101 protein-coding genes and 1 pseudogene (1 of these 102 running past the window's edge) are annotated in these 115,343 nt (G+C 50.8%); 56 read left to right on the forward strand and 46 right to left on the reverse strand.

From position 1 onward, the window contains the following. Window positions 1–116 precede the first annotated feature (116 nt). Window positions 117–839: a class I SAM-dependent methyltransferase gene (locus tag NNO03_RS03055; protein ID WP_271448774.1), complete on the forward strand. Its 723-nt coding sequence runs from the start codon at window positions 117–119 to the stop codon at window positions 837–839. A gap of 136 nt (window positions 840–975) precedes the next feature. Here the strand turns inward: NNO03_RS03055 and fnr are convergent, their stop codons facing one another. Together fnr and ogt are read right to left on the reverse strand one after the other, a co-directional pair. Beyond that, window positions 976–1,728, reverse strand: coding sequence for a fumarate/nitrate reduction transcriptional regulator Fnr (fnr, locus tag NNO03_RS03060; protein WP_003020397.1), 753 nt, complete (start codon window positions 1,726–1,728; stop codon window positions 976–978). 194 nt (window positions 1,729–1,922) lie between these two features. Further along, the gene (ogt, locus tag NNO03_RS03065) at window positions 1,923–2,438 is read right to left on the reverse strand and encodes a methylated-DNA--[protein]-cysteine S-methyltransferase (RefSeq protein ID WP_121584698.1); all 516 of its coding nucleotides are present in this window, start codon (window positions 2,436–2,438) and stop codon (window positions 1,923–1,925) included. A gap of 197 nt (window positions 2,439–2,635) precedes the next feature. On the opposite strand from ogt, the gene smrA reads away from it, so the two are divergent. Next, complete coding sequence (gene smrA / locus NNO03_RS03070; RefSeq protein WP_271448775.1) at window positions 2,636–3,199, forward strand: DNA endonuclease SmrA; 564 nt, start codon at window positions 2,636–2,638, stop codon at window positions 3,197–3,199. Between the two features lie 12 nt (window positions 3,200–3,211). Here smrA and NNO03_RS03075 read toward each other — a convergent pair whose 3' ends face one another. Further along, window positions 3,212–4,444: a sensor domain-containing diguanylate cyclase gene (locus tag NNO03_RS03075; RefSeq protein WP_271448776.1), complete on the reverse strand. Its 1,233-nt coding sequence runs from the start codon at window positions 4,442–4,444 to the stop codon at window positions 3,212–3,214. A gap of 67 nt (window positions 4,445–4,511) precedes the next feature. Next, window positions 4,512–6,626, reverse strand: a complete 2,115-nt coding sequence (locus tag NNO03_RS03080; protein WP_271448777.1) for a bifunctional diguanylate cyclase/phosphodiesterase — start codon at window positions 6,624–6,626, stop codon at window positions 4,512–4,514. A 411-nt stretch (window positions 6,627–7,037) separates the two neighbouring features. Between NNO03_RS03080 and NNO03_RS03085 the strand changes: the two genes are divergently transcribed. The 3 genes from NNO03_RS03085 (at window position 7,038) to dbpA (ending at window position 11,205) form a co-directional block, all read left to right on the forward strand. Further along, on the forward strand, window positions 7,038–8,204 hold the full coding sequence (locus NNO03_RS03085; protein ID WP_271448886.1) for a methyl-accepting chemotaxis protein: 1,167 nt from the start codon (window positions 7,038–7,040) through the stop codon (window positions 8,202–8,204). Between the two features lie 157 nt (window positions 8,205–8,361). Beyond that, window positions 8,362–9,345 (forward strand): zinc transporter ZntB, encoded by a 984-nt coding sequence (gene zntB / locus NNO03_RS03090; protein ID WP_005126644.1) that lies wholly within the window; start codon window positions 8,362–8,364, stop codon window positions 9,343–9,345. Window positions 9,346–9,831: 486 nt separating this feature from the next. After that, window positions 9,832–11,205 carry an ATP-dependent RNA helicase DbpA gene (dbpA, locus tag NNO03_RS03095; protein ID WP_061067981.1) on the forward strand — a complete coding sequence of 458 codons (1,374 nt, stop codon included), beginning with the start codon at window positions 9,832–9,834 and terminating at the stop codon, window positions 11,203–11,205. Window positions 11,206–11,282: 77 nt separating this feature from the next. Here the strand turns inward: dbpA and ttcA are convergent, their stop codons facing one another. The 5 genes from ttcA to nifJ all read right to left on the reverse strand — a co-directional run bounded on the left by ttcA (window position 11,283) and on the right by nifJ (window position 18,338). Next, window positions 11,283–12,218: a tRNA 2-thiocytidine(32) synthetase TtcA gene (gene ttcA / locus NNO03_RS03100; protein WP_048211549.1), complete on the reverse strand. Its 936-nt coding sequence runs from the start codon at window positions 12,216–12,218 to the stop codon at window positions 11,283–11,285. Between the two features lie 198 nt (window positions 12,219–12,416). Next, complete coding sequence (gene uspF / locus NNO03_RS03105) at window positions 12,417–12,851, reverse strand: universal stress protein UspF (RefSeq protein WP_003833207.1); 435 nt, start codon at window positions 12,849–12,851, stop codon at window positions 12,417–12,419. Between the two features lie 81 nt (window positions 12,852–12,932). Then, window positions 12,933–13,145 carry a KTSC domain-containing protein gene (locus NNO03_RS03110; protein ID WP_071887345.1) on the reverse strand — a complete coding sequence of 71 codons (213 nt, stop codon included), beginning with the start codon at window positions 13,143–13,145 and terminating at the stop codon, window positions 12,933–12,935. A gap of 152 nt (window positions 13,146–13,297) precedes the next feature. Further along, window positions 13,298–14,443, reverse strand: a complete 1,146-nt coding sequence (gene ompC, locus NNO03_RS03115; protein WP_271448778.1) for a porin OmpC — start codon at window positions 14,441–14,443, stop codon at window positions 13,298–13,300. Between the two features lie 370 nt (window positions 14,444–14,813). After that, complete coding sequence (gene nifJ, locus NNO03_RS03120) at window positions 14,814–18,338, reverse strand: pyruvate:ferredoxin (flavodoxin) oxidoreductase (protein ID WP_271448779.1); 3,525 nt, start codon at window positions 18,336–18,338, stop codon at window positions 14,814–14,816. Window positions 18,339–18,612: 274 nt separating this feature from the next. On the opposite strand from nifJ, the gene NNO03_RS03125 reads away from it, so the two are divergent. Beyond that, window positions 18,613–18,879: a DUF333 domain-containing protein gene (locus NNO03_RS03125; protein ID WP_003020360.1), complete on the forward strand. Its 267-nt coding sequence runs from the start codon at window positions 18,613–18,615 to the stop codon at window positions 18,877–18,879. Between the two features lie 13 nt (window positions 18,880–18,892). Here NNO03_RS03125 and hslJ read toward each other — a convergent pair whose 3' ends face one another. From hslJ to NNO03_RS03140, 3 genes are all read right to left on the reverse strand, one after another. After that, window positions 18,893–19,312, reverse strand: coding sequence for a heat shock protein HslJ (gene hslJ / locus NNO03_RS03130; RefSeq protein ID WP_048211553.1), 420 nt, complete (start codon window positions 19,310–19,312; stop codon window positions 18,893–18,895). Window positions 19,313–19,424: 112 nt separating this feature from the next. Next, window positions 19,425–20,414: a 2-hydroxyacid dehydrogenase gene (locus tag NNO03_RS03135; protein WP_137381769.1), complete on the reverse strand. Its 990-nt coding sequence runs from the start codon at window positions 20,412–20,414 to the stop codon at window positions 19,425–19,427. Between the two features lie 253 nt (window positions 20,415–20,667). Continuing rightward, window positions 20,668–21,483, reverse strand: coding sequence for an APH(3')-I family aminoglycoside O-phosphotransferase (locus NNO03_RS03140; RefSeq protein WP_271448780.1), 816 nt, complete (start codon window positions 21,481–21,483; stop codon window positions 20,668–20,670). Window positions 21,484–21,781: 298 nt separating this feature from the next. On the opposite strand from NNO03_RS03140, the gene NNO03_RS03145 reads away from it, so the two are divergent. The 4 genes from NNO03_RS03145 (at window position 21,782) to NNO03_RS03160 (ending at window position 25,251) form a co-directional block, all read left to right on the forward strand. Beyond that, entirely contained in the window at window positions 21,782–24,421 is a 2,640-nt protein-coding gene (locus NNO03_RS03145; RefSeq protein ID WP_271448781.1) for a YdbH family protein, read from the forward strand. Beyond that, window positions 24,418–24,609 (forward strand): YnbE family lipoprotein, encoded by a 192-nt coding sequence (locus NNO03_RS03150; RefSeq protein WP_271442536.1) that lies wholly within the window; start codon window positions 24,418–24,420, stop codon window positions 24,607–24,609. The genes NNO03_RS03145 and NNO03_RS03150 overlap by 4 nt, the downstream gene beginning before the upstream one ends. Before the next feature lie 7 nt (window positions 24,610–24,616). Beyond that, on the forward strand, window positions 24,617–24,943 hold the full coding sequence (locus NNO03_RS03155; protein WP_137381773.1) for a YdbL family protein: 327 nt from the start codon (window positions 24,617–24,619) through the stop codon (window positions 24,941–24,943). Window positions 24,944–25,071: 128 nt separating this feature from the next. Continuing rightward, window positions 25,072–25,251, forward strand: a complete 180-nt coding sequence (locus NNO03_RS03160; RefSeq protein WP_121584690.1) for a hypothetical protein — start codon at window positions 25,072–25,074, stop codon at window positions 25,249–25,251. A gap of 34 nt (window positions 25,252–25,285) precedes the next feature. On the opposite strand, the gene azoR is transcribed toward NNO03_RS03160, so the two are convergent. Then, window positions 25,286–25,891, reverse strand: a complete 606-nt coding sequence (gene azoR, locus NNO03_RS03165; protein ID WP_005126702.1) for an FMN-dependent NADH-azoreductase — start codon at window positions 25,889–25,891, stop codon at window positions 25,286–25,288. Window positions 25,892–26,092: 201 nt separating this feature from the next. Here azoR and hrpA point away from each other — a divergent pair, with 201 nt between their 5' ends. From hrpA to aldA, 3 genes are all read left to right on the forward strand, one after another. Then, complete coding sequence (hrpA, locus tag NNO03_RS03170; RefSeq protein ID WP_271448782.1) at window positions 26,093–29,995, forward strand: ATP-dependent RNA helicase HrpA; 3,903 nt, start codon at window positions 26,093–26,095, stop codon at window positions 29,993–29,995. Between the two features lie 111 nt (window positions 29,996–30,106). Further along, the gene (locus NNO03_RS03175) at window positions 30,107–30,898 is read left to right on the forward strand and encodes a YdcF family protein (protein WP_271448783.1); all 792 of its coding nucleotides are present in this window, start codon (window positions 30,107–30,109) and stop codon (window positions 30,896–30,898) included. A 199-nt stretch (window positions 30,899–31,097) separates the two neighbouring features. Then, entirely contained in the window at window positions 31,098–32,537 is a 1,440-nt protein-coding gene (aldA, locus tag NNO03_RS03180; protein WP_271442533.1) for an aldehyde dehydrogenase, read from the forward strand. A gap of 54 nt (window positions 32,538–32,591) precedes the next feature. Here aldA and NNO03_RS03185 read toward each other — a convergent pair whose 3' ends face one another. Next, window positions 32,592–33,518 (reverse strand): alpha/beta hydrolase, encoded by a 927-nt coding sequence (locus NNO03_RS03185; RefSeq protein WP_271448784.1) that lies wholly within the window; start codon window positions 33,516–33,518, stop codon window positions 32,592–32,594. Window positions 33,519–33,644: 126 nt separating this feature from the next. Continuing rightward, the gene (gap, locus tag NNO03_RS03190; protein WP_271448785.1) at window positions 33,645–34,646 is read right to left on the reverse strand and encodes a type I glyceraldehyde-3-phosphate dehydrogenase; all 1,002 of its coding nucleotides are present in this window, start codon (window positions 34,644–34,646) and stop codon (window positions 33,645–33,647) included. A gap of 189 nt (window positions 34,647–34,835) precedes the next feature. On the opposite strand from gap, the gene cybB reads away from it, so the two are divergent. Next, on the forward strand, window positions 34,836–35,366 hold the full coding sequence (cybB, locus tag NNO03_RS03195) for a cytochrome b561 (protein ID WP_271442530.1): 531 nt from the start codon (window positions 34,836–34,838) through the stop codon (window positions 35,364–35,366). Between the two features lie 41 nt (window positions 35,367–35,407). Here the strand turns inward: cybB and NNO03_RS03200 are convergent, their stop codons facing one another. After that, on the reverse strand, window positions 35,408–36,334 hold the full coding sequence (locus NNO03_RS03200; protein WP_271448786.1) for a DMT family transporter: 927 nt from the start codon (window positions 36,332–36,334) through the stop codon (window positions 35,408–35,410). Window positions 36,335–36,514: 180 nt separating this feature from the next. On the opposite strand from NNO03_RS03200, the gene NNO03_RS03205 reads away from it, so the two are divergent. After that, window positions 36,515–36,934, forward strand: a complete 420-nt coding sequence (locus NNO03_RS03205; RefSeq protein WP_271448787.1) for a translesion error-prone DNA polymerase V autoproteolytic subunit — start codon at window positions 36,515–36,517, stop codon at window positions 36,932–36,934. Beyond that, window positions 36,934–38,244, forward strand: coding sequence for a Y-family DNA polymerase (locus NNO03_RS03210; RefSeq protein ID WP_271448788.1), 1,311 nt, complete (start codon window positions 36,934–36,936; stop codon window positions 38,242–38,244). Before NNO03_RS03205 ends, NNO03_RS03210 begins: the two co-directional genes overlap by 1 nt. 146 nt (window positions 38,245–38,390) lie before the next feature. Here the strand turns inward: NNO03_RS03210 and NNO03_RS03215 are convergent, their stop codons facing one another. Both NNO03_RS03215 and NNO03_RS03220 read right to left on the reverse strand, forming a co-directional pair. Beyond that, a complete protein-coding gene (locus NNO03_RS03215) occupies window positions 38,391–39,482 on the reverse strand; it encodes a YadA C-terminal domain-containing protein (RefSeq protein ID WP_271448789.1) in 1,092 nt (363 codons plus the stop codon). 913 nt (window positions 39,483–40,395) lie between these two features. Beyond that, window positions 40,396–40,659 (reverse strand): hypothetical protein, encoded by a 264-nt coding sequence (locus NNO03_RS03220; protein ID WP_271448790.1) that lies wholly within the window; start codon window positions 40,657–40,659, stop codon window positions 40,396–40,398. Between the two features lie 653 nt (window positions 40,660–41,312). Here NNO03_RS03220 and NNO03_RS03225 point away from each other — a divergent pair. The 3 genes from NNO03_RS03225 to NNO03_RS03235 all read left to right on the forward strand — a co-directional run bounded on the left by NNO03_RS03225 (window position 41,313) and on the right by NNO03_RS03235 (window position 44,597). Then, window positions 41,313–41,588 carry a metal/formaldehyde-sensitive transcriptional repressor gene (locus NNO03_RS03225; protein ID WP_012132328.1) on the forward strand — a complete coding sequence of 92 codons (276 nt, stop codon included), beginning with the start codon at window positions 41,313–41,315 and terminating at the stop codon, window positions 41,586–41,588. Between the two features lie 32 nt (window positions 41,589–41,620). Further along, window positions 41,621–42,739 (forward strand): S-(hydroxymethyl)glutathione dehydrogenase/class III alcohol dehydrogenase, encoded by a 1,119-nt coding sequence (locus NNO03_RS03230; RefSeq protein ID WP_271448791.1) that lies wholly within the window; start codon window positions 41,621–41,623, stop codon window positions 42,737–42,739. Between the two features lie 169 nt (window positions 42,740–42,908). Continuing rightward, a complete protein-coding gene (locus NNO03_RS03235; protein WP_271448792.1) occupies window positions 42,909–44,597 on the forward strand; it encodes a methyl-accepting chemotaxis protein in 1,689 nt (562 codons plus the stop codon). 49 nt (window positions 44,598–44,646) lie between these two features. Here the strand turns inward: NNO03_RS03235 and NNO03_RS03240 are convergent, their stop codons facing one another. From NNO03_RS03240 to NNO03_RS03270, 7 genes are all read right to left on the reverse strand, one after another. After that, window positions 44,647–45,750 carry a pilus assembly protein FimA gene (locus tag NNO03_RS03240; protein ID WP_271448793.1) on the reverse strand — a complete coding sequence of 368 codons (1,104 nt, stop codon included), beginning with the start codon at window positions 45,748–45,750 and terminating at the stop codon, window positions 44,647–44,649. Next, on the reverse strand, window positions 45,747–46,331 hold the full coding sequence (locus NNO03_RS03245) for a fimbrial protein StaF (RefSeq protein WP_271448794.1): 585 nt from the start codon (window positions 46,329–46,331) through the stop codon (window positions 45,747–45,749). Before NNO03_RS03245 ends, NNO03_RS03240 begins: the two co-directional genes overlap by 4 nt. An 8-nt stretch (window positions 46,332–46,339) precedes the next feature. After that, on the reverse strand, window positions 46,340–46,900 hold the full coding sequence (locus NNO03_RS03250) for a fimbrial protein (RefSeq protein WP_271448795.1): 561 nt from the start codon (window positions 46,898–46,900) through the stop codon (window positions 46,340–46,342). A 3-nt stretch (window positions 46,901–46,903) separates the two neighbouring features. After that, window positions 46,904–49,489, reverse strand: coding sequence for an outer membrane usher protein (locus NNO03_RS03255; RefSeq protein WP_271448796.1), 2,586 nt, complete (start codon window positions 49,487–49,489; stop codon window positions 46,904–46,906). Window positions 49,490–49,511: 22 nt separating this feature from the next. Further along, window positions 49,512–50,216: a fimbria/pilus periplasmic chaperone gene (locus NNO03_RS03260; protein ID WP_271448797.1), complete on the reverse strand. Its 705-nt coding sequence runs from the start codon at window positions 50,214–50,216 to the stop codon at window positions 49,512–49,514. Window positions 50,217–50,315: 99 nt separating this feature from the next. Next, window positions 50,316–50,876, reverse strand: coding sequence for a fimbrial protein (locus tag NNO03_RS03265; RefSeq protein ID WP_271448798.1), 561 nt, complete (start codon window positions 50,874–50,876; stop codon window positions 50,316–50,318). A 379-nt stretch (window positions 50,877–51,255) separates the two neighbouring features. Beyond that, window positions 51,256–52,179 carry a LysR substrate-binding domain-containing protein gene (locus NNO03_RS03270; RefSeq protein ID WP_271441658.1) on the reverse strand — a complete coding sequence of 308 codons (924 nt, stop codon included), beginning with the start codon at window positions 52,177–52,179 and terminating at the stop codon, window positions 51,256–51,258. A 231-nt stretch (window positions 52,180–52,410) separates the two neighbouring features. On the opposite strand from NNO03_RS03270, the gene NNO03_RS03275 reads away from it, so the two are divergent. The 4 genes from NNO03_RS03275 (at window position 52,411) to NNO03_RS03290 (ending at window position 57,019) form a co-directional block, all read left to right on the forward strand. Continuing rightward, complete coding sequence (locus tag NNO03_RS03275; protein ID WP_271448799.1) at window positions 52,411–53,313, forward strand: manganese-dependent inorganic pyrophosphatase; 903 nt, start codon at window positions 52,411–52,413, stop codon at window positions 53,311–53,313. Window positions 53,314–53,435: 122 nt separating this feature from the next. After that, on the forward strand, window positions 53,436–54,779 hold the full coding sequence (locus NNO03_RS03280; RefSeq protein WP_271448800.1) for a VOC family protein: 1,344 nt from the start codon (window positions 53,436–53,438) through the stop codon (window positions 54,777–54,779). Between the two features lie 193 nt (window positions 54,780–54,972). Continuing rightward, complete coding sequence (locus tag NNO03_RS03285; protein WP_137381794.1) at window positions 54,973–56,628, forward strand: glucan biosynthesis protein D; 1,656 nt, start codon at window positions 54,973–54,975, stop codon at window positions 56,626–56,628. A 166-nt stretch (window positions 56,629–56,794) separates the two neighbouring features. Further along, the gene (locus tag NNO03_RS03290) at window positions 56,795–57,019 is read left to right on the forward strand and encodes a YdcH family protein (RefSeq protein WP_003020276.1); all 225 of its coding nucleotides are present in this window, start codon (window positions 56,795–56,797) and stop codon (window positions 57,017–57,019) included. A gap of 66 nt (window positions 57,020–57,085) precedes the next feature. Here the strand turns inward: NNO03_RS03290 and alr are convergent, their stop codons facing one another. Beyond that, a complete protein-coding gene (gene alr, locus NNO03_RS03295; protein ID WP_271448801.1) occupies window positions 57,086–58,312 on the reverse strand; it encodes an alanine racemase in 1,227 nt (408 codons plus the stop codon). Between the two features lie 219 nt (window positions 58,313–58,531). Between alr and rimL the strand changes: the two genes are divergently transcribed. Next, on the forward strand, window positions 58,532–59,077 hold the full coding sequence (rimL, locus tag NNO03_RS03300; protein WP_271448802.1) for a 50S ribosomal protein L7/L12-serine acetyltransferase: 546 nt from the start codon (window positions 58,532–58,534) through the stop codon (window positions 59,075–59,077). On the opposite strand, the gene ydcK is transcribed toward rimL, so the two are convergent. After that, window positions 59,069–60,049, reverse strand: coding sequence for a YdcK family protein (ydcK, locus tag NNO03_RS03305; RefSeq protein ID WP_271441652.1), 981 nt, complete (start codon window positions 60,047–60,049; stop codon window positions 59,069–59,071). The genes rimL and ydcK overlap by 9 nt on opposite strands. Before the next feature lie 113 nt (window positions 60,050–60,162). Between ydcK and tehA the strand changes: the two genes are divergently transcribed. From tehA to NNO03_RS03320, 3 genes are all read left to right on the forward strand, one after another. Continuing rightward, window positions 60,163–61,164: a dicarboxylate transporter/tellurite-resistance protein TehA gene (gene tehA / locus NNO03_RS03310; protein ID WP_271441651.1), complete on the forward strand. Its 1,002-nt coding sequence runs from the start codon at window positions 60,163–60,165 to the stop codon at window positions 61,162–61,164. Continuing rightward, complete coding sequence (tehB, locus tag NNO03_RS03315; RefSeq protein WP_271448803.1) at window positions 61,164–61,760, forward strand: tellurite resistance methyltransferase TehB; 597 nt, start codon at window positions 61,164–61,166, stop codon at window positions 61,758–61,760. Before tehA ends, tehB begins: the two co-directional genes overlap by 1 nt. Window positions 61,761–61,916: 156 nt before the next feature. Then, window positions 61,917–62,585, forward strand: a complete 669-nt coding sequence (locus NNO03_RS03320; protein ID WP_137381800.1) for a DUF3313 domain-containing protein — start codon at window positions 61,917–61,919, stop codon at window positions 62,583–62,585. A gap of 37 nt (window positions 62,586–62,622) precedes the next feature. On the opposite strand, the gene NNO03_RS03325 is transcribed toward NNO03_RS03320, so the two are convergent. Continuing rightward, on the reverse strand, window positions 62,623–63,531 hold the full coding sequence (locus tag NNO03_RS03325) for a DMT family transporter (RefSeq protein ID WP_271448804.1): 909 nt from the start codon (window positions 63,529–63,531) through the stop codon (window positions 62,623–62,625). A gap of 184 nt (window positions 63,532–63,715) precedes the next feature. Here NNO03_RS03325 and NNO03_RS03330 point away from each other — a divergent pair, with 184 nt between their 5' ends. Further along, window positions 63,716–64,585 carry a helix-turn-helix domain-containing protein gene (locus tag NNO03_RS03330; protein ID WP_271448805.1) on the forward strand — a complete coding sequence of 290 codons (870 nt, stop codon included), beginning with the start codon at window positions 63,716–63,718 and terminating at the stop codon, window positions 64,583–64,585. On the opposite strand, the gene NNO03_RS03335 is transcribed toward NNO03_RS03330, so the two are convergent. Then, window positions 64,568–65,734 carry a benzoate/H(+) symporter BenE family transporter gene (locus NNO03_RS03335; RefSeq protein ID WP_271448806.1) on the reverse strand — a complete coding sequence of 389 codons (1,167 nt, stop codon included), beginning with the start codon at window positions 65,732–65,734 and terminating at the stop codon, window positions 64,568–64,570. The two genes, NNO03_RS03330 and NNO03_RS03335, sit on opposite strands and share 18 nt — an antisense overlap. A gap of 104 nt (window positions 65,735–65,838) precedes the next feature. Here NNO03_RS03335 and NNO03_RS03340 point away from each other — a divergent pair, with 104 nt between their 5' ends. Both NNO03_RS03340 and NNO03_RS03345 read left to right on the forward strand, forming a co-directional pair. Continuing rightward, window positions 65,839–66,375 (forward strand): helix-turn-helix domain-containing protein, encoded by a 537-nt coding sequence (locus tag NNO03_RS03340; RefSeq protein ID WP_271448807.1) that lies wholly within the window; start codon window positions 65,839–65,841, stop codon window positions 66,373–66,375. Between the two features lie 79 nt (window positions 66,376–66,454). Beyond that, window positions 66,455–68,416, forward strand: a complete 1,962-nt coding sequence (locus NNO03_RS03345; RefSeq protein ID WP_271448808.1) for a U32 family peptidase — start codon at window positions 66,455–66,457, stop codon at window positions 68,414–68,416. Here NNO03_RS03345 and NNO03_RS03350 read toward each other — a convergent pair. The 4 genes from NNO03_RS03350 to NNO03_RS03365 all read right to left on the reverse strand — a co-directional run bounded on the left by NNO03_RS03350 (window position 68,413) and on the right by NNO03_RS03365 (window position 71,370). Further along, window positions 68,413–68,643 (reverse strand): DUF2554 family protein, encoded by a 231-nt coding sequence (locus tag NNO03_RS03350; RefSeq protein ID WP_005126741.1) that lies wholly within the window; start codon window positions 68,641–68,643, stop codon window positions 68,413–68,415. The two genes, NNO03_RS03345 and NNO03_RS03350, sit on opposite strands and share 4 nt — an antisense overlap. A gap of 188 nt (window positions 68,644–68,831) precedes the next feature. Beyond that, window positions 68,832–68,957, reverse strand: a complete 126-nt coding sequence (locus tag NNO03_RS03355; protein ID WP_124021191.1) for a DUF2474 domain-containing protein — start codon at window positions 68,955–68,957, stop codon at window positions 68,832–68,834. Next, on the reverse strand, window positions 68,957–69,967 hold the full coding sequence (gene cydB, locus NNO03_RS03360; RefSeq protein ID WP_271448809.1) for a cytochrome d ubiquinol oxidase subunit II: 1,011 nt from the start codon (window positions 69,965–69,967) through the stop codon (window positions 68,957–68,959). The genes NNO03_RS03355 and cydB overlap by 1 nt, the downstream gene beginning before the upstream one ends. Next, a complete protein-coding gene (locus NNO03_RS03365) occupies window positions 69,967–71,370 on the reverse strand; it encodes a cytochrome ubiquinol oxidase subunit I (protein WP_271448810.1) in 1,404 nt (467 codons plus the stop codon). Before NNO03_RS03365 ends, cydB begins: the two co-directional genes overlap by 1 nt. A 410-nt stretch (window positions 71,371–71,780) precedes the next feature. Here NNO03_RS03365 and NNO03_RS03370 point away from each other — a divergent pair, with 410 nt between their 5' ends. From NNO03_RS03370 to patD, 6 genes are all read left to right on the forward strand, one after another. After that, window positions 71,781–73,190 (forward strand): PLP-dependent aminotransferase family protein, encoded by a 1,410-nt coding sequence (locus tag NNO03_RS03370; RefSeq protein WP_271448811.1) that lies wholly within the window; start codon window positions 71,781–71,783, stop codon window positions 73,188–73,190. 329 nt (window positions 73,191–73,519) lie between these two features. Then, entirely contained in the window at window positions 73,520–74,665 is a 1,146-nt protein-coding gene (gene ydcS / locus NNO03_RS03375; RefSeq protein WP_137381809.1) for a putative ABC transporter substrate-binding protein YdcS, read from the forward strand. A 16-nt stretch (window positions 74,666–74,681) separates the two neighbouring features. Further along, complete coding sequence (locus NNO03_RS03380) at window positions 74,682–75,698, forward strand: ABC transporter ATP-binding protein (RefSeq protein WP_137381810.1); 1,017 nt, start codon at window positions 74,682–74,684, stop codon at window positions 75,696–75,698. Beyond that, window positions 75,699–76,643 (forward strand): ABC transporter permease, encoded by a 945-nt coding sequence (locus NNO03_RS03385; protein ID WP_005126750.1) that lies wholly within the window; start codon window positions 75,699–75,701, stop codon window positions 76,641–76,643. Further along, complete coding sequence (locus NNO03_RS03390; protein ID WP_005126751.1) at window positions 76,633–77,439, forward strand: ABC transporter permease; 807 nt, start codon at window positions 76,633–76,635, stop codon at window positions 77,437–77,439. Before NNO03_RS03385 ends, NNO03_RS03390 begins: the two co-directional genes overlap by 11 nt. A gap of 21 nt (window positions 77,440–77,460) precedes the next feature. Then, the gene (gene patD / locus NNO03_RS03395; protein WP_271448812.1) at window positions 77,461–78,888 is read left to right on the forward strand and encodes an aminobutyraldehyde dehydrogenase; all 1,428 of its coding nucleotides are present in this window, start codon (window positions 77,461–77,463) and stop codon (window positions 78,886–78,888) included. A gap of 190 nt (window positions 78,889–79,078) precedes the next feature. Here patD and NNO03_RS03400 read toward each other — a convergent pair whose 3' ends face one another. Then, entirely contained in the window at window positions 79,079–80,206 is a 1,128-nt protein-coding gene (locus NNO03_RS03400) for a multidrug effflux MFS transporter (RefSeq protein WP_271448813.1), read from the reverse strand. A gap of 101 nt (window positions 80,207–80,307) precedes the next feature. Here NNO03_RS03400 and NNO03_RS03405 point away from each other — a divergent pair, with 101 nt between their 5' ends. Beyond that, window positions 80,308–81,090: a helix-turn-helix domain-containing protein gene (locus tag NNO03_RS03405; protein ID WP_271448887.1), complete on the forward strand. Its 783-nt coding sequence runs from the start codon at window positions 80,308–80,310 to the stop codon at window positions 81,088–81,090. Between the two features lie 121 nt (window positions 81,091–81,211). Here the strand turns inward: NNO03_RS03405 and yncL are convergent, their stop codons facing one another. Continuing rightward, a complete protein-coding gene (yncL, locus tag NNO03_RS03410; protein ID WP_271448814.1) occupies window positions 81,212–81,307 on the reverse strand; it encodes a stress response membrane protein YncL in 96 nt (31 codons plus the stop codon). 192 nt (window positions 81,308–81,499) lie between these two features. Here yncL and NNO03_RS03415 point away from each other — a divergent pair, with 192 nt between their 5' ends. Then, window positions 81,500–81,673: a GhoT/OrtT family toxin gene (locus NNO03_RS03415; protein WP_137381813.1), complete on the forward strand. Its 174-nt coding sequence runs from the start codon at window positions 81,500–81,502 to the stop codon at window positions 81,671–81,673. Between the two features lie 19 nt (window positions 81,674–81,692). Here the strand turns inward: NNO03_RS03415 and NNO03_RS03420 are convergent, their stop codons facing one another. Genes NNO03_RS03420 through NNO03_RS03430 form a run of 3 tightly spaced genes read right to left on the reverse strand, consistent with a single transcriptional unit; the run spans window position 81,693 to window position 88,142 of the window. Further along, on the reverse strand, window positions 81,693–83,852 hold the full coding sequence (locus NNO03_RS03420) for a virulence factor SrfC family protein (protein ID WP_271448815.1): 2,160 nt from the start codon (window positions 83,850–83,852) through the stop codon (window positions 81,693–81,695). Next, window positions 83,849–86,827 carry a virulence factor SrfB gene (locus NNO03_RS03425; protein WP_271448816.1) on the reverse strand — a complete coding sequence of 993 codons (2,979 nt, stop codon included), beginning with the start codon at window positions 86,825–86,827 and terminating at the stop codon, window positions 83,849–83,851. The genes NNO03_RS03420 and NNO03_RS03425 overlap by 4 nt, the downstream gene beginning before the upstream one ends. A gap of 4 nt (window positions 86,828–86,831) precedes the next feature. Beyond that, on the reverse strand, window positions 86,832–88,142 hold the full coding sequence (locus NNO03_RS03430; RefSeq protein ID WP_271448817.1) for an SrfA family protein: 1,311 nt from the start codon (window positions 88,140–88,142) through the stop codon (window positions 86,832–86,834). 282 nt (window positions 88,143–88,424) lie between these two features. Between NNO03_RS03430 and NNO03_RS03435 the strand changes: the two genes are divergently transcribed. Together NNO03_RS03435 and NNO03_RS03440 are read left to right on the forward strand one after the other, a co-directional pair. Then, window positions 88,425–90,023, forward strand: a complete 1,599-nt coding sequence (locus NNO03_RS03435; protein ID WP_271448818.1) for an ABC transporter substrate-binding protein — start codon at window positions 88,425–88,427, stop codon at window positions 90,021–90,023. Window positions 90,024–90,040: 17 nt separating this feature from the next. After that, window positions 90,041–90,274: a YdcY family protein gene (locus NNO03_RS03440; protein WP_005126760.1), complete on the forward strand. Its 234-nt coding sequence runs from the start codon at window positions 90,041–90,043 to the stop codon at window positions 90,272–90,274. Between the two features lie 77 nt (window positions 90,275–90,351). On the opposite strand, the gene NNO03_RS03445 is transcribed toward NNO03_RS03440, so the two are convergent. Then, the gene (locus NNO03_RS03445) at window positions 90,352–90,801 is read right to left on the reverse strand and encodes a DMT family transporter (protein ID WP_271448819.1); all 450 of its coding nucleotides are present in this window, start codon (window positions 90,799–90,801) and stop codon (window positions 90,352–90,354) included. Next, window positions 90,798–91,316, reverse strand: a complete 519-nt coding sequence (mddA, locus tag NNO03_RS03450) for an L-methionine sulfoximine/L-methionine sulfone acetyltransferase (protein WP_271448820.1) — start codon at window positions 91,314–91,316, stop codon at window positions 90,798–90,800. The genes NNO03_RS03445 and mddA overlap by 4 nt, the downstream gene beginning before the upstream one ends. Window positions 91,317–91,353: 37 nt before the next feature. Between mddA and NNO03_RS03455 the strand changes: the two genes are divergently transcribed. From NNO03_RS03455 to NNO03_RS03470, 4 genes are all read left to right on the forward strand, one after another. Continuing rightward, window positions 91,354–91,929 (forward strand): XRE family transcriptional regulator, encoded by a 576-nt coding sequence (locus NNO03_RS03455; protein ID WP_048211614.1) that lies wholly within the window; start codon window positions 91,354–91,356, stop codon window positions 91,927–91,929. Window positions 91,930–91,998: 69 nt separating this feature from the next. Continuing rightward, window positions 91,999–93,033, forward strand: coding sequence for an NADP-dependent oxidoreductase (locus NNO03_RS03460; RefSeq protein WP_271441625.1), 1,035 nt, complete (start codon window positions 91,999–92,001; stop codon window positions 93,031–93,033). A gap of 314 nt (window positions 93,034–93,347) precedes the next feature. Next, window positions 93,348–94,409, forward strand: coding sequence for a YncE family protein (locus NNO03_RS03465; protein ID WP_271448821.1), 1,062 nt, complete (start codon window positions 93,348–93,350; stop codon window positions 94,407–94,409). Window positions 94,410–94,545: 136 nt separating this feature from the next. After that, window positions 94,546–94,767 (forward strand): YgdI/YgdR family lipoprotein, encoded by a 222-nt coding sequence (locus NNO03_RS03470; RefSeq protein WP_043016274.1) that lies wholly within the window; start codon window positions 94,546–94,548, stop codon window positions 94,765–94,767. Window positions 94,768–94,811: 44 nt separating this feature from the next. On the opposite strand, the gene ansP is transcribed toward NNO03_RS03470, so the two are convergent. Further along, entirely contained in the window at window positions 94,812–96,254 is a 1,443-nt protein-coding gene (ansP, locus tag NNO03_RS03475; RefSeq protein ID WP_121584666.1) for an L-asparagine permease, read from the reverse strand. A gap of 278 nt (window positions 96,255–96,532) precedes the next feature. Beyond that, window positions 96,533–98,074, reverse strand: coding sequence for a PAS domain-containing methyl-accepting chemotaxis protein (locus NNO03_RS03480; protein WP_271448822.1), 1,542 nt, complete (start codon window positions 98,072–98,074; stop codon window positions 96,533–96,535). Between the two features lie 531 nt (window positions 98,075–98,605). Between NNO03_RS03480 and NNO03_RS03485 the strand changes: the two genes are divergently transcribed. From NNO03_RS03485 to NNO03_RS03510, 6 genes and pseudogenes are all read left to right on the forward strand, one after another. After that, entirely contained in the window at window positions 98,606–99,604 is a 999-nt protein-coding gene (locus NNO03_RS03485; protein WP_271448823.1) for an MsnO8 family LLM class oxidoreductase, read from the forward strand. Then, window positions 99,604–100,725, forward strand: coding sequence for an amidohydrolase (locus tag NNO03_RS03490; protein ID WP_271442325.1), 1,122 nt, complete (start codon window positions 99,604–99,606; stop codon window positions 100,723–100,725). Before NNO03_RS03485 ends, NNO03_RS03490 begins: the two co-directional genes overlap by 1 nt. Before the next feature lie 24 nt (window positions 100,726–100,749). After that, window positions 100,750–103,008: pseudogene (locus tag NNO03_RS03495) on the forward strand (NtaA/DmoA family FMN-dependent monooxygenase). 10 nt (window positions 103,009–103,018) lie between these two features. Beyond that, window positions 103,019–103,528 carry a GNAT family N-acetyltransferase gene (locus NNO03_RS03500; protein WP_271448824.1) on the forward strand — a complete coding sequence of 170 codons (510 nt, stop codon included), beginning with the start codon at window positions 103,019–103,021 and terminating at the stop codon, window positions 103,526–103,528. A gap of 9 nt (window positions 103,529–103,537) precedes the next feature. Further along, window positions 103,538–104,464 (forward strand): amino acid ABC transporter permease, encoded by a 927-nt coding sequence (locus tag NNO03_RS03505; RefSeq protein WP_271448825.1) that lies wholly within the window; start codon window positions 103,538–103,540, stop codon window positions 104,462–104,464. Beyond that, entirely contained in the window at window positions 104,448–105,221 is a 774-nt protein-coding gene (locus NNO03_RS03510) for an amino acid ABC transporter ATP-binding protein (RefSeq protein ID WP_137381829.1), read from the forward strand. The genes NNO03_RS03505 and NNO03_RS03510 overlap by 17 nt, the downstream gene beginning before the upstream one ends. Before the next feature lie 46 nt (window positions 105,222–105,267). Here the strand turns inward: NNO03_RS03510 and NNO03_RS03515 are convergent, their stop codons facing one another. Beyond that, on the reverse strand, window positions 105,268–106,257 hold the full coding sequence (locus NNO03_RS03515) for a zinc-dependent alcohol dehydrogenase family protein (protein WP_271448826.1): 990 nt from the start codon (window positions 106,255–106,257) through the stop codon (window positions 105,268–105,270). 89 nt (window positions 106,258–106,346) lie between these two features. After that, window positions 106,347–107,276, reverse strand: a complete 930-nt coding sequence (locus tag NNO03_RS03520; protein ID WP_271448827.1) for a LysR family transcriptional regulator — start codon at window positions 107,274–107,276, stop codon at window positions 106,347–106,349. 132 nt (window positions 107,277–107,408) lie between these two features. Here NNO03_RS03520 and NNO03_RS03525 point away from each other — a divergent pair, with 132 nt between their 5' ends. Beyond that, window positions 107,409–108,026 (forward strand): glutathione S-transferase family protein, encoded by a 618-nt coding sequence (locus NNO03_RS03525; protein WP_271442330.1) that lies wholly within the window; start codon window positions 107,409–107,411, stop codon window positions 108,024–108,026. 12 nt (window positions 108,027–108,038) lie between these two features. On the opposite strand, the gene NNO03_RS03530 is transcribed toward NNO03_RS03525, so the two are convergent. Then, complete coding sequence (locus NNO03_RS03530; RefSeq protein ID WP_271448828.1) at window positions 108,039–108,953, reverse strand: LysR family transcriptional regulator; 915 nt, start codon at window positions 108,951–108,953, stop codon at window positions 108,039–108,041. A 348-nt stretch (window positions 108,954–109,301) separates the two neighbouring features. Between NNO03_RS03530 and NNO03_RS03535 the strand changes: the two genes are divergently transcribed. The 5 genes from NNO03_RS03535 to pptA all read left to right on the forward strand — a co-directional run bounded on the left by NNO03_RS03535 (window position 109,302) and on the right by pptA (window position 113,915). Continuing rightward, a complete protein-coding gene (locus NNO03_RS03535) occupies window positions 109,302–110,267 on the forward strand; it encodes a hydroxyacid dehydrogenase (protein ID WP_271442332.1) in 966 nt (321 codons plus the stop codon). A 25-nt stretch (window positions 110,268–110,292) separates the two neighbouring features. Beyond that, the gene (locus NNO03_RS03540) at window positions 110,293–110,991 is read left to right on the forward strand and encodes an RraA family protein (RefSeq protein ID WP_137381838.1); all 699 of its coding nucleotides are present in this window, start codon (window positions 110,293–110,295) and stop codon (window positions 110,989–110,991) included. A gap of 54 nt (window positions 110,992–111,045) precedes the next feature. Further along, window positions 111,046–112,467 (forward strand): DASS family sodium-coupled anion symporter, encoded by a 1,422-nt coding sequence (locus NNO03_RS03545; protein ID WP_271442333.1) that lies wholly within the window; start codon window positions 111,046–111,048, stop codon window positions 112,465–112,467. A 109-nt stretch (window positions 112,468–112,576) separates the two neighbouring features. Then, the gene (mdh, locus tag NNO03_RS03550) at window positions 112,577–113,518 is read left to right on the forward strand and encodes a malate dehydrogenase (RefSeq protein ID WP_271448829.1); all 942 of its coding nucleotides are present in this window, start codon (window positions 112,577–112,579) and stop codon (window positions 113,516–113,518) included. Between the two features lie 169 nt (window positions 113,519–113,687). Next, window positions 113,688–113,915: a tautomerase PptA gene (gene pptA / locus NNO03_RS03555; RefSeq protein WP_271442335.1), complete on the forward strand. Its 228-nt coding sequence runs from the start codon at window positions 113,688–113,690 to the stop codon at window positions 113,913–113,915. Window positions 113,916–113,953: 38 nt separating this feature from the next. On the opposite strand, the gene NNO03_RS03560 is transcribed toward pptA, so the two are convergent. Further along, window positions 113,954–115,343 carry the 3' portion of an alkyl/aryl-sulfatase gene (locus tag NNO03_RS03560; RefSeq protein ID WP_271448830.1) on the reverse strand. The gene runs 587 nt beyond the window's last position, so only the last 1,390 of its 1,977 coding nucleotides appear in the window; its start codon lies beyond the right edge, outside the window; its stop codon occupies window positions 113,954–113,956.

A 115,343-nucleotide genomic window follows, 5' to 3' on the forward strand; every position in this document is an offset into this window, starting at 1 on the left:
GCGCACATTCCAGTCTGAACTCGGGGGTGAAAGTACGTTTGGTTTTCTTGTTCATTAAGTCACCTGTTTTGTGTTGAGGTGAGAATATCACCTTTAATCAGGTGGCCAAACTTACTGTGCCACTACATTTATTGAAAAAACATTGCGGTTCTGAAAACCATTTTCAGGCTTTTGAGATTGGGCCAGGAACGGCGCAGGCAACGGAAAAACTGCTGCATATGGGCTATCAGGTTACTGCAATTGAACCCGGCCCGAATTTGGCGATGAAGTTAAACAAACGGCTGGAAGGTTATCCGCAGAATTCATTTACGCTAGTCCATTCCACCTTTGAAGATGCTAAATTGCCAACGAGTTACTTTGATTTAGGTATTGCCGCAACGTCTTTTCACTGGGTTGATCCTGCAAAGGGACTCGAAAAGGTTTTCCAACTTTTACGGTCTGGAGGATGGTTTGCTATGTGGTGGACTGTTTTTGGTGATCCATCCAACATGGACGCTTTTATGCAGAAAACTAATCACTTATTTGCCCCCCTGAGCACCAGCCCTTCGCATAAGGCTGGCTACCGTCACCCCTATCCATTACAAAAAGACGAAAGGATTAACGATCTGAAAAAATCCGGATTTACCGAGATCCTCAGCGAGGAGATCAGATGGGCGTCTCAAATGGATGTCAGACGAACAATCCAACTCGTATCAACATTCTCTCCGGTGGCTCGCCTGAATGAAACGGAGCGTTCAACATTTCTCTGTGAGATAGAGAGAATCATCAATAACGATTTCGGTGGCACGGTTAAGCGCAATTTCGTTACTGCTATTTATCTTGCCAGGAAGCCGGAGTAAAAAACGAGACGTTTATGCGCTCAGGAAAATAGGCTGGTGGGCATGTGACTTTGCTGGAAGAGGAGGAAAGCGGAACCTCCTGCCAGATCGTTAAATCGGAAAATTTAGAGATTTGACAGAAGGTTAGCTGAGAAGGTTACGCAACGTTACGCGTGTGTCCAGCCAGGACGGCCAGCGCATCGCTATTCTCAATCGTGATATATTTACCTTTCACCGCCAGCATACCGCTTTTCTGGAAGCGACCCAGCAGGCGGCTGATGGTTTCAACCGTCAGGCCGAGGTAATTCCCGATATCGCCACGGGTCATCGTCAGACGGAATTCGCGCGGAGAAAAGCCTCGCTGGGCAAAACGGCGGGACAAATTGTAGATAAAGGCCGCCAGGCGCTCTTCAGCATTCTTCTTCGACAACAGCAGGATCATGTCCTGGTCGCCTTTGATTTCGCCACTCATCAGACGCATCATCTGCTGACGCAGGTTCGGCATTTTACCGGACAGGTCATCCAGGGTTTCGAAAGGAATTTCGCATACCATTGACGTTTCCAGCGCCTGGGCAAAGCTTGGGTGATGACCGCTGCCAATTGCGTCAAAACCAACCAGGTCACCCGCTAAGTGGAAACCGGTGATTTGCTCATCGCCTTGTTCGGTAATGGTATAGCTTTTTATCGTTCCGGAACGGATAGCATAGAGTGACTTAAGCTCGTCACCTGCTTTAAAGAGCGTTTGCCCCTTTTGGATAGGCTTTTTGCGCTCGATGATGTTATCGAGCTGGTCAAGCTCATGCTCGTTAAGTGTGAACGGGATGCAAAGCTGGCTGATGCTGCAATCCTGGCAATGGATAGCACAACCGCCAGACTGAATGCGCCGTATAATTCGCTTTTCCGGGATCATAGGTCTGCTCAAGCCGTAATTGATATTTGTCAATTTTAACATCTTTTTGGTGAGCACGTAAGCCTGAGCTACTCCCAATAGAGAATAATTCAGGCATAAGCGAGTTGAATGTTTGTATCTATATGATTAACCGTACTTTATTTGTGGGTGTATTGTGTGGAAGTGTGATGAATAAGGCATTAATTGCCTGGATTCTAGAGTAGTAGATAGCCTTCATGGCGCAATAACCACTCTTTTCGCTGCACGCCACCCGCATATCCAGTCATTGTACCATTCCGTCCAATCACGCGGTGGCATGGGACGACGATGCTGACAGGATTGGAACCATTAGCTGCGCCAACGGCTCTGGCGGCACCGGGGCGCCCCAGCTGTTCAGCCAGTTGTCCATAATGCATGACCTGCCCGCAGGGGATAGTACGCAACGCTTTCCAGACCTCGCGTTGGAAAGGGGTTCCCGCGGTTGCGGTTTCAAGCGTGTCTATAATGCTGAGATTTCCCGCAAAATACTCTGCCAGCTTATCGCTTAGCCCTCCGGGGTTTTTGGCAGCAATACGCTGATAACCCTCAGAACGATAATGAATATCCAGCAATTGCTCCATACGATCGCGATGTTGATCCCATTCAACCGCACGCAGGCGAAATTGCTCATCACAAATTACCCACAACGGGCCAAGGGGCGTTGCAATGGTGTCTTCAAGTAAGTTCAGCATCCGTTTCTCTCATTACTGGCGGGGTTACACATTATCATGTCAGTGATAGTTGCAGCTATACCCCCAAAAACGGATCTTAACTTGTGGGGGTAATGGAATGTCGAATGGTGCGTTATTGGAAATAACCGTAAACCGTTGTCGGTATAATAGTGCGCGGTTATGATAATGACCGTCGCATAATCGCTGGAGGATGAAACATGAACCTTGATGAAGCATCGCTGTTTCTTGACGCCATGGGGGATGTTCAACCACTGAAGGGATGCGCCGATGTTCACTGGCAGCCAACGCGTAATCTTCGCGTCCCGGCACGTATTGATACGCTGCAGCTGGATAACTTTCTCTCGACAGGTTTTCTGGATATCGTCCCGCTGAGCGTTCCACTGGCGTTTCGTCGCGAAGGGCTACAGCATGGCGTGACTGACAAGCTGCGAACCGGGAAATATCCGCAACAAGCAAGCCTTAATCTTGTGCGGCAGCCCGTTGAAACCTGCCGCCAGATGCTATTTAGCTTTATTTTACAGGCGCAGCAGGATGGGTTACGCAACGTCCTGGTGATTCACGGTAAGGGGCGTGATGATAACTCCCATGCCAACATCGTTCGTAGCTATGTCGCACGTTGGTTAACGGAGTTTGATGATGTGCAGGCCTTCTGCGCCGCACTGCCGCATCATGGCGGCAGCGGGGCATGTTATGTAGCGTTACGTAAAACGGCGCAGGCGAAACAGGATAACTGGGAACGCCACGCTAAACGTAGTCGCTAAACAGGGCAGTCATCAGGCAGCCAGCACTCTGTTTCTGCCTTCATTTTTGGCTTTGTACAATGCGTCGTCCACGCGCTTAAATAACTCATCAATACTTTCATTGGCTTCGTGTCGCGCTACACCAATACTGACGGTAAAACGGGGAAGGCCAGGGAGGCTCACCTTGGCTACCGTCGCGCGTATGACTTCAGCCAGATTAAGGGCTGCATCTAAAGACGTGCGTGGCAAAAGCAGTACAAACTCTTCTCCCCCCCAACGAAAAACCAGATCGTCTTTTCTTGCACAGGATTCCAGGGTGCGTGCCAGCGCGCAAAGTACATCATCCCCTTTTAAATGCCCGAAAAGGTCGTTAATGCTTTTAAACCGATCGGTGTCGATTAGCAGCAAACTGTAATCCTGCGTTAACGATGTTGTGTGTGTCTGCTCTGGCTCAGTTATCTGATAAAAATGCCGCCGGTTGAGTAACCCGGTTAACGCGTCATGTAAGGCGGCGCGTTCCAGTTCCAGTTCCAGACGTTTTTGCTCGGTAATATCGTGAACAATACACAGCATCAGCTTATTGCCGTAGATTTCGATAGGACCGGCATAGGTTTGTACGTGACGGGTACTTCCATCGGCAAGTCTGTGGACAAAATGTAAGGGCTTATGGCCGCCAGGCAGATGCGCAATCTTATGCATTACCGGCAATATATGGCGCCCCAGCATATTGATTTCCCAGGTATGCTTCTGACACATTACGTCATGATCATAGCCATAGAAATGCAGGGCACTGAGGTTTGCATCCACAATCAATCCGTCGCGTGACGGATCGATAAGCAACATTGGTGCTGAGTTAGTCTGGAAAAAACGGGCATAGAATCCTTGTTTTTTCCGCTGATAGGTGGCAGAGCGGCTGGCTTTCAGACCTTGCGCTGTCGGTGTTTCAATGCCTTCATAGAGGATAACATCACCTATATCCTGAAGCGTCCTGATGGACAAACGACAGGCCAGCGCGATTTCCTCGCTTTCGCGGTAAACCGTGAGGATCTCCACAATGTCATGATGATTGCGCAAATCACTGAGATACATAGGTAAATCATTTTGTGCGTGCGTGGAGAATGTGCCTTTTCTGAGAGGGGGGAAACCCGGGGCCTGCATCAGTTCCCGTGCAACGGTATTGGCGAACACCAGTTCTTCGGTATGTGGCGAAACGATCCAGACCGGAATGGTTAATAAATCCAGTGAATGCAGCTCGTTTATGCTCATCGATAATCCCGTTATCTTCATATGCTGTGTTGCCGGTTTATTGGCGAATTTTTTTAATTATGCAATCTCACAATGTTATTGATTGTCGGTGAGACAAGGGTTGTACCGTTGGTTTTACTGTTGTGGCGTTTTCAGTTTGTATCAATTCATAGATTTTATGTGCTGGCAGCGGTTTCGCATACAGGAAGCCTTGCAGCACACCGCAGCCCATCTGGGTTAACAGCGCTTCCTGCTCCTGGGTCTCTATCCCCTCCGCCACAACGCACATATTCATAGAGTGCGCTATGTCAATAATAGTAGACACGATTTTTGTATTTTTGCTGTTCTCACTAATATCTTTGACAAATATTCTGTCTATTTTTAATTCTCGCGCCGGAAGTGATTTCAGCATCAATATATTTGAATAACCGGTGCCAAAATCATCAATAGAAACGGTGATCCCCAAATCGGCAAACGCGTTCAGGACTTCCACGCTGCGTTTTAAATTTTTAAGTGCCGTACTTTCAGTCAGTTCCAGCGTGAGATGTGCAGGTGAAAGCTGATATTGCGCCAGGGCGTTGCAGACTATATCGACAATATCAGGTTGTTCAAACTGGGCGGGTGACAGATTAACGGCAAGGGTCCACTCCGTGTGGCCTTGTGACTTCCATTGATATAACTGGCGGCATGCCTGCTGGAGAACCCAGGTGCCGACAGGAATAATCAACCCCGTTTCTTCAAGTGCGGGCAGGAATTCAGCCGGCAGCAGAACGCCGCGTTCAGGATGATGCCAGCGTAACAACGCCTCAAAACCTGTCAGAGAGTGATCCCCGGCGGTGTATTTAGGTTGATACCATAATTCGAATTGATTCCGCTCAAGCGCTTGCGACAGTTCCTGCAAGAACGTTGGCGGCGTATCGGCGATAGCCTCCATCTCTGGGGAGTAAATCGCCCAGCCGTTTCTGCCCGCCTGTTTGACATGATACATCGCAGTATCGGCTTTTACTTTTAGCTCATGTAACGTTGAGCCGTGTTCGGGATAAAGACTGCTTCCCGCGCTTAACGAAACACGAATGGTATGTCCAAACAGTGTAAAAGGTTCTTTGACGGCGCTGGCAATGCGGGTCATCAGTACCGAAATTGCTTCCCGGTTGCTGTTTGGCACCAGCAGGATAAATTCATCACCACCCAGCCTCGCCAGCGTCATGGTGTCATCAAGACAGCTGTATATGCGTTGCGTGCTGGCGATAAGCAACTGATCGCCAATGTGATGGCCCCAGGTGTCGTTTACGATTTTGAATCGGTCAAGGTCGATAAAGACCAGGGCGAAGTGCTGTTGATGCAGTTTGGAATGACGCAGGCAGGTCTGTAAGCAGGCGTCTATTTGCGTTCGATTGGCAAGGCCGGTCAGCGCGTCGAAGTGGACCTGATGCTCAAGCTGGCAGTTCAGTTGATGCAGATTATCGGCCAGTCTTGAGGTACGTAGCTGAGAATCCACCATCGAAATGACCAGCATAATACCCAGAATCACCAGCGTGACGGCGCAGACCCAGATAGAGAGTTCCAGTGTGCTCAGCCCATCATGTGCGGTGTGTCCGAAATGAGTGAAGGTGGCCGCCCCCATCCCGGTGTAATGCATTGAGGCAATCGCCAGTGCCATTACCAGAGCGGCAATAAGTCGGTTTATTAATGCGCGTCGGGTATTTTGCCGCAGATGAAAAGCTAACCACAGGCCGATCCCAGACGCAATAATGGCAATGACCACAGAAAGTAAAATGAGTGAAAATTGCCAGCGGATAGCAACATGTTCAACGATAGCGACCATACCAACGTAGTGCATGGCCACAACACCAGTGCTTAATAGGCTTGTTGCAACAATAAGCCGCCTGGTCGAAAGCGTTTGACCTGATATTGCAATATTGATGGCAAGCGTCGCGGAAATGAGAGCGATCAAAAAAGAAAATGCCGTGAGCGAAAAGTGATAATTAATCGGCATGCTCATTTTCATGGCCAGCATGCCAATAAAATGCATCGACCAGATCCCCATCCCCAGCGTTGCACCGCCAGATAAACGCCAGAAAGTCGATTCCCGACGACTGGAGATCGCCACTTTCCCTGCGCTATCGAGGGCAATAAACGAAGCAATGAATGCGACAACAAAGGAAATCCCAATCAGTACAGGGTCCCATGACACGTGCAACATCTTACTACCCATCGATAAAAAACCGTGATGATAAATCTAGCAGATTCTATCCAGTTAACCTGGTAAAACCCGGCGCGTTCTTATTTTCCTGTCAGCAGTATTAGTCTGAGCCGCTATAGCGGTGGAATATGTGATGTTCGCTTATGAAAACATTCACCATATTTATGGTTTGGTGTATTTTTGTTCGTATTGTGCACTGGGTGACAATAGTCTGGCAACTGGCGTGAATGCCAGCTTATGCGGGATAAACAACCAGACTAATGTAAACTGGTAGTGTGATAGTGTGCTTTAAGTGAAAAGGCGACATGCTCTCATTGAAAATGGAACTTTCGGTATCGCGGAATGGCAATCTGCATTGCAGGTGCTATAAAAAATAATACTCCGCGTTATTCTTTGGCAGGCAGGATTAAAATGTTAAATAATATAAGCGTCAGGACGTTTATTATTTTATTTCTGGTATGTACCGTAGTGGTCCTCAATGTTGTAGAGGTAATATTATCTGCAGGGTTTGATGTCATTATTGGCACTGATGTGGTTTGTACTATTTCACTATTATATTTATGGTGGTATATGACAAAATATCTCGTCGTGCCGATTAATACGGTAAAAGAAAGCATTGAAGAGGTGACCGCAGGGAATCTGGCGATGAGTATTCCTGAGTTCGGTAATAACTGTGCAGGCAGACTTATTCCGGGAATTAACAGTCTGGCGAGTAATATTTCTACGTTAGTCAGTGAGATCAGAACCTCTTCGCGGACCGTGATGACGCTTTCCGAACAGCTCGCAGAGCGTAGCGCCGAATTGTCCGTAAAAACAGAACAGCAGTCTGGCGCGTTAATGCAAACAGCTGCAAATATGGATGAGATAGCGGTTAGTACGCGCAATAATGCAGATAATACGCAAATGGCGAGCGCCCAGGCAAATATTGCGACACAATCTGCTCGCCAGGGGGGCGATTTAATGGTGCAGGTCGCCACCAATATGCGCTCGATCACCGACTGCGCTCAGCAGATGACTGAAATTATCGCGTTAATCGATGGTATTGCATTTCAGACGAATATTCTGGCATTGAATGCGGCGGTTGAGGCGGCGAGAGCCGGCGAACATGGCAAAGGTTTTTCTGTCGTTGCAGGTGAAGTGAGAATATTGGCACATCGTAGCGCAGAAGCGGCAAAAAGTATTAAACGGCTTATCGATGAAACGCATTACAATGTCCAGCAGGGTGCGGCGGTTGTACGTGAAGCCGAAAAGAACATGCAGGATATTGTGGGTGGTGCTGGGCAGCTAAATCAGCTGATGGCGGAGATATTAACAACCACACGGGAACAGGAAAACGGGATCACCAGAATTACCCAGGCTCTGACCGAACTGGAAAACGTGACGCAAAGTAATGTCAGCATGGTCGATGAGTTATCTGATTCGTCCGGCATCCTGAAAAGTCAGGTGAATGATCTTCTGTCACGCACACATAAATTTCGCTTAAGTAACAACATATCTGTTGAAACAACCACGCTTTTGCATCGAGATTCCCCCGTCTCCGGACTACGTCAACGGGTTAAATACGGTTCTTCATTTTAATATTCAACATCCGCGTGGAACAGCGCCGAACCCGTCGGCGCTTTTTATTTTCTTGAACACTTTTATGAATCATTTCAGCATAATGGGACAATGCGATATTGCTTAACATATACTGAAGGCTAGACTAACAAAAAGTTTGAATGTTTATGGAGGCGCTGTGGAAGCCATTAAGGGAACCGAAGTTAATGTGCCGGATGCCGTGTTTGCCTGGCTGCTGGATGGTCGCGGTGGCGTGAAACCGCTGGAAGACAACGATGTTATCGACAGTGCACATCCGTGCTGGCTGCATCTTAATTACACCCATTCTGATAGCGCGCAATGGCTGGCGACAACGCCTCTGCTTCCTAATAATGTGCGTGATGCACTGGCGGGAGAAAGTACTCGCCCGCGCGTAAGCCGGGTAGGGGAAGGGACGCTGATTACGTTACGCTGCATTAATGGCAGCACCGACGAACGCCCTGACCAGCTTGTCGCCATGCGCTTATATATGGACGAACGCCTGATTGTCTCAACGCGTCAGCGTAAAGTGCTGGCACTGGATGATGTGGTGAGTGACTTGCAGGAAGGGACGGGACCGTCTGACTGTGGTAGCTGGCTTGTGGATGTTTGTGATGCCTTAACCGATCATGCCAGTGAGTTTATCGAACAATTGCATGACAAAATTATCGATCTGGAAGACAACCTGCTGGACCAACAGATCCCGCCTCGCGGCTTTCTGGCATTGCTGCGCAAACAACTGATAGTCATGCGGCGCTATATGGCCCCTCAGCGCGATGCTTATGCGCGCCTGGCGAGTGAACGTTTACCGTGGATGACTGACGATCACCGACGTCGGATGCAGGATATCGCCGACAGGTTGGGAAGAGGGTTGGATGAAATCGACGCGTGCATCGCCCGGACGGGCATCATGGCGGATGAAATTGCTCAGGTTATGCAGGAGTCTCTGGCGCGAAGAACCTATACCATGTCGTTGATGGCAATGGTTTTTCTGCCCAGCACATTTTTAACCGGCCTGTTTGGCGTCAATCTCGGGGGGATTCCCGGTGGCGGCTGGCAGTTTGGTTTTTCACTATTCTGTATTCTGTTAGTTGTCCTGATTGGTGGTGTTACTTTATGGTTGCATCGTAGTAAATGGTTGTAACAACTACATTTTTTAGCGACTTTCGTGAGTGAAAACGGCTAAATTTTTGAGCGAGGTCAATAAACCATCTACCTATTCGGGGCAATATCTCTCTCGCAGGTGAATGCAACGTCAAGCGATGGGCGTTGCGCTCCATATTGTCTTACTTCCTTTTTTGAATTACTGCATAGCACAATTGATTCGTACGACGCCGACTTAGATTAGTCGGCTTTTTTTTGCCTGCAGGAAACCAGCGTCTACCCTAAAAGGGTCAGTCTGATTCACTGGAGGGTAATATGATCTGCTTATTCGCCCCGTTGCAGTTGCAACGCCCCCATTCCGATACTGTCCCCACCGACCCGGTTCCGATTCCCGACTCGATACCTCGTCCGCAACCAATGCCGGACCCGTCACCGGATGAAGAGCCGATTAAATTGTCGCATCACGGGCGCAGATCTGCGAGGATACGCGCCTGCTGAATGTGAGTTTTTACCGCGAGATTAAATTGTGACCGCTTTTTCAACCCTGAATGTTTTGCCTGCCGCCCAACTCGAGAATCTTAATGAGCTGGGTTATCTTGAAATGACGCCTGTTCAGGCTGCCGCGTTGCCGGCAATCCTGGCAGGAAAAGATGTTCGCGTGCAGGCAAAAACCGGCAGTGGCAAAACGGCCGCGTTTGGTCTTGGCCTGTTACAGCATATTGATGCTGCGCTGTTTCAGACTCAGTCGCTGGTACTGTGCCCAACACGCGAACTGGCTGACCAGGTCGCGGGTGAATTGCGTCGATTGGCGCGTTTTCTGCCAAATACCAAAATTTTAACGCTGTGCGGTGGTCAGCCCTTTGGCGCTCAGCGTGATTCTCTGCAACATGCCCCACACATTATTGTTGCCACGCCGGGGCGTTTGCTCGACCACCTGCAAAAAGGCACCGTCTCCCTTGATGCGTTGAATACGCTGGTGATGGATGAAGCCGACCGGATGCTGGATATGGGATTTAGTGATGCGATTGATGATGTGATCCGCTTTGCGCCAGCGTCACGTCAGACACTGCTGTTTTCCGCAACCTGGCCGGAAGCGATTGCCGCGATCAGTGGTCGCGTACAGAACAACCCGTTAACGATTGAGATTGATACAGTCGATGCGTTGCCAGCGATTGAACAACAATTCTTTGAAATCTCCTCACACGGCAAAATTCCGCTGTTGCAAAAATTGCTTAGCCAGCATCAGCCGGCATCATGTGTGGTTTTCTGTAATACCAAAAAAGATTGTCAGGCTGTTTGTGATGCACTGAACGCAGCAGGGCAAAGCGCATTATCGCTTCATGGCGATCTTGAGCAACGCGATCGGGACCAGACGCTGGTACGTTTTGCCAACGGCAGTGCTCGTGTGCTGGTTGCCACTGATGTGGCGGCGCGTGGCCTGGATATTAAATCGCTCGAGCTGGTGGTTAACTTTGAACTGGCATGGGATCCGGAAGTTCATGTACACCGTATTGGACGTACTGCCCGTGCGGGTAACAGTGGTCTGGCGATTAGCTTCTGTGCGCCGGAAGAAGCGCAACGTGCCAACATTCTGTCCGAGATGCTGCAACTGAAGCTGAACTGGCTACCTGCACCGGGTAATGGCTCAATTCTGCCGCTGGAGGCGGAGATGGCGACGCTGTGCATCGATGGCGGTAAAAAAGCGAAAATGCGGCCTGGTGATGTATTGGGGGCGTTGACCGGAGATATTGGTCTGGACGGGGCAGATATCGGCAAGATTGCTGTGCATCCGGCGCATGTCTATGTGGCCGTTCGCCAGTCTGTGGCGCATAAAGCGTGGAAGCAACTGCAGAACGGTAAGATCAAAGGCAAGAACTGCCGGGTTCGTTTATTAAAATAAATGCCCGTAGGCGTGCCTGATGGCGCTCCGCTTATCAGGCCTACAGCGCTTGTGCACGTTGTAGGCCTGACAGAGGTTTACTTCACTTCCACCACGTTCAGACGCAACTCATCTAACTGGTTTTCATCTTCTTCCGGCTGCCAGCCTGCTGGTTGCAGTGGGATCTCTTCACGATCGAATGCCAGATCACCGCCATCTACCACTTCTGAGCCGTGTTTGATGCCTTTAAAATCGAACAGATTAATATCGCTCAGGTGAGAAGGCACCACATTCTGCATCGCACTGAACATCGTTTCAATACGACCTGGATAGCGCTTGTCCCAGTCACGCAGCATATCCGCGATCACCTGACGTTGCAGGTTAGGCTGTGAACCACACAGGTTGCACGGAATAATCGGGAAGCCTTTCGCTTCAGAGAAACGCTCAATATCTTTTTCGCGGCAATAGGCCAGCGGACGGATCACAATATGCTTACCATCATCGCTCATCAGCTTCGGTGGCATACCTTTCATCTTTCCGCCGTAGAACATGTTTAAAAACAGTGTTTGCAGGATGTCGTCGCGATGGTGTCCCAACGCAATTTTGGTGGCACCTAATTCGGTTGCCGTGCGGTACAAAATGCCGCGGCGCAGACGGGAACACAGAGAGCAGGTCGTTTTGCCTTCAGGGATTTTATCTTTGACGATCCCGTAGGTGTTTTCTTCGACAATTTTATACTCAACTCCCAGTTGTTCCAGATACTCCGGCAGGATGTGCTCCGGGAAGCCCGGTTGTTTTTGATCCAAATTTACGGCGACCAAAGAGAAACTGATCGGGGCGCTTTGCTGCAAATTCCGCAGGATTTCCAGCATGGTATAGCTATCTTTCCCACCGGAAAGACACACCATAATGCGATCGCCGTCTTCGATCATATTGAAATCGGCAATAGCTTCACCCACGTTACGACGCAGGCGTTTCTGTAATTTGTTCAGGTTGTATTGTTCTTTCTTGCTAATATCTTGATTTTGCGACATTTAATAGAGGCTCAATTCGTAGTGTGGCATCAGAAGAGTATGCATCACGCCGGATAGTCCGGCAAAAAAAGTCTGATATAAAAACTGTGGCGTGTATGGTACGGATAAGCGGGAAAAATGTCAGCACATTTAGGTCAGGAATCGCGGGGTAAACGAGGGAGAAACAAAAAGCCCGCAACGGTGTGCGGGCCAGACAGCTTAGCGGACTACCAGTACCGAACACTCTGCATGGCGAACCACGGCTGCGGCGTTTGAGCCCAGCAGATAAGTGGTGATGTCCGGTCGGTGTGAGGCAATAATGACCATATCGGCCGGTAATTTTTTCGCGATCTCCAGGATTTTATCTTTCGGCGCACCTTCAGCAACGTGAACATGCACTCTGTCCGTTGGGATATTGAACTTCTTGATAATCTCTTCCAGTTGAGATTTCGCTTCGGCTTTCAGATCGTCCATGGCCGGTAACTCTGCCGAGTAGGCCAGTCCCAGGGAAGCATAATAGGGCAGTGACGGAATAACGGTCAGAAAATGCACCTGCGCATCGTCAATTTTTGCCTCTGCTTCAACATGGGCAATAACGCGTTGAGTTAATTCTGAGTCTGAAATATCGATGGGTACAAGAATCGTTCTGTTCATAAAACCTCCTGTTTAAGTATCCACGTAAAGCTTACCGCGTAATGGCACTTTATGTACAATGACAAAGATCACATTTTGGCATCACTTTATTTTGATTTCAGGAAATTTCCCTTTTATAACTCCATCATAAAATCGGCCCTTGGAGACCACGCTCAGGAAATCTCGAAAAATACGCGCCGGGACATGTTGATACTGCAATGTAGTTAGTTGATGAAAGCGAATTTCAAGTGTGCGCGAGGATTCGTCATAGCCGACGGATGCAATACGGGATGATTTAACGGGGTGATGATTCATTGCAGGTATCCTCTACTACAGGTATTAATGCAAGATATCATCTATCAAAGGTGTGTTTTAACGCAACAGATATAACGTTTTGATCTGGATAAAACAGAATTGCTATTAATGAAAGGATAGCCCGCTGTTGCCAGCGGGCTGACAGAGACAGATTAGAACTGGTAAACCATACCCAGTGCCACAGTGTCATCGGTAGAGATGTCGTTGCCAGCGTAGAAACTGTCATCTTCGTCCAGCAGGTTGATTTTGTAATCAACGTAGGTGGAGAAGTTTTTGTTGAAGTAGTAAGTTGCACCTACATCAACGTATTTAACCAGATCTTTGTCGCCAGTCGTTCCGTTCGGGTTGCCTGCATTGCCTGCCAAAGAAAGGTCTTTACCTTTAGACATCAGGAAAGAGACTGCCGGGCGCAGACCGAAGTCGAACTGGTACTGTGCAGTCACTTCGAAGTTCTGAGTTTTGTTTGCAACAGTATAATCGCTACCATTTGAGCCGCCATACGGGGTCATATTACGGGTTTCAGAATACATGGTTGCTAAATAGATGTTGTTCGCGTCGTATTTCAGACCGGCAGTCCACGCATCCGCTTTGTCGCCGCCAGCAGTGGATTGATTTACCTGCTCGTTTGTACGATCGGAAGAGGTATATGCTGCACCGAAGCTTACACCCATACCCAGATCGTAGGTAGAGGAGATACCGAAACCATCACCGTTGGAATGTTTCAAATTACGGCCATCGTTGTTGGTACCTTCCTGGCCATTCTGGTTTTCATTCTTACCCTGATATTGCAGCGCAAAGTTCAGACCATTAACCAGACCGAAGAAGTCGGTATTACGGTAGGTTGCTACACCGTTAGCGCGGCCGGTCATAAAGTTATCTGAGTAAGTGTAGGAGTCACCGCCGAATTCCGGCAGCATATCGGTCCAGCCTTCTACGTCGTAAAGTACGCCATAGTTACGACCATAATCGAATGAACCGTAATTGCCGACTTTTAAGCCTGCAAATCCCAGACGAGTCCAGGCGTTAGAACCTTCAGATTCAGTGCTATTAGCCTGAACCTGATATTCCCACTGACCATAGCCGGTGAGCATATCGTTAATCTGAGTTTCGCCTTTGAAGCCACCACGAACATAAGTCTGATCGCCATCGCTGCCTGAATTATCAGAAAAGTAGTGCAGGGCATCTACTTTACCGTAGAGATCTAACTTGTTGCCGTCTTTATTATAAACTTCAGCAGCGTGAGCAGCGCCAGCAGCTAACAGTGCAGGAATTACGAGTGCCAATACTTTTCTGTTCATTGAAATAATCCTTTAGTTTTTTTATTAACCTGTGACTACCCGTGTAGGGAGTAAAAGCATGCTAAAGGAGAAGTTCCGTAAAGAGATAAATATGAATTGTTACGTCTTAAGTAAAACCTTAAATAAATAATTCTGTTGAAATGATGATAATTACCATGAATGTTTGATTGTGAAAGTATATAAAATAAAAATTATACAAGAGAATTTTATTGCGTTATTCTGCGCAGGTTATATGCCTTTATTGTCACGATTTAATTTATTTTCGTTGGTATGTTGGTAGGAATGCTCACTACCCAGCGAATAAATTGACAAGCCCGAACAATTGTTCGGGCTTTTTTTTGGACTCCAGGTTAATACCTAACTGAGCGTATTAATCAGTACTGCTCTTTTCTGCTTTTCCTGCCAATTGCGCCAGGAAATCGTAGCGTTTTTGCAAGTCAGCCGTTGCGTCTTTCCACAGTTGCTCCGCAACCTCGGGTTGTTGCGCATTCAGACGACGGAATCGTTGCTCATTAAGCAATGTTTCAGCCAGCGCGTCTGACGGTGGACGAGAATCCAATGCCAGCGGTAATTTGCCTTCGTCTACACGACGCGGGTCAAAGCGATACAATGGCCAGAACCCGGTTGCGGTGAGCTGACGCATCTGATCGTGACTCAGCGCGAGATCGTAGCCATGTTCTTCGCAAGGGCTGTACGCAATAATCAGCGACGGGCCCGGATAAGACTCCGCTTCCTGAATCGCTTTCACCGTCTGGTTTAGCTGTGCGCCCAACGAGATCTGCGCCACATATACATGGCCGTACATCATCATACTGACACCAAGATCTTTGCGGGCCTTGCGTTTACCATGCTCGCCGAATTTAGTCACGGCACCGAGCGGCGTGGCTTTTGACGCTTGTCCGCCAGTGTTGGAGTAACACTGGGTATCCAGTACCAGAATGTTAACGTTCTCGGTCAGGCTTAAAACATGGTCCAGACCACCAAAGCCTATGTCATAGGCCCAGCCATCACCACCAATCAGCCAGATGGATTTCTCCACCAGCGCATCAGCGTCGGTCAGTAACTGCTGTGCGCCTTCTACACCCTGCAGATGCTGGCGCAACGCTGCAACTTGCTCACGACGGACTTCTGGTGTTGCCTCCGCGTGCAGGGCGTCATTCAGCTCAGCCGGGATTTTATCGGCAAACTGTTCCAGTAAACGCATGACGCGCACACGATGCTGATCTACCGTCAGACGGAAGCCCAAACCAAACTCGGCGTTATCTTCAAACAGTGAGTTCGCCCATGCCGGTCCACGGCCATTAGCATCGGTGGTATACGGCGTTGAGGGCAGGTTACCGCCATAAATTGATGAACAGCCAGTGGCGTTGGCGATCAGCATACGATCGCCGTACAGCTGCGTAAGGAGTTTGATATACGGCGTTTCACCGCAACCGGAACAGGCTCCGGAATATTCAAACAGCGGGGTAATCAGCTGAGACGTTCGGATATCAATGCGTTCCAGCTTGCTGCGATCGATCTCCGGCAGATTGAGGAAGAAGTCATAATTCACTTTTTCTTCTTCAACGTGTTCAAGGCGAGACATCATATTGATGGCCTTGATCTCAGGATTCTGGCGATCTTTCGCAGGGCACACTTCGACGCACAGATTACAGCCGGTGCAATCTTCAGGTGCGACCTGCAGTACGTACTTCTGACCGCGCATATCGCGTGATTTCACATCCAACGAATGCAGGCTGGCAGGGGCGCTTTCCATCGCTTCTGGTGAGACCACTTTGGCACGGATGGCCGAGTGCGGACAGGCGGCAACGCAATGGTTACACTGTGTACACAATTCTTCTTTCCAGATAGGGATTTCTTCGGCGATATTGCGTTTTTCCCAGCGCGTGGTTCCCATCGGCCAGGTACCGTCTGGTGGTAACGCTGAAACGGGCAGGGCATCGCCGAGACCTGCGAGCATCGCTGCTGTCACGGTTTTTACAAAATCAGGTGCGGCATCAGAAACTACCGGTGGACGGTTGGCGCTGTGCGGATCAACCGGTTGCAGTGCCACCTCGGCGACGGATTCACGTGCCAGTGCCAGCGCCTGCCAGTTACGTTCAACCAGATCCTGACCTTTACTGCTATAGCTTTTGGCTATGGCACCCTGCAATTCAGCCAGGGCGCTGTCACCTGGTAAGATTTGCGTCAGATGGAAGAACGCCATTTGCATGACGGTGTTAATACGCGCGGCCAGACCGCACTCACGCGCGATTTTGGCCGCATTAATCACATAGAAACGGGCTTTCTTCTGATTCAGTACCGCCTGAACTTCCTGTGGCAGGCGAGTCCATACTTCATCCACGCTGTACGGCGTATTGAGCAGGAAAATACCGCCAGGCTTCAGACGTTCGGCCATTTGATATTTATCGATAAACTGCAACTGATGGCAGCCGACAAAATCAGCCTGCGATACCAGATACGCCGAACGGATAGGGTGCTCACTGACGCGCAGGTGAGAAACGGTCAGGCCACCTGCTTTTTTCGAATCATAGACGAAATAACCCTGCGCGTACCACGGCGTGGAGTTACCGATAATCTTGATATTGTTTTTGGTGGCCGATACGCTGCCGTCGCTGCCCAGACCATAGAACAGCGCTTCGAGCTTGGCGGTACCGGGCAGGGTGTTTTCTGGCAGAGGCAGCGACAAATTGGTGACGTCGTCATAAATACCGACCGTAAAACGCGATTTGGGCTTAGCGCTGCTCAGTTCATTAAATACCGCCATCACGCAGTCCGGGCCAAACTCTTTAGAAGAAAGCCCGTAACGCCCGCCAATGACGCGTGGTAATGTTTCCCGCTCGCCGCAGTTAAAGGCTTCTGCCAACGCGGTCATTACATCCAGATACAACGGCTCTGCCTGGGCGCCAGGCTCTTTGGTGCGATCCAGAACGGCAACGCTACGTGCTGTTTCTGGTAATGCCTGCAGTAAATGTCTGGCGGAGAAGGGGCGGAACAGCCGAACTTTCAGGACGCCCACTTTCTCTCCACGAGCAAGTAACTCTTCGACGACTTCTTCGCAGGTACCAATCGCGGAACCCATCAAGATAATGACACGCTCCGCCTGTGGATGACCGTAATACTCAAATGGCTGGTACTGACGACCTGTCGCCGTGGCGAAATCGTTCATCGCCTGTTCTACGTGATCGTAAACCGCGTTGTACCATGGGTTCGTCGCTTCGCGTGACTGGAAGTAAGTGTCCGGGTTGGCAGACGTCCCGCGAATAACCGGATGCTCTGGATTAAGCGCACGAGCCCGATGTGCATCAATTTCAGCTTGCGGCATCAGGCTGAGGATCGTGTCATCGGCCAGCGGCACAATTTTATTGATTTCATGCGATGTGCGGAAACCATCAAAGAAATGAATAAAAGGGACACGGCTTTTCAGCGTGGCGATTTGTGAAATCAGTGCGAAATCCTGCGCTTCCTGGACGCTGCTGGCGCAGAGCATGGCGCAACCTGTCTGGCGCACTGCCATTACGTCGGAATGGTCACCGAAGATAGAGAGTGCATGAGTAGCAATGGTACGCGCGGCAACGTGCAGCACAAATGGCGTCAACTGACCGGCCAGTTTGTACAGCGTTGGGATCATCAACAGTAGACCCTGCGATGAGGTAAATGACGTTGAGAGCGCACCGGTCTGCAATGCGCCGTGAACGGTCGCGATTGCGCCGCCTTCTGACTGCATTTCTACGACGCGAGGGGTATCTCCCCAGACGTTTTTAAGCCCGTTCCCGGCCCAGGCGTCTGCCTGTTCTGCCATCGTCGAACTCGGCGTAATCGGGTAGATGGCGATAACCTCGCTGGTACGAAAGGCAACCGAAGCAACCGCACCATTACCGTCAATTGTGATCATACTGACACCCTTACATTGCGCAAAAAGAGGGACACGCAAAACAGTAGCGAGTCCTGTAATTATCCTTTTATTTTAGCAAAAGGCTTTCAGGCACATTTTCGCTTTTGTGTCCCTGGAATAAACAGAATGAATGGTTTGATCAAAGGAGTAGCCAAAAAATTGCCAGAAAATGTAAACAGCACGCATAAATGCGCATTTTGCCTCTCGACGGCAGTGTTTCCGCTGCCTATTATTTATGGCTGTGTCGTTTGGTTAATATTCAGAGGGGAGTAAGATGCGCGCAGCGTTTTGGGTAGGGTGTGCCGCGTTGTTATTATCGGCTTGCAGCAGTGAACCTGTTCAGCAGGCAACGGCTGCGCACGTTGCACCGGGCATGAAGGCCGCAATGTCCAGCTCCGGAGAAGCCAACTGTGCCATGATTGGCGGTTCGCTATCCGTTGCTCGTCAACTGGATGGTTCTGCCATCGGGATGTGTGCATTACCCAACGGCAAACGCTGTAGTGAGCAGTCGCTTGCCGCCGGAAGCTGTGGGAATTATTGAGCCACTGCTTTTATTACATTAAATCCGCCAGTTTAAACGTCAACGTTTGTTCTGCCGTAGCCAGTGTTAACTGGTCAGCAGTCAGATCGACCTGTGCGCCTTGCTTAAACATCTCGCTGACGATGCCGTCGAGCGCGTTAAGCTGTGGATCGGCGCACATCATGCGTGTCATTGCCATGTCTTTCACTTTCAATTCTCCGTCGGACAGCTTGCCCTGACCGTGGAACTGATTACACATTTTTCCCGATACCGTCATATTTTCGCCGAAACTTAATTCGGGTGGGTTATTGGCGACGGTTACCGGCTTGCCATTGACGCTCTGTAGAACAAAACGGTGGTGCTGTAACTGTTCGCGATTGACGGAAATTTTTCCATTGCTCACACAGCCAGCCATAAGCATGCTGAGCGCAATCAGCGTGACAATTTTCTTCATTAACTTTCTCTACGTTCGTGACGGGATTACATTCATGATGATAATGATATCGCCAGATTTATCATCGGGGGTTATCTGAAAATGCTCCCCTGGAAGCAGGGGAGCGGTATGATTAGAAGAGGGCGTTCGGGCAGGTTTCGCCTTTGGCGATTTGAGCCAGATTCTGCAAGGTTGTTTCAGAAATGCTGGTCAACGCTTCGGCAGTCAGGAATGCCTGATGCCCGGTGAACAGGACGTTATGGCAGGCTGACAAACGACGGAACACGTCATCCTGAATCACGTCATTGGACTTATCTTCAAAGAACAGGTCACGTTCATTTTCATACACGTCCATACCCAGTGAACCGATTTTCTGGTTTTTCAGCGCGTCGATTGCTGCCTGAGAATCAATCAGCGCACCACGGCTGGTGTTGATGACCATCACGCCATTTTTCATTTGCTCAAAGGCTTCGTGATTGAGCAGATGATAATTTTCCGGTGTTAACGGGCAGTGCAGGGAAATAACATCAGACTCTGCAAACAGTGTTTTAAGATCGACATATTCAACCCCTAACTCAAGGGCGGCGGCGCTGGGATACGGATCAAACGCCAGCAGGCGCATACCAAACCCTTTCAGGATCCGCAGTGCAGCAATACCGATTTTACCTGTACCAATCACCCCGGCAGTTTTGCCGTACATGGTGAAACCCGTCAGACCTTCAAGTGAGAAGTTTGCGTCACGAGTACGCTGATAAGCACGATGGATACGGCGGTTCAGCGTCATCATCATACCGATTGCATGTTCGGCGACGGCTTCAGGTGAATAGGCAGGAACACGTACAACCTGCAAGCCCAACTCTTTCGCGGCGTCCAGATCGACGTTATTGAACCCGGCGCAGCGCAGCGCGATGTATTTCACACCGTGCTTTTTCAGCTCTTCCAGAACAGGGCGGCTGCCATCGTCATTCACGAAGATACACACGGCTTCGCAACCGTGGGCTGTTTTGGCTGTCTTTTCCGTCAACAAAAAGTCAAAAAATTCAAGTTCAAAACCAAAAGCCTCGTTAACCTGCTGCAGATACTTCTTGTCGTACTGTTTTGTACTATAGATGGCGAGTTTCATAAGACTTTCTCCAGTGATTTTGACGTCACATTAATCCAATTCAAATTATTTTACAAAATATAAAAAATTATTGATAGTCAAAGACGTAATGAAAAATTCCAGCGCATCTGTTGTTAGTGTGGGCAGGTTCTTCAATTTCAACAACTGATTTCACTCATGCCAGACTGCATGCGGTTTTTGGTTGTTTTTTGGGCCCATTTAGGCGGAGTCAGGTATGGATCAACGGTACGTCTTCACATTGCAGACGTACCGTTTAAAAAAACTCATCGAGCATCAAATGAAACTGCACTTTGTTACTGTCTGGGTGGGAAATACCATATGTTTGAAAAAGTCGTTGCTGTAAAGACAGTGAAAATTCCCCGAGACAACTCCAGAGGATCGCAAGGTCCTGGTAACGATCGGCAATACCTACTCGACCAACGTCAATACAACCCATCACGCGGCCATCAGCAAAAATAATGTTATCAAGCGAGAAGTCGCCATGCGTCACAACGGGATCGGGAGGAAATGGCAAACGGTCATGCATTGCATCCCAGACTTGTTCAGCAGACCAGTCATGACGTTCATCATCAAAATCATCGGTATCTACCAGACCGTTGACCATTCGTGTATGGGCTAATGAGAGACGAAACGGGTAGTCGCTGTTAAAAGGGCAGTGGCTGACTGGAATGGCATGTAATCGACGCAGGAATACTGCCAGCGCATCAACAATATCGCCACGGTCATCAGGATAGTCTTCCAGCATCTGAAAAGCGGTTTTTCCACTGATTGCTGTTGTCAGAAGCCACGCTTCATCAGCCGTACGGCTAAAATGATTGATGGTGGGCAGAGGCATATAGGCCTGCAGCCAGTTGAGTCTGACCATTTCATCGGTGATATCATTTGCAACGGTGCCTTTGCCATGCTTTAGAAATAACTCTGGCGCATCAGCCTTGCCATATAAGTGATAAATTGCCGCCCCGGACAGACCGACATTATTCCGCGCCCATTGATAACCTGCCAGTTCAGCGTCCAGCAGTGGGTTTAACGGCAGACTGGCGCATAGCGTTTCTCTTTGCGAATGATTCATACAACCCCTTTGTTTGGCAACAGACGCACAGCAGAGCATTCTAATCTCACTCACTGTAAATCTATCATTTTGCAATGTAAGGTATTGATTGAAGCATCACTGTCATAGCAGTCCTGAACAGATGTAACTAATCTCCATCTTATTGATTTATCAGTTTCTTTGTGACTGATCTGCGTTCTATAAAAACGACATATCTTTCGGGAGCATCTATTCTTAATGTGGGCATGTTTAGTTAAACATGCCACAATACAAGCCTAAACCGGCTTAAATTTTCGCTAAATCAGGATATTAACTACCCATGAAGGGTAAATATAAAGCCGTTCTGGCACTCCTCTTATTATTGATTCTCATGCCGCTGACGCTGCTGATGACACTCGGTTTGTGGGTGCCTACGCTGGTGGGTGTTTGGTTACCGGTAGGTACGCGTATCGCGCTGGATGAGAGTCCACGGCTGACCCGACACGGACTGTATATCCCGGAACTTCGTTATCTGGTCGATGATTGCCCGTTAGCACGTATTACTCAGGCCGAACTGTCGCATCCGAGTCGTTGGTTGTTGAACGTCAAGACCATTGAACTGGATTCTGCTTGCCTGGCCAAACTGCCGCAGGCGCAACCCTCACCCGTCGCACCTAAAACATTGGCGGAATGGCAATCGATGCTGCCCAATACCTGGATTAACATCGATAACGTTGTTCTCTCCCCATGGCAGGAGTGGCAGGGCAAACTGTCACTTTCGTTAACATCGTCTATTCAGCAGCTTCGCTACCAGGGGGAAAAGGTTAAATTCCAGGGGCGCCTGCATGGACAAAATCTGACGGTAAATGAACTGGACGTTGCGGCGTTTGAAGGGCAACCGCCGGTAAAACTGGTTGGGGAATTTACGATGCCGCTGGTTCCTGACGGACTGCCAGTGAGCGGGCATACGGTCGCAACGCTCAGTTTACCGCAGGAGCCAACGCTTGTGGATGCGGAGCTGGAATGGCAAGAAAATAGCGGGCAACTGATCGTGATGGCACGGGATGCGGCCGATCCGCTTCTCGATCTGCCGTGGGAAATCACGCGTCAGCAACTGACTATCAGTGACGGTCGCTGGAACTGGCCTTATCAGGGGTTCCCGTTAAGTGGGCGTCTGGGGGTGAAAGTCGAAAACTGGCAGGCCGGTCTGGAAAATGCCGTGGTGAGTGGGCGTCTGAATATTCTGACGCAAGGTGAAGCCGGCAAAGGGAATGCGGTGTTAACCCTGGGGCCCGGCAAGCTCAACATGGATAACAGCGAAATGCCGCTGCAGTTGACCGGTGAAGCCAAACAAGGCGATCTGATTTTCTACGCCATGTTACCAGCAAGGCTCACCGGCAGCTTGAACGATCCGCAACTGGCGTTTGAACCTGGGGCATTGTTGCGCTCCCGTGGTCGAGTTATCGACTCACTTGATATTGACGAAATTCGCTGGCCATTGGCTGGCGTTAAAGTGACACAGCGCGGTGTGGATGGGCGTCTGCAGGCCATTTTACGAGCGCATGAAAACCAGATGGGGGGCTTTGAGTTACACCTTGATGGTCTGGCAAATGATTTTCTTCCTGATGCAGGCCGTTGGCAGTGGCGGTATTGGGGCAAAGGCAGTTTTACACCGATGCATGCGCTTTGGGATGTCGCTGGCAAAGGGGAGTGGCACGACAACACCTTGAGACTTTTCGACCTCTCGACCGGATTTGACCATCTGCAATACGGCACCATGACGGTGGAAAAACCGCGTCTGGTGATGGATGCGCCGATCGTGTGGGTCCGTGATGCCGAAAAACCGACGTTTAGCGGTGCGCTTTCGCTCGATGCCGGAAATACGCTCTTTAGCGGGGGCAGCGTCTTGCCCCCTTCAACGCTGAAGTTCAGCGTTGAAGGGACTGATCCGACGATTTTCCAGTTCAAAGGTCAACTTCATGCCGGAGCAATAGGTCCTGTACAGTTGAATGGGCGCTGGGATGGGATCCGCCTGCGTGGTCAGGCCTGGTGGCCAAAACAATCACTCACCGTTTTCCAGCCATTGGTACCCCCAGACTGGAAAATGAATCTGCGCGAAGGTGAACTGTATGCGCAGGTGGCATTCTCTGCCGCGCCGGAGCAGGGCTTTGAGGCGGGGGGACACGGCGTACTGAAAGGTGGCAGTGCCTGGATGCCTGATAACCAAATTAACGGTGTCGATTTTGTACTGCCGTTTCGTTTTAGTGAAGGCGCATGGCAACTGGGTACGCGGGGGCCGGTATCATTACGTATTGCGGAAGTTGTGAATCAGGTTGCTGCGACAAACATCACCGCCGATCTGCAGGGCGGATATCCCTGGAGTGAAGACAATCCGCTACTGTTAAGCGATGTCAGCGCCGAACTGCTGGGTGGCAAAGTGGTTATGCAACAACTGCGTATGCCGCAGCACGATCCGGCATTGTTACGGGTGCAGAATATCTCCTCCAGCGAACTCATCAGTGCGGTAAATCCGAAGCAGTTTGCTATGTCGGGTCCGGTCAGCGGTGCGTTACCGTTATGGCTGAATAACGAAAAGTGGATCATCAAAGACGGATGGTTGACCAACCCAGGACCAATGACGTTACGTATTGATAAAGACACTGCGGATGCCGTTGTCAAAGATAACATGGCAGCCGGCGCGGCGATTAACTGGTTACGTTATATGGAAATAACGCATTCCTGGACGAAAATAAATCTGGATAACCTGGGTGTGTTAACTATGCAGTCAAGCGTCACGGGGAATAGCCGGGTGGATGGAAAAGTGGGTACCGTTAATTTGAATTACACCCATGAGGAAAACGTATTTACGTTATGGCGCAGTTTGCGTTTTGGTGACAATTTACAGGCATGGCTTGAGCAAAATGCGGCGCTGCCAGAAACCCATTGCCCGGAAGGCAAGGAATGTGAGGAACAACAATGAAAATGAGAGCTGCCATGCTGGGCCTGCTTGCGTCATCTCTGCTGGTGGGGTGTACCCCCAGAATCGAAGTGGCTGCGCCTAAAGAGCCCATCACTATCAATATGAACGTCAAAATCGAGCACGAGATCCATATCAAAGTGGATAAAGACGTCGAGAGTTTACTGAAATCGCGCAGCGATCTGTTCTGAGGTCACGATGAAAAAACAGCTTGTAGCGATCCTGGTGGCGTTAAGTTTTTTGAGCGGCAACGTGTGGGCATTGACGCTGAATGAAGCCAGAACGCAGGGACGGGTAGGTGAAACGCTTAACGGCTATCTTGTCGCGCTGAAAACGGATGCTGAAACGCAGGCGCTGGTGAATGAGATTAATAAAGCGCGCAACGCCAGTTACCAACAACTGGCTGAAAGCAACAATATTCCGCCAGATGAAGTGGCAAAAATGGCCGGGCAAAAACTGGTTGCTCGCGCCAAACCCGGCGAGTATGTACAGGGCATAAATGGCAAATGGTTAAGGAAAGAATAATGCATTTCTGAGCCGGGCTGGCAAGTATTGCATTCACTTGAATTATTCATCGACATCGCAATAGTTGCCACACGGCATGATATCGATGTTGATATAGTTCCCTCCGGTCGCGTCACTGGAGTGAAATCATGTGGCTTTTTAAGTGGTATGTCTGGAATCGTTGGGTATTCAAGCTGTTAAGCCGGGATGTCGCGGAGCCGGAACAATTTTTACTGCATTGCTGGGAAGAGAATCTGGCGAAGTGCAGGGATTATGCAACTATCTGGCGTGATATTAATCGCATTCATGGGAAGCAGGCAAAGAAGTAAGTACCCTCCCACCGGATGGTGAGAGGGTCAATCATCAGGCAGCGACGACGCTGTCGATTGCCGCTTTTGCATCGGACTGTGCTTTAGATGCCACTTCCGGACCGTAAGCAATACCTTCCGCGAAGACGACGTTCACGTCGGTGATACCGATAAAGCCCAGGAACACATTCAGATACGGGGTGATCAGGTCGGTCGGTGTATCTTTATGGATACCACCACGGCTGGTCAGCACGATAGCACGTTTTCCGGTTACCAGACCTTCCGGGCCTTTCTCGGTGTAACGGAAGGTTACGCCAGCACGGGCAATCAGGTCGAAGTAGTTTTTCAGCTGCGTTGGGATGTTGAAGTTATACATCGGCGCGGCGATAACAATCACATCATGCGCTTTCAGCTCAGCGATCAGCTCATCAGACAGCGCCAGTGCTTCTTGTTGACGTGGCGTCAACGGGGTATCGCTCGGGCGCATCGCACCCACCAGTTCGCCATCCAGTACCGGAACAGGATTTGCAGCCAGGTCACGGACGGTGATTTCGTCAGCAGAGTGCTTTTCACGCCACTGTTCAACAAAATAATCAGACAACTGACCAGACTGAGAGTACCCTGCCAGAATACTGGATTTAAGAACTAATACCTTGCTCATGGGTGTTTCCTTTTATGTGTTTGAAGGGGATGTGCCCCGTTGCTTGTTGACACTTTATTCACAATCCTGCCGCAGTGATAGCGCAATATATCGAATCCTATGTTCGAAATTATTGAACAACACATGAAAAGCGCCGATGTGGTACTCTATACCCATCATCTACAAGAGATTTAACCCGGCAGAGCACTGCCCTCTAACGCTATGACAGAACAACAAAAATTAACCTTCAATATCCTACAGCAACAGCTGGAATCGCTGATGCTGCGCGACAGACAGCGTTTTTCTCGTCGCCTGCACGGCGTGAAGAAGGTTAAAAATCCTGATGCACAACAGGCCATTTACCAGGAGATGGCAAAAGAGATTGACCAGGCAGCCGGTAAGGTTGTGCTGCGTGAAGCTGCTCGACCGACAATTACCTACCCGGAAAACCTGCCTGTCAGCCAGAAAAAACAGGATATTCTGGAAGCCATTCGCGACCATCAGGTAGTGATTGTTGCCGGGGAGACCGGTTCAGGTAAGACCACACAGCTACCAAAAATTTGTATGGAGCTGGGGCGAGGGGTGAAGGGGCTGATCGGCCATACCCAACCGCGTCGCCTTGCCGCACGTACCGTCGCTAATCGTATTGCTGAAGAGCTACACACTGAGCCGGGTGGCTGTATCGGCTATAAAGTCCGCTTTAGCGATCATGTCAGCGATAACACCATGGTTAAGCTGATGACGGACGGTATTCTGCTGGCGGAAATCCAGCAGGATCGGATGCTGATGCAGTACGACACCATCATCATCGATGAAGCGCACGAACGTAGCCTGAACATTGACTTTCTGCTTGGCTATCTGAAAGAGCTTCTGCCGCGCCGTCCGGATCTGAAAATTATCATCACCTCGGCGACTATCGATCCGGAGCGTTTTTCAAAGCATTTCAATAATGCGCCAATTATCGAAGTCTCCGGTCGAACGTATCCAGTAGAAGTACGCTATCGCCCGATTGTTGAAGATGCGGATGACACCGAACGCGACCAGCTGCAGGCAATTTTCGATGCCGTTGATGAACTGGGACGTGAAAGTCAGGGTGACATTCTGATCTTCATGAGTGGTGAACGTGAAATTCGCGATACCGCTGATGCACTGAACAAACTGGATTTACGTCATACCGAAGTGTTGCCGCTGTACGCCCGCCTCTCCAACAGTGAGCAGAACCGTGTGTTCCAGTCGCACAGCGGACGGCGCATTGTGTTGGCCACTAACGTGGCAGAAACCTCACTGACTGTTCCGGGTATCAAATATGTGATTGACCCGGGAACGGCGCGTATCAGCCGCTACAGCTACCGAACCAAAGTGCAGCGCTTGCCGATTGAACCCGTGTCGCAGGCCTCTGCGAACCAGCGTAAAGGTCGCTGTGGTCGTGTATCGGAAGGGATCTGTATTCGTCTCTATTCAGAAGATGATTTCCTGTCACGTCCGGAGTTTACCGACCCGGAAATTCTGCGTACCAATCTGGCGTCCGTTATTCTGCAAATGACGGCGCTGGGTCTGGGGGATATTGCCGCATTCCCGTTTGTTGAAGCCCCGGATAAACGCAATATTCAGGATGGTGTGCGCCTGCTCGAAGAGCTGGGGGCGATTACCACCGACGAGCAGCAAACCGCTTATAAACTGACGCCGTTGGGCCGTCAGTTGTCGCAATTGCCAGTGGACCCACGCCTGGCGCGTATGGTGCTGGAAGCGCAGAAACATGGCTGCGTACGTGAGGCGATGATCATTACCTCGGCGCTGTCCATTCAGGACCCGCGTGAACGCCCTATGGATAAGCAACAGGCTTCCGACGAGAAACACCGCCGCTTCCACGACAAAGAGTCTGATTTCCTTGCGTTTGTAAATTTGTGGAATTACCTCGGCGAGCAACAAAAGGCGCTGTCGTCGAACCAGTTCCGTCGTCAGTGTAAGGTTGATTTCCTTAACTATCTGCGCGTGCGCGAATGGCAGGATATCTACACGCAACTGCGTCAGGTCGTGAAAGAGTTAGGTATTCCGGTCAATAGCGAACCTGCTGAGTATCGGGAAATCCACGTTGCGCTGCTGACCGGATTACTGTCGCATATCGGGATGAAAGATGCGGATAAACAGGAATTTACCGGCGCGCGTAATGCCCGTTTCTCGATCTTCCCAGGTTCCGGTTTATTCAAAAAACCGCCGAAGTGGACAATGGTTGCAGAGTTGGTGGAAACCAGCCGTTTGTGGGGACGCATTGCCGCGCGAATCGATCCCGAGTGGGTGGAGCCAGTTGCCCAGCATCTGATAAAACGTTCGTACAGTGAACCGCACTGGGAGCGTGCCCAGGGGGCGGTGATGGCGACAGAAAAAGTCACTGTTTACGGCTTACCGATTGTTGCCGCCCGTAAGGTGAACTACAGCCAGATCGATCCTGCACTATCGCGTGAACTGTTTATTCGCCATGCTTTGGTGGAAGGTGACTGGCAGACGCGGCATGCGTTTTTCCGTGACAACCTCAAGCTGCGTGCGGAAGTGGAAGAGCTGGAACATAAATCGCGTCGTCGCGATATTCTGGTCGATGATGAGACGCTGTTTGAGTTTTACGACCAGCGTATCAGCCATGATGTGGTTTCCGCCCGACACTTTGATAGCTGGTGGAAGAAGGTCAGCCGCGAGACACCGGATCTGCTCAACTTTGAAAAGAGTATGCTTATCAAAGAGGGCGCGGAGAAAATCAGCAAGCTGGATTACCCGAACTTCTGGCATCAGGGCAATCTCAAATTGCGGTTAAGCTACCAGTTTGAACCCGGTGCTGATGCGGATGGCGTGACCGTGCATATTCCGCTGCCGTTACTAAACCAGGTTGAAGAGAGCGGTTTTGAATGGCAAATCCCGGGGCTGCGTCGTGAACTGGTGATTGCGCTGATTAAATCACTGCCAAAACCGGTACGACGTAACTTTGTGCCGGCACCGAACTATGCAGAAGCGTTTTTAGGTCGTGTGACACCGCTGGAACTGCCGCTGCTGGATTCGCTGGAGCGTGAACTGCGCCGGATGACCGGCGTCACCGTTGACCGTGAAGACTGGCACTGGGATCAGGTGCCCGATCATCTGAAAATAACGTTCCGGGTGGTCGACGATAAGAACAAAAAGCTGCAGGAAGGACGCTCACTGCAGGCTCTGAAAGATGCGTTGAAGGGTAAAGTCCAGGAAACGCTGTCTGCGGTGGCAGATGATGGTATCGAACAGAGCGGCCTGCACATCTGGAGCTTTGGTCAACTGCCGGAAAGTTACGAGCAAAAACGCGGCAACTATAAAGTGAAAGCATGGCCAGCGCTGGTGGATGAACGAGACAGCGTTGCCATCAAACTGTTTGATAATCCGCTGGAGCAACAGCAAGCGATGTGGTGCGGCTTACGCCGTCTGTTACTGCTGAATATCCCATCACCTATCAAATATTTACACGAGAAACTGCCCAACAAAGCGAAGCTGGGGCTGTATTTTAACCCATATGGCAAAGTGCTGGATTTGATTGACGACTGTATTTCCTGCGGTGTGGATAGACTTATCGACGCTAACGGCGGCCCGGTGTGGACGGAAGAGGGCTTTGCGGCGTTGCACGAAAAAGTACGGGCTGAGCTGAATGACACGGTGGTCGATATTGCGAAGCAGGTCGAACAGATCCTGACGGCGGTATTTAACATCAACAAACGTCTGAAAGGGCGTGTAGATATGACCATGGCGCTGGGGCTTTCGGATATCAAATCGCAAATGGGCGGGCTGGTGTACCGTGGATTTGTCACTGGCAACGGTTTCAAACGTCTGGGCGATACGTTGCGTTATTTGCAGGCCATTGAAAAACGGCTGGAGAAACTGGCGATTGATCCGCACCGCGATCGGGCGCAGATGCTGAAAGTGGATAGCGTGCAGCAGGCCTGGCAGCAGTGGTTCAATAAACTGCCGCCTGCGCGGCGTGAAGATGATGATGTCAAAGAGATCCGCTGGATGATAGAAGAGCTGCGTGTCAGCTACTTTGCCCAGCAGCTCGGCACGCCGTATCCCATCTCGGATAAACGTATTCTGCAGGCGATGGAGCAGATTTCAGGCTAACGCGTGGTGGTGCCGTAGACCGGATACGGCGAGATAAGGCGCGGTGCCTGCTGGCGCTGTGCCTTATCAGGCCTACACCGGTCTACAGAACAAAGACCAGGAGTCACGAACATGAGACAGTTTCCAACACTTTCCGCGCCTACCCTTGCGGCGATAAACACCGTAGGACAATGGTTAGCGCAGAGCGATTTTGTGGACCACGCTGCTATTCAGGCAGACTGTGTGGTTCTGGCGGGGAATGCGGTGATCCCGACTATCGATGCGGCCTGCCAGATAGCGAAAGAACATCAGATCCCCTTGCTGATCAGCGGGGGAATAGGCCATTCCACAACGTTTCTGTATAGCGCGATTGCTCAACATCCGCGCTATAACATCATCCGCACCAGCGGACGAGCAGAGGCGGCGATCCTGGCTGATATTGCGCACCAGTTCTGGCAAATTCCGGGTAAGACGATTTGGGTGGAAGACCAGTCAACAAACTGCGGTGAGAATGCACGCTTTAGCTGCGCCTTACTGAACCAGGCGACAGAAAATATTCGCACGGTCATTGTGGTGCAGGACCCTACAATGCAACGCCGCACGATGGCGACATTCCAGCGTGTAACCCGTGATGATCTGCAGGCACCGCGCTGGTTGAGTTTTCCCGGTCTTATCCCTGAGTTGACCCTACAGAACGGCGGTGTGGATTTCGCGCCGACTGCGGAGGGGCTGTGGTCTGTGGATCGCTATCTTTCGCTGATTACCGGCGAATTGCCGAGACTACGCGATGATGCAAGCGGCTATGGCCCTCGCGGTCGTGATTTTATCGCCCATGTTGATATCCCGCAGACAGTTGAGGATGCGTGGCTGCATCTGCAAAACGATACGGCGCTGACTGATCTGCTGGCGAGCCGATCGCTGTAATCTCTGCCGCCCGTTTGTGCATGTTTTGTCGCAAACGGGCATAAATCCTGCCTGTTTTTTCCCTTCGCTATGACATTACCAGACGCTTTTATGAAGCGGCTCACAGAACGACAATTCCAGCAGTAATGCGTCATGCATGATTGGTATTAATTAACAATAGTTTTACTTGTTAAAAACAAATCAATCACAGGAGAAGCGCATGTCAGTACCCGTACAACATCCTATGTATATTGATGGGCAGTTTGTGACCTGGCACGACGATGCCTGGATTGATGTCGTCAATCCAGCGACCGAAGAGCTGATCTCGCGTATTCCCGATGGACGCGCTGAAGATGCACGTAAAGCGATTGATGCCGCGGAGCGGGCCCAGCCGGCATGGGAGGCGCTACCCGCGATTGAACGTGCAAACTGGCTACGCAAAATTTCTGCGGGCATACGTCAACGCGCCAGTGAAATCAGTGCGCTGATTGTGGCGGAGGGCGGGAAGATCCAACAGCTGGCCGAGGTCGAAGTCTCGTTTACCGCCGACTACATCGATTATATGGCGGAGTGGGCACGGCGTTACGAAGGTGAGATCCTGCAAAGCGATCGTCCGGGTGAGAATATCCTGCTGTTTAAGCGTGCGTTAGGTGTAACAACCGGCATTCTGCCGTGGAACTTTCCGTTTTTCCTGATTGCCCGCAAACTGGCGCCAGCTTTGCTGACGGGTAATACCATTGTGATTAAACCCAGCGAATTCACGCCGAATAATGCGATCGCCTTTGCCAAGATTGTTGATGATATTGGTCTGCCGCGCGGGGTGTTTAACCTGGTGCTTGGACGCGGTGAAACGGTCGGTCAGGAACTTGCCGGGAACCCCAAAGTAGCGATGGTGAGCATGACCGGTAGCGTTGTGGCGGGCGAGAAAATCATGGCTGCGGCAGCGAAAAATATCACTAAGGTATGTCTGGAGTTGGGTGGCAAAGCGCCGGCAATCGTCATGGATGACGCCGATCTTGAGCTGGCTGTGAAGGCAATTGTTGACTCGCGGGTGATTAACACCGGTCAGGTGTGCAACTGCGCCGAACGCGTGTATGTCCAGAAAGGCATCTATGACCAGTTTGTGAATCGTCTGGGAGAGGCAATGAAAGCCGTCCAGTTTGGCAACCCGGCCGAGCGTAATGACATCGCGATGGGGCCGCTCATTAATGCGGCTGCGCTGGCACGTGTGGAACAGAAAGTGGCGCGCGCAGTGCAGGAGGGCGCCAGGGTGGTGCTGGGCGGTAAAGCCATAGAGGGGAAAGGCTATTATTACCCGCCGACGTTGCTGTTAGACGTGCGCCAGGAGATGGCGATTATGCACGAGGAGACGTTTGGTCCGGTGCTGCCGGTGGTAGCGTTTGATACGCTGGAAGAGGCGCTGACGATGGCAAACGACAGCGACTATGGGCTGACTTCGTCGATTTACACGCAAAACCTGAACACGGCGATGAAGGCGATTAAAGGGCTGAAGTTTGGCGAAACCTATATTAATCGCGAAAACTTCGAGGCGATGCAGGGGTTCCATGCGGGGTGGCGTAAGTCAGGAATTGGTGGTGCAGACGGTAAGCATGGCTTGCATGAATATCTGCAAACGCAGGTGGTATATCTGCAGTCCTGATACTGATACGCTGAGTATAAGCCGGGTGATCCTGTGTGCCACCCGGCACAATCATCACACTTTTGTGGCTATCCAGTTCATCATCATTTCCGGCCACACGGCCAGCGGTAACCCTTGAGTATCCCGAATACCGAAGCCGTGTTTGCCGCGTTCAAACAGATGCATTTCAACAGGAATCCCCTGTGCGCGAAGCGCATTAAAAAATGCCAGACTGTTTTCGACTTTCACCGCCGGATCGTCAATGGCATGCAGCAGGAATGTTGGCGGCGTCGCGTTCTCAACCCGTTCTTCAAGTGAATAGCGGTGCAGATCCTGCTCTTCGGGGGTCGTGCCAACTAATTCAAGGCGAGAGCCAGGATGAGCAATATTCTCACGCAGGCTAATCACCGGATAGACCAGCGCCATGAACGCGGGGCGGGCGGGTTGTTCGTCTACGCAATCGATGGGCGTATAAACTGATTCAGCAAAACGTGTTCCCAGGCTGGCGGCCACATGACCGCCGGAGGAAAAGCCGAGGACACCAATACGATCAGGATCGATTTTCCACTCATGAGCGTTAGCCCGAATGTAGCGCATCGCACGTTGGGCATCGGCCAACGGGGCGTTTGACGCTTCCTCGTGACCATCCCCCGGCATGCGATAGGTCATGACAAACAGGGTATAACCGCGGGCATTAAAAAAGGGCGCCAGCGCGCTGCCTTCTTTGTCCAGCACGACGCGGCGATAAGAGCCGCCGGGGGTGACAAGTATTCCCACACCATTCGGTTTTGCGGGGGCGTAGACGGTGATTTCTGGGGCACGAATACCGGTTACCGCACGATCGTAATGAGAGGTTCCCGTGTGTCTGGGTTCGGGGGTAAATACCGCATTGCTGTTTTTTGCTCCGGGGGCTTCACCCATTGGCCAGACTGAGACGGTGGCGGCGTGGGCAACGGCTTGCGCTATCATAGTGTCTAACGTTTCACGACTCAGTGTTTCCATTACTGTGCTCCCTCTGTGGCAAAGGTTAGCTATAGCACACTTGATGAGTTGAAAACGGGGAGAGACTCACAACGTATTGAATTAGCGGGAAATGAAACGAGGCGGAGGCGATCCTCCGCCATAACACTAAAGCGTGATAAATTTATCCAACGTACGGATCAGTTGGGTGACAAAACCGTACTCGTTATCGTACCAGGCCACGGTTTTTACCAGTTGCAGATCGCCCACTTCGGTGATCTCGGTTTGTGTCGCATCAAATACTGAACCGAAATGTGAGCCAATGACATCTGACGAGACAATTTCTTCGTCGGTATAGCCGAATGATGCATTGTTCAGCGTTGCTTTTTTCAGCGCGTTGTTAACCTCTTCCGCAGTGACTTTTTTACCCAGAATCGACACCAGTTCTGTGACAGAGCCTGTTTTTACCGGAACACGCTGGGCGTGGCCTTTTAATTTCCCGCTCAGGGCCGGGATCACCAGACCAATCGCCTTCGCTGCACCGGTGGTATGAGGAATGATATTTTCTGCTGCCGCGCGTGAAGCTCGCAGATCCTTACCACGTGGCCCATCAACCAGTGACTGTGTCCCGGTATAGGCATGGATGGTGGTCATGGTACCAAGCTGAATACCGAAGTTGTCATGCAGCGCTTTTGCCATCGGTGCCAGGCAGTTAGTGGTGCACGATGCGACAGAAATAATCCGATCGCTTGCATCCATCGTGTCGTCATTCACGTTAAAGACGATCGTCTTCATCTCTCCTGCTGGGGCGGATATCAGGACTTTTTGGGCGCCTGCATCCAGGTGGGCCTGCGATTTTTCTGTTGAGGTATAAAAGCCAGTGCACTCGATGATAATTTCCGCACCTGTGGTTTTCCACGGAATATTTTTGGCCTCTTTTTCGGCGTAAACAGCAATTTTTTTACCATCGACAATCAGTGCGTCCTCGGTAAAGTCGACGCTCCAGGGAAATGGTCCGTAGTTTGAATCGTGTTTTAACAGATAGGCGAGGATTTTCGGTGAGGTAAGGTCATTGATAGCGACGACCTCCACGCTGCTTTTGACTTCCAGTAGCCGACGCAATACCAGACGACCGATACGACCAAAACCGTTAATGCCAATTTTACTCATGGTTTTCTCCTGTCAGGATGAGACGGTACGACATATTTTCCCTACCAGGCATAGTCCAGTCAGGCATCCGCGGCAATAGCTGTTTTTGCGGTTAAACGTAACTGACTGAAAATGAGTGAACAAAACTTAATGAATTTTTAACAAAAGCCCGTTATGTTGACGCATTATTGTTTTTATTCGAGAAGTGTTATGGGGAAGAAGTATTCTGGCCTGCAAATTGGCATTCACTGGCTGGTCTTTTTGTTGGTCATTGTGGCCTACAGTGCCATGGAGTTTCGCGGATTTTTCCCGCGCAGCTATCGTCCCGGGTTCAACATGGTACATGTTTCCTGTGGTATCACGATTTTAGCGTTGATGGTGGCGCGTCTGCTGGTCAGACTTAAGTATCCGGCACCCCCGATTGAACCAAAACCGAAACCGATGATGACTGGTATGGCGCATCTGGGGCATCTGGTTATCTATTTGCTGTTTATTGCGCTGCCGATTATTGGCCTGGTGATGATGTATAACCGGGGAAATCCGTGGGTTGCATTCGGCATTGTTATGCCACATGCAGCAGAAGCCAATTTTGAACTGGCCGATATGCTGAAATCATGGCACGAAACGCTGGCAAACCTGGGTTATTTTGTCATTGGCCTGCATGCCGCTGCGGCTCTGTTACATCACTATTTCTGGAAGGATAATACGCTCCTGCGCATGATGCCGCGTAAGCGTTCCTGATCAAACGCCCCGCGTAATGCGGGGTGTTTTATTCTCCGTGATTATTTTTCGCAAGAGATCTCTTTTTCAACGCGTTGCACCTGCGTGGCGCGTTTCTTCAGGCTGATGATGGCCAGCGCCAGAACAATCAGCACAATCCCGCTACCTTCGATAATGCCAGGTTCTTCGCCGAGCAACCACCAGGAAAAGAGTACTCCGCAAACCGGTACCGCCAGCGTGCTTAAGCTGGCGATACTGGCTGGCAGGTTACGCAGCACAAACAGCCATAAGCTCCAGGCCAGCGCTGTTGCCAGTACGGCGCTGTATCCTAATGCCCAGAACACGACAGGCTGCCAGTCAGGCGTTCGCTGTGGGACCAGCCAGGCGACCAGGCTCATCACCAGCGCGGCATACAGCATCTGCCACGAGGTGAGTGCTAACAGGTCGATATTGGGATGACGAGCGTACATACGTTTGGCAACAACCGCACTGGCTCCCCAACTGATGCCCGAGAGGATTGCCAGCAGCGCGCTCTTCATTGACGAAAAGTCCAGTTGCCACGGCTGTAATACCAGTACCAGGCCAAACGCCGCCACTGCAATAGCGACGTACTGCAAACGACGCATGCGTTCACCGAGAAAAAGGGCGGCCATAATGACCACCCAGAAGGGCATGGTATAACTCAGAATAGCGACTTTTCCCGCACCGCCGCTGACCAGCGCCCACTGTGATAATCCCACCATGCCGCACGTTTGTAACAAGGCTATCGCCAACGTATACCTGAACGGGGTCGGGCGCATTCCGCGTCCACGTAGCATCAGGACAATAAATAATAGCAATGCCCCAAAAGAACAACGTAGTGCGGTGAAATCGAATGAACCAATGTAGTGCGTGACCTGTTTCATAGCAATCCAGCTATAGCTCCAGATGAGCGTTAGCGCGATCAGGCCGCCAATGGCCAGCGGATTGCTTTTCCCTGCGGTAGTCATAGTGTGTCCGTTTTGATGATGTTATGGCGCTACTATACCCGGTTTCATGTCACGATACTTTTGTGCAGACACGAGTCGTTATAATTCAGGCGAATAGCCATAGCGCCACAAAAAGCTGCTTGAACAACTGCTCAGATAAAACTACTGTATATAAATACAGTTAATATTGGATGAGTCATTATGTTGTTTCTCAAGCCAGCGGATCTCCGCGAAATCAATACAGCTCCCTTGTTTAGTGACCTTGTTCAGTGCGGGTTTCCCAGCCCGGCTGCGGATTATGTCGAGCGGGGCATCGATTTGAATGAATTGCTAATTCAGCATCCCAGTGCCACGTACTTCGTGAAAGCCGCGGGGGATTCAATGATTGAGGGGGGGATCGATGATGGCGATTTGCTGGTTGTTGACAGTTCGCTGACGGCGGTACATGGCGATATTATTATCACTGCCGTTGATGGTGAGTTCACGGTTAAGCGGCTGCAGCTTCGTCCAACGGTACAGCTCGTTCCAATGAACAGCGCTTATGCACCGATCGTTATCGGTCGTGAAGAATCACTGAATGTATTCGGTGTCGTTACCTATGCCGTGAAGGCTCTGCGCTGATGTTTGCGCTCTGCGATGTAAATTCGTTTTACGCCAGCTGTGAGACCGTTTTCCGGCCCGATCTCTGTGATAAACCGGTGGTGGTTCTCTCAAATAACGATGGCTGTGTTATTGCCTGCAGCGCGGAGGCCAAAAAACTGGGTATCCAAATGGGGGCGCCGTACTTCAAACAAAAAGAGTTGTTCCGACGTTACGGTGTGACGTGTTTTAGCTCAAATTACGAGCTGTATGCGGATATGAGCAGTAGAGTCATGTCCATCCTCGAGGAACTCTCTCCGCGCGTGGAAAGGTATAGTATTGATGAAGCGTTCTGTGACTTGACGGGGGTGAGGAACTGCAGAGATCTTACTGATTTTGGTTGCGAGATGAGGGACGCTATTTTGCAGAAAACGCATCTTAAGGTGGGCGTCGGTATTGCTCAGACCAAAACACTGGCTAAGCTGGCAAATTATGCGGCTAAAAAGTGGCAGGATCAGACGGGCAGCGTGGTCGATCTATCGAATAGCGAGCGCCAACGCAAGCTGATGGCAGCCGTTCCGGTAGATGAAGTCTGGGGCATTGGTCGCCGTATCGGTAAGAAACTGGATGCAATGGGCATTAAAACGGTTTGTGACCTGGCTGAAACCGATATTCGCTTTATCCGCAAACATTTCAGCGTGGTGCTGGAAAGAACCGTACGGGAATTGCGCGGCGAATCGTGCCTGGCGCTGGATGAGTTTGCGCCGGTTAAGCAGGAAATCATCTGCTCAAGGTCGTTTGGTGTACGGCTCACGGATTATAATGCCATGCGGGAGGCTATTTGCACCTATGCTTCACGTGCGGCGGAGAAGTTGCGCGGAGAGCACCAGTTCTGTCGCTTCATTTCTGCGTTTATTAAAACCAGTCCATTTGCCCATAACGAACCTTACTATGGTAACAACGCGTCGGTAAAACTACTGACGCCAACCCAGGACAGCCGGGATATTATTGGTGCGGCGACGCGTTGCCTTGATGCCATCTGGCGAGAGGGGCGGCATTATCAAAAAGCAGGCGTGATGTTAGGGGATTTTTTCAGTTCCGGTGTGGCACAGCTCAATCTTTTTGATGAAAACGTCCCGCGGCATAATAGCGACAAACTTATGGCGGTTCTGGATACGCTTAATGCTAAAAATGGTAAAGGGACGCTCTGGTTTGCCGGACAAGGGATACAGCAACCATGGGCAATGAAACGAGACATGCTCTCACCTCGTTATACGACGAGATACAGTGATTTACTGCGGGTGGGGGATCTCCAGCGGTGTAATGCCACATCTACGATTGCGTGTCTCTGACATTTCGGTAGCATGAAAAAGCAAGATACATATCCTGCCTTTTTCATGCTATTACCCGTTATTTACCTGATAACTCCTTCAAATACAGTGGTGGTTGATACCAACAGTGGCCGCCATAAGCTCGCGTTCAGACCACGGCTTATTCCTTACCAGCCATAAGACATGCCACCGCCAATCACAAAGTTATGCTGTGTATCGTTGGAAACGGACGCTTTAACGACAACGTGCTCTGATGCCCGGGCAGAGAAACCGACAGCCAAAGCTGTTTCGCCATCCGTCGTACCGACACCCGCGCCGACGTTGACGCTCTGAGACTCAATAACCTGAGGTATATTCGCCATTGCTGCGACACCTGCGATGCCAGCGGATGCGCGTTTACGGTTCTGATCCACTTCATTTTTCAACTGACCGAAGTTAGCGTTGGTGTTCTGCTCCAGTGTTTCGATGCGTTGCTCATGATTGGCCAGTTCGTCGGTATGTTTCGCAACCGTCGCGTTGGTCGCTGCACGTTCAGCAGCGGCGTCAGCCAGATACTTGTCGACAGATGCCGTGCGTTGAGCGAACGATGAGGCTGCAACTTTTTGGGACAGGCCTGCTGTCAGCGTCTGGTAATGCGTTGCTTCTGTCTTCACTTCATCGGTGATGGCCTGTTTGTTAGTGGCAACCTGGGCTGCGTCAGCTTTGGTGCCGATTGCCGTTCTGAGCTGGTTATCCGCATCTGTACGATCGGTGATTTCTTTCTGTAATTCACCATCCTGACGCTGCTGATCGGTACTAAAGGCAGTGGTATCAACCTTGTTTTTGAGCGCGTTAGTGTTGTTGTCTGCCGTTTTCTGTGCATTTCCTGCACTTTGCATGGCTTGTGCGATATCGTTACCCTGTTGTAGGTCAACTGCTGCCTGAGCGGTTTTATCCGTATTATAAGTTGGCTTATCGACAAAATTAGCTTGTGACTGCTGGAGTTGAGTGATGGCCTGTTGGTTGGTATTTGCTATGGCAGCAATGCTGTTTGCCTGAGTGACATCGGCTTTATTTGTTGAAAGATCCGCAATAGCACCGTGAAGGTTTTCCAAATCGTACGTTGCGCCATCAATGCCCACAATAGTAATGGTACCGACAGGGTTAGGCGTTTTGGTGAAGGTAGTGACACCATTTGTTGTCGTGCCGATAGCCGCTTCGGCAATTCCAGACAATAGCAGAGAAGAAAGAATAAAAGCAGTAATTAAGTTGGTTTTCATACATGTCATCATTAATATATAAGTGTTTAAGATTGCGTTGAGCGCTGTTTGAACTTCAACGTAAATAAAATTAGATAGAATACTATCTGGCGTTTTTTGATGTTCTCTTGTCCTGTGAGTGAAGCGGCATTTTCAACAGATGCCATATGCAGTGTTTTTATTATTAAAGCTGATGCGCTGAAATAGACCGCTGCGTAGTGAAAACGGTTTTATCATCTCGACTTTGCAGTTTACTTTTCTTTCACATCAGCTGGTTATGATTCCTTTGACGTGAGGTGACCAAGGGCGGTGGATACCTTGACACCTGGCAGGCCATTGATAGTTATTCGATGGTTAAATGTTTCACTGGTTATTATTGTTATGCGATACATAGGGTTGCTTATTAGTTAGTATTTTATTGAGTGAAAATTACCACTGCACCAGATAGAATCAATATTAGAAAGTGTCCAAAATTCTACTTATTTAGAAAATTAAGAATAGTCCCAGAGTTAGTGATTGGGTAATTAAATTATTGGTGCATCGTTTACAATTAATCGTCATTAAATCGTAGCGGCTATTGTGTAAATAGACCCGTTTTAATTCCAGGCATTGCAGGCGCATTACCGGGTAGCAGAGATGTGTGGCGCGGACTGCAAACCTGACGATATGCAGGGTGCTGTAGTCTGCTACAGCGAAACGACAGGGGGATACGCGAGGTGCATTGCTCTTTGTCCCCCTGCTATATCACCGACCTCAGTGACGTTCCAGGTTGCGTGTGAATTGGCGGCTGGTGACAGACTGCACTTTCCAGAGTCCGGTCTCTTTGACCATGCAATCAATGACAATGTGTTTTTGCTTTTTTCCAAACGCTACGTAAACATTAACGCAAACCGGATCCGTATCACCTGCAATGGCGTTGACATTGTCGGGACAGTCATCGCCAATGTATTGTGTCTTGAGAAAAAACAGCATTATAGAAAACCTCATCTTCATAATTTGGATCTTGTGTTTGCCTTAGTTTTTTCATCGTTGATGCAGTAACGTATTTATCAATATCCTTACCGTCGGTAATCGGGAAATTATTATTGTTAATTTGGTTCACGTACCACTTGTTAAATGCAACCGCCTGGTTAACAGGAACGTTGGTACTTACCATTGCAGATGATGCCACCAGCAGCAAAAGCAGTAATTTTTTCATGTCAGTTGTGCCTGTATAGAGTAACGGCGGGCTGGGTTTTCCTGTACTGCGGCCCTGGGTATAAACTGCGCTGAACGAAATCGGAGTACCAGGTCCCCGACCCATCGTAAATACAGGTGTGCCCGTACTGGTTTAGTCCTGGTAAAGTATCAATAACCGCTACTGCTCGAGCGCAATAGCCTTGGTTTTTTGGTGTGCGTGGCTTCGCGCATACGAGACCGTTTCGTGTTTATTCCATGACATATATTTCCCTCAATAATAGAACGAATGGTAAGGGGACATTACGCCAGCAATTAATTGAAAATTGTATTTTATAGTGAGATTTAATTAATCAATATACGTTTTGTTGATGTTTATTTATAATGAATAGTTAAGATGTATGGCATTATATTTAATTATTCATTCTCGAAAATTCCATAGCTAACCGCATTCACGTCGTACTTGCTGTTAAGTCCAGTCTATGGGATTAGCAGATTACACGTATAACGGTGCAGGCGTGGTCGCTGGAGGATTTCGCGTTGCAATGTGCTGTTGATGGTTGAATGGCAAGCGATGAGTAACTTAATCTAACCGACTGATATTAAATAAATCTTATATTTTACAATTATGTAAAAATTCTGATAGTATACCCCCCTATAGTATCTGGAGGGCGTATGCCGCATTCACCTGAAGATAAGAAACGCATTCTCACCCGTGTACGCCGTATCCGCGGCCAGGTTGATGCGCTTGAGCGCGCGCTGGAGTCCGGTGAGCCGTGTCTGGCAATCCTGCAACAAATTGCCGCCGTGCGCGGTGCATCCAATGGCCTGATGGGCGAAATGGTTGAGATCCACCTGAAAGATGAACTGGTCAGCGGGGATACAACCCCAGACCAGCGTGCTGTGCGCATGGCTGAAATCGGCCATCTTCTGCGCGCTTATCTAAAATAACACCATCACCTCGCAATAATGGGAAGAGACAAATGAAATCACGTGCAGCAGTTGCATTCGGCCCCGGTCAGCCGTTAAAAATTGTCGAGATCGACGTCGCACCGCCAAAGAAAGGTGAAGTGCTGGTTAAAATTACCCACACAGGCGTGTGCCATACTGACGCTTTTACGCTCTCTGGCGACGATCCGGAAGGTGTGTTTCCGGCGGTACTCGGCCATGAAGGCGGGGGTATCGTGGTTGAAGTGGGTGAGGGCGTCACCAGTCTGAAACCGGGTGACCATGTCATCCCGCTGTACACGGCAGAATGTGGTGAGTGTAAGTTCTGTAAGTCTGGCAAAACTAACTTGTGTCAGGCCGTACGTGCTACCCAGGGCAAAGGCCTGATGCCGGATGGCACTACGCGTTTCTCATATAATGGCGAACCTATCTATCACTATATGGGTACCAGTACCTTCAGTGAATACACCGTTTGCGCAGAGATCTCGCTGGCGAAGGTTAACCCGCAAGCGCCGCTGGATAAAGTGTGTCTGCTGGGCTGTGGCGTAACCACCGGGATCGGCGCAGTACATAACACGGCGAAAGTGAAAGAAGGCGATACTGTGGCCGTATTTGGCCTGGGTGGCATTGGTCTGGCAGTGATCCAGGGGGCAGTACAGGCGAAAGCTGGGCGTATTCTGGCGGTTGATACTAACCCGGAAAAATTCAAGCTGGCGGGTGAAATGGGCGCGACCGACTTCATCAACCCGAATGATTACGATAAACCGATTCAGGATGTGATTGTTGAGCTTACCGACGGTGGTGTGGACTTCAGCTTTGAATGCATTGGTAACGTAAATGTGATGCGTGCGGCGCTGGAATGCTGTCATAAAGGATGGGGTGAAAGCATCATCATTGGTGTGGCCGGTGCGGGACAGGAAATAAAAACCCGTCCGTTCCAACTGGTAACCGGACGCGTGTGGCGCGGGTCGGCGTTTGGTGGTGTGAAAGGGCGTACGCAGCTGCCTGGAATGGTTGAAGATGCGATGAGCGGGAAAATCCAGTTGGACCCGTTTATTACCCATCGCTTACCGCTGGAGCAGATCAACGAAGCGTTTGATTTAATGCATCAGGGTAAGTCCATTCGTACCGTTATCCACTTTGGCGATAACTGATTCATTGGCCAGCGGAATTTACCGCTGGCACTTTCCTGAATTTCTTTGAATGATGTTGTGAAAGTGTGACGAATCTTGCGCTTTTCACGGTAAGCAAACTTTATGAATTGCCGATGACTATCTAATGGGCGTGTTTTCACGCATAAACCCTACAAGAGAGTCGACGGTCATGGACAATACAATATCGATGCAAGCCCAGAATAAACTGGGCTTTCTGCATCAAATCAGACTGGTTCCGCTGTTTTCCTCCATTCTCGGTGGCATCCTTCTGCTGTTTGCTTTGAGTTCCGGGCTGGCAAGCTATTTTCTTATGCAGGCCGATCGCGATCAGCGCGATGTGACCGATGAGATTCAGGTCAGGATGGGGTTATCTAACAGTTCTAATCACCTACGCACAGCCCGTATCAATATGATCCACGCCGGCGCAGCGAGTCGCATTGCCGAAATGGACGATATGAAGGCCAATATCGCAGAGGCGGAAAAACGCATTAAGCAATCTCAGGATGGTTTTACTGTCTATATGTCTCGCGTGGTGAAAACGTCGGAGGACGAAGCCTTAGATGCTGAACTGAGCGCCAGTTTCAAAGCATACATCGACGGCCTGCAGCCTATGCTGAAATATGCCAGAAACGGGATGTTTGAAGCGATTATCAACCATGAAAATGAACACGCCAGGCCACTGGATACGGCTTACAACAAGGTGCTGCTGAAGGCCATAGAAATTCGTACCGCAAGAGCCAACCAGCTCAGCGAGCAGGCCCACCATCGTACCCAACTCGGTATGGCCTTTATGTTAGGTGCATTTATTTTGGCACTGGTGTTAACCGTGATGACGTTTGTTGTCCTGCGCCGTACCGTGATTCATCCACTGTTGCGCGCGGCCCAGCGTATTGAGCAAATTTCTGTGGGCGATCTGACCATGCGGGATGAACCCACCGGGCGCAGTGAGATTGGTCGTCTGAGTCGTCATCTTCAGACGATGCAACATTCACTGGAGAAAACCGTAGGCACGGTACGTCAGGGGGCGGAAGAAATCTATCGCGGCACCAGTGAAATCTCGGCGGGTAATACGGATCTGTCATCACGTACCGAAGAACAGGCCGCGGCGATTGAACAAACGGCGGCCAGTATGGAAGAACTGACTGCGACGGTGAAACAAAACGCCGACAACGCACACCATGCCAGTAAACTGGCGGAAGATGCCTCCGGCAAAGCCAGTCGCGGTGGACAGATGGTCTCGGGCGTGGTGAAAACCATGGGGAATATCTCGACCAGCTCGAAAAAAATCTCTGAAATTACCGCTGTCATCAACAGCATTGCCTTTCAGACCAATATTCTGGCGCTGAATGCGGCGGTGGAAGCGGCGCGAGCAGGAGAGCAAGGGCGTGGATTTGCCGTCGTCGCCAGTGAAGTTCGCACGTTGGCAAGCCGCAGCGCCCAGGCAGCGAAAGAGATTGAAGGATTGATCAGTGAGTCAGTGCGGTTGATTGACCAGGGGTCCGGTGAGGTTGTGGCTGCGGGTAATACCATGACGGATATTGTCGATGCGGTAAAACGTGTCACCGATATTATGCTGGAAATTGCAGCGGCCTCTGATGAACAGAGCCGGGGTATCGTGCAGGTAAGCCAGGCGATTTCAGAGATGGATAAAGTGACGCAGCAGAACGCCTCTCTGGTGGAAGAAGCGTCGGCCGCCGCGGCATCGCTGGAAGAACAGGCCGCACGTTTAACTGAAGCCGTTGGCACGTTCCGCCTGCAGGGCACCAGTGCGATAAAACGAGTGGCAGCCGTTGTTAATCCAGTAGCTTCATCACCACGGTCAAGTGCGATAAATACGGATAATTGGGAAATTTTCTGATAGGTCAGCAATCCGGTAATTCGGTTCTTTGAATTACCGGGTGACCCGCTTACTTATAGGTTGCGCCGATGACCCCCGTGGCTTGGAACGCACCAGGGGTATAATTATCACAGGTACGGTTATTACTGGCTGAAGTACAGGTGAGCAATGCCGCCATGGGAATATCTTTCGAGGAAACGATACCGCCAAAAGGAACATCAGCATAAGAAGATACGTCATTAGCCGAGAGGTATTTTCTCGGTGAGTCCTCCCAGGAAATCGCAACGCCTCGACCACTCGCAGCAGATGTTCCGGTGAGGGTATTGGCGAGAATTGATAAGTTAGAGTCGTCGTATGTTGCCTTCGTAGACGTGAGCTTTAGGGTAACACTCGAAGCGTTAACGCAATTGCTGTTTTTTAAGGTAAATGTTTTGCGCGGTTTTTCATTACCAACATCACCAAAATCGATCGTAGTAGGAGAGACGGACAAATTGCAGGTTGGCGTAGTAAATTTAACGGTGAAAGAGGACGCGTTTACGTTAATTCTCAGTTTTTCTTTGTCACCGTTATCAAGCGAACCCGCACGGAATGTTCCGATTAGGCCTGTTTGAGTGGGATGAGCATCACCAACCGCCGTCACTGTACCGTATTGCCAAATTTCAATTGTTGCGTATATAGACGTGTCATCGTTATTACCACTAAAATCCAACAAGCGAACTTCTGATGTTGAATCAGGCACATATGCTTTATAAGAAGACCCTCTACTCGGATCTGTAATGTTAACTGAATAGTAAATCCCTGAGATATTTGTCGGCCAGAAAACTCTGTAATACGAATATCCGGTTCCTTGATAAGTGCCGGATTTCACACCTGCCGTATTTGAAGCATCCGTCCATCCATACCAATCTGCACCATCATTCCCGGTACCGCACTCAAGAAGAGCAACCCTAATTTTGGGGAAGCTACCTAATAAAGTGAGTGCGGTATTTGATGGATTAAAATTAGATACAGTGAATGTACCTGCACTAAGAATTTGAGATTGATTATCAGGTTGGAAACTACATTCGTAAGCAAGTGCGGGGCGGACACAAACGCTTAATATTAGCAATCCGGTAGCAACAATTAAACGCATAACCACTGGGCTCATAGTTACTAATCTCTGTTTAATAGTCATTTATAACTCACGCTAATTTGCACCTGGCTTAATACACCGCCGGGTGTGACTGGTTTTGCGGCATTCACCCTTTGATATCGAGCTTTAAAGGTATAATCGGTATCGGTATCAGAACCAATATAATTGGTGAAGTTGATGGCCGAGGTGTTGTCACTCTTGAGGACATTAACATTTGCGCTGCTAAAAACCACTACCCCGACATTGCCTGCCGCCGTTGATGCCGTTACCTGTCCCGTAGGGCCGGTATATTCATTCGGGAATATCTGGTTGCCGTTGAGTTGCGCTTTTTGCGGCTTAAAGCTTAACACCAGCGTTTTGGCGACGGAACCGGAGTCACAGCGCGCGCTGACCTTCAACGACTGTGTCGGCACATTGCCCACTTCGGTAGCCGATAAGTTGGCCCATGCGCCACCGGCAGCAAACTCACTCGCCTCTACGTCGCCTAAATTAACGTCGGAGGCGGCAATATCACAACTACCGGTGACGACTTCTGCCTTTACCGTTAAGACATTGGTGTTGGTACTGGTCTCGGCCCATAACGGCGTGGATATCAGTAATAAGACTGCTGGTATAAATTTCATGCTGGCTCCTACTGATAGGTCGTGGTGAATGTTAATGTCGCACTGTATATCCCTGAAGTCTGAGGCGTGCCTGGATAAGATGTTGGGCGTAGAAATAGGGACAATGGCAACTTGCCGTTGCTGCGCTCTGTGCTGCTCCAGGTTATTTTTTCAGTATTGTTTACGCCGAGTGGCAACGGCGTATTTAGATTGCTGGTTCGATACAGCACGCCTGCCACGCCCACCTTGCCACCTTTCATTTCTGTAGGATATCCGTTCCATGAAGAACTGGCCTTTGGTAAGGTTTGCATCCAGTTCAGCGTCTGCGCTGTTTTCGTTCCGGACTTCGTGATATAGCAATCACTGTATTCCAGAGAAAAATCTTTCCGGGTATTGCTACCCTGAGCTTCTATTTCAGCCCATGTTAATACGCCAAAATCGATAGTTTGGTTCACCGCTTTGCTTGAACCGACAACAATATTGACGGAGCAGGTTGTGGCGAGCAAATTGGCCTTAAAGTTGACCGTGACATCCGCTGCAAAGAGTGACGGACTGCATATTAGAAAAGATACAAGCATTACCTGGCGCATAAACTATTTCCCGGCTCCTGGCATCTGACACGCTAACGTATCCAGACGGATTGATTTTCCTATCATCGCGGGAGCATCGGGGATTTGATAGGTTACATCGCAATAACTTGCCGCGTCGCTTCCCCAAATAACCTTCAAACTGCCACGTTGATCGATACCGCGTAAAAAGGCGCGGCCCGCCTGACCCATTGCGCCAACGGATTCACCTTGTTCATTGAGAATATTCGCGCCCAATGGAATGAAACTGTTATCACTACGTCTGAGCGTGACAAATACCGACTGACCTTGCTGGGTGGCGAAGGTGACTTTCACCACTGCGCCATCGCGCGGAACCACGGCAGCCGAGGTGTTTTTCACTTCAACGTCCGCCTTGATGGTGCTGAGATCCAGTCCGACGGTATTCTCGGCATAAGGCGAAAGACTGGTAGCGACGGCATATCCTGCGCTGTCAATCTCGCCATACCCATTGCTGGTGGTAGCGCCATCAGCACCTTTCGCTTCAATAAGGGCGATGGCGCTTTGTGAGTTGACATTGCCCGGTAAGAGCGTCAATCCACCGCTGTGTAACAGCACACCGCCGTTATTGTTTAAGGAATACTGCTGGTTATGTTTTTTATCGACCGTAGCGGAAACACTGGTTGCCCCATGCGCGCCGTTATAGGTGGAATACCCACTTACGGAATAGGTATCCTCTCCCTGGCTGTTCTGGTTAGCGGTGGTACTGAGGCTGTAGTTCCATCTACTATTGCTACTGTTGCCGCTGGCTGTACTGGTGAAACCGTTGTTGCCGCCAAAGTCGGTATTAGCGCTGAGGTTCAAACTGGAGAAGGCCGGTTGATCGTTCTGAGCATTACTACCAAAAGGAATACTCAACCCAACGTACAGGCTGTCATCTTCATCACCCCATTCGGTATAACTGCGCTGCAGCGAGATATTCCACGAGATGGAGCGGAATGTATTGCTGTAGCCCAGCGAATATTGAGACGTTTTGTCAGCGTTACCCCAATAACTCGTCCAGGTGCCGCTGAGATAAAATGCGCCGTAATTTTCGCCGTTAAGGGTAATGGGTTGATTGATGTTAGCCTCTAGCTCATTTTTAGAATGGCTGTAGTTGCTGCGATACGCATCGTTAGGGTTAGTATCGTGATCGTCGCTATAGCTATCGATACTCTTTTGCAAAGAGATGGTGTCATTAAGCGAGAGATAGTCTTTGGTACTGTAACGATAGGCGCTAAAGCTGAAATTGGTCTGTGTTGCCTCCAGGACGTTACTGTAGCTTAAACGGTAACTCTGTCCTTGCAGGACACCAATATCATCAAGTGACGCACGAGAGTGGATAACATCGACTGCGATGGCGCCAAGACGGGTATTCATAGCAAGACCCAGCATCCCAGCCAGGTACTCGTTTTCCATTGACTGTATGCCGCCATATAGCGTGAAAATATCGCTCAATCCATAATTACCGTTGGTGGTGAGCACCCACGGGGAATCATCGTCGCCGTCATCATCTAATGCCCCAACGGCAAAATCCCAGTCGACTTCACCTTTAGTCATTAATTGCGCGACCGATGCATACGGCACGGTAAACATGCGTTTTGAGCCATCAGCCTCTTCTACGGTAACGTCGAGGTCAGCGCCGTTGATTGCTAAATAATAATCCTTCAGGGCAAAAGGACCTGGGGGAACGGTGGTTTCATAGATGATGCGCGACTGCTGTCGTACGGTAATTTTAGCATTACTGTTAGCTATGCCGTTGATGACCGGGACGTATCGGCCATCATGGGGATCCATTCGTTTGTCGTTATAAAGGTGTACGCCTTTAATGCCGATACTATCCAGCACTTCGCTACGAGAGGTCACCTGGCCCAGTTCCATTTGCGCACGGATGGACGGTAAATCGCGTGCCAGATAGAGGTCGTAGTTGTCCCAGGTTGCGCTCTCGTCTTTTGTCCAGTTCAGCGCGCCGCTGGAGCGTAACCGCCATGATCCCAGATTGAGACCGTAGCCAAGCCCCAGATAACCACTGTCAGAGGTACTGCCCTCATTTTCACTGTGATAGCCGCTGAAACTCCAGTTCAGTATTGCTGCAGGTATCCCGGCATCCCAACGAGCAGGGTTAACATAACCCGCCGGGTGGCTGACGAGAAACAGCTGTGGAATGGTGAGCATCAGGATCTGCGAGTTGGGATCGTAACTCACGCTGGATGAGGGGTAATAGTCTGCCAGCATGTAGCATTGTGATTCACCTTCGTCTGCATTTTCCGTGGGGAGTTTGCTTACATCGACGTTCGCTTCGTCGAGCACTTCACGCGTCAGACAGGGAGACGCGTTTGGGGTATGATTATCAATAAACTGGATCTTTGTAGTCTGTTGTTGCTCACCGTTAATCCATATAGATACGGTATAAATACCCGGTTTCACCGGGTTGCCGCGCGCATATTGCGATACGTCGATTGTCGATTTTTTACCTGCGTTGCCGAAGATAAAGTCATCGTTGAATTCAATGTAGTTATCGTCAGCGAATCCTGTCTGACAAATCACTAACAATACCCATACAGAGGTAGCAAGACGGCGTTTTGACATCGACATTAGGGCAATCCTTGCGCGAATTTTACTCTTTTCCTGTTGCGTCGACGTTACCACCGTAATCATTGACAGCAGTCCATGACACGGATTCAAAACGCGGGGTAGTGAGTGATTTCACTTTATAGCTTGCGCTGGAAAAGGGGGCGACCATATCGGGTTCAATGCTGTATTTTTTACCCGCAGAGATAATCTTCGCACCGACCAGCGAGACAAAGTAAGGGGAGTCATTTTTCGCCGTCGCCCAGACTTGTTTGCCCTTGTTTGCCAGACTCCATTTCAGATGTTGAATGGCCTCGTCAGGCGAACCAGGGAGGGTGGCCGGGCGGTAAAATACTTTGATACGCGTTTTAAGCGCAATTTGCAGTTGATTTGATTTGGCTGCATCTTTGTTTTTACCGGGGATTTCAAGCGCGTTAAACCAGTAAACACTTTCACGGTCGGAGGGCAAAGGCTGACCATCCCAGTTTAAGCGTACGGTTAGTCCTTGTTTGGGATCGACGCGGCTTACCGGTGGAGAAGCGATAAAAGGGATATCTAAGGTTTGTGGATCAACATCTTCACGGCCATCATCTAACCATGACTGTATTAATAACGGTTGCTGGCCCTGGTTAACCATTTTAATTAATGCTTCTTTGGCATTAGAAAGATAAATAACACGAGTTGCATTAATTACCAGACTGGCGGTAGCCGAATAACTGAACGAAATGGCTGATGAAAACATAATCATCATGAATGTTTTTTTTGAAATCATATTATTCGTGTCTAATGTTAATGACTGCAACCCCAAATTGATAAGGTTGCAGTAGGGTTGTTAAGCTTTTAAAAATTATTAAGGGTAGGTTGTTGTAAAGGTGGTGTTTGCTTTAACTTGCCCAACTTGTGGGGTGCCGGAACCTGAATAGATATAGCCAACGGTGTAGTCAAATACTGCCCCGTTATCGGCATCATAATCGGCTTCAGACTGCGGCGTTGCAGAGTTGAAATCGATGACAGTATTCGTTTTGGTATCTTCTACCTGGAAGCCTGCATCTTTATCACCCGCAGCAACAATGTTTAACAAGGCGTTGGTTGTGCTATTAAAATTGCCTGTTGTTGAGAATTGCCCCTTTACTTTACCGCCAGCAGGTGCTGTTGCGCAGTTTTTAACGGTAATCTGGAAGTTGGTTTTCATCACTGGATTAGTGACGGCGGCTTGCATTACTGGAACAGTGACATCGCGAAGTTGAACTTCTTTTGATGCGGAAACGCCATCAATGCTGACATCACAGGTCGATGCTGTAATATTCCCTACAAAATCGATATTTGCTGCGTCAGAATCAGCTGCCTGTACCTGAAAAGTTACACCTGCGACCAGAGCCGCTGCCACACTTAAATAAGTAAAAGATTTCATGTTATTTTCCTTAATAACAAATTAGATGACGTAAGGATTATATGGATCCGGTTTATAGTTGAACAGTAGATGAGAAAGGGTGATTCTTTTTTGAGCGTTTATTTAGGGGGGATTAGTAACAGCTTAATGTACTCTATGTTATACAATATATTAAATTAATATTTATTGTTTCTTTATGAATTTTAAAAGAAAATTTTCAGATCTGCGGATTATTCTGGAGGATGTCATCAGATATTGTTCGCTGAAAATACCCACTAAAGTAAGTATATCTTAATTTACTTGTAAGAAAAGGTGCGGTTTATTGGATGTGTTTCGCGAATGTTTTGCTGCACTTTTACGTAGGCAGGACTTGTCGGTAACGACAGGTCTGCCTAAATAATCAAAATGGTACGGTTTTGCGTATTGCGGCAATGAGGACTTGCGCTGCGGAGGGTAATTGCACGTCCACGCGGGTAAGTATCCCAATGGGCTCTCCCGCACCATGCGTAGGTACCGGTAATGACACCAGCGTTGCCTGGCGTAAATCTTCCCGCACTGCGCCTGAAGGCACAAACCAAACATAGTCGTAATCCACCGTCAGTTGCCGGGAAAGCGATGCTGACAGCGTTTCGATACATCCAGAGGGCATTTTACAACCCTGGCTTTGCAGCAAGGCTTCCGCGTGCTGTCGTGGGGCTGTCCCTTTGGGGGACACCACGACAGGCCATTCCATTACCCGACTCAGTGTGATGGTCTCTTGCAACAGCGGGTGATTAGGTCGCACAACCAGCTTGAGCGATTCGAGAAATAACAGTTCGTAGTTCAGACCAACCATCAATTCCGGATCGGCCATACGGCCAATACCGAGGTCGATCTCCCCGGATTTTAAGCCAGCCAGAATCATGGGATTACTCATGGTGGCAACCTGCAACGTTGTTTCCATTTGCTGCTTGTGATACTGACCAATTACTGCAGGCAGAATACCCAATGCAGCTGTTGGCAAGGCACCAATACGAACAACATCAGTCTGCGACTCTTCACGATGATTTAATGCCTGGCCGGCAGTGTTGAGTGCATCAAGCACTCTTACCGCATGGGTAAGAAACTGTTCGCCGGGCAAGGTTAACTGTGCACCAAGACGACCGCGTTCAAAGAGTCGGGTTCCGGTCAGTTGCTCCAGTTCGTTCAGCGTTTTGGAGAGGGCTGGTTGACTCAGGTTAAGGGTTTCGGCCGCGCGCCCCAAAGTTCCCTGTTGGGCAACGGCGACAAAAGTATGAAGATGGCGCAAGCGAATGCGCTGATTGAACAGAACATTTTTTTCCATAAGCGATGTTAAAAACAGAGCCGTATCGGTGACAAGTGAAGTTGTTTGTTTTTGATAACTTGATAGCAAAATATTATTAACATTTAACGCCTTTTACTTACAACTGATTTATTTTGCTTATGTTTTGTACAGTGTGACCGCGTGGTGGGATCATGGAAGGGAATGTAGCCAGTCGTTATACTCTGACAATTGTTCGCTTTTTCATCATTCATCATCACAGGGCACTGACCAATGATCCATGTAATAGGACACCTTAACCCCGATAGCGATGCCATTTGCACCGCGGCAATGACAGCTCGCTGGCTTACGTTACGAGGCCAGCAGGCGACGGCATGGCGTGCGGGGGAACCTAACCGTGAAACGCAATTTATCTTTGCGCATGCAGGATTGGACATGCCCGAACGACTCACGTTTCCGCTGACCGATCTGGATGTTTGGGTGGTAGATTTCACCGAACCGACACAAGGACCAGAATCGCTGCCTGAGAGCAATGTCGTCGGTATCATCGACCATCATCGACTCGGCGGATTAGTGACACGTCTTCCTCCGGAGGTTTGGGTTAAGCCTGTTGGCAGCTGTGCGACGCTGTTGTGGCAACTGATGACGGATGACGAGCGCAGCCAGGTGTCGTCTGCGGAGGCTGTTTTGCTACTGGGGGCTATTTTGAGTGACACTGTCACGCTTCGTTCGCCTACTACCACGCCGGATGACAGCCAGGCGGTGGGGGCTCTGGCCCAAAAAACGGGTGTGGATCTGGACGCTTTCAGCCGTGATCTGCTGTCGGCCAAAACCAGCGTCGAAGGCATGAGTGCCCGTGAACTGCTGCATAAAGACATTAAAACGTTCACCATTCATGGGCATAAAGTCTGCGTGGCGCAACTCGAGCTGTATGCACTGCGCCAGGTTGACGGTGTGCTGGACGATCTCCGCGAGGAGATGACCCGTTATGCCGAGGAAAATCAAGCTGCTCTGGTGGTACTGATGCTGACGGACATCAATCTTGGCGATACCAGTCTGTGGTTCGCTGGCTCTGAGTTGTCAGAGTTACCGCAACCCTGCAAGGTCGAAGGCATGCTCAGTCGTAAAAAACAGATGCTGCCATGGCTGGAAAGCCATTTAAAAGCACGTCAGTAAGTTTTGGTTCACTGTCCTGGTGGGAGGGGGAATTTATGCGGGATCACAGTTTGTAAATTCTTCCCACCGGACTCAGCGGTGTTTTCTACACTCCAGGTAATATTCACTGGAGGCATGACATTATGGCGAACACCATCACGGCAGATGAGATTCGGGAACAATTTTCGCAGGCAATGTCAGCAATGTACCAGCAGGAAGTCCCGCAGTACGGCACGTTGCTGGAACTTGTCGCTGATGTGAATCTGGCGGTACTGGAAAATAATCCGACGCTGCATGAAAAACTGGCCAATGCGGATGAACTGGCACGGCTCAATGTTGAACGCCATGGGGCTATCCGGGTCGGTACTGCGCAGGAGTTGTCTACACTGCGGCGGATGTTTGCCATTATGGGCATGTATCCGGTCAGCTATTATGATCTTTCCCAGGCGGGCGTCCCCGTCCATTCCACGGCGTTTCGTCCCATCGACGATGCCTCGCTTTCGCGCAACCCGTTTCGGGTATTTACGTCACTATTACGCCTCGAATTAATCGAGAACGTGGTATTGCGCCAGCAGGCAGCGGACATCCTCGCAAAGCGTGATATTTTCACGCGTCGTTGTCACGAATTGCTGGATGAGTTTGATGCACAGGGCAGTTTCACACCCGCACAAGCCCAGGAGTTTGTGAATGAAGCACTGGAAACGTTCCGTTGGCATCAACACGCCACCGTAGATGAGCAAACGTATCATGCCTTGCATAACGAACATCGACTGATTGCAGATGTGGTCTGTTTTCCCGGGTGCCATATCAACCACCTGACGCCGCGCACGCTGGATATTGATCGGGTACAGTCGATGATGCCGGAATGCGGGATTACACCGAAAATTCTCATTGAAGGCCCACCACGGCGCGAGGTGCCCATCTTGCTTCGCCAGACCAGCTTTAAGGCGCTGGAAGAGCCGGTGTTGTTTGCCGGCGAAATGCGTGGAACGCACACCGCGCGTTTTGGCGAAATTGAGCAACGTGGTGTGGCGCTGACGCCAAAGGGCCGGGCGTTGTACGACGAACTGTTGAGTAAAGCGGGGACCGGGAAAGATAACCTGACGCACCAGCTGCATCTTCAGGACGTGTTTAAGGCATTCCCGGACAGCGAGTTTCTGCTGCGCCAACAGGGACTGGCCTGGTTCCGTTATCGCCTGACGCCGTCGGGCGAAGCGCATCGCCAGGCTATTCGCCCGGATGACGATCCTCAACCGCTCATCGAGCGGGGCTGGCTGGTTGCTCAGCCCATCACCTACGAAGATTTCTTGCCGGTGAGCGCTGCAGGGATTTTCCAGTCTAATCTGGGTAATGAAACACAGGCGCGCAGCCACGGTAATTCCAGCCGCGATGCCTTTGAACAGGCGCTGGGCTGCGCGGTATATGATGAGTTTGTGTTGTATCAGGAGGCAGAAGAGCGCAGTAAACGGCGGTGTGGTTTGCTTTAACGGAATTTACACGGGATTCGGCCTGTTCTCATCGACATAAAATATTTTCGATTTTGTACAGATAATCGGCGACCAACAATTGGATTATTAATGAATTTTGTCTAGAGTGAGCGGTCAGAAATGTGCACTCTCTTGCCGCAGATTTTGACCGGCGCGGGACCATTTACACGACCAGAAGGACTCACTTTCAGGCATGAATCGCAGACGATTTATTAAAGGTTCAATGGCAGTGGCCGCCGTGTGCGGAACCAGTGGTATTGCATCACTCTTTTCCCGCGCCGCCTATGCGGCAGAGTCTGACATTGCAGACGGAAAAACCGTACGTTTTGATTTTTCCGTTCTGCAGTCGATGGCCCATGATTTAGCACAGAAGCCGTGGGGCGGTGCGCCGCGCGCATTGCCGGATACGCTGGCGAAACTGACGCCGCAGGCTTACAACAGTATTCAGTACGACGCAGAACAGTCACTGTGGAACAACGTTGAAAATCGTCAGCTTGACGCGCAGTTCTTCCATGTGGGAATGGGCTTCCGTCGCCGCGTACGCATGTTCTCGGTTGATGACAGTACGCATATGGCGCGTGAGATCCATTTCCGTCCGGAGCTTTTCAAGTACAACGATGCCGGTGTGGATACCAAACAGCTGGAAGGGCAAACTGACCTCGGTTTTGCCGGTTTCCGCGTGTTCAAAGCGCCTGAACTGGCTCGTCGTGATGTAGTGTCCTTCCTGGGAGCCAGCTATTTTCGCGCCGTAGATGACACCTATCAGTACGGTTTGTCGGCGCGTGGTCTGGCGGTCGATACGTATACCGACAGCAAAGAAGAGTTTCCTGACTTCACCGCATTCTGGTTCGAAACGGTTAAACCGGGCGCCACTTCATTTACTGTTTATGCACTGCTCGATAGCCCAAGTGTGACTGGCGCGTTTAAGTTTGTGATCCACTGTGAGAAAACGCAGGTGATCATGGATGTGCAAAATCATGTCTATGCGCGTAAAGACATCAAGCAACTCGGCATTGCGCCGATGACCAGCATGTTCAGCTGTGGTAACAATGAACGCCGGATGTGTGACACCATTCACCCGCAAATTCATGACTCTGACCGTCTGGCGATGTGGCGAGGCAATGGCGAGTGGATCTGCCGTCCGCTGAATAACCCGCAAAAACTGCAGTTCAATGCCTACACCGATAACAACCCGAGAGGGTTTGGCTTACTGCAGCTCGATCGTGACTTCTCTCATTACCAGGACATCATGGGTTGGTACAACAAGCGGCCAAGCCTGTGGGTTGAACCACGAAACCAGTGGGGTAAGGGGACCATTGGTTTAATGGAGATCCCGACTACCGGTGAAACGTTGGATAACGTCGTCTGCTTCTGGCAGCCGGATAAAGCAATCAAAGCCGGTGACGATCTGGAATTCAAATATCGCCTGTACTGGAGCGCACAACCACCGGTACGTTCGCCGCTGGCCCGTGTGATGGCAACCCGCACCGGTATGGGTGGCTTCCCGGAAGGATGGGCTCCGGGCGAACATTATCCAGAAAAATGGGCACGACGTTTTGCCGTTGATTTCGTGGGTGGTGACCTGAAAGCGGCAGCGCCAAAGGGAATTGAACCGGTCATTACGCTCTCCAGCGGCGAAGCGAAGCAGATTGAAATTCTCTACGTGGAGCCTATCGACGGCTACCGAATCCAGTTTGACTGGTATCCAACGTCTGATTCAACCGACCCGGTCGATATGCGCATGTTCCTGCGCTGCCAGGGCGATGCTATCAGTGAAACCTGGCTGTATCAGTACTTCCCGCCTGCACCGGATAAACGTCAGTACGTTGACGACCGTGAAATGCGTTAATTGCTCTTCTGATGGCTCTCCTTCCGGGGAGCCATTGCTGAAACCTCTACCGTAACAATCTGTACACTATTTACTCGATCCTGTTCGCATTTTTCCCTGACCTAACCGGGTAAGCTGATCATGTGTATTTCTTATACACATTCTTTACCACTAACAGGGAGAAAGTATGTTTCCAGAATACAGAGACCTTATTTCCCGACTGAAATCCGAGAATCCTCGTTTTCTGTCCTTATTCGAAAAACACAACAGCCTTGATCATGAGATTTCCAGACTGGAAGGTTCGGATGGTCGGGGATACAGTTTGGACATTGTTCGTCTTAAGAAACAGAAACTCCACCTGAAGGAAGATTTGCTCAAAATTTTGCAAAGAGAGAGTGTCAGTGAGAGCTAAATAGTACTGTGCTCACTGTGTAAAAGGGCTTCCAGCGAGAAAAGGAAGCCCTTCCTGTTTTAGGCGTTAATCGACCATCACACGTTTGTTTGTCGCCCCCCAGAGGATCGACATTTCAGTGAACAGCGCGCCGCTAATTTCTTCGACTTCTTCTGCGCTCACCTGCGCATTTCCCTGTTTTCCGAATAACACCACTTCATCGCCGGATGTAACCTGCGGTAGATCGGTCACATCAACAATCACGGTATTCATGGATGTTTTACCCAGCACAGGAACCCGCTGGCCGTGGATCAGTACGTGCCCCGCGTTACTGAACACACGACGATATCCATCAGCATAACCCGTCGGAATATTGGCAAGAACGGAATTACGTTTAAGGGTATAGGTTCTGTCATACCCGACGGTATTTCCTTTGGGGTAATGGTTTACCGACGCGATTGCGGATTTAAACGTCATGACGCGTTTGTATTCGGTGCTGGCAATGGTATCGCCATAAAAAATACCGCCAACACGCACCATGTCGAGCCAGGATTCAGGAACGGTCAGGGTGGCGAACGTATTCGCGACATGCAGGGTGACATCTTCGCGCTTAAGCCCGGTAATATTGAGTACCTGGGCCGATTGCGTATTGAAACGGGCCAGATCGCGTTTCACCACCGCCGCATCTTCTTCCGGGAAATGCGACATGATGCCAACAATTTTCAGACCGGGTAACGCGGAAATAGCGCGGGCCTCTTCCAGACCTGACGCGGTGCTGACTTCCAGACCGTTTCGTGACATACCGCCAGAGTTCAGAGCTAGATGGATACGAATCGTTTTCCCTTTCTCCAGGGCAATTGCACTCAGTCGTTTAGCCATATCCAGATTACCAATCAGCTCTTCGGTATCAAAATCCGCCGCCTGGCGCATCTCTTTTTCCGTCGCGTTGCGAACGCGCATTAGCTGCGATGTATAACCTGACTGACGAACGGTGCTAATTTCCTCGTTGCTGGCGATGCCAATACACTGCACACCGTTTTGCATCATCACCGGCGTAACCAGTGAGAGATCGTGGCCATACGCATCGCCTTTAAGAATGGCGCACATCCGGGTTTTGTCTCCCAACAGTTGCTGAACTTTATGAATGTTATATTCCAGCGCGCTACGAGAAATTTCCAGCGTGGTATTATCCACAACCTGCTGTTTGTTTACGGCAAAGGGGACAGGCCCCGCTTGCGTGGTGGGGACGGGTTGGTGACAGGCGGTAATCAGTAAAAGCGGAATAAGTGCTAAACGACCCAAAGGTGCTGCCATGCTTGCTCCTTAGCAATAGAATGAAAGTGTTGTTGTCATCATTACGGCCTATCCATGTATCGGATAACCGGACATCCAGAGTAACGACTTCCGCACCAGAGATTGTTTCTAAGTGATTGCTGTGACAGCATAAAAATATGACCTCCCCGGCGATAAACAGATTAATATCGGCTACTGCCAGTCAGAAATTCCCCGTTTACAATCGCAAAGGAGATAAACATGTCAGAAATTATTACCGTCAGTGACACGCTGGAACTGCGGGCAGTGGAAGAACAACACGTCACGCCTTTGCATCAGTTGGTGCTCAAAAATAAAGTTTGGCTCCAGCGGTCGCTGAACTGGCCGCAGTTTGTCGAATCTGAGGACGATACGCGTAAGAATGTGCAGGGGAATATGATGTTGCACCAGCGTGGCTACGCCAAAATGTTCCTTATCTTCAAACAAGGTGAAGTGGTTGGTGTTATCTCGTTTAACCAAATAGAACCGTTGAACAAAGCGGCTTATATCGGCTACTGGTTGGATGAAGTTCATCAGGGGCAGGGTATTATGTCCCGGTCGCTACAGGCATTGATTCATCATTATGCTCAGCGTGGCGAGATCCGTCGGTTCATTATTAAATGCCGCGTGGATAACCTGGAAAGCAACCAGGTGGCGCTGCGCAACGGTTTCCAGCTGGAAGGATGTTTAAAGCAGGCGGAGTTTCTCAATGATGGCTATCACGATGTGAATCTCTATGCCCGTATCATTGATAGCGTTTCAGAATAAACCGGCGAGGGGGGTGCGCGTAATACGCTGTTCGCCGTTGATAACTTTTGGCCCGCGCAGATGGATTGCATCGCCATCAAAGGCTTCAACGTGGGCCTGACCGGTTATCTCAATATGATGCTCGATCAGCACTTCCCCCAGAATACAGGCGTGACCTTCAATCAGGATGTGACCATCCAGCAAGAGTGGCCCGCCGCGTAATTTTGCATGCCCCCCGACCAGCACATGGTGTTTCAGGACACAGTTACCTTCAACCACCGCATGCTCAGCCACTTGTGAGCTATAGCGCAGGGTCGGTATCGCATCTTCATCGGTGCCAGCGATGATGCGGGCGTTACCGTATACCTTCGCACAATCGCAGATCCAAACGTTATTTTCCTCATTACCCTCGATGCGAGCACAATCAAAAACTTCGGCGCGGTGTTCAATAAAGGCGTAGTCAATGGTCGCATCGCCATAGATCTGCACCTGATGCACAATGCGTGAGTGGTTTACGGTTGCGCGATCATATATTTGTAGGGGCTGGTCACTTTCACGGGTTAACCCTTTGGCGGCGATGACTTCGGAGCCTCCCAGAACACGTGCATCACCCGACAGAAGACACTCGCCACGTACAACAGAGTCCTGAATGGTGACGTTGTCACGTATTTGTGCGCCATGGCTAATTTCAGCCCGATCTATCCATACGGCACCGCCAATCTGTGCGCCTTCTCTGACCACGCTGGCCTGCGTAATACGGGCATTTCCTGAAATGGTTGCCCCCGCAAATGCCATCGCATTCACATCGTAAATCCAGCAATTACCGCACTGCGCCAGTACGGCTTCATCATCAATCCAGCCTCCAGGCGTGCCAGCCGGAACATCATTAAAATCAATCAGTGCAATTATCTGGCGTAGTAATACGCTTCTTTTGTTGCCATTATCCTGATAACTGAAGGAGCGAGGCTCGTCGCTCAGACGGTATTTGGTCATAGCTCATTTCCGTGTTGCGCACCTTAGTTAAACGTAGCAAAGTTTTCCGTACTGGCTAAATCGCCATAATTTCCATAAAATGCATTTCAAATATACTTTAAAAAATAAACAAAATGAGTAATAACAAGCATAGTGATCGGGTCCTTAATCTTCCGGCCGGTTATTTTGGCATGGTACTGGGCACCATAGGCATGGGATTCGCCTGGCGATATGCCAGTCAGGTATGGTCGGTGAGCCACTGGATTGGCGATGGGTTAGTCATCCTGGCGATGGTTATTTGGGGTCTGTTAACGTTGGCTTTTCTGACCCGTTTAGTCCGTTTTCCCCAGAGTGTGCTGGCAGAAATTCGCCATCCGGTGATGAGCAGTTTTGTCAGCCTTTTTCCGGCAACCACAATGCTGGTCGCGATTGGTTTTGTTCCCTGGTTTCGCCCGTTAGCCGTCGGGCTATTTAGCATTGGCGTGGTGATACAGCTATCGTACGCGGCCTGGCAAACGGCAGGCCTGTGGCGAGGTTCGCATCCCGAGGAGGCAACCACGCCGGGGTTGTATCTGCCAACCGTCGCCAATAACTTTATCAGCGCGATGGCCTGCGGTGCACTCGGCTATAACGATGCCGGACTGGTATTTTTAGGGGCAGGGGTTTTCTCCTGGCTTAGTCTTGAACCGGTGATCCTGCAGCGTTTACGCAGTTCTGGTGAGTTGCCCGCGGTATTACGTACGTCGCTGGGTATTCAATTGGCACCCGCGTTAGTGGCCTGTAGCGCATGGCTTAGCGTCAACGGCGGGGAAGGCGATACGCTGGCGAAAATGCTGTTTGGCTATGGCCTGCTGCAACTGCTGTTTATGCTTCGGCTGATGCCGTGGTATCTGTCCCAGCCGTTTAATGCGTCTTTCTGGAGCTTCTCGTTCGGCGTGTCGGCACTGGCAACTACAGGGCTACATCTGGGACATGCCAGTGAATCGGGGTTTTTCCATACGCTGTCAATTCCACTGTTTATTTTTACCAATTTTATCATTGCGTTATTACTGGTACGTACGTTTGCATTGCTGATGCAGGGGAAACTGCTCATCCGCACGGAGCGTGCTGCATTACTGAAATCTGAGGATAAATAATGACCCTTTGCGACGAAAACTACTTTACTGAAAAATACGATCTCACCCGGACCCATTCCGAGGTTGTTGAAGCGGCCAACATTGTCCCGCCAGGTAAAACACTGGATCTGGGTTGTGGCAATGGCCGGAACAGTCTGTATCTGGCGGCAAACGGCTATGACGTCACTGCGTGGGATAAAAATCCCATGAGCATCGCTAATCTTGAGCGCATCAAAGCGGCTGAAGGGTTGAGCAATTTGCACACGAACGTCGCAGACCTGAATGCACTCAGCTTTGATGGCGAATATGATTTTATTCTTTCTACCGTGGTGCTGATGTTCCTGGAAGCGAAAACGATCCCGGGGCTTATCGAAAATATGCAACGTTGCACGAAGCCGGGTGGATATAATTTAATCGTAGCGGCAATGGATACCGATGATTTCCCGTGCACCGTCGGTTTCCCGTTCGCATTTAAAGCAGGTGAATTACGTCACTATTACAGTGGATGGGATCTGCTGAAATACAATGAAGACGTGGGTGAACTTCATCGTACAGATGAAAATGGCAACCGCATTAAACTGCGCTTTGCCACCATGCTGGCGCGTAAAACTGCCTGAACATCCCGTCTGGCTTAACTCTTTCTGCGTTCAGCATTTTTTTGTGCTGAGCGCAGAGAAAAAATTGTGCGGTCGTTACCATTTTTAGTACATCCAAAATGAAACTGTTTTGCTATCCTTTTTATGCATCATTGCGAAAACTAAAGGGATCGTTTCATGCGTACTCAAACTTTATTTAAAGTTGCAGTGCTTACTGGTCTGTTGGCATTATCGGGCTGTGCGTCAAAAGTGACGCAGCCGGATAAATATTCTGGTTTTTTAAAAAATTATTCTGACCTGAAGGAAACAAAATCAGCAACGGGACAACCAGTACTTCGTTGGGTTGACCCGAACTATAATGAATCCAAATATGACAGTATCGTGTATAACCCGATAACGTATTACCCGGTTCCTAAACCTACTACGCAGGTAGGACAGAAGGTTCTTGACCAACTGTTGAACTACACCAACACGCAGATGAAAACGGCCATCAGCAAGCGCAAACCTCTGGTGGCAACACCAGGGCCACGCAGTCTGATTTTCCGCGGGGCAATCACCGGTGTTGCGACCAGCAAAGAAGGTCTGCAATTCTATGAAGTGATCCCGGTTGCGCTGCTCGTTGCAGGAACACAAATGGCGACGGGTCACCGTACCATGGATACCCACCTTTATTTCGAGGGTGAGCTGATCGATCCGGCAACCAATAAACCTGTGATTAAAGTTGTGCGTCAGGGTGAAGGTAAAGACCTGAACAACGAAAGCACGCCAATGGCGTTCGAAACGTTGAAGAAAGTTGTTGATGACATGGCGACAGATGCCTCCATGTTTGATGTGAACAAAAAATAATAATGAAGAACGCACCATCTGCGGATGGTGCGTTTTTTTATGCCACTCGCCGACGGTACAACAGTTTTCCCATCAAGGCTTCCGGGCGTGCAAACATCACCAGATTTCCCAGCAAAATCAGCACTAAACCGGCAATCGCGTTAGCCTGCCAGACATACCCTTCATACAGCGTTGACAGCGTGAGCGCCACCAGAGGGAAAAGCAACGTACTGTAAGCGGCCTTACTCGGACCGATGCGTCCTACCAGTGTGAAATAAGCGCCAAAGGCAATTACAGAGCCAAAAATAGCCAGATACAACAGTGCGCTAAGGTAGCTAAACGTCCACTGCGGTGTGAAGTCATCCCCGCGAACCAGTGCAATGGTGGCAATCAGTAAGGTACCGTACAGCATGGCCCAGCTGTTGGTGGTCATCACCTCCAGCCCTTTTTTCTGATGACGCAGGCTTATCATATTGCCCAGGGAAAAACCAAACGTTCCCAGAGCGCTTAGACCAATACCCAGCAGAAGCGAGTGATTCAGGCCGCTATTGACCAAATCCTGCCAGAACAGAGTGATGATACCCGTCAATCCCAGCGCCGCGGCGAAATAAAAGCGTAGCGGTGGTTTTTGACCAAAAAATACAAAACTATTCACCGCATTGAACAACACGGCCATCGAGAAAATTACTGACTCCAGACCGGTGTTAATCCAGGCCGCTGCCGTGTAAAAACACCAGAAATTGAAGCAAAAAACACAGCCGCCCTGTAACAGACAAAACAGATGGTCGCGCCCGGAGAGCTTACGCAATTTGCCGCTGAACAGCAGGAGAAGGATCATCACCGAGCTGGCGACCGCAAAGCGCCAAAAGATAGAGACCGGAGCAGCAACGGGCCCTTGCTGCAGGTAAATGGCAATCCATGTCGTTCCCCATATCACGACCACCAGGCAGTACAACAATACGTTCATACATCTCTCTCATTTTTGTATTTAAGCGCACAGAGTGGCATGACTGTCTGGGGTTGGCTTTCATCTGATTGCGGTCGACTTGCAAAATCTTGCGCTTTTTTCTCGCAAACATGAAAAGGAGGCTGTTAACAACATGTAGCTGATATAGACTGAAAGCCTGCTAACTTATTCTGAATGTGATGGTATGTCTCAGCCCTATGGCGCCTTTGAAAACTTACGCAAACATAATGCCGTGCTGCATGAATCGGTTGCGTTACATTCAGGTATCCAACTGGCGGCGTGGTCAAACAAACGCGACACCATTACCCAATATTGCGATCACCACACGCTCAGCTTATATGTCGCGGATGGTTACGAGAGCTATCACAAGACGGCAGGGGGCTGGAAAAACGGCGGCGGCCCGGATCGCTTCTGCCTGATGCCGAAAGACAGCGAATCCAGTTGGGACATTCGTGACGATCTCTCCTTTGTACATCTTTATTGTACCGACGCGCATCTACGGGAAGTGGGTGAGAAAGTGTGGGACAAAAACCCTTATAGCTTCACGCTGGACGAACACACGTTCGGCAGCGATCCGGGGATCACGGCGGTTTATCGTCAGTTTTTACTGGGTAATGACTGGCAGCAACCGGCTAATCACCTGACGCTCAGTGCGGCATCTTCGCTGTTACTGACGCACCTGATTCAGCATTACAGCAATGTTCAATGGCGGCCGCCGGTGGTAACCGGTGGGCTTGCGCCAGCGACATTGCGCAACGTGCTGGCCTATATTGACGCACATCTGGCCTACCCAATGACCCTCAGCGATTTGGCTGGCGAAGCGGCACTGAGTGATTTCCACTTTGCCAGAATGTTTCGCCAGTCGATGAATATGGCCCTGCATCAGTATGTTATGCAGCGTCGTATGGCGCTGGCGCAGCAACTGGTCCGTTATTCTTCACGTAGTTTGTCAGATATCGCAATGGCTTGCGGATTCAGTTCAGCAAGCCATTTTAGCAACCGGTTTAAGCAGGTGACGGGCAAGACGCCAACGCAATTACGTGCGTCGAGATAATCTCAGCACGGCATAACATATCCCTCCGGCGATTAGTCCCCAGAAAGCAGAGCCAATCCCCAATAAGGTCAAACCGCTGGCAGTAACCAGAAAGGTGACGATAGCAGCATCTCGCTCCGCTTCATGGAGCAATGCCTGATACAGACTACCGCTAATCGTACCGAGCAAGGCCAGCCCAGCCAGCATCTGGATCCAGCTTGCCGGTAGAGCGGCCATCAATCCGGTTACCGACCCACCAAACACGCCGGCCAGAAGGTAGAACATCCCGGCAGCGGCAGCGGCTAACCAACGTCGTTGGGCATCCGGATGCGCATCCGGGCTTTGGCAAATTGCAGCGGTAATGGCGGCAATACAGATCGAGTAGACGCCAAAGGGAGAAAACAGTAACGCCAGCAGCCCCGTGAAAATAATCAGCGGTGAAACGGGCAAGGAATAACCTGACGCTTTCATGGTGGCAATACCCGGGGCATTTTGTGACGCCATGGTGACCAGGAAGAACGGCAAAGCGATGCTTATACTGTGTGCAAGAGAGAAGTGAGGGGCGATGAATTCAGGCATCACCGGAGATAAATCAATGTCATTAGTGACAATGTCACCTTTTAGCAGTGCGATGGCAATACCCACCAGCATGGCAGCAATGACGGCGTATCTGGGGGCGACAACTTTTAGCACCAGCCACGCCAGCAGCATGCTGCCGCACAGGAGAAGCTCATTATTAAGGCTATTGAATGCCTGCAAACCAAAACGCAGTAGGATCCCGGCCAGCATTGCCGATGCCAGTGAGTGTGGGATTATCTGCATCAGACGTGCAAACAACCCCGTCACACCACACAGGACTATCAACGCGTTAGCAACAATAAAAACGCCGATAGCATCCTGAATGGTCACGCCTTGCAGACCCGTAACCAGCAGCGCGGCACCGGGCGTAGACCAGGCGGTCAGAATGGGGGCTCGATACCACACTGACAACGCCAGCGTACTCACGCCCATCGCGATTCCCAGTGCGGTCATCCAGCCCGCAATCTGCCCGGTTGTTGCGCCTGCGGCTATCGCCGCTTGCCAGATGATGGCTGCTGAACTGGCATAGCCGACCAGCACGGCAACAAAACCGGATAAAACGGTGGGCAAAGGGATTGAGAATGTGCGCATAGCGACTCCGCGTGCGTTATAACGGTCATTCACTGTAGCACTGTGCGTTATAGCGTACAAGTGATAAGCTGATGGACAGAAACAGGAGATAGAGGAAGGTGACAATGGACAATTTAACCCACTATCTGGCTACCACGCTCCGGACATTACGTCACCAGCGGGAATGGAGTCTGTCGCGTCTGGCAGAAGAAACGGGTGTATCTAAGGCCATGTTGGGACAGATCGAACGCAATGAATCCAGTCCAACAGTGGCGACGCTATGGAAAATTGCCACCGGACTGAACGTGCCGTTTTCGACGTTTATTTCACCACCAGAGTCAGCAGGCACAGCGACGTTTGATCCCCAACAGCAGGCAATGATAGTGACACCGCTGTTTCCATGGGACCCACAACTCTGCTTTGACCATTTTTCAATATTGCTGGCACCGGGGGCATTGAGTGAATCTACCCCGCATGAAACCGGTGTGATTGAGCACGTAGTGGTGATTAGTGGCCTGCTGGATATGTGCATTTATGGGCAGTGGCGAACCATCAAATCAGGTGAGGGTGTCCGCTTTGCGGGTGATACTGCACATAGTTACCGTAACAGTGGCGGACAGACGGTTCACTTTCATTCCCTGATCCATTACCCACGCGGTTAATCGGGAAAACTATTCCGAAATGCCGCGCTTCTGACTACAATAGCCGCCATTTTTACCGCTTGTGGATGGTAACAACTGTATGCGCCAGCAACCTCATCACCTTGAATTGTTAAGCCCGGCTCGTGATACCGCCATTGCGCGCGAAGCCATTTTGCACGGCGCGGATGCCGTATACATTGGCGGCCCCGGTTTTGGTGCGCGTCACAACGCCAGCAACAGCCTGAAAGACATCGCTGAACTGGTGCCATTCGCTCATCGATATGGGGCGAAAATCTTTGTGACGTTAAACACGATTTTGCATGATGATGAGCTGGAACCTGCTCAGCGGTTAATTACCGATTTGTATCAGACGGGTGTTGATGCGCTGATTGTGCAGGATATGGGGATTATGGAACTGGATATCCCGCCGATTGAACTGCATGCCAGCACCCAGTGTGATATTCGCAGCGTCGAGAAGGCGAAGTTTCTTTCTGACGTCGGATTCACGCAGATTGTACTGGCGCGCGAACTGAGTCTTGAGCAGATTCATGCGATTCATCAGGCGACGGACGCGACGATCGAGTTTTTCATCCACGGTGCGTTATGCGTTGCTTATTCAGGCCAGTGTTATATCTCTCATGCGCAAACCGGGCGCAGCGCTAACCGCGGCGACTGTTCACAAGCCTGCCGACTACCGTATACCCTGAAAGACGATCAGGGCCGGGTGGTGTCGTATGAAAAACACCTGCTGTCGATGAAAGATAATGATCAGACCGCCAACCTCGGTGCATTGATTGATGCCGGAGTACGTTCCTTCAAAATTGAAGGGCGCTACAAAGACATGAGCTATGTGAAGAACATCACTGCACATTATCGGCAGATGCTGGATGCCATCATCGAAGAACGCGGCGATCTGGCACGTTCATCAGCAGGTCGCACTGAGCATTTCTTCACACCATCTACAGAGAAAACTTTCCACCGCGGCAGCACTGACTATTTTGTCAATGCCCGTAAGGGCGACATCGGCGCATTCGACTCACCTAAATTCATTGGCTTGCCAGTGGGTGAGGTACTGAAGGTGGCGAAGGATTATCTTGATGTCGAGGTGACGGAGCCACTGGCAAACGGGGATGGCCTGAACGTATTGATTAAGCGTGATGTGGTTGGATTCCGTGCCAATACTGTAGAAAAAACGGGGAATAACCGTTATCGGGTATGGCCGAATGAAATGCCATCGGACCTGCACAAAGTGCGGCCGCACCATCCGCTCAATCGCAATCTCGATCATAACTGGCAGCAAGCGTTAACCAAGACATCCAGCGAACGCCGTGTCGCGGTTGATATTGAATTAGATGGCTGGCAGGAACAGTTGATCCTGACGTTGACCAGTGAAGACGGCGTGAGTATCACCCATACGCTGGATGGCCAGTTTGAAGAAGCGAACAATGCCGAAAAAGCGTTGAGTAACTTGCAGGATGGTCTGGCAAAACTTGGACAGACGCTGTACTACGCCCGCGATATTCAGGTGAATCTGCCGGGGGCGCTGTTTGTTCCGAATGGTCAACTCAACCAACTTCGCCGCGAAGCCATCGACATGCTGGATACCGCGCGTCTGGAAAACTACCAGCGTGGCAGTCGTAAGCCCGTTGCCCAGCCGGCACCGGTCTATCCGCAGACGCATTTGAGTTTTCTGGCAAACGTCTATAACCATAAAGCGCGTGAGTTTTACCACCGTTATGGTGTCCAGTTGATTGATGCAGCATATGAAGCGCATGAGGAAAAGGGCGATGTTCCGGTGATGATTACCAAGCACTGCCTGCGTTTTGCATTCAATCTGTGTCCGAAACAGGCAAAGGGGAATATCAAAAGCTGGAAAGCCACACCGCTGCAATTGGTAAATGGTGATGAAGTGTTGACGCTGAAATTTGATTGCCGACCGTGCGAAATGCACGTTATCGGCAAGATGAAACACCACATTCTGAAAATGCCGTTGCCGGGCAGCGTAGTGGCTTCTGTCAGCCCTGATGAGCTGATGAAAACACTGCCGAAGCGGAAAGGCTAACTCAGATGTGTATCTGGCTTGCGTGATTTTTGCCAGTGATGGTGTTCGCGCAGATCGGCGGCGGATTCTTCCGCCGTCACTCTTAGCTCATCGCTGTCTGCCGTGTGGCGTAATAAATGATCGGCATCCTGTACCTGAAGATATTCATGTCCCTGATGAGTTGCGAAAAGCTGGCCGGAGAAAAGCGCGCTGGCCAGCAATAACACCGTTAACCCTTTCTTAAACATCATGCACCCTCTGGCACGTTAGCTGTGGACGTGGCGATAATTTCGCCGGGTGACTATTCAATAATTTAATCGCTGTAAAGGCAATCGTCCGTTGCATAAAATCGAGAGCTATTGCGCGTTTGTTTAATTAACGTGGGCAGTGAGTTCGCCGGGAAGTGCAGGCACCGCCCGGCTTTTATTCATGTTTATCAGGATTTAAAGCCTGCCGCGGTCATCAGCAGGCGAAAGAACATACCGACGGCGGCCAGCGCTAATACGCTTCCCCCCCACAGGATCACCAACCACATCAGACGTTTCCAGATTGATTGTTCCATCAATGATACCCCTCACCATGTTGAACTTTGCCGCGAAAGACGTAGTAGCTCCAGAAGGTGTACACCAGAATGATTGGGATAATCAGTAGCGCTCCCACCAACATAAAGCCCTGGCTTTGCGTCGGCGCCGCGGCCTGCCAAAGGGTAATAGACGGCGGAATAATATGTGGCCAGATACTGATCCCCAGACCGCTGAAACCGAGGAAAATTAAACCCAGCGTCAATATAAATGGCAGGGCATGACTATGTTGCTGACCCAGAGAACGCCACAGCCACAGGCTGATGAGTGCGACCAGCAGCGGAACCGGCATCAGGAACCACAGATTTGGCAGGCTAAACCAACGTTCGGCAATCGCACTGTGTGCCAGTGGTGTCCACAAACTGATAATGGCAATGACGACCAGCAGCGCCAGCAGCAGTTTTTTTGCCACATTGCGCATTTTATCCTGTAGCGGGTTTTCGCTTTTCATTACCAGCCATGTTGCGCCAAGCAGCGCGTAGGCCACGACCAGCCCCAGCCCGCAAAACAGCGTGAAAGGCGTTAGCCAGTCAAACGGTCCACCGCTGTAGCTGCGGCCAGTAACGGAAAATCCATTGAGGACCGCACCCACGACTACCCCTTGGGTAAACGTGGCAAGAATTGAACCGCCCAGAAAGGCTTTATCCCAGAACGGTCGGTGTGCAGGCGTGGCTTTGAAACGAAACTCAAAGGCAACGCCGCGAAAAATCAGGCCGATCAGCATCAGGGTGAGTGGGATCGTCAGTGCATCGACAATGACCGCATAGGCCAGAGGAAATGCGCCAAATAATCCTGCGCCGCCCAGTACCAGCCAGGTTTCATTCCCATCCCATACTGGTGCGACGCTGTTGACCATCACGTCGCGGTCATCAGCATCCTGAATGGCGGGGAATAAGATGCCGATCCCAAGATCAAAGCCGTCCATCACGATATACATCAGCGTGGCGAACACGATAATAACAAACCAGATAACTGATAAATCAATACCCATTAGCGATGAGCCTCAGCTTGAGAATCGAGGACGGCAGCGGAAAGCGGCCGTGCAGGTGTGCCAGTTGGCGGAAGGGTCGGATCATCTTCCTGTGGCCCTTTACGGATCAGGCGAATCATGTAGCTATAGCCCACACCGAAGACCGAACTGTAAACCACAAAGAAGGCCAGCAGACTGATGCTCATATGCAAATCACCATGTGCGGAAACCGCGTCCGCTGTGCGTTGCAAACCGTAAACTACCCACGGCTGACGACCAACTTCAGTGGTGACCCAACCGGCCAGAATAGCGATCAGACCAGACGGTCCCATCCACAGCGCGAAACGCAGGAAGGGACGTGAGGTATACAGGCGTTGCTTGTAACGTAACCACAAGGCGAATGTGCCCAACAGGATCATCAGCATGCCAAGCCCCGCCATGATGCGGAACGACCAAAACACCATGGTGGAATTGGGTCGGTCTTCTTTAGGAAACTCTTTTAGCGCCGGGACCTGTTTATCCAGACTGTGGGTCAGAATGAGGCTTCCCAGCGCCGGAATTTCCAGCCCATAGTGGGTACGTTCTTGCTCCATATCTGGCCAACCGAACAGTAGCAACGGAGTGGGTTCGCCGGGCGGGTTTTCCCAGTGCCCCTCGATGGCGGCAATTTTGGCAGGCTGATGCTTAAGCGTATTCAACCCGTGCATATCGCCAATCAACGCCTGCAACGGGGCGACGATTAACGTCATCCACAGCGCCATAGAAAACATGGCGCGAATAGCCGGGGTGTTATTCCCGCGTAATAAATGCCATGCCCCTGACGCTGCGACAAACAGCGCGCTGCTCAGGAAGGCGGCGACCGACATATGCAGCAGGCGATAAGGGAATGACGGGTTGAAAATAACGGCAAACCAGTCCACAGGAACGACCTGTCCATTGACGATTTCATAGCCCTGTGGGGTCTGCATCCAACTGTTGGAGGCCAGTATCCAGAAGGTCGAAATAATTGTCCCCAGCGCAACCATGCAAGTCGCGAAGAAGTGCAGGCCTGGCCCCACACGGTTCCAGCCAAACAGCATTACCCCGAGGAAGCCTGCTTCGAGGAAGAAAGCGGTTAACACTTCATAGGTCAGTAGTGGCCCGGTGATGCTCCCGGCAAACTCGGAAAAACCGCTCCAGTTAGTACCGAACTGATAAGCCATCACCAGCCCGGACACGACGCCCATACCAAAGTTTACGGCGAAGATTTTGGACCAGAAATGATACAGCGAACGCCAGGTTGGATTTTTGGTTTTCAACCAGAGACCTTCCAGCACCGCCAGATAGCTGGCAAGACCGATAGTAATGGCCGGAAAAATGATGTGAAAGGATACCGTAAACGCGAACTGGATCCTCGCCAGGTGAAACGCGTCAAGACCGAACATGCTTAACTCCGCAGGCAAAATTGATTTGGCGCAATTCTAAGCCCCTGGCGGAATGTGGGGCAGAAACAGAACAGTTCTTTTTAACCATAACAGTTGTGCTGCTGTTATAGGTCGCACGATCTGATATGCAATCTGGTCACCGCATTTGAATTTTACTTCGACGATAATGAGTTTATCCCGTGGCCTGCGGTGATTGACGGTGCTGATTACTATGTGAACATCACCTGTTTATTCGCCTTAAAGCACACCCCGAAAATTGATTCTGTACAGATAGCTGCCCGGGCCTCAGGCAAAGATCTTTTGCCAACAATGTTGTAAAACTGTTAACTATAACAGTTCTGAAAAAATCGTTATTTATGTAGACTGATATATACAGAGGTTGTCACCGATACCGAATATCAGGATGAAAAATGAAGAAGTACCAGCGACTGGCGGAGCAAATTCGCGATCAAATCGCGTCTGGCGTATGGCAACCAGGCGATCGGTTACCCTCTTTGCGTGAGCAGGTGGCGAGCAGTGGGATGAGTTTTATGACCGTGGGGCATGCCTACCAACTGCTGGAAAGTCAGGGGCGGATCATTGCCCGGCCACAGTCGGGTTATTATGTTGCTGCGCGTCCCGAGCGCGAAGCCGCCGTGCCGCAGGTACAGGTCATGCGCGATGAAGCCGTGGATATCAACACCTACATCTTTGACATGCTGCAGGCCAGTCGTGATGCATCAGTGATGCCGTTTGCATCCGCTTTCCCCGATCCGCGCTTATTTCCGCTTCAGCAGCTTAATCGTTCGCTGGCTCAGGTGAGTAAAACGGCTACCGCCATGAGTGTTATCGAAAACCTGCCGCCCGGAAATGATGAACTGCGTCATGCGATTGCCCGTCGATATGCACAACAGGGAATGACCCTTTCCCCGGATGAAATTGTAATCACCACCGGCGCACTTGAAGCGCTTAACCTGAGCCTGCAGGCCGTCACTGAGCCGGGGGACTGGGTGATTGTCGAAAACCCGTGTTTTTACGGCGCATTGCAGGCTCTGGAGCGATTGCGCCTGAAGGCGTTGTCCGTTGCCACCGACGTGAAGGAAGGAATCGACCTTGTCGCACTGGAGCAGACGCTACAGGAGTACCCGGTCAAAGCCTGCTGGCTGATGACCAACAGCCAAAACCCACTGGGTTTTACGCTCAGCGCAGAGAAAAAAGCCCATCTGGTCGCATTATTGGAAAAATACAATGTGATGCTGATTGAGGATGATGTTTACAGCGAACTCTATTTTGGCCGGGAGAAACCGCTGCCGGCTAAAGCCTGGGATCGAGGGGACAGGGTGTTGCACTGTTCATCGTTTTCGAAATGTCTGGTCCCCGGCTTTCGCATCGGTTGGGTTGCTGCCGGGAAACATGCCCGTCGAATTCAGCGGCTCCAGTTGATGAGCACCTTATCCACCAGTTCCCCCATGCAGCTTGCGCTGGTGGACTACCTGTCGACCCGGCGTTATGACGCGCATTTGCGACGGCTGCGTCGTCAGCTGGCGGAACGCAAACAGCAGGCCTGGCAAACGTTGCTGCGTCATCTTCCGGCAGAGGTCAAAATACACCATAACGACAGCGGTTATTTTCTGTGGCTCGAACTGCCAGAACCGCTGGATGCGGGAGAGCTCAGCACCCAGGCACTGGCACACCACATCAGCATTGCGCCAGGTAAGATGTTTTCAACCTCAGGGACATGGTCACGTTTCTTTCGTTTTAATACCGCATGGCACTGGGGTGAACGCGAAGAACAGGCGGTTAAGCAGCTTGGAAAATTAATTCGCGAGATGATGAAATAAAACGGAATGTGCTATTCAATATAAAAGAATAGCGCATTCTTATTTTAGAAATAGTGAATGTTAAACCCTGATGTTATTTATATCAGGTGCCACCATACGAAATATCAATAGTTCTTCCAGGTGCCACCCTGGCACCTAACTCCTTGTCTATACTCCAGAAGATTAAATCACCTTGCTATAACCCGTAGCGTAATGAGCGTTAGCTCACAACCTGATTAAATTTCCTTGCGCCAGCAGGAACGCTTTCAACACCCCGACTATTTTTAGGAAAGGACATATATTTACGGCAAGGCTGCCGCTCAATATTTTTTCGACAGGAGTAAGACGTTATGAGCAAGCAATTTGCCCTCAGTAGCTTGTGTGCACTCAGTATGACGCTGATGACAGCCCAGGCAGCCGAACCCCCAACATCATTAGATAAACCGGAAGGGCGCCTGGATATTATTGCCTGGCCGGGTTATATCGAACGTGGACAAACCGATAAACAATATGACTGGGTTTCACAGTTTGAGAAGGAAACCGGTTGTGCCGTCAATGTTAAAACAGCGGCCACATCAGACGAAATGGTGAGCCTGATGGCGAAAGGCGGCTATGACCTGGTGACGGCGTCTGGCGATGCGTCACTGCGCCTGATTATGGGCAAACGTGTCCAGCCTATAAATCCTGCGCTTATCCCAAACTGGAAAACTATCGATCCGCGTGTGGTTAAAGGGGAATGGTTTAACGTCGGGGGGAAAGTTTACGGTACTCCGTATCAATGGGGGCCCAACTTGCTGATGTATAACACCAAAATTTTCCCAACACCGCCAGATAGCTGGAACGTGGTGTTCGTCGAGCAAAAACTTGAGGACGGAAAAAGCAATAAAGGGCGAGTCCAGGCGTACGATGGCCCGATCTATATCGCCGATGCGGCGCTGTTCGTTAAAGCCACTCAGCCGCAGTTGGGTATCACCGATCCTTATCAGCTCACCGAGAAACAGTATCAGGCGGTCATTAAAGTCCTGAGCGATCAGCACGCACTGATCCATCGCTACTGGCATGACACCACTGTGCAAATGAGTGACTTCAAAAACGAAGGTGTGGTGGCATCAAGTGCCTGGCCTTACCAGGCTAACGCCCTGAAAGCAGAAGGCCAGCCAATTGCCACGGTTTTCCCGAAAGAGGGCGTCACCGGTTGGGCTGACACCACCATGCTGCATAGCGAAGCGAAGCATCCTGTCTGTGCTTACAAATGGATGAACTGGTCATTAACCCCGAAAGTTCAGGGCGACGTCGCTGCCTGGTTTGGATCTCTGCCGGTAGTCCCTGAAGGTTGTAAAGCCAGCCCGCTGCTGGGTGAAAAAGGCTGTGAAACCAACGGCTATAGCTATTTCGACAAGATTGCTTTCTGGAAAACGCCAATCGCAGAAGGTGGAAAATTCGTTCCTTACAGTCGCTGGACGCAGGATTACATCGCCATTATGGGCGGTCGTTAATTCCGCTGGGGGTTTTATGACGTACGCAGTGGAGTTTCATAATGTCTCGCGTCTGTACGGGGATGTTCGTGCAGTTGATGGGGTAAGTATTGCAATTAATGATGGTGAGTTTTTCTCTATGCTGGGGCCATCCGGCTCCGGCAAAACGACCTGTCTGCGCATGATTGCAGGGTTTGAGCAGCTTTCGGGCGGTTCAATTAAAATTTTTGGTAAGCAAGCCAGTGAATTACCGCCCTGGGAACGGGACGTCAATACGGTGTTTCAGGATTACGCACTATTCCCGCATATGTCGATTCTCGACAACGTGGCTTATGGGCTGATGGTGAAAGGCATTGATAAAAAGCAGCGGCATGCCAGGGCGCGAGAAGCGTTAGATAAGGTTGCGCTCGGCTTTGTCCATGAGCGCAAGCCATCACAACTCTCTGGTGGACAGCGTCAGCGTGTCGCGATTGCCCGTGCGTTGGTCAATGAGCCTCGCGTTTTACTGTTGGATGAGCCACTCGGTGCGTTGGATCTCAAGCTACGCGAACAGATGCAACTGGAGCTGAAAAAACTCCAGCAGTCACTCGGCATCACCTTTATCTTTGTCACCCACGATCAGGGTGAGGCGCTGTCGATGTCCGATCGTGTAGCGGTATTTAACAATGGTCGTATCGAGCAGGTGGATTCACCCCGCGAACTCTACATGCGTCCGCGCACGCCGTTTGTGGCGAGTTTTGTGGGGACGTCAAACGTCTTTGACGAAGCGATGTCGGCAAACGTCTGTGGGTTACAGGGGATGTTCTCGCTGCGCCCGGAACACATTAGGTTAAATGATATGGCGGGCGAGGTTCAGGCTCGGGGTGTCATTCAGGCGGTGCAGTACCAGGGGGCGGCGACGCGTTTTGAGCTGAAACTTGCTGGCGGTGAAAAATTGCTGGTGAGCCAGGCGAACCTGACGGGAGAAATGCTGCCGTCGACGCTGTCGCCGGGTCAGCAGGTGATGGCATCGTGGTCACGCGATGTCATGGTTCCGCTGATAGAGGAGAGGTGAATGGCTATGAACGTCATACATTCGCCCGCACAGCCGACAAAGCTGAACCGTATCTCGGGGTTCTTCTGGCGTAATCCAGGGCTTGGGCTGTTTTTGCTGCTGCTCGGGCCGTTGATGTGGTTTGGCATCGTCTACTTTGGATCGTTGCTGACGCTGTTGTGGCAAGGTTTTTACACCTTCGACGATTTCACCATGTCGGTGACGCCAGACCTGACGCTGGCGAATCTGCAGGCGCTGTTTAATCCGGCCAATTACGACATCATTGTACGAACGTTGACAATGGCGGTGGCGGTGACGATTGCCAGCGCCATTCTGGCGTTCCCGATGGCATGGTATATGGCGCGCTATACCAGTGGCAAAATGAAAGCCTTTTTTTACATTGCCGTCATGTTGCCGATGTGGGCGAGCTATATCGTCAAAGCCTATGCGTGGACGCTGCTGTTAGCGAAAGACGGCGTGGCGCAGTGGTTTTTAACCCATCTCGGGCTGGAGCCACTGTTGACCGCTTTCCTCACCTTGCCAGCTGTCGGCGGTAATACGCTGTCAACATCGGGATTAGGGCGCTTTTTGGTTTTTGTCTACATCTGGCTCCCCTTTATGATCCTGCCGGTTCAGGCTGCTCTGGAACGGCTTCCACCCTCGCTTTTGCAGGCATCGGCTGATTTGGGCGCGCGCCCTCGTCAAACCTTCCGCTATGTGGTTTTCCCACTGGCAATACCCGGTATAGCCGCTGGTTCTATCTTTACGTTCTCACTGACGCTGGGTGACTTTATTGTGCCGCAACTGGTGGGACCGCCGGGATATTTCATCGGCAACATGGTGTATTCGCAACAAGGGGCTATCGGCAATATGCCAATGGCGGCGGCATTCACTCTGGTGCCCATTGTCTTAATTGCACTGTATCTGGCGTTCGTGAAGCGTCTGGGAGCTTTCGATGCACTCTGAACGCGCACCCTGGTTACTCAAACTGGCAGCATGGGGAGGGGTTCTTTTTCTGCACTTTCCCATCCTCATCATTGGCACCTATGCTTTTAATACAGAGGAGGCTGCTTTTAGTTTTCCGCCGCAGGGACTGACACTGCGTTGGTTTAGCGTGGCGGCGCAGCGTAGCGATATTCTTGAGTCAGTGACGTTGTCACTTAAAATCGCTGCATTGTCGACAGCAATCGCTCTGGTACTGGGTACGCTGGCGGCGGCTGCACTATGGCGCAGGGATTTTTTCGGTAAAAGCGCAATATCGCTGTTGCTGCTGTTGCCGATTGCGCTGCCGGGCATTATTACCGGCCTGGCACTGCTGACGGCATTTAAGACCATCAACCTGGAGCCGGGTTTTCTCACGATCGTGGTGGGCCATGCGACGTTTTGCGTGGTGGTTGTCTTTAACAACGTCGTGGCGCGTTTTCGCCGCACCTCATGGAGTCTGGTTGAAGCGTCTATGGATCTTGGCGCCAACGGCTGGCAAACCTTTCGTTATGTCGTGCTGCCCAATCTGGCATCAGCACTGCTGGCGGGCGGTATGCTGGCGTTTGCCTTGTCGTTTGATGAAATCATCGTGACAACGTTCACCGCCGGACATGAAAGAACACTTCCTCTGTGGCTGCTCAATCAACTGGGCCGTCCACGAGATGTGCCTGTTACCAACGTTGTGGCATTGCTGGTAATGCTGGTAACAACACTGCCAATTTTAGGGGCCTGGTGGCTAACGCGTGAAGGCGACACCGTCGCCGGAAACGGTAAATAAACGACGATATGGGAAATTGCTATGCAACATCAATTACTGATTAACGGTGAGCTGGTCAGCGGTGAAGGTGAAAAGCAACCAGTTTATAACCCTGCCACTGGTGAACTTATTCTGGAGATTGCTGAGGCGTCAGCCATGCAGGTTGATGCCGCAGTGCGCGCGGCAGACAACGCGTTTGCCGCCTGGGGCCAAACCACGCCGAAAGTGCGTTCGGAGCTGTTGTTAAAGCTGGCGGATACCATTGCCGATAACGCACAGACCTTCGCGGAGCTGGAATCGCTCAACTGCGGTAAACCGCTACATTGTGTGCTTAATGATGAAATTCCGGCCATCGTGGATGTTTTCCGTTTCTTTGCGGGGGCAGCGCGCACCCTGCAAGGACAGGCCGCCGGGGAATATCTGGAAGGGCATACATCCATGATTCGTCGCGATCCGCTGGGTGTGGTGGCCTCCATCGCGCCCTGGAACTATCCGCTCATGATGGCGGCATGGAAACTGGCTCCTGCGCTGGCCGCCGGCAACTGTGTGGTGATTAAACCTTCAGAAATTACCCCGCTGACGGCGCTTAAACTGGCGGAATATGCGAAAGATATTTACCCGGCAGGCGTGATTAACGTCCTGTTTGGCCGGGGTAAAACGGTGGGCGATCCGCTGACTGGCCATGAAAAAGTCCGTATGGTTTCACTGACCGGCTCAATTGTGACCGGAGAACATATTATCCAGCATACTGCGCCTTCGATTAAACGCACGCATATGGAACTGGGCGGGAAAGCCCCGGTGATTATTTTTGATGATGCCGATCTTGATGCGGTGGTCAGTGGTGTACGGACCTTTGGGTATTACAACGCCGGACAGGATTGCACTGCTGCGTGTCGAATCTACGCGCAAAAAGGCATCTATGATGCGTTGGTCGAAAAACTCGGCGCCGCAGTTGCCAGCCTGAAAATTGGCGCACCGAATGATGAAACGACAGAACTGGGACCGTTAAGCTCACAGGCGCATCTTGACAGGGTGGCTAAAGCGGTCGATGACGCGAAAGCGCTCGGACACATCAAGATCATCACCGGCGGCAAAAAAGTGGAGGGTTCAGGCTACTATTTTGCGCCAACGTTGCTGGCGGGCGCGAAACAGGAAGATGCTATTGTGCAGCGTGAGGTCTTTGGTCCGGTGGTCAGTGTTACCGTCTTTGATGATGAAGATCAGGTCCTGGCGTGGGCCAATGATTCGAAGTATGGACTGGCATCGTCAGTCTGGACGCGGGATGTTGGTCGCGCGCACCGACTGAGCGCCCGCCTGCAGTATGGCTGTACCTGGGTCAACACCCACTTCACGCTGGTGAGTGAAATGCCGCATGGGGGACAAAAACAATCAGGCTATGGCAAGGATATGTCGGTCTACGGACTGGAAGATTACACGGTGATTCGCCATGTCATGATCAAGCATGAGTAATATCTTAAACCGCTGACGGTAAAAGGGGCACGGATAGCTAAATATCGTCAAACGTGTCTCTATACTATGCGCGCCACTGGCCTCGTCGCCATCGGACGGCGGTAAGTTGGAAATATCCGCGAGGTCAGGCTAATTTGCACATAATCAGGCCCCGGCACAATGTCGGGGCCTGAATATTTAGGTGAGTGTTCTAACGACGGCACAGGCTACATAGCCAGGCGATGAACGCACAGACAGTCAGAACCAGTCCCAGTTGCTGCACGATACCCGCTAACCCTAACATCATTCCCAATAACAGGTAGTAGCATAATCCGAACAGAGCCCCCGCGGCCCCGGCCTGTTCACGATAGTGATGCAGAGCCTGACTCAGCACATTGGGGATCGCGATGCCATAGGCAACAACAACCCCGACCACAGGCAGCAGAATCCAGACTGAATGCTGTAGCCACCATGCTGCGAGACCAGACAGCAGAGCTAAAGCACAGGCATGGCGCACCAGATATTCCGATGACAAACCGATCATTAACAGCTTGCGATTCAGCAGGCTGCCTGAGAGTGACGCGAGGGCAAGCAAGAATCCCGTCCATCCAAATGCTCTGGAACTCCATCCTAACTGTCCGAAAAGAAACGGGGCCAGGCTGTAATAGCTGAATAGCATGGTATTCAACAGTGCAACCAGCATGGCATTTTTCCACAGTGTACTGTCCCTCACCATGCGGGAGACCAGTCCCGTTAATTGTGGTCGGCGCGTCGTCTCCGGCCGTGTTTCCGGCAATAAGGCTGCGGTTATCATTAGCAACAGTATCGCCAGCAATACCAGCGCAGTAAAAACGCCCGTATGACCGTATAGACTGACTAACCAACCTCCGCTCACCAGACCAAAAACCGGGCTGATTGCCAGTGCTGCGCCCATAATGGAAAAAATGCGGGACAGTGTTGTTGATTCATAACTGTCCCTCAGCATAGTCTGCACCACCACAGACCCGGCGGCCGCGCCAATGGCTGATACCATACGGGCCAGCAGCAAGATGCTGAAATCAGTGGCAATAACCGCCATTACGGAACCTGTCCCGTAACAGAGGAGTCCAGCCATCATTGCCCTGCGCCGTCCAATGCAGTCGCTAAGCCAGCCCCACAGTGCAACCCCCACGGCAAAGGCAACAAAATAAACGGAAAGTGTTTGAGCCGCACGTTCACTGCTTATTTGAAAAAACGTGGCGATATTTGGCAATGCCGGGCTGTAAATGGTTTCCACCAGTTGTGGAAACATAATCAGTAATGTGAGAAGCCATAAAGGCGGTCGATGAGTCATATTCATAACAATATCCAGAGAAACAAAAAACTTGGGGGGATTATTGCTGAATAGAAAATGTCTAATTACCATTATCAGGACTTTATATATCAAATATCGGACAGATGATGAAAATTGCGCCTGATGATGTCTTCGACCCGGATGGTTTTAAGGAAACAGTCGTCGGTATTGCCTCTGATATGGGCGTACATGATTCAGGTCGGCACAGTCATCTTCGCCATCAGTTACTCTTTTCGGCGGCGGGGTGCATCACCATTGAACTGGAAAATACCCTGTGTCTTCTTCCGCCTCGCCGTGCGGTCTGGATCCCCGCGGGTACGGTTCACTGGGCCATCATGCGAGGGGTGATGGCTTATCGGTCATTATATTTTTCAACCATTCTGCCGACGTTATCCGCCTTGCCACTACAGGTTGTCGAAGTTAACCCGCTCTTTTTTGAAGTCATAGAACGGATGGCATTCTGGCCCTGGCAGATGACAGAAACGCAGCAGGCCAGCCTCATCACTGTTTTTTGTGAAGAAATCAGGGCTGCACGTCGTGAAAACTGGACGTTGCAGTTTCCCTCTGATGTTCGCCTGGAGCGGTGGCTGGAAGGGGTTCGAATGGGGGCGTTACCGCCCCGACTGAATCAGTTGTCCCGCCAGGTCGGTGCTTGCGAACGCACAATTAGCCGCATTTTTATCAGAGATACAGGGATGAACTACCAGACCTGGCGGCAGCAATTCAGGTTGTTAAAAGCGATGGAGATGTTGGCGGAGGGGGACTCAATAAGCCAGGTGGCGCAACAGCTGGAATTTGTTAGCGACAGTGCCTTCATCGTGTTTTTTCGGCAGCTAACAGGTACAACACCGACCCGCTATCACGGGGGAATAATGCCGCAGAAGGATTAGGGGTATTACATATTAAGGATAATTTACCGGGCAGTGGCGGAGTGGGAAGATCGTTTACTAATGGCAGAGAGAAGATTTTCTCTCTGCCAGCAGGCGCTGCAATTCATCAAAAAGAGTCACATCAAGCAAACCAGCCGAACCTTACGGATATCAGGCTGAAAAGTCCTATAGCAGCAAATATATTTATCAGCACCACAGTCTTACTGGAAACATTCATTTTTGCCACCTTTCGTTTTAACCCCTTTGGGTATAGTACGGCTTATAGCTATCCGCAATAGTACGAAATCTGAACATATTGAAAGTGGGTTGTTTTTCAGGCGTTTTTCTTAAAAAAATGAATAAAACTTGATGTGGGTCATGAAAGAGAGCATATTGCGCGCGATTTTCCCTTCTGGCCTGGATGCCCTAAATGTCTCTGTACCAAAAAATGTTGATTTTTTATGCGGTGATGGCCGCTATTGCGGCAATCATCACCTGGTTTCTGTCGCGTGATAAAAAACGTATTCGCTTTCTGAGCGCGGTATTAGTCGGGGCGACATGGCCGATGAGCTTTCCTGTCGCACTCCTGTTTTCTCTTTTCTGATGGCGCGGTCAATGCCGTATCAGGGGGTTAGCAGAGCGACTAAGCGCAGTCTGTCGTCTTTGGTTACGTCCAGAGGATGCTGGTATCCCACGTTTTCATTTGCACGAGTGTACAAAGCAACCAGCCAGTCGTAAACGTGTCGGCTTGCACCGTGCTGCGGCTGCTCATCCAACTGAGTCAGGCGCGACATCGGTTGTTGTACTGGCGCACTGAAAATAGCCGCGCCCTTGAGGACTCTGCTGGCAGGGCGTTGATCCTCTGCAACGTTGGCGTAGCCAAGCCAGGTAATAAAATCACCGATATCGGCGTGTAACTGCGCCCCGCAGACATTCTCTCGCTGCATAATCTGCTGAAGCCGCTGAGGCATCTCGAGCCGATAGCTGGTAGTGATAAGAATATCGGCTACCTGCCTAAGCGTTCGCGGATCAAGCCGCAATCGGCGCGCATTATTGTCATCACGACACCACTGACGCACATGGTTGATCCACATTTTGTGCGCTTGATACCCGGTCTCTTTGCTTTCGGATGAGTGCAATGGCTCCCGGATATCGGCAAATAGGTCAATCTCTTCATTAAAGAGTCCACTGACTTGTTCTTCGCGTGGCTGCTGGATACGCAGCAACGACTCAAAGCAGCGCATCGGTGGTAGTAACCCCTCCAGAAGTTCACCATGCTTTGCTGCCTGGGCCTGAAGCTGGCGGATCACTGTCTCGCTGGCGTCTGGCACGCTTTCGCTGTCGTTAAGCCAACTCATCAGCGTTTCCCGAACATGCTGTTGATGCTGTTCATGCAGGGACGTTAGCCGAGACTGGCGTTGTTGCGCTGATGTCGCCTGGGACAACCATTCAGCAAGGCGCAACAAGCTGTGTTTATCCAGTGCCTGCAATGTCCCCCAGCGCAACCCGGGCTTGCCCATTAATTGCTGCACGGCCTCATCAAGGTTTTGCTGTGTGCTAAAACGAGCATCTTGTGGCGTAATGGCCCACACAACCCCCGGTAATGCCGCATCATGTACGGGTTGGGTATCGTTGGCCCAGCTCATTAATTTGCGCGTGATGGCCGGTGTCTGCGAGCGTGAAGACACTGCGTTGCAGATCAGCAGGACATCGGGTTGCAGATGCTGGCGGTAATGTTCCAGCATCCAGCCTAATTTGGCCCGCCACAGCGGATTGGGGTGAGCATCAGGTGCGAGGGGTATATCGAGCAGGTCGACGTTTTCCAAAACTGAGTCTTCAACAGTCAGCACCAGTTCACGCGTCAGCAGCGCCAGCGATTCCAGCGACAGACTGACCGCGTTAAGCAACTGATGGTTTTCAACAGGATGAACCACCACATCGCTTTGCGCGTCGTTCCCGGTTAATGCGACCTGGGTCAGGAAGCTTTCGGCAGGTAAGCCAAAATGATCGACCAGCAAACTCAGCGGTGCGGCTAGCTCGTGTGCCTGTCCGGTTTGTTGCAAAGTGTGCGCTAATGCCAGCCATTGCTGCGTTAACTCTGGTTGTTCTCCCCACAACAGCGCCCAGGCGTGAGCGCGGGTGGTCAGATCCAGTGCCGGCAGCAACGTAGCAAACTGATGCCATAGCGCATCATCAATTTGCTGCTGGTTCGCAGGAACACAAGAGCGCCAGAAACGGCCGATGGCGGCGACGTCATGTGCCGTGACGCCCTGAATCGGATGACGCTGACGCAGCGTTTGCCATTTTTCTAACCGGGCTTCAATAATTGATTTTTCAACCTGGCGGCTGTCAGGCATTGCGCAAAACTGCGTGATAAACAGCTGCACCAGTTCCGCTTCACTCAGTAAGCGCAGACGCAGAGGCCACTCGCTATCAACGGGATTATCTTCACGCGTAAAGCGGATCGCCATATTGGTCGGCGCATGGCCCGGATTGATATGCGAAAAGTAATCAAAGCTGCGATCCGGTGTAGCAATATTCAATTTCCCACTGGTGTCGCTGCACAGTGCGGACAACAGATGTGCTTTTGCTGGCTGCGAATGACCGTACAGCCCCACACAGCCACGCGATGAAAACGCCGTGTGCAGTGCAGACTCAGTAACCGCGGCGATGGTGAGCTGAGCGAGCAGAGAATCCGCTTCATCATCAAGACGTGCTGCACGCTGGCGTGTGTCATTCACCCATTCGATAGCGGCATGTGCTGTGTTAAACATCTTACTCATTTCAGGTACACACTCCCGCTATCAATCCAGTAATGGCTGCCGCTATGGCGACGATCTGCCAGTGTATTCAGTTTTAACGTTAGGGCATTGGCAGCAACGGGCGTGCCATCCTGTAGCCAGGCATCACTGAGAACGAAAAATTCCGGTCCCGTCTCTTTGCTGCCGCCGCGCAGTTGCAGCCGTACATTTAGTACACCGTCACCGGCAATTGTTTTTGCCAGCTCAGCAGAATTGATGCTCAGTGTATACAGCGGAGTGGCTGGCCAGCGGCTGTTTGCTAACTGGCGAAAGCCCAGTGTCACGTTACCGCGCAGCGGGAAGTGCAAACGGGTATCCAGTTTTGCTCCAGGTTTATCCAGATCGATGTCGTGATACCAGATATTTTCATCGCGCAACGTATTGACCGTATTATCCAGTACACCGAGGTAACGGACCGTCGAGTACGCGCCGATATCCGCAGCTTTAAAGTTAAAGCGCGGCAGGCGTAAATCCAACGCCAGGCTACACAGCATCGCACCAACGGCAGCGGTAGATTTTGGATTGCCGATACGCCCTTGCTGGCTGAACGGATACCACTCATGTACGCGATAGCTGTCCATCCAGATCATGCGGTTGACCGGAACGGGTTGCAGATGGCGGATTAGCGCCTGAACCCCCGGCAAACAGGCGGGTCTGCCAGTGACTAACAAAATATCGCAACGATAGTGGGAAATCGCTTCACAAACGGCGTGCAGAGGGGATGTCAGGGTAAATTGCCCTGCCAGCAGCGCTTCTTGCAACTGTCTGAACTGCACCTGCAACGGAACGCTCAGCACATCAAAAGCCGGTGAACCAGACGGTAATGCATGATCGATAGCCTGTTGGATATAGTTCATCACATTGCGCGTTGGACGCTGTGAAAGCAGTTCGCCAAAGGTGGCGTGCAACCCCGCTACGGGATCGTTAATATCACTTTGTTCCCAGGCACTGAGCACCGCATGACCCAGTGGCATAAAGAGTTGTAATGCGGTTTGTTGTCGCAAAATAGCCTGAGTATCGATTCTCCCGGAATCACCAAACAGTGTGGCCAGCAGGGCGGCGGCATCGGTCACGCCAGCCTGTTGTAAGCGGGTTTGCAGGGCGGGCAGTATGCAGCGTTGTATGACATCCAACAACATGTCATCCCCAGCGACTTTGAAGCCTTCACGAAACAGCAAATGCGGGGTGATTTTGACATTCGCCCCAACGCCGTCATCCAGTTGATAATGGACCACGGCCATATCCGTCGTGCCGCCGCCAATATCGATGGAGGCGACGCGCAGCGCACGACCTTTAACTTCACCGGGTTCTGGCTGACGGTCCGGACGGGCGAGGGCGTTGAAGAACGATTCTGTGTGCCCGTCATAGTGTGAAATCGCTTCGTTATACAGCCAAACCAACTGCCCGCAGCTGGCCTCATCCCACTCCATCTGGATCTCAGGTACGGGAACGATGCTTTTTTCTTGCTGTTTGCGGGTGGTAAAGTCTTCGTCCTGCGGGTGCCAGCCCATTGCTTTCCAGACCAGCGCAATGGCTTCAAACATACGCAGACGGAAGATCTCACGTTCCTGTTTTGGCATGGCTGACGGCAGAGTGAGTATCAGCGTACGCAATTGGCGTGGAGAGGCCGGGAAACCGAGACGCAGCCGTGTCGCTACGCTGTTAATTTGTCCCAGTGCCTGGGCCAGAATCTCGCACAACATATGCGTCATCAACGTACTGCGGCTGTATTGTGGTGAGAACACCGGCAGGCGATCATCTTGTGGCAGGCTGAACAGCGGCTGACCGTCATCGTTCATCAGATTCATCAGCGGGAAGGCGGTAGCCAGCGGCTCGCGCTGCGTTTTACTGTTCATCTGGCTAAAGCGCCAGTCGTGTAAAACGGGGGTTTCATCCCATAAGTACCGACGTGGGCTGGAGATCCCACTGCTGCCTTCCGTTCCCATTCGCTGCATCGCCAGCTTACGGGCTTCATCCCCAACGCGGACAATCGACGGCCAGATAAATGCATCATCGCGACCGCTCTCAACGGAGAAATGTTGCTTTCCAAAGCGCGCCTCGGAAAACTCCAGTCGGCTGGTGAACAGGGGATCGTTGAGGAACTGTGGTTCGCTTAATGAACGCACCTGTAATTCGGCCGTCTGACGCAAACCGTCATTGGCATCGCCATGATCTTCAATCAACACGCCGCAGGTATGGGTATTGCCAATATCCAGAATCAGATCGACAGGAATCGCGGGTGTGCTGAGCGTATGGGTCACCAGCTTCACTTCCGGGACGGAAAGTTGTTCGCCTAGCAGGGTCAACAAATTCAGCCAGTGCGCCTGGTATTCAAAGTTTCGTAGCGCTTGTTGGATCTCCTGCTCTGAACGGTTTTCTTGCTGCGTGACGTGCTGCAAAAAGGACTCGCGTAGCCAGCCATCAATCCACGTCTGGTCGAGGAAATCTGCGATCTCATTATCGTGCCAGGCCAGCGCAAATCGCGTGCCATTCAGCAGATCGTTCTCATTTGGCGTCAATGCTGCCGGGGCTTCAGTCAACTGACTGTCCAGCGCCACCGTGACACGGTGAGTATTGCCGGCACTGTCCGGTTGTGCGAGTTTTCGCACCTGTACGCGCGCCCAGTTATCCGGGCCTTCAACAAATGTGCGGGGCGGGTTAAAACGCAGGAACGGCAGCGGCAACCAGACACCGTCAAGTACGTCCAGAGAATAATGCAGCGTCTGCGTGCTTTCCGGTTTCACGACTTCGGGTTGACCACCGGTATTGCCCGGCAGGGTATAGCGTCCCGACGCCAGATCGAAATCCAGACGCAGTAGGGGACCGTTTGCCGTTTTACGCACAAAACGGCCGTGGTGCGCAGATTCCTGTGGTGTCAGCCCAAAATCCAGAAATTGCACACCGCTATTGGCGATGAGCGTTACGCTCTGTTTGTAATCACACAGATTCACCAACATAAAATCAGGCACCTATCTTTTTGATCGTCAAAGGGATATCCGCGTGTTCGTCATAACGCGCGGTACAAGCTGCGACGTCGTTTGTCCCTGCTTTACAGGTGATCTCAGGCATGGGGTATCGCGAACCGTCCGTGCAACGGGCATTCCCGCGACTCTTAATCATTAATTCGCCCGATTGATGCAAACCAGAGAAAATCTCGGCGCGACAAACGATATTGTTGCCATGCACCACGCGCGCAGTGCCTTTATTGGCCTGAATTTGATAACGCAGCGACGGGGCCTTACCACTGACCGGATCTTTTATATCGACCAGCACACGCCAGTTGCCGTTAAGAAAACGTGTTGTACCAGCCTTCATCTGGTTGGCATCCATTACCAACGCATCTTTCGGGATGGCGGCAATTACCACCGGTCCTTCTACGGGCTTCTCTTTTTTCACCGGTGGAATGACTTCAGCCCGATGCAGCGGCAGTGAAGGTGTTAGTTCAGGCTGGGGGGTACTGTCTACCTTTGCCACGTCAATGGGGGCAACCGCAGGTGCGGGAGATTCTGCGTACTGTTTCCACAATAGCGGCCCTGCAATGGCGGCAATGACTGCCGCAGCAACGGGCAGGCTCCACAGCGGCAGGCGACGCGTGGGCTTACGCTGAACTGGCGGTGGCACGATCTCTGGTTCACTCACGATGACCGGGGGTTGTGGTTCGGGTTCAGCGGGTTTCGCTAGCTCAATAGCCGTTGTAAGCAGCGGGGTATCGGCCTCGGCGAAAGTGATTTCCGCCGGGATTTCTTCGGCTTCCGGCTCCGGTTCAGGTGCCACTACAACTGGCGGAACATCGGTATGACGCAGGCAATCGAGTACATCGTCACGGGTGTTTTCATTTAGATTGACGAAGCCCCAGAACGTAATGACGGGTTTGCCATCAACCAGGAACACGTGGTTCTCGCCTGGAAACTGGATGGCTTTGTCGAGTAGTGAACCAAACAGTTGCAGGGAAGTTTTACCTGATTGCAGGCTTTTTCGACTCAGGGCCGCGGCATTCTCCAGCGTACTGGACAGATAGCGCAGAGCCCGAAAGCGCGCATCTTCATCAGCGGCTTTCCACGCGACAGCCTTTCCTTCAATCGGGGAGTACCAGTCCACCCGATCGCCACTGTCGTTAACTTGTGGGATTGCCAGACAATCCACCATCGCCTGTTGTTTACGCAGACGAAGCGTTTCACGAATTTGTAGTGCTGAATCAAACACGGCCTGACCACCGCCACCCACGGCCTGATAGTCATCCAAATTGCCGCTGCGCAAGAGAGTTTTTGCCACGTAATTGCCCCTTAGACTTCTTCACACATCTACTTTACGGGGAATAAAAGTAAGCAAACGTCGGAAGAGAGGCAAAAAGGGGCGAATTTTCATGGCATAGAGTATCGGGAAAAATCTTGACGTTTTGAAAAAGACTTAAGGTAAATTATTTCGCCTGCGATGATGAATTAATCAGCGAAAACCACCAGATTAGAATAACCTGATAGAGATTTGTTATTAGTGCGTCTTTGCCAGCTATGCTCTGATAGACGAGTAAATAATAAAAGAAGAAGGTTTATAACCATGATTGCAAGGAAAACGCTGCTCGCGCTGGCACTCAGCGCCGTCTTACCAACAGGCGCTGCCTATGCCGCCAGTACTGATACCATTGTTTACTGTTCTGAAGCATCGCCGGAATCATTTAACCCCCAAATTGCCAGTTCAGGTCCGTCGTTTGTCGCCAGTTCACAGGTGTTGTACAACCGATTGATCAACTTCGATCCGGTCAAAAATACCCCGGTCCCGTCTCTGGCAACGGAGTGGACAATTTCCCCCGACGGCAAGACCTACACATTTACCCTGCGTCAGGGCGTGAAGTTCAATAGTAATAAGTTCTTTAAACCTACCCGTGATTTCAATGCCGATGACGTCGTTTTCTCGGTATTACGCCAGAAAGATGCTGATCATCCGTACCATAAGGTTTCACAGGGTAGCTATGAATATTTCAACGATGTTGGCCTGGACAAACTGATTAAAGAGGTTAAGAAGGTTGATGATTATCATGTTCAGTTTGTCCTGAACGAGCCCAACGCCGCATTTCTTGCTGACTGGGGGATGGATTTTGCCTCTATTCTTTCGGCAGAATATGCCGATGAGATGCTGAAAAAAGGCACGCCGGAAAACGTCGATAACTGGCCGATTGGTACCGGGCCTTATGTCTTGCAGCAGTACAAGCAGGATTCACAAATCCGCTATCTGGCAAACCCGAACTACTGGGATGGTGCGGTGCCAACGAAACATCTGATTTTCTCCATCACACCAAACGTACAGACGCGACTGGCGAAACTGCAAACCAACGAATGCCAGATTATTCCTGCGCCAGCACCGGTGCAGTTTGATGAAATCAAAAAGAACAAGGATCTGACGCTGCATTCGGTCGAAGCGTTGAATGTCGGTTATCTGGCGTTTAATACGGAGAAAAAACCGTTTGATAACGTACTGGTGCGCCAGGCGCTGAACTATGCGACAGATAAAAAAGCCATTATTAACGCGGTCTTTTTAGGTTCCGGCACGGTGGCGAAATCGCCAATCCCGCCGAATATGATGGGCTTCAATAAAGACCTGAAAGATTATGATTACGACCCACAGAAAGCGAAAGAACTGCTGAAGAAAGCAGGGCTGGAAAACGGTTTTGAAGCGACATTGTGGTCTATGCCAGTGCAGCGACCCTATAACCCGAACTCTCGTCGTATTGCTGAGATGATTCAAAGCGACTGGGCAAAAGTCGGTGTGAAAGCGAAAATCGTCTCCTGGGAATGGGGGGAATATCTTTCCGGGATGCGCAAAGGCGAGCACGATACTGCGTTGTTTGGCTGGATGTCAGATAACGGTGACCCGGATAACTTTGCTGATGTTCTGCTGGGTTGCGACAGCATTAAAACCGGATCAAACGCCGCGCGCTGGTGTGATAAAGAGTATAATTCACTGGTTCAAAAGGCGAAACTGGTGAGCAAGCCGCAAGAGCGCGCCGCGCTTTACCAGCAGTCGCAGGAAATTTTCTATCAGCAGGCTCCGTGGATTGCGCTGGCGAATGGCAAAACCTTCTATGCCACACGCAGTAACGTCAGCGGATACAGCGTTAGCCTGATGGGCAGTGATTTTTCAAAAGCGAAATTAAATTAATACGTTAAGGAGGGAGTATGTCGCATCTGGATGAGGTCAGCGCACGTGTTGATGCCGCCATTGAAGACAGCGTCATTACGCATATGAATGAATTGCTGATTGAACTGAGCGATGATGTTGCGTTGAGCCGGGAAGATCGTTACACCCAGCAACAACGTTTGCGTACGGCAATTGCACATCATGGGCGGCAGCATAAAGAAGATATGGAAGCGCGTCGTGAGCAACTGACCAAAGGCGGCTCTATTCTTTGATATTTCCTTGCCGGATGGCGGTGTTCACACCTTATCCGGCGTTCCGTAGGCCTGATAAGCGAAACGCTATCAGGCAATTAAAATGAGCGCCTCGCCACCAGCCAGGCGCCGATGACCAGCAGTATCGCACCGCATACCGGACCCACCAGCGCGCGAAGCGGTACACCCTGGCTACGCAGAATATCCAGCACCAGACCACCAATAAGCTGGCTGGCGACCAGCACCGCGATGGTGGTGGCGGCACCTACGTTTTGGTATCCGCTGATACTGGCAAAAACAAAGAACGATCCCAGTAAACCCGGGATCAATGTCCACCAGCGCACGCTGGAAACCAGTTCGCCAAACCCCGCCGCACCTTGTTTAAACCACAGTATGCTGACAAACAGGACGATCCCGACCAGTGAGTTAAGCAGCATAGCAATAAGGATTGTCGAAGACGTCTGGGTAATGCGCACCATCAACGTGTTTTGCACCACCAGACCAATACCTGCGGCAATCAGAAAGGAGAGGGTCAGCGTCTGATTCATCCACGCGCATCCGGTTCGCTGCGGTCATCTAACTGCAGTTGCATAAAAGTCAGATCCAGCCAACGACCAAATTTAGTCCCGACCTGGGGCATCTGCGCGGTAATATAGAAGCCCAGTGTGCTATGCAGGTGGAGCGATGCCTGATTTTGCGACTCAATTCCTGCCACCATGACATGCTTGCCACACGCGCGCGCTTCTTCAATGAGTCTGCTGAGCAGCTTGCGCCCCAGCCCTTTTCCCTGATGTTCCGGGTGCACGTACACTGAATGTTCGACGGTATGACGGAAACCGTCAAAGTTGCGCCAGTCGCCAAAAGAGGCGTACCCCGTAACGACGCCATTCTCTTCACTTACCAGCACCGGATACCCCATCAGTTGGCGAGCTTCATACCAGGAGATGCGGTTTTCGGCATCGACCGTTTGATCGTTCCAGATAGCGGCCGTATGCAGTACGGCGTGATTGTAGATTTCTGCGATGGCGGCGCAGTCGTCTTTGCTGGCAAATCGAATTGACATGTTGAACCTCAGGGGTTGTTCACTATAGTATTACAATATGAATACTATTGAAGACAGCATAAATCAACGGATCAGTGCAAGAATTCGCATTGAGCGGGAATCTCGCGGCTGGTCGCTGACGGAACTTGCCGAACGTGCAGGGGTGTCGCGGGCGATGATCCATAAAATAGAACGCGGAGAGAGCAGTCCAACGGCGACGCTACTGGGACGGCTTTCCGGTGCGTTTGGTATCAGCATGTCCACGCTGATTGCCCGGGCCGAAATGCAGGAGGGTAAACTGCTGCGTTTTGCCGATCAGCCGGTCTGGCACGATCCGCAAAGTCACTATTTGCGCCGCCACGTTTCTCCGCGCAGCGATCTGCCTATCGATCTGGTGCAAATCGAATTACCGGCGGGCAGTGATATCCCGATGCCCGCCTCTTCCTACGTGCAGGCCCGACAGCTTCTCTGGTTGCAGCAGGGAGAATTGGTGTTTGTGGAAGGTGATACACGCCACGAAATGAAAGCCGGGGATTGCCTGGAGCTGGGGCCGCCAAACGACTGTCGGTTTATCAATGAAACCGCACAGTCCTGCGTTTATCTGGTCGTGCGGTTAAACCATGCAGGCAATTAATGTGAAAGCATCACAGAGATAGCGCGTCTACTATTGATGGATTCATGCCAAAAGCAGAGGAGAACATCAATGGGTCAACAAATGCAACGCAATCGTCGCTGGGTTCTGGCGTCACGCCCGCATGGCGCACCGGTGCCCGGTAACTTCCGTCTTGAAGAAGAGGCCATCGCGACGCCCGGTGACGGAGAGGTACTACTGCGTAACGTCTACCTCTCACTCGATCCCTATATGCGTGGACGTATGAGCGACGAGCCGTCTTATTCGCCTCCGGTTGAGATTGGTGCCGTGATGGTGGGTGGCACGGTCAGTCGGGTCGTGGCATCGAATCATTCGGATTTTAAACCCGGTGAATGGGTGCTGAGCTATAGCGGCTGGCAGGACTTCGCCATCTCTAATGGTTCTGATTTGGTAAAGTTAGGCGATCACCCTGAGCATCCTTCCTGGGCGCTTGGTCTGCTGGGGATGCCGGGTTTTACGGCGTATATGGGGCTGCTGGATATTGGCCAGCCCAAAGCCGGTGAGACACTGGTTGTTGCTGCGGCAACCGGACCTGTTGGCGCAACCGTGGGCCAGATCGGCAAGCTGAAGGGCTGTCGGGTCGTTGGTGTGGCAGGTGGGGCTGAGAAATGCCGCCATGCTACCGACGTGTTGGGCTTTGATATTTGTCTCGATCACCATGCCCCCGATTTCGCACGCCAACTGGCACAAGCCTGTCCGCAGGGTATCGATATCTATTATGAAAACGTCGGCGGCAAAGTTTTTGACGCCGTTTTGCCGTTACTTAACACCTCCGCGCGTATTCCGCTGTGTGGCCTGGTGAGCGGTTATAACGCCACATCACTGCCGGCGGGCCCAGACCGTTTACCGCTGCTTATGGCCACGTTACTGAAAAAACGTATCCGCTTGCAGGGCTTTATCATTGGTCAGGATTATGGTCACCGCATTCATGAATTTCAGCGAGAAATGGGGCGCTGGGTTCAGGAAGGCAAGATCCACTATCGTGAGCAAGTCACTGAGGGGCTGGAAAATGCACCGGAGACCTTTATTGGTCTGCTGACCGGTAAAAACTTTGGCAAGGTCGTGATTCGTCTTGCTGAAGAGTGATACGAAGGGGTTAAAGGCGGTAACAGCCTGATGGCACTTCGCTTATCTGGCCTACACAGTACTCAAATGTAGGCCGGATTTGGCGTCAACGCCGCCATCCGGCACGGGGTATAGAGTCAATCTGTTGTAACACTGATTTCGCCGCAAGCGAGTATTCATGGAGAAAATAAGAAGGTTTTCACCGAAAGTGAATAAACACTCCACTTTGCGATAAATAATGATTACTATTCTCATTCTTAAAAAGGCAAAACCATGATTTTGCTCATTGAAGCTATGTGAAGCAGTAACAACTGAATTTATCAAAGGGAGTCGTCATGTCTTTACGTCATCTGTTTTCACCGCGCCTGCGTGGTTCTTTACTGTTAGGTTCACTGCTCGTTGCATCATCATTTAGCACGCAGGCTGCGGAAGAACTGCTGCGCAAAGGCGTAGGTAAAGGCGCCTACGAAATGGCGTACAGCCAGCAGGAAAACGCACTGTGGCTGGCCACCTCGCAGAGTCGTAAGCTGGATAAAGGTGGGATAGTTTACCGTCTTGATCCGGTGACGCTTGAAGTGACTCAGGTTATTCATAACGATCTCAAACCGTTTGGCGCGACCATCAATAACGCGACGCAAACGCTGTGGTTTGGTAATACCGTGAATAGCGCGGTGACGGCGATTGATGCGAAAACCGGTGAGGTGAAAGGGCGTCTGGTACTGGATGCGCGTAAACGTTCTGAAGATGTCCGTCCGCTGCAGCCTCGTGAACTGGTCGCCGATGACGCCACCAACAAGGTATACATCAGCGGAATTGGTAAGGAGAGCGTGATTTGGGTCGTGGATGGTGAGACGGTTAAGCTTCAGGACACGATTCAAAATACCGGAAAAATGAGCACCGCACTGGCCGTCGACAGCAAGGCTAAACGCCTGTATACCGCCAATGCCGATGGCGAATTCATTACCATCGATACCACCACCAACAAAATTCTCAGCCGCAAAAAACTGCTGGACGATGGCAAAGAGCACTTCTTCATTAACCTGAGCCTGGATACGGCCGGTCATCGTGCGTTTGTCACTGACTCCAAAGCGGCGGAAGTGCTGGTTATCGATACCCGTAACGGCAATGTGCTGGCAAAAGTTGCCGCACCGGAATCTCTGGCCGTACTGTTCAACCCGACACGCAATGAAGCCTATGTAACCCACCGTCAGGCCGGTAAAGTCAGCGTGATCGATGCGAAAAGCTATAAAGTGGTTAAAACCTTCGATACCCCGACGTTCCCAAACAGCCTGGCGCTCTCTGCCGATGGCAAAACCCTGTACGTGAGTGTGAAACAGAAATCCACACGCGAGCAGGAAGCGACTCAACCGGACGATGTTATTCGTATCGCCCTGTAATTATTCGGAGGGGGCAACCCCTCCTGTCATTTCTCTATACCCCACGATACGCCTCGTTACACCCCATCGGTAGCCTGACAAACTTCAGAGACTTACACTACGCCCTCAACGGCTAACTGAATAACACAGGAATACCATGAAAAAGCCATTAATCTGTCTTTGTGCGGGCGTAATGCTGTTTACGCTGGCTGGCTGTACCACCGATTACGTCATGACGACGAAAAGCGGACAAACTATTACCACCCAGGGCAAACCAAAACTGGATAAAGATACGGGAATGACCAGCTATACCGATCAGGACGGGAATGCGCGGGAAATTAACAGCAATGATGTTGCTCAGCTAATTGAAGCAAACTAAGTCGCTCAAATGGGTAGGTCAGAAATCTGACCTACCTTAAAGCGTTACGGCGCGGTACGGTGGATTTCCGCGACGCGTTTACGTACACCAAACCAGCCAGCGACCAGCAGAATGGCAATCAGCGGTAATGAGGCGATAGTGTAGGTCCCATTCGGATAGTCAAACGCCATCAGCACCAGCACAGCCAGTAAAAACAACAGTGTCAGCCAGGACGTAAACGGCGCACCAGGCAGTTTGAAGTGAACGTCTGCCGCTTTGCCATCTTTAATGGCCCGACGCAGACGCATCTGGCACACCATAATGAATGCCCACGATGCAATGATGCCCAGTGAGGCAAAGTTAAGCACGATCTCGAACACCTGCGAGGGCACCAGGTAGTTGAGAAAAACCCCAACGACGTACACGACAAGCGTGGCAAGTATCCCGGCATAAGGTACGTGTTGACGGCTCATTTTGGCCATAAATTTTGGCGCGGAACCGCCCATCGACATTGAGCGCAAAATACGACCAGTGCAGTACAACCCCGAGTTGAGGCTGGAAAGCGCAGCGGTAAGCACCACGATATTCATAATACTGCCAATATAGGGAACGCCGAGTTTGGAAAAGAAGGTAACAAACGGGCTTTGACCTGCCTGATAGGCATTCCACGGCAGCAGCATGACCAGCAACACCACTGAACCCACATAGAACAGGCCAATTCGCCAGATAACGCTGTTAATCGCTTTTGGTACCATCGTCTGCGGATCTTTGCACTCACCAGCCGCTGTGCCTACCAGTTCAATGGAGGCAAATGCAAAGACGACACCCTGGACCAGTACCAGCGCTGGCAGCAGGCCATGCGGGAAAAAACCACCATTATCGGTGATCAAATGAAAGCCCGTGGCGTTACCATCCAGCGGTTTTCCCGTGCCCAAAAAAACAGTCCCGACGACCAGGAAGATAACGATAGCCAGCACTTTGACCAGTGCAAACCAGAACTCCATCTCCGCAAACCACTTTACGCCGATCATGTTCATGGTGCCGACAATGGCCAACGCGCCGAGGGCAAACACCCATTGCGGTACATCACCAAATGCGCCCCAGTAGTGCATATACAAGGCTACGGCCGTGATATCCACGATTCCGGTCATCGCCCAGTTGATGAAGTACATCCAGCCAGCTACATAGGCTGCTTTCTCACCTAAAAATTCGCGGGCATAAGAGACAAAGCTGCCGCTGGAAGGGCGGTGTAAAACCAGTTCACCGAGTGCCCGCAGAATGAAGAATGAAAAAATACCGCAGACCAGATAGACCAGTGCTAAAGCGGGTCCGGCCATTTGTAAACGTGCGCCAGCCCCTAAAAATAACCCGGTACCAATAGCACCGCCAATGGCGATCATTTGTACCTGCCGGTTCCCCATCGCTTTGTGATACCCCTCTTCGTGAGCATTCAACCAGCGTCGTTTCGCCGCGTGTTGTTCCGCGGCTTGCGTGTTGTGTGTGTTCATTACGTTTCCTGTTAACCTGACTAATTTACAAAATCCTTTTTGCCGCAGCAGTTGCGGCGAAAACAGCGTTACCCTTCATTGTGTTACCGCGGGAAAACTGTCGGCCGAGCATCCTACATTCAATTGATAAGTGACGCAAAGCCTGGACACAGGGGAAGTGGTTTTTTTCTGCGGCCTGAATTGACGGGATGTGGACTCGATTCAGTAAAAATAGAGGCGGTGGGCGATGTGAAAGAAGGCGCTCATCCTGATCGTCAGCAGAATGAGCGCTGTTTGCTTTACGCCGACACGCCAAAGACCTGTACGGCCTGTTGCAATCGCGATGAGCGCTGCGTTAAATCGGCAGTCGCGTCAGTGACACGCTCCACCATCTCGGCATTATTGTGTGTCATGGTACCGACACGCGAAATGGAATCATTAATCAGATCCAGCGCCTGAGTTTGCTCCCGCGTTGCCAGACTAATGTCTTTAATCATCATCGACATCTGTAACACATCGCTGATCATCCCGGTGAGATGCGTCTCCGTCTGTTCAACCATTTTTACGCCGGTATTGACGTTAGCGACGTTCTTCTCAATAAGCTGTTTGATCTCTTTTGCCGCTGATGCAGAGTGTTGCGCAAGATTGCGCACCTCCGCGGCCACGACGGCAAAACCGCGCCCGGACTCTCCGGCTCGCGCCGCTTCAACAGCCGCGTTGAGCGCCAGAATATTTGTCTGGAAGGCGATGCTATCAATTACGCCAATGATGTCGACAATCTGACCATTATCACGAGAGATCGCCTGCATCATGGCGATAGTTTGTTTCATAATATCGCCGCCTTCAGCGGCATTGGTGCTGGTTTTATCGGCCATCGTCATGGTGTGAGCCGCCGTTTCTGCAGTTTGCTGCACTGCACTACCAATTTCTTCGATGGCGGCAGCGGTTTGCTGAAGGTCTGCGGATGTTTCTTCAGAACGTGTATGTAACGCGATACCTTCTTTTGAAACGCGTTGGCTGATGGCCCGAATGCCGGATATTTGCGTACTGACGTCATCAACCAGTGAATTTAGATTAAGTCCGGACTGATTAACCAGTCGCATTAACATGCCAATTTCATCTACGCGATTTAAATGGCAGTTATCGGGTTTTCGTCCGGATACGACTTTCTTCATTTGAGTCAATAGTGTATTAACTGGCTGACAAATTTGGCACTTAAGGTAAATAGCGAATAACAGAAATAACGCCAGTAACCCGCCGGATTGAATAAAGTGGTTTACAGGGACGAAGATTAATAACAAAGAGAGCAGGGCAACGACTCCCAAAGCATAATTGACGCGTTGACTAATGCTCAACCATTTAAACATTGAAGTCCATGCCAATATGCCACGGCGAATGATAATACCCTTAAAAAGACGGAAGCCGCTAAGTTGTTGATTATTTATTTTTTCATACAGTTGCGCACTCTGAGATATTTCGTCTCGCGAAGGAACAGTACGCACTGAGATGTAGCCCGTTAACTTTTCATTGTGCCAAACGGGCGTGACGTTGGCGCGTACCCAGTAGTGGTCGCCGTTTTGACGCCGGTTTTTCACCATTCCCGTCCAGCTGTCACCCTGCTGCAACGTGTACCACATGTCAGCAAACGCGGCTGGCGGCATATCCGGATGGCGAATAATATTATGCGGTTCACCCATTAATTGGCTTTCGTTAAAACCACTGGCATCGATAAACGCGGAGTTTGCATAGGTAATATGACTCTCTTTATCTGTTGTCGATAGCAGCGTCGCTTTGCCGTTAAGTGTGTGCTCAATTTGTGTAACGGGCATGTTACTTTTCATAAAGGCCCCATGATGGTATGTATAATTCATACAAAGATCCCCGTAATAGTGCCAGGGGATATTAAAAAGCTGTTTTAAACCATTTTAATAAGAAACGCTGCATTCTCTACTAATCATCAGTTCTGTGAAAGTATTTAAAATAAAAAAATTAATGCGTGGAACTAATGTCTTTTTCATAAAAATGAAACAATCAATACAAGCGCATAACACAGACAGATATTTAGACTGACTTAAAGTAAATTCATTGCTGAACGCGTGTGTAAAAATAAATCAAACGGAAAAGGATGTTGCCGTGTTTCCGGTATCAATAAAAAACCTATTATATTTTGTAGTATGCAAATACAAGCCATTTTTTCTGCATAGTGCCGCGTTAAAAACCGGAAGTTTGACTCCTGTTGGTATGAACGTTATCCCTGATCGCTGCGGGGTTGGTTATCTGTTTTTTAGCTGAGCAAATGTGAATTAAATGTTTCTATATGGTTATTTGATAATTTAATAATACTGACATGTTAACAAATATAGGCCTGCAACATGTCATATCGCCTGAGTATTCTGGATAAAAGCCCCATCGGGGAAGGTGAAACTGCCGCAACCGCGCTGGCCCGCACGCTGCGCCTGGCACAACGGGCAGAAGAGTGGGGATATCATCGTTTTTGGATAGCTGAGCATCACAATACGCCGCAGCTTGCCAGCCCATCACCGGAACTGGTGATCGCCTGGATACTGGGACAAACCCAGCGCATTCGCGTGGGTTCCGGTGGCGTCATGCTGCAACACTATAGCCCCTACAAAGTAGCGGAAAACTTTAATCTTCTGGCCTCACTGGCACCGGGACGTGTCGATCTTGGGGTTGGGAAAGCACCAGGCGGCTTACCGCTGTCAACACAGGCACTGCAGTTGGGTCTGCATCAGGAAGAAAAAGGCAGTTTTGCCGACCAGCTTACTCAACTGAACGCCTGGCTGGCGCTGACCGGGACAGAAAGCGGGCAGACAGTATTCCCGACACCGCTCCCGCCTGCGCCGCCGCAAAGATTTGTGCTGGGCGCGAGCGTAGAAAGTGCACGCCTGGCGGCAGAGTCCGACTGGAACTTTATTTTCGCGGCGCACCTGAACGGCGACAAAGCATTATTGCATAAGGTGCTGAGCTTCTGGCAGGCCAACAGTTCACGTCCAACGATTGTCGCCGTGCAGGTTATTGTGGCTGACAGCAGTGATATAGCTGCGCAACTGGCGGAAGAGGTACAAATCTGGGGTGTCGAGTTGGAGGACGGACAACGCGTCACCGTCGCCAGTGAAGAGCAGGCGCTGGCTTTCGCCGCGCAGGCGGGCAGCGCACCGCGAACAATTGCCCGGCGTGAGCAGGCGCTACTGCAGGGGAGCGCCCAGGAGGTGGTGGCAACACTGCGTTCATTGCAGGCGCAATACGGTATTGATGAGTTCATTATCGATACGCCGGTGGCTGAAGGTCATGCACGCCTGACATCGCTACGCCTGTTGGCACAGGCCCACAGTACGATGGAGGTTGTCTGATGTCATTAGCCTCACAGCTTATCGATTGGCGTCGCGAGCTACATCAGCACCCGGAGCTGTCCCTCCAGGAAGTCGCGACAACCGCGCGTATTCGTGACTGGTTGCATGCTGCAGATGTCACACTATTGCCGTTCAATCTGAAAACGGGTGTCGTTGCCGAAATCGGTCAGGGAGAAAATGTCATCGCTCTGCGGGCGGATATCGATGCTTTACCGATCGAAGAAAATACCGATGTGCCGTTTCGCTCCGTCACACCGGGGGTGATGCATGCCTGCGGACATGATATTCACACCAGCGTGATGCTCGGCGCCGCACTGTTGCTTAAGCAGGAGGAAAACACGCTACCGGGGCGCGTGCGTATTTTGTTTCAGCCAGCAGAAGAAAGCTTCGGTGGAGCTAAAACGCTGATCCGTGCCGGAGCCCTGCAAAATGTGGCCGCGATTTTTGGCATGCACAACGAGCCCGGGTTGGCGGTAGGCGATTTTGCCACCCGAGGTGGGGCGTTTTACGCCAATGTGGATCGCTTTGTGTTGCGTATTACCGGAAAAGGCGCGCATGCGGCACGTCCGCACGAGGGAAAAGATGCCATCCTGCTCGCCAGTCAATTGGTGACGGTTTTACAAAGCGTCGCCAGCCGTGAGGTCAATACGCTGGATTCGGTGGTGCTTAGCGTCACCCGAATTCAGGGGGGAAATACATGGAACGTACTACCGGAATCCGTTGAGCTGGAAGGGACGCTCCGGACACATCGCGCAGAGGTGCAACAACAGGTCAAATCACGCGTCAGTGATATTGCCGCGGGGTTTGCCCACGCCTTTGGCGCACAGATCGATGTTATCTGGCACGCCGGGCCCACGGCCCTGGTCAATGACGCGCACTGGGCCGATATTGCGACCAAAGTCGCCAGACAATCCGGTTACACGACGCATCATGCCGACCTGCATATGGGCGGGGAGGATTTTGCCGTTTATTTGCAAAATACGCCTGGGGCGTTTGTTAGCATCGGTAGTGCCAGTGAATACGGATTACATCATCCGGGGTTTAATCCGGATGAACGGTTAATTGAACCTGCCGCACACTACTTTGCACATTTAGCAAAAACGGCATTCGCACACCTTTAATTTACCTGTTGGGTAGGGGGTACTATGGCTGAAAATCGGCAACTACGTCTGGGCACTATTTTGCATGGTGCTTCCGGGAATATGTCAGCATGGCGTCATCCGGCAGCGCGTGCTGATGCCAGTATTAATTTTGATTTTGTAAAAGAGACTGCACATATTGCGGAGAAAGGGAAACTGGATTTTATTTTTGTCGCTGACGGCCTGTATATTAATGAAAAGTCTATTCCACATTTTTTAAATCGTTTTGAGCCGCTGACGGTATTATCTGCACTGGCAAGCGTTACCCGTCATCTTGGCCTGGTGGGCACGGTTTCTACCTCTTATAGTGAGCCGTTTACTACCGCACGACAGTTTGCCAGTCTGGATCATCTTAGCCAGGGCAGGGCCGGATGGAATGTGGTGACATCCCCACTGGAAGGTTCTGCTAAAAACTATTCCCGTGCCCAGCATCCTGAGCACGCGCAACGTTATCGCATTGCCGATGAATATTTACGGGTAGTGAAAGGTCTGTGGGATTCCTGGGAAGACGATGCGTTTGTCCGCAATAAAACAAGTGGCGAGTTCTTTCATCCGCAGAAATTACATACCCTGAACCATCATGGTGATTATTTCCAGGTGGCAGGGCCACTAAATATTGGCCGTACCCCACAAGGTCGCCCGATTATATTTCAGGCAGGCGCATCACAAGATGGGAAAAAATTGGCGGCGCAGCATGCGGACGCTATTTTCACCCATCAGGAATCGCTGTCTGAAGCCAAAGCATTTTATCAGGATGTAAAAAATCAGCTTGAAGCAGTCGGACGTCATGCCGATGAACTGCATATTTTCCAGGGCGTCAGCATTATTGTTGGCGACAGTGATGCTGACGTAGAGCAACAGTATCAGGCGACCGCAGCACTGGTGTCGATCACCGACGCGCTGAATTACCTGGGACGCTATTTTGAACATCACGATTTTAGCCAGTACCCGCTGGACGCACCGTTCCCGGATCTTGGCACCCTCGGGGAAAACAGTTTTCGTAGTACCACTGACGAGATCAAGCGCAATGCGCGGGAGCGGGGATTAACCCTGCGTCAGGTGGCGCTGGAAGCTGCCAGTCCACGACCACGTTTTAGTGGAACACCGGCACACGTTGCTGATGGTCTGCAGCAGTGGTTCGAGGAGAAAGCCGCCGACGGTTTCATCATTCAGGGGGGAACGCCAGATACCTTTCCACGGTTTGTCGAACAGGTTATTCCCGTGCTTCAGGCGCGCGGTTTATTTCGCCACGACTATCCCGGCACGACGCTGCGTGCAAGCCTGGGGCTGGCAACACCTGCAAATCAATTCACACAATAAGAGAAAAACGCTATGCAGAAAAAATCACTACTTCTTGCGCTGTCACTGGCTTTCAGCGCGACTGTCTGGGCAAATGACGTCACTATCAACGGCACCGGCGTGAGCCTGGAAGCCAATAAAACACCGATTAATACAGCTAAAAATCCACAGGCGATTGCGCAGTTACCCGCTAACCTGCACCTGGCTGTACCGGGTAAATTCACGGTCGCTATTGCCGGACTGAGCCAGCCGCCGCTGACTGTATTTGCCGATGATAATAAAACGCTCATCGGCAGTGAGGCCGATATTGCTCGCCTGGTTGCCGATAGCCTGGGGCTGGAGCTAAATGTCGTACCCACGTCATGGGAAGACTGGCCACTGGGCGTGGCGTCCGGGAAATACGATGCTGCGATCAGCAATATCACCGTGACCAAAGCGCGGAAAGAGAAGTTCGATTTTGCCACTTATCGTAAGGACTCCCTGGGTTTTTATGTCAAAACCGGCAGCACGCTGACGAAAATTGAACAGGCGGAAGATATTGCCGGGCTGCGCATTATCGTCGGTTCAGGGACGAATCAGGAGGCCATTCTGTTGGCGTGGAACGAAGAGAATCTGAAGAAAGGATTAAAACCGTTTACGCCAGTGTATACCAAAGATGATGCTGCTCAGACGCTGGCTCTACAGTCAGGTCGTGCAGATGCTTACTTTGGTCCGAATGTCATTGGGGCCTGGAAAGCGGCGCTCAATGGTAAAACGCAATTGGTGGGCAGCGTCGATGGCGGATGGCCGAAAGCCGCACATATTGCCGTCACGCTGAAAAAAGACAGTGGCCTGGTGCTGCCGGTGCAAACTGCCCTCAACGGTGTGATCGGCAATGGTGACTATGACAAGGTGCTGAACCGCTGGGGGGAAGGGGTAGAACGTATCCCGCAATCTGAAGTTAACCCTGCCGGTTTAGGCGACTAAGGAGGTCAATGTGAGCGATCAATTCCGCGTTGTCTCGCCCGAAGCCATTGAGCTACAGCCGATCCTCAACGGCCTGTTTGGTGAATATGCCGCCCGCTATGGCGATTATTTTTCTCGTGATGCTGAAGTAGAGCTAACCGAATGGTATCTGGCTCCACAGGGGATTTTTGTGGTGCTGGAGCGCGACGGCGAAATTATCGCCACCGGGGCTTACAAACCCTATGACAAAGACACCGCTGAAATTAAGCGTATCTGGACGAAAAGCAGCCTGCGTAAGCAGGGGCTGGCAGCGCACGTGGTGCAGGAACTGGAGCGGCGGGCATTACTGGCGGGCTATAGCCGTATCTACCTGACCACGGGCTTTCGCCAGCCAGAGGCTGTCCGGCTTTATTTGAGTCAGGGGTACGATCCTCAGTTCGATACCACACGTAATCCAGAAGAGTACAGCCAGCCGCCTTTTGATGGACGACTGCGCTTCACCAAACTGTTGACTATCGCAGGTCAGGCCAAAATTGCCTGAGGAGAGAAGATGAAAACGACTGCAACCATCAAAGTCGTCCCGGCACGTTACCCGATGCGCACCGTAGGGGCGATTATTGCCCTGTTTGTGCTGGCGGCGATTATTCAGTCTGTCGCGTTTAATCCGCGCTGGGAATGGGGCGTGTTTGCTCGCTGGTTCTTCGACCCGGTTATCTTGTCTGGACTTGGGAAAACGTTGCTGTTGACGCTCATTGGGACATTACTGAGCGTGGTATTTGGTGGGTTGCTGGCGCTGGCCAGACTCTCATCATCCTGGCTACTAAACAGCCTGGCGTGGGGATACATCTGGTTGTTTCGCTCACTCCCGCTGATTGTGGTGTTGATCATTTTGTACAACTTCTCCTATTTGTACGACACGCTGGCGATCGGCATACCGTTCACTGCTCTCCAGTGGGGCAGCTTTGAGACTATCAATGTCCTCGGACAGTTTTCCACTGCGGTTGTTGGCCTGACGCTGGTGCAAAGTGCTTATACCGCTGAGATTATTCGCGGCGGATTTCTTGGGGTTGATCATGGTCAGTATGAGGCGGCCGCCGCACTGGGATTGCCTGCCTGGCGCCGCACGCTGCGTATTATCCTGCCACAGGCATTGCGCACTATTTTGCCCGCCGGGTTCAATGAAATTATCAGCCTGGCAAAAGGAACGGCGATGGTTTATGTGCTGGCCATGCCGGAACTGTTCTACACCATCCAGATGATCTACAACCGCACCCAGGAAGTGATTCCGCTGCTGATGGTTGGTGCCGTGTGGTATCTGGTGATCACCAGCGTGTTGTCATTAATTCAGCATCTGGTTGAACGCGCGCTGGCACGCAGTGAGAGACGATCCGCTATTAACACCGCCAGGGTGAGTCGCACGGTTAAACGTCGCCGCCAGGCTCCACAGCAGGAGGCTATCCATGTCCCACTCGCCTGAAGGTCATATTTCCATTACCGGCGTCAGCAAATATTTTGGTCGCCATAAGGCACTGGACAACGTATCGCTGGAGATCCCACCCGGTACGGTCACGGTTATTCTCGGGCCTTCCGGTTCAGGTAAATCAACGCTATTACGGGCGATTAATCATCTGGAGCGTGTCGATGAGGGGTTTATTCAGATTGACGGTGATTATATTGGCTACCGCCTTCAGGGAGACCGATTGTATGAGCTGAAAGAGGCGGAAATCCTGCGCCAGCGTATCAATGTGGGCTACGTATTTCAGAACTTTAACTTATTCCCGCATTTAACGGTGCTGGAAAACCTGATTGAAGCGCCTGTTGCACACGGACTGGCTTCGCGCAAAGAGGCTATTGAGCGGGCATTTACCTTGTTGGATGCTGTCGGACTGCGGCAAAAAGCCGATGCCTGGTCGCGGCATTTATCCGGAGGCCAGCAGCAACGTATCGCCATTGCCCGCGCGCTGGCGTTAAATCCGCGCGTGATGCTATTTGATGAGCCGACGTCCGCACTCGATCCTGAACTGGTGGGCGAAGTGCTGGACGTGATTAAGTCACTGGCGCAGTCGGGAACCACGCTGGTTGTGGTGACGCATGAAATTGGGTTTGCGCGGGAAGTGGCCGATCAGGTGGTGTTTATGGTTGACGGCAAAATCGTCGAGCAGGGTAGCAGTGAACAGGTGCTAAATTATCCACGCCACACGCGCACGCAGCAGTTTTTGTCGAAGGTTCTGTAAATACGCGGAAAAGGGCGTTGCGGCACAGGGTTGTGCCGCACAGCGATTACAGGGTAACGACGATTTTGCCTACCTGGCCGTTGGCTTCCATGTACTGGTGTGCCTTAACGATGTCATCAAACGCAAAGGTTTTATCAATCAGTGGTTTGAGTTGCCCAGATTGCAATCCTTCAAAGATGAAACGTTTAGCCCGAGCCAGTTTTTCAGCATCAGTGGTGATTTCGAAAAGCTCATAGCCGCGGAAGGTCAAATGGCGGCCAAGGATCTCAATCACCGGGATCGACAAATCGCGACCGTCCAGCGAACCGTACTGGAAAAATAACCCTCCGGCAGGCATTACCTGGGCTATTTTCGCCACACCGGGGCCGCCGACCGGATCAAAGACCACGCGGGTACCTTTGCCACCAGTTATACGGTTAATTTCTGCGACTAGATCCTGCTCCTGACTGGCAATGACCTCAGCGGCACCCAGTTGTAACAGGGCGTCGCGTTTCTCATGGGTTCGCGTCATCGCAATAGGTGTTGCACCGACCATGTTGGCGATCTGAATTGCGGCGAGACCAACACTGCTGGACGCGGCATTGATCAGCACGTTATCGCCAGGTCCGATATTGGCATACTCCACCAGCGCGCCAAAAGCAGTCACATACATCATCCAGCTGGCGGCGGCCTCGGCAAAGCTCAGGTTTTCCGGATGTTTGACGACCGCATGAGCGGGCGCATTGACGATTTCGCCATACATACCGTACTGATGAAAGCTGAATGCCGGAATGACGCTCACGCGATCGCCTGGTGCGAACTCGTGCACATTGTCACCGACGGCTTCAACAATGCCGGAGGCTTCATAGCCCAGGCGAGCAGGAAAATTGGGTTGGTAAATATACTGACCGGTACGGTACATAATTTCCGCCCGGTTAATACCTATTGCACGAACGCGGATCTGAACATCGTTTGCAAGCGGTGCCGGGGTCTGAATATCCTGAATATTCAGCACATCAGCGCCACCCATTTGATTGAAAACCACGACTTTAGACATAGCGGACCTCGGTAAATTGTTCTGACTTGAGTCCGCACAATGTATTGGTTCTGGTGAGGGTGAAAAACCGCCATTACGGAACTTCACTATTACTCAAATTGTAATAATCCCTGAAGTCGTGGTTTTTGCTGTACGAAAAGCTGACTCAGCCAGTCAATAAAAACCCGCACGCGCGGGGCCAAATAGCGCCTGTCCGGGTAGAGAACAGACACCGGTTTAGCTTCTCCCGCATAGTCACGCAGCACCTCAATCAGTTGTCCCGACTGGAGGTAGGGCGCCAGTACGGCGTGAACGCCGTGTATGATTCCCAGCCCAGATAAACAACCGGTTAGCAGAATGTCGGAGTTGTCTACGCTCATTCGGCTTGCTGGCACGATCGATACCGTTTTCCCGTCGTTGATAAAGGACCACTCCAGCGCGTCACGATGACGTTCGCTAAAGAAGTTGAGTGCCTGATGCTGAGCTAAATCATCCGGTGTCTGTGGGATGCCCCGTGTAGCCAGATAATCTGCGGACGCACAGGTCACCATTTTAACCTCGCCAAGTCGTCGGGATATTAGCGAGGAGTCCTGCAATTCTCCAATGCGGATCATGCAGTCGATCCCCTCCGCAAGCAGATCAATTTTGCGGTCAGTGGAGGTGAGAACAATCTCAACGTCCGGATAGCGTGACTGAAAGTCGCTTAGCGCGGGAACGATAATCGAGTGAGCCAACGACAGTGGCGCGTTGATCCTGAGCTTTCCACGCGGAGGCCGTGTTGGTGAGAAAGAGGCCATGATGTCATCCACGTCACCCAGCAGTGCCTTGGTCCGCCGGTAAAATGCGTCACCTTCTTCGGTCAGGGTAACCTTCCGCGTCGTTCGGTTTAGGAGTTTCGTCCCCAGATCGTCCTCAAGATGCTGAATTGCTTTCGTCACCGCGGGGCGGTGCAGGTGCAACACATCAGCGGCTTTGGCAAAACCACCTTGTTCGACAACCTGCACAAAAATGCTCATATATTCAAACATACTCGAACGCATCTCTTATTCTCTCCCGTATCCGTTATGACGGTTGTAGTCTCCGGCATTGTTATTATGAGAGTAATAATTCCGGCTGCATAGATTGTCGAATGCTGCTCTACACTTAGGGTTTTAACATTGAGGGGTTGCAGCATGATTAAGGTCTATGGGGTACCGGGCTGGGGATCGGCCATCAGTGAAGTGATGCTTACACTGGCGGAGATCCCTTACAGCTTTATTAATGTGGACGGCTTTGACAGCGACGGGCCGTCGCGGGCGTTGCTAAAAACTATGAATCCGCTGTGTCAGGTGCCCACACTGATACTGGAAAATGGCAATGTGATGACGGAAACGGCGGCTGTTGCGCTGATGATTCTGGACAGCAGGCCCGAACTGGCGCCGCCTGTCGGACATGTGGAACGTCAACAATTTCAGCGCCTGTTGATTTGGCTGGTGGCAAATGTCTATCCCACGTTTACCTATGCCGATTATCCACAACGCTGGGCACCGGACGCCCCGGCGCAGTTGAAAAAGGGCTGCATTGAGTACCGTAAATCGCTTTATATGTGGCTGAATGACCAGCTAAGCGCCGAACCGTACGCGTTTGGCGATCAGCTCACGTTGCTGGATGTTTATATTGCTGTTATGCGCACCTGGGGGCCAGGACATGACTGGTTTCAGGACAATACGCCCAATATCAGCGCCATCGCGGACGCGGTTTGTCAAATCCCGCGGCTGCGTACTGTACTGAAAAATAACAGAATTATTTGACGCGATGAACGCTTAAAACATGTCTTGCCCCTGTTCGCGGATCATCCTGATAAGTCGTTCTGTGATGGGAGAGGGGCTGCGATCCTTGAGTCGACCAAGAATAAAATGACGGGAATTTGCTGTTCCTTCCAGCGGGATTTCCTTCAATTGTTTATATACCACGCCGCCCTTGGTCAAATTACGCCGGGGTATGAAGCCCAGTAATTCTTTATTTGCCGCAAGGATTTTTGGCATGAGATGAAACGATGATGTTTCTATCTGGGCTTGCGGTGGCGGAAGCCCCCGGCTAATAAAAAACTGATCAATCCAGCGTCGGGAGGCCGTATTTTTCCCCGATAACAACCATCTGTATTCGACAAGATCTTGAGGCGTAATTGACTTCAACTCTTTTGTAAAAATAGGATGTTCGCAGCTGCCGACTAAAACCACAGCATCCTCCATTATCGGGTAAATAATAGCGTTCTCATAGCTAATCGTTTTAGTAACAATAATGATATCTAACTGATAATTCTGCAGATTATCCCAGAGATAATTATTTACTCCGGGAACAATTTCGAGCATAGCGAGGGGGTTTTCTGTCAGAAAAGCCTGACAAAGCTTAGGAATGAGATATTCAGCGACAGTCGGTACACAGCCTATACGTATTTTGCCTGACACTCCGCGAACATAGTTTTCGAGGTCCTGTTCCGTTTGCTCCATAAAAAAGCAGAGCTTTCTGGCCCGTTCGCGCAGTAACTCACCCGCGGCGGTAAGCGTTATACCGTGCCCGCTGCGGGTCAATAATTGTGTACCCACTTCCTCTTCCAGACGCTGGATGCATTTTGACAGCGCAGGTTGCGAGCGCCCAAGGCGTTCTGAGGCTTGAGCGAGGCTACCCACTTCTGCAATAACATAAAAAAACGTCAAATCGCGAATATTGAGATTCATGACTCTACAGCACCTTTTCCCATCCGCCCGGTATTAGCGTCACAGCATGGTAGAGAATGACGCGCCATTATTTTTTGACCTGACAGCAAAAAGATGACGTTTTCTCTTGCATAAAAAGTAAGAAAATACGGCGAAATGTGTGAACCATGCCGCCTGTCAGTTCCGCATTATTACGCAATAACATCCTGGTGAATTAATACAACTAACTGTATTTTATGATGTTTATAAGCGAATTTTGTTTTTACGCTATTTAACGAAAAGTTATTGCCGCTATCAATATTATTGCCTGTTGCGTCGCCTTGTCCTGGGGTAAAAATCTCCCATCCCGACTATGGCAAGGAGAAGAGGATGCGTTTTACCGTATTAATGACGGCACCAAAACTGGCGCCGAAGGGTGTTAAAAAACTAATAGATGCTGACTGTAAAATAATCTATGTAAATGATTCAACGGATCCGCAGGCGATCCTGTCGATTTTATCCACTGAGCCTGTTGATGCTGTTATTTCACGCACGATGGCGCTAACGGGCGAAGCTATCCGTGCTTGTCCAACGCTGAAAGTCATCACCAAACATGGCGTAGGCGTAAGCAACATTGATGTCGATGCGGCGACGGAACGAAATATTCCCGTCCTCGTGACGCCGGGAACAAACTCACAATCGGTTGCCGAACTGGCATTAGGGCTCATGCTGGCGGCCGCCAGGCGCATTGCATCCTATGACCGAGATTTACGCACAGGGAACTGGAGCCGCGCCGGAAACGGCCAACAATTAAGTGGACGCACTTTGGGATTGGTGGGTTTTGGCCAAATAGGACAAACGCTGGCGCAATTCTGTATAGCGCTGGGCATGAAGGTCGTCGCTTACGATCCCATGCTCAAGGCCAGCCCAATCGAACAGGTCACACTTGTCAACGATTTACCGGCGTTGCTTCGCCAAAGCCAGGTGCTCAGCCTACATTGTCCGCTGGTTCCCGCTACCCGAAATCTGATTAACGAAGAGGCGCTTTCACTACTGCCTGATGGTGCAATTCTGGTTAATACCGCCAGAGGGCCGCTGATTGATGAAAATGCGCTGGTAGCGGCTTTGCAGAGTGGAAAAATTGCAGGTGCAGGTCTGGACACTTTCGTTAATGAACCACTGCCCCTCAGCGATGCTATTGCCTCACAACCCACCGTTGTTATGACCCCGCATGTTGGCGGGTCCACGCCTGATGCGTTAGACGCGATGGCTGCGCATGCCGCTGACAACGTGATTAATTTCCTTAACGGAAAACCACTATCCCCGAGTCTGTGTGTTAACCACCTGATTAAATAATATTTACGACGTACTGGAGAATAAAATGTCTATTGGATTCAGAGTCTTTACTCAACGTGAACTGCCTACAGCTGATGTTATCGAAGGTTTCAAAACCATACCAGCAGCAAATATTGCCGACTGTATGGGGCGGCTGAGCGCGATGAATTGCCGCATCCGACGCATGACGGCACCTGCGGAACAAAATATGGTTGGTGTTGCGCTGACGGTAAAAGCGCGTCCTGGCGACAATCTGATGATGCATAAAGCGCTGAACATGATTAAACCTGGCGACATTCTGATCGTTTCCAACGAAGGGGACAGCAGCCAGTCGCTGATGGGCGAGATCATGGTCGCCTACGCCAAATCTCAAGGCATTGCGGGCATCGTGCTGGACGGACCAATGCGTGATCTTGATACCATCTATGCAATGGGGGTTCCAGTTTATGCGACAGGTCATACCCCAGGCGGCCCATTCAAAGAAGGTCCAGGCGAAGTCAATGTTCCTGTAGCCTGCGGCAATATTCACGTTACGCCGGGCGATATTATCGTCGGTGACAGTGATGGCGTCATTGTGATCCCTAAACATGATGCGGCAAAATTGCTGGAAGAAGCTCGCAAGTTTTCTGCCAACGACCATGCAAAACTGGTTGCGGCGCAGACCGGAAAAGCCGATCGCAGTTGGGTGGATAAAGCGCTCGCGGCGAAAGGCTGCGAAACGATTGACGCTGTTTATCCGGGTTAACTCTACAGATGCCAGCCACGTTTGTGGCTGGCTTGCTCAAATAGGCTAATAATAATGGCAGAAAAAATAAAAGCGTTGTCGTTTAAGAAACGGTGGGGAATTCCGTTAGCGATCCTGGCGATGGCGATTACCTATACATTTCCCATGGCAGGACTTTCCATGGAGGGGAAGCATGCGCTGGTATTGTTTGCGGGTGTTTTTATCCTGTTCTTATCCGAACCCATCCCCATTGTTGTTTCAAGCTTACTGATTGTTCCTGCTGCCGTATTATTAAAAGTATGCAGCTTAAAAATGGCACTGTCGGGATTTTCTTCATCTTCCTCTTATCTTCTGGTTGGCGCATTTATTATGGCTGTGGCGCTAACCAAAACACGCTTAGCGGAACGGATTACTTTTTTAATACTTAAAGTTACCGGCAGTAGCGTGCGTAATTTAACACTGGGGGTGACCATTGCGAATATTGTGCTGGCATTCTTTATTCCGTCGTCCACGCCAAGAGTCGCGATACTGCTACCCATTTGTCTGAATTTGATTGCGTTATTTAAAGAAGAAGGGCGAACAAAATTTGCAGTTAATTTGCTGCTCACCATGTCGTTTACTAATTCCACGATCAGCGGCGGTATTTTGACAGCCAATTTACCAAACCCCATTACCGTTGAATTTATTCATAATGCCGGTGGGCCAATGATCTCCTATCTGGATTTTTTGATAGTCGGATTCCCGCCAGCATTACTGATGACGTTTATTACCTGGATCTACCTGCAGTTTGCTTATCCGCCTGAGCAATCGCATATCCCCGGTGGAGAGCAACTGATTAAAGACAGTCTGGACGGGATGGGAAAAATGTCTGCGGCCGAGTGGAAAACGTTGTGGATTTTCCTCGGCGTGGTCTTCCTGTGGGTCACCGGTGATTGGATAGGTGTCGATTCTACCACGGCCTGTATGCTGGGGGCTTGCCTGCTCTTCTTCCCTAAAATTGGCGTGATTAATTGGTCGGAAGCCAATAAAGGCGTGTCGTGGCAAGTGCTGTTCATTTGCGGCGGTGGTGTCAGTATGGGGGCTATTTTGATGAAAACCGGTGCGGCAGAATGGATATCGATGTTGATCTTTAACCATCTGGGTTTATCCACGCTGAGTACCATCGCCTTGCTGATTGTCGTGCTTATCGTCGTGCAATACATGCATATTTTCTTTGTGGGCACGACCGCGATGGCGGCAGCAATGTTGCCTGTACTGATTGGTATTGCCCATGCGGCAGGTCTGCCACCGGCAATGCTGGCGTTACCGGGTGGGATGATTATTGGCGCTTATCCATTATTGATGTTTTATAACACCATTCCGGGCGTGTTGGTCTTTGGTACCGGGAAGGTTGCTATCAATGATTATCCGCGCGTCGGTATTGTACTGTGTGCGATTGCTTGTCTGATTTATGCATTATGCGCATTGTATTATTGGCCAATGCTTGGCGTATTTTGATTTTTAGGAATAATTATTGATTTGTTATTAGCGATTATTTTACCGTGATGTTTATCTGAAACATCGCGTGGTTGATTATATCTGTCGATAACCTTGTAAAGGATATTATATGAAAGTTACGCTTCTTGGCGCTGCCGGAGGAATAGGGCAAGCTTTGTCGTTACTCCTTAAATTAAACATGCCAGAGGGGTCTGAACTCGCACTCTACGATATATCAACAGCAACCCCAGGGATTGCTGTTGATTTAAGCCATATCCCAACCGATGTGCATATTCACGGATATTGTGGCACTCAGATCCAACATGCGTTAGATGGTGCAAATATTGTTATTGTCTGTGCTGGTATTGCCCGTAAGCCGGGAATGGATCGTTCTGACCTCTTCAGTATTAATGCCAATATTATTCATCAGCTTATTGGTGATGTCGCAAAAATATGCCCGGATGCCTGTATTGGTATTATTACTAACCCGGTTAATACCACAGTGGCGATTGCCGCTAATGTCCTGCAAAAGGCTGGCGTCTACGATAAAAGCAAGCTCTTTGGCATCACCACGTTGGATGTCATTCGCGCAAATACGTTTGTTGCACAAATGAAAGGCTGCAGCGTGCGGGACGTTGAGGTTCCGGTCATCGGTGGACATTCAGGCGTCACGATCCTGCCGTTGTTCTCGCAGCTTACGGAGATAAAACTTTCCGATGACGAGATCCGTGCGCTGACAGACCAGGTACAACATGCCGGGACTCGGGTCGTCGAGGCTAAAGCGGGAGCCGGGTCGGCCACATTATCAATGGGGCAGGCAGCCGCACGTTTTTGTTTGTCGTTACTCCGTGCACTGAGTGGGGAACAAGGCATTGTGGAATGCGCATATGTAGAAAGCGGCAGCCAATACGCCCGTTTTTTTGCCCAGCCAGTAGAATTGGGCGTCAACGGAGTATCTCGCGTTATTGCGCTAACTGACCTGAGCCGCATTGAGCAGGATGCACTCGAGGCAATGCAAAGCGAACTGCGGAAAGATATTGCGTTTGGTGAGCGGTTTGTTTGTAAGAATTAACCGTGGTGGTTTTGAAAAAGCCGATCGTCGAAATCGGCTTTCAACGTTTGCCAGGCCGGTAACGTTGTGCATCTGAGCATCATTGTAGACCAAAGACGTCTGGAGGAATTTTGCTAACTGGCGCATATTACGTTATCGCTGTTTTACCCAAAACAATAAGGAACCTGCAATGCCGCATATCGATATTAAATGTTTTCCTCGCGCCCTTACCGATGAACAAAAAACCGCGCTGGCGGCGGATATTACAGATGTCATTATTCGTCATTTGCAAAGCAAAGACAGCTCAGTCAGCGTGGCATTGAATGAGATTGAGCCTGAGGCGTGGCAAGCCGTATGGGATGCGGAAATCGTGCCGCAGATGGACACGTTGATTAAAAAACCCGGTTACAGTATGTGAGAAAAAACGGGCGAGTCATTCGCCCGTTTTTGATGCCATTATGGCGTGACAATATTGAACCAGAATTCAAATTTGTCCATGTAACCGAGCATGGCGTCGAGCTTGGCGGCGTCTCCGGTAATTTTCACGTCACCGCTGTCTTGCGCCTGCTTCAGCGTCACTTCCTTGAGGATGATTTTGTTCAGCGTATCGCGATTGAGCGCGATAGTGGCATCCGCATCTTTCGCTTCGGAATTAGCGGTATGGTTCAGAACACCGTTTTCCAGCTCCAGTTTGTATTTACCACCATCGCTACCAAGGTCGATATTGAATACTGATTTCGCATCGCCCGCTTTCTGCCCGTTAATATGTACCGCCAGGTAGTCGAAGAACATTTCTGGCGTCATGGCGCGGACAGTATCCGGACTGGCCGTATTCGGCGTCGGGCCTTTCACCACGCCGTTGCGCAGTTCTTGTGCGCCCGTCAGGTAGAAGTTACGCCACGGACCAGACTCTGCCTGATAGCCTAATTGTTCCAGCGCATCGGCTTCCAGGTTTCGCGCGGCCTGGTTGTTCGGATCGGCAAATACGACTTTGCTCACCACCTGTGCAACCCAGCGATAGTTGCCCTGATCGTAGTCAGCTTTTGCTTTTTGCAGAATGGCATCCGCACCGCCCATATAGTCGACGAATTTCTTCGCCGCTTCTTCCGGCGGCAGTTCATCAAGTGTGGCTGGGTTGCCGTCAAACCAGCCGAGGTACAGCACGTAGGTGGCTTTCACATCATGGCTAACGGAGCCATAGTACCCGCGGTTCGCCCAGGTGTGTGCCAGTGAATCCGGCAACGTAAAGTTCGCCGCGATTTCATCACGGGTCAGACCTTCGTTGGCCATGCGCAGCGTCTGGTCGTTAATATAACGGTATAGATCGCGTTGGCTTTTCAGTAGGCTCACCACCTTGTCATTGCCCCAGGTTGGCCAATGGTGCTGTGCCATCAGAATTTCCGCTTTATCACCCCAGCGAACAATTGCTTCGTTGATGTATTTGGACCACGGCAACGGTTCGCGAATTTTTGCACCGCGCAGAGAGTAGGTGTTGTGCAGGGTATGGGTGACATCTTCAGCCGATTCGATGAGTTTTTTCTCTTCGATGTACCACAACATTTCTGAAGGCGCTTCGGAGCCTGGAGCCAACATGAAGTCATAGGTCAGGCCATCAATAACCTCTTTTTGCCCATCTTTCTCGATGATATTCGTTGGCGCAATCAGTGTAACCGTCCCTGCGGAAGTGGTGGTTCCCAGTCCCGCGCCGACCTGGCCTTTAGCATCCGGTTTTAGCAGGTTGCCGTACATGTAGCTGGCGCGGCGGCTCATGACGTTACCGGCCATGATGTTTTCAGCAACCGCTGCTTCCATAAAACCGGCAGGCGCATAGACCTTCACTTTGCCT

Origin of the sequence: Citrobacter sp. Igbk 16 (assembly GCF_028069755.1) — a bacterium.
Taxonomy (GTDB): Bacteria; Pseudomonadota; Gammaproteobacteria; order Enterobacterales; family Enterobacteriaceae; genus Citrobacter.

What these genes read in the sequence shown, in the direction of transcription:
- fnr (WP_003020397.1), bottom strand. Translation starts at nt 1,728, where the DNA reads ATGATCCCGGAAAAGCGAATTATACGGCGCATTCAGTCTGGCGGTTGT.
- ogt (WP_121584698.1), bottom strand. Translation starts at nt 2,438, where the DNA reads ATGCTGAACTTACTTGAAGACACCATTGCAACGCCCCTTGGCCCGTTG.
- smrA (WP_271448775.1), top strand. Translation starts at nt 2,636, where the DNA reads ATGAACCTTGATGAAGCATCGCTGTTTCTTGACGCCATGGGGGATGTT.
- NNO03_RS03075 (WP_271448776.1), bottom strand. Translation starts at nt 4,444, where the DNA reads ATGAGCATAAACGAGCTGCATTCACTGGATTTATTAACCATTCCGGTC.
- NNO03_RS03080 (WP_271448777.1), bottom strand. Translation starts at nt 6,626, where the DNA reads ATGTTGCACGTGTCATGGGACCCTGTACTGATTGGGATTTCCTTTGTT.
- NNO03_RS03085 (WP_271448886.1), top strand. Translation starts at nt 7,038, where the DNA reads ATGTTAAATAATATAAGCGTCAGGACGTTTATTATTTTATTTCTGGTA.
- ttcA (WP_048211549.1), bottom strand. Translation starts at nt 12,218, where the DNA reads ATGTCGCAAAATCAAGATATTAGCAAGAAAGAACAATACAACCTGAAC.
- uspF (WP_003833207.1), bottom strand. Translation starts at nt 12,851, where the DNA reads ATGAACAGAACGATTCTTGTACCCATCGATATTTCAGACTCAGAATTA.
- NNO03_RS03110 (WP_071887345.1), bottom strand. Translation starts at nt 13,145, where the DNA reads ATGAATCATCACCCCGTTAAATCATCCCGTATTGCATCCGTCGGCTAT.
- ompC (WP_271448778.1), bottom strand. Translation starts at nt 14,443, where the DNA reads ATGAACAGAAAAGTATTGGCACTCGTAATTCCTGCACTGTTAGCTGCT.
- nifJ (WP_271448779.1), bottom strand. Translation starts at nt 18,338, where the DNA reads ATGATCACAATTGACGGTAATGGTGCGGTTGCTTCGGTTGCCTTTCGT.
- NNO03_RS03125 (WP_003020360.1), top strand. Translation starts at nt 18,613, where the DNA reads ATGCGCGCAGCGTTTTGGGTAGGGTGTGCCGCGTTGTTATTATCGGCT.
- hslJ (WP_048211553.1), bottom strand. Translation starts at nt 19,312, where the DNA reads ATGAAGAAAATTGTCACGCTGATTGCGCTCAGCATGCTTATGGCTGGC.
- NNO03_RS03135 (WP_137381769.1), bottom strand. Translation starts at nt 20,414, where the DNA reads ATGAAACTCGCCATCTATAGTACAAAACAGTACGACAAGAAGTATCTG.
- NNO03_RS03140 (WP_271448780.1), bottom strand. Translation starts at nt 21,483, where the DNA reads ATGAATCATTCGCAAAGAGAAACGCTATGCGCCAGTCTGCCGTTAAAC.
- NNO03_RS03145 (WP_271448781.1), top strand. Translation starts at nt 21,782, where the DNA reads ATGAAGGGTAAATATAAAGCCGTTCTGGCACTCCTCTTATTATTGATT.
- NNO03_RS03150 (WP_271442536.1), top strand. Translation starts at nt 24,418, where the DNA reads ATGAAAATGAGAGCTGCCATGCTGGGCCTGCTTGCGTCATCTCTGCTG.
- NNO03_RS03155 (WP_137381773.1), top strand. Translation starts at nt 24,617, where the DNA reads ATGAAAAAACAGCTTGTAGCGATCCTGGTGGCGTTAAGTTTTTTGAGC.
- NNO03_RS03160 (WP_121584690.1), top strand. Translation starts at nt 25,072, where the DNA reads ATGTGGCTTTTTAAGTGGTATGTCTGGAATCGTTGGGTATTCAAGCTG.
- azoR (WP_005126702.1), bottom strand. Translation starts at nt 25,891, where the DNA reads ATGAGCAAGGTATTAGTTCTTAAATCCAGTATTCTGGCAGGGTACTCT.
- hrpA (WP_271448782.1), top strand. Translation starts at nt 26,093, where the DNA reads ATGACAGAACAACAAAAATTAACCTTCAATATCCTACAGCAACAGCTG.
- NNO03_RS03175 (WP_271448783.1), top strand. Translation starts at nt 30,107, where the DNA reads ATGAGACAGTTTCCAACACTTTCCGCGCCTACCCTTGCGGCGATAAAC.
- aldA (WP_271442533.1), top strand. Translation starts at nt 31,098, where the DNA reads ATGTCAGTACCCGTACAACATCCTATGTATATTGATGGGCAGTTTGTG.
- NNO03_RS03185 (WP_271448784.1), bottom strand. Translation starts at nt 33,518, where the DNA reads ATGGAAACACTGAGTCGTGAAACGTTAGACACTATGATAGCGCAAGCC.
- gap (WP_271448785.1), bottom strand. Translation starts at nt 34,646, where the DNA reads ATGAGTAAAATTGGCATTAACGGTTTTGGTCGTATCGGTCGTCTGGTA.
- cybB (WP_271442530.1), top strand. Translation starts at nt 34,836, where the DNA reads ATGGGGAAGAAGTATTCTGGCCTGCAAATTGGCATTCACTGGCTGGTC.
- NNO03_RS03200 (WP_271448786.1), bottom strand. Translation starts at nt 36,334, where the DNA reads ATGACTACCGCAGGGAAAAGCAATCCGCTGGCCATTGGCGGCCTGATC.
- NNO03_RS03205 (WP_271448787.1), top strand. Translation starts at nt 36,515, where the DNA reads ATGTTGTTTCTCAAGCCAGCGGATCTCCGCGAAATCAATACAGCTCCC.
- NNO03_RS03210 (WP_271448788.1), top strand. Translation starts at nt 36,934, where the DNA reads ATGTTTGCGCTCTGCGATGTAAATTCGTTTTACGCCAGCTGTGAGACC.
- NNO03_RS03215 (WP_271448789.1), bottom strand. Translation starts at nt 39,482, where the DNA reads ATGAAAACCAACTTAATTACTGCTTTTATTCTTTCTTCTCTGCTATTG.
- NNO03_RS03220 (WP_271448790.1), bottom strand. Translation starts at nt 40,659, where the DNA reads ATGAAAAAATTACTGCTTTTGCTGCTGGTGGCATCATCTGCAATGGTA.
- NNO03_RS03225 (WP_012132328.1), top strand. Translation starts at nt 41,313, where the DNA reads ATGCCGCATTCACCTGAAGATAAGAAACGCATTCTCACCCGTGTACGC.
- NNO03_RS03230 (WP_271448791.1), top strand. Translation starts at nt 41,621, where the DNA reads ATGAAATCACGTGCAGCAGTTGCATTCGGCCCCGGTCAGCCGTTAAAA.
- NNO03_RS03235 (WP_271448792.1), top strand. Translation starts at nt 42,909, where the DNA reads ATGGACAATACAATATCGATGCAAGCCCAGAATAAACTGGGCTTTCTG.
- NNO03_RS03240 (WP_271448793.1), bottom strand. Translation starts at nt 45,750, where the DNA reads ATGACTATTAAACAGAGATTAGTAACTATGAGCCCAGTGGTTATGCGT.
- NNO03_RS03245 (WP_271448794.1), bottom strand. Translation starts at nt 46,331, where the DNA reads ATGAAATTTATACCAGCAGTCTTATTACTGATATCCACGCCGTTATGG.
- NNO03_RS03250 (WP_271448795.1), bottom strand. Translation starts at nt 46,900, where the DNA reads ATGCGCCAGGTAATGCTTGTATCTTTTCTAATATGCAGTCCGTCACTC.
- NNO03_RS03255 (WP_271448796.1), bottom strand. Translation starts at nt 49,489, where the DNA reads ATGTCGATGTCAAAACGCCGTCTTGCTACCTCTGTATGGGTATTGTTA.
- NNO03_RS03260 (WP_271448797.1), bottom strand. Translation starts at nt 50,216, where the DNA reads ATGATGATTATGTTTTCATCAGCCATTTCGTTCAGTTATTCGGCTACC.
- NNO03_RS03265 (WP_271448798.1), bottom strand. Translation starts at nt 50,876, where the DNA reads ATGAAATCTTTTACTTATTTAAGTGTGGCAGCGGCTCTGGTCGCAGGT.
- NNO03_RS03270 (WP_271441658.1), bottom strand. Translation starts at nt 52,179, where the DNA reads ATGGAAAAAAATGTTCTGTTCAATCAGCGCATTCGCTTGCGCCATCTT.
- NNO03_RS03275 (WP_271448799.1), top strand. Translation starts at nt 52,411, where the DNA reads ATGATCCATGTAATAGGACACCTTAACCCCGATAGCGATGCCATTTGC.
- NNO03_RS03280 (WP_271448800.1), top strand. Translation starts at nt 53,436, where the DNA reads ATGGCGAACACCATCACGGCAGATGAGATTCGGGAACAATTTTCGCAG.
- NNO03_RS03285 (WP_137381794.1), top strand. Translation starts at nt 54,973, where the DNA reads ATGAATCGCAGACGATTTATTAAAGGTTCAATGGCAGTGGCCGCCGTG.
- NNO03_RS03290 (WP_003020276.1), top strand. Translation starts at nt 56,795, where the DNA reads ATGTTTCCAGAATACAGAGACCTTATTTCCCGACTGAAATCCGAGAAT.
- alr (WP_271448801.1), bottom strand. Translation starts at nt 58,312, where the DNA reads ATGGCAGCACCTTTGGGTCGTTTAGCACTTATTCCGCTTTTACTGATT.
- rimL (WP_271448802.1), top strand. Translation starts at nt 58,532, where the DNA reads ATGTCAGAAATTATTACCGTCAGTGACACGCTGGAACTGCGGGCAGTG.
- ydcK (WP_271441652.1), bottom strand. Translation starts at nt 60,049, where the DNA reads ATGACCAAATACCGTCTGAGCGACGAGCCTCGCTCCTTCAGTTATCAG.
- tehA (WP_271441651.1), top strand. Translation starts at nt 60,163, where the DNA reads ATGAGTAATAACAAGCATAGTGATCGGGTCCTTAATCTTCCGGCCGGT.
- tehB (WP_271448803.1), top strand. Translation starts at nt 61,164, where the DNA reads ATGACCCTTTGCGACGAAAACTACTTTACTGAAAAATACGATCTCACC.
- NNO03_RS03320 (WP_137381800.1), top strand. Translation starts at nt 61,917, where the DNA reads ATGCGTACTCAAACTTTATTTAAAGTTGCAGTGCTTACTGGTCTGTTG.
- NNO03_RS03325 (WP_271448804.1), bottom strand. Translation starts at nt 63,531, where the DNA reads ATGAACGTATTGTTGTACTGCCTGGTGGTCGTGATATGGGGAACGACA.
- NNO03_RS03330 (WP_271448805.1), top strand. Translation starts at nt 63,716, where the DNA reads ATGTCTCAGCCCTATGGCGCCTTTGAAAACTTACGCAAACATAATGCC.
- NNO03_RS03335 (WP_271448806.1), bottom strand. Translation starts at nt 65,734, where the DNA reads ATGCGCACATTCTCAATCCCTTTGCCCACCGTTTTATCCGGTTTTGTT.
- NNO03_RS03340 (WP_271448807.1), top strand. Translation starts at nt 65,839, where the DNA reads ATGGACAATTTAACCCACTATCTGGCTACCACGCTCCGGACATTACGT.
- NNO03_RS03345 (WP_271448808.1), top strand. Translation starts at nt 66,455, where the DNA reads ATGCGCCAGCAACCTCATCACCTTGAATTGTTAAGCCCGGCTCGTGAT.
- NNO03_RS03350 (WP_005126741.1), bottom strand. Translation starts at nt 68,643, where the DNA reads ATGTTTAAGAAAGGGTTAACGGTGTTATTGCTGGCCAGCGCGCTTTTC.
- NNO03_RS03355 (WP_124021191.1), bottom strand. Translation starts at nt 68,957, where the DNA reads ATGGAACAATCAATCTGGAAACGTCTGATGTGGTTGGTGATCCTGTGG.
- cydB (WP_271448809.1), bottom strand. Translation starts at nt 69,967, where the DNA reads ATGGGTATTGATTTATCAGTTATCTGGTTTGTTATTATCGTGTTCGCC.
- NNO03_RS03365 (WP_271448810.1), bottom strand. Translation starts at nt 71,370, where the DNA reads ATGTTCGGTCTTGACGCGTTTCACCTGGCGAGGATCCAGTTCGCGTTT.
- NNO03_RS03370 (WP_271448811.1), top strand. Translation starts at nt 71,781, where the DNA reads ATGAAGAAGTACCAGCGACTGGCGGAGCAAATTCGCGATCAAATCGCG.
- ydcS (WP_137381809.1), top strand. Translation starts at nt 73,520, where the DNA reads ATGAGCAAGCAATTTGCCCTCAGTAGCTTGTGTGCACTCAGTATGACG.
- NNO03_RS03380 (WP_137381810.1), top strand. Translation starts at nt 74,682, where the DNA reads ATGACGTACGCAGTGGAGTTTCATAATGTCTCGCGTCTGTACGGGGAT.
- NNO03_RS03385 (WP_005126750.1), top strand. Translation starts at nt 75,699, where the DNA reads ATGGCTATGAACGTCATACATTCGCCCGCACAGCCGACAAAGCTGAAC.
- NNO03_RS03390 (WP_005126751.1), top strand. Translation starts at nt 76,633, where the DNA reads ATGCACTCTGAACGCGCACCCTGGTTACTCAAACTGGCAGCATGGGGA.
- patD (WP_271448812.1), top strand. Translation starts at nt 77,461, where the DNA reads ATGCAACATCAATTACTGATTAACGGTGAGCTGGTCAGCGGTGAAGGT.
- NNO03_RS03400 (WP_271448813.1), bottom strand. Translation starts at nt 80,206, where the DNA reads ATGAATATGACTCATCGACCGCCTTTATGGCTTCTCACATTACTGATT.
- NNO03_RS03405 (WP_271448887.1), top strand. Translation starts at nt 80,308, where the DNA reads ATGAAAATTGCGCCTGATGATGTCTTCGACCCGGATGGTTTTAAGGAA.
- yncL (WP_271448814.1), bottom strand. Translation starts at nt 81,307, where the DNA reads ATGAATGTTTCCAGTAAGACTGTGGTGCTGATAAATATATTTGCTGCT.
- NNO03_RS03415 (WP_137381813.1), top strand. Translation starts at nt 81,500, where the DNA reads ATGTCTCTGTACCAAAAAATGTTGATTTTTTATGCGGTGATGGCCGCT.
- NNO03_RS03420 (WP_271448815.1), bottom strand. Translation starts at nt 83,852, where the DNA reads ATGAGTAAGATGTTTAACACAGCACATGCCGCTATCGAATGGGTGAAT.
- NNO03_RS03425 (WP_271448816.1), bottom strand. Translation starts at nt 86,827, where the DNA reads ATGTTGGTGAATCTGTGTGATTACAAACAGAGCGTAACGCTCATCGCC.
- NNO03_RS03435 (WP_271448818.1), top strand. Translation starts at nt 88,425, where the DNA reads ATGATTGCAAGGAAAACGCTGCTCGCGCTGGCACTCAGCGCCGTCTTA.
- NNO03_RS03440 (WP_005126760.1), top strand. Translation starts at nt 90,041, where the DNA reads ATGTCGCATCTGGATGAGGTCAGCGCACGTGTTGATGCCGCCATTGAA.
- NNO03_RS03445 (WP_271448819.1), bottom strand. Translation starts at nt 90,801, where the DNA reads ATGAATCAGACGCTGACCCTCTCCTTTCTGATTGCCGCAGGTATTGGT.
- mddA (WP_271448820.1), bottom strand. Translation starts at nt 91,316, where the DNA reads ATGTCAATTCGATTTGCCAGCAAAGACGACTGCGCCGCCATCGCAGAA.
- NNO03_RS03455 (WP_048211614.1), top strand. Translation starts at nt 91,354, where the DNA reads ATGAATACTATTGAAGACAGCATAAATCAACGGATCAGTGCAAGAATT.
- NNO03_RS03460 (WP_271441625.1), top strand. Translation starts at nt 91,999, where the DNA reads ATGGGTCAACAAATGCAACGCAATCGTCGCTGGGTTCTGGCGTCACGC.
- NNO03_RS03465 (WP_271448821.1), top strand. Translation starts at nt 93,348, where the DNA reads ATGTCTTTACGTCATCTGTTTTCACCGCGCCTGCGTGGTTCTTTACTG.
- NNO03_RS03470 (WP_043016274.1), top strand. Translation starts at nt 94,546, where the DNA reads ATGAAAAAGCCATTAATCTGTCTTTGTGCGGGCGTAATGCTGTTTACG.
- ansP (WP_121584666.1), bottom strand. Translation starts at nt 96,254, where the DNA reads ATGAACACACACAACACGCAAGCCGCGGAACAACACGCGGCGAAACGA.
- NNO03_RS03480 (WP_271448822.1), bottom strand. Translation starts at nt 98,074, where the DNA reads ATGAAAAGTAACATGCCCGTTACACAAATTGAGCACACACTTAACGGC.
- NNO03_RS03485 (WP_271448823.1), top strand. Translation starts at nt 98,606, where the DNA reads ATGTCATATCGCCTGAGTATTCTGGATAAAAGCCCCATCGGGGAAGGT.
- NNO03_RS03490 (WP_271442325.1), top strand. Translation starts at nt 99,604, where the DNA reads ATGTCATTAGCCTCACAGCTTATCGATTGGCGTCGCGAGCTACATCAG.
- NNO03_RS03505 (WP_271448825.1), top strand. Translation starts at nt 103,538, where the DNA reads ATGAAAACGACTGCAACCATCAAAGTCGTCCCGGCACGTTACCCGATG.
- NNO03_RS03510 (WP_137381829.1), top strand. Translation starts at nt 104,448, where the DNA reads ATGTCCCACTCGCCTGAAGGTCATATTTCCATTACCGGCGTCAGCAAA.
- NNO03_RS03515 (WP_271448826.1), bottom strand. Translation starts at nt 106,257, where the DNA reads ATGTCTAAAGTCGTGGTTTTCAATCAAATGGGTGGCGCTGATGTGCTG.
- NNO03_RS03520 (WP_271448827.1), bottom strand. Translation starts at nt 107,276, where the DNA reads ATGCGTTCGAGTATGTTTGAATATATGAGCATTTTTGTGCAGGTTGTC.
- NNO03_RS03525 (WP_271442330.1), top strand. Translation starts at nt 107,409, where the DNA reads ATGATTAAGGTCTATGGGGTACCGGGCTGGGGATCGGCCATCAGTGAA.
- NNO03_RS03530 (WP_271448828.1), bottom strand. Translation starts at nt 108,953, where the DNA reads ATGAATCTCAATATTCGCGATTTGACGTTTTTTTATGTTATTGCAGAA.
- NNO03_RS03535 (WP_271442332.1), top strand. Translation starts at nt 109,302, where the DNA reads ATGCGTTTTACCGTATTAATGACGGCACCAAAACTGGCGCCGAAGGGT.
- NNO03_RS03540 (WP_137381838.1), top strand. Translation starts at nt 110,293, where the DNA reads ATGTCTATTGGATTCAGAGTCTTTACTCAACGTGAACTGCCTACAGCT.
- NNO03_RS03545 (WP_271442333.1), top strand. Translation starts at nt 111,046, where the DNA reads ATGGCAGAAAAAATAAAAGCGTTGTCGTTTAAGAAACGGTGGGGAATT.
- mdh (WP_271448829.1), top strand. Translation starts at nt 112,577, where the DNA reads ATGAAAGTTACGCTTCTTGGCGCTGCCGGAGGAATAGGGCAAGCTTTG.
- pptA (WP_271442335.1), top strand. Translation starts at nt 113,688, where the DNA reads ATGCCGCATATCGATATTAAATGTTTTCCTCGCGCCCTTACCGATGAA.